The sequence below is a fragment of the Porphyromonas crevioricanis genome, assembly GCF_900476255.1.
Lineage (GTDB): Bacteria > Bacteroidota > Bacteroidia > Bacteroidales > Porphyromonadaceae > Porphyromonas > Porphyromonas crevioricanis.
Genome location: NZ_LS483447.1, coordinates 1,615,343 through 1,730,685 on the forward strand (window position 1 = coordinate 1,615,343; position 115,343 = coordinate 1,730,685).

Here is a 115,343-nt window from a genome sequence, read left to right on the forward strand (position 1 = left end):
GGTTGTCCCTACTCTCAAATCCCTTTGTGTGCTGATGGATGAGAGATACAAGTTGCTCACCAGAGCAAGGGTACGCAACATAAAAGAATACAATGAACTATTCAAGGCAAAGAAACTCTCTCCGCTGCAGGGGCATGAATTTATGTCTTATATCGTACTGATCATAGACGAGTTTGCAGACTTGATCATGACAGCAGGTAAAGAGGTGGAGATGCCTATCACACGTATTGCCCAAAAAGCGAGAGCAGCTGGTATACACATGGTGATTGCAACACAAAGGCCCACAACCGATATTATCACAGGAGTAATTAAGGCAAACTTCCCTGCTCGTATTGCATTCAAGGTATTTAGTGCAGTGGATTCTCGCACAATCCTCGACCAAAATGGAGCAAACCAACTTGTCGGAAGAGGAGATATGCTTTTCAACCAAGGGAAAGAAACAATCCGACTGCAATGTGCCTTTATGGATACTCCGGAAAGTGAACAGCTTGTAGAAAAAATCAGTATGCAGGAAAGTTTTGGTTCAGCCTATCTACTCCCAGAAGCTCCTGTAGAGAAGGAGGAAAGAGTCGTGAGCGGTTCTCACCAAGAGCTCGATCCCATGTTTGCAGAAGTTGCAAGAATGGTTGTATCAACACAACTCGGCTCTACATCCAACATTCAGCGACGATTCAACATCGGATACAATCGAGCAGGACGTCTCATGGATCAACTTGAGGCAATGGGTATTGTATCGGCACAGGATGGGAGCAAGCCACGACAGGTATTAATCCAAGACGAAATGAGATTAGAAGCTATATTGGGAAATGCCGATGAAGAATAAATCTGACACTCCATCTATTGTCATAGATACTAAACGTAGGAACAAATAAAGACTCTAACCCTAACAGAGAAGGACTAAAATGATACAGATAGGTGATACTTACAATTGCTCAACTTTCGTAAATGAAAAGAATACAGCTGCAGCAATGTTCTCTGGAGATTTGGCTGTATTTTCCACCCCTTCTATGGCCGCTCTCATGGAGCAGGCAGCCCTCACTTTACTTAGCAAACATCTGTCAGCCGAAGATACTTCCGTAGGCATTGCCCTGAATATAACTCACAGCAAAGCCAGTAAACTGGGAGCTGAAATTACTGCAACAGCTACCGTAACGGCCATAGATGGCAGAAAGATCAGCTTCGATGTAGAGGCTTGGGATCCAGATGGTCTTATTGGAAAGGGGACGCATGAGCGCTTTGTAGTGAATCGAGAGCGTTTCTTGAGCAAGCTCTAACTCTTTTATCCCCCTCGCTCTAATCAACAACGTATTTCCAATATCCATGAAAAGGAAAAGAAATATTTTGCTTGTCTGGATGATTATTCTATTCTCCAGCTTATCAGCAGCTTACGCCCAGAATGCAGTACAGCTATTGCGCAAAAGTGCTTCGGCCTTGGGTATGAATAGAGGTGTTTCTGTGAGCTACGAATCCTCTTTCTTTGACAATAGAGGTCGTGGAATAAGCAGTAGTAAAGGTCGCTTGGATGTGTTGGGCAAAAAGTTTCGTTTGCAAGATGCAGTAACAGCTGTCTATGATGGTAAGAGTCTGACATTCTACAATAAGGAGGATAACACACTGAATATTTCATCTCCGACCTCAGACGAACTGGCACAAATAAATCCTCTGGTTTTGCTTGATCAACCCGATGGAGGATTTCATGTCTTTGATTTGCCAGAAACAAAACTAGGCCCTGTGATCGGACTTACACCTAAACAAAAGAGTAACTTCTCCCAAATAGAAGTCTGTCTCAATAGAGAAAATAATCTACCCCTGTACATAAAGGTTTCTCTTACAGATAGGAGCTATATCTCCATCAAGATAATGGGAGTTGTTCCTATGCCAAGTCTTGCAAAATACTCCTTTAAGATTGATCCCAAAGACTATCCAAAGGCTGAGATTATAGATCTCAGGTAAGTTCCAATAGAAAATTTAGCTGAACGAATATAGTAACCAAACTCAATTTAAGTCAATCGTCTATGAGTTTCCTAACAAACGAAAAACTGACTATTGTCGGTGCTGCCGGTATGATCGGCTCCAACATGGCCCAAACAGCTGCCATGATGCGTCTAACTCCGAATCTTTGCCTATACGATCCCTTTTCTCAAGGTCTCGAAGGTGTGGCAGAAGAGATTCGCCACTGTGGCTTCGAAGGCCTGAATCTTACCTATACCTCCGATATCAAAGAGGCTCTTACCGGAGCTAAATTTCTTGTTTCTTCTGGTGGAGCACCTCGGAAAGAGGGGATGACTCGTGAAGATCTTCTGAAAGGGAATGCTACCATAGCGGCTCAACTGGGAAAAGATATCAAGGCTTATTGCCCAGATCTAAAACATGTTGTAATTATTTTCAACCCAGCTGACATAACGGGGCTTATAACACTTATCGAAAGCGGTCTCAAACCCTCACAAGTTACTACTCTAGCTGGATTGGATAGCACCAGATTACAGAGCGAATTGGCCAAACACTTCGGCATAGAACAAAGTAAGGTTACCAATTGTCGCACCTATGGAGGTCATGGGGAACAGATGGCCGTATTTGCCAGCACTGCTCAAGTAGATGGACGGCCTCTTACTGATTTGATCGGTACTGACAAACTTACAGAGGAGGAATGGGTTGCTCTGAAACAAAGAGTAATTAAAGGAGGTGCCAACATTATCAAGCTCCGTGGCAGATCGTCTTTCCAAAGCCCGTCCTATGTGTCTATTGAAATGATCAGGGCAGCAATGGGAGGCGAAGCATTCCGCTGGCCAGCAGGTTGCTATGTGAATATCCCCGATTTCCAACACATTATGATGGCTATGGAGGCCCATATTGATAGCAATGGTGTCTCTTTTGCTCCTATCAAAGGAACAGATGCAGAGATACAGGAACTCAAAAAGAGCTACTTGCATCTGAGCAAACTCCGGGACGAAGTAATCGCCATGGGCATTATCCCACCTGCAGAAGAATGGGGGAAAATTAACCCCAATCTGTAAGTAGTTATTCCCTAAATAACTTTTCTGATATTCAGCGAATTATTCTACAAAACTCCTTTGATAAATCTGCAAGTTTTCTTATCCCTATACTAAGAGACTTGCAGATTTTCATGATTAAAGGGGCAATTCGATACGACTTTCGAGCCTTTGTATTATCAGAACAATGGTCGCCCTGGAAGCCAATTCATTCGATGTGTGGATTGTTGCTTCTCGGATATCTTCGTAATCTCTCGGACGAATCCGTCGTGGAGCAATGGAGTGAAAAAGCTTAGCTCCCGCATCAAAATCGCATTGAGCATGGTTGTCGTGGGTTGACTCGAACCAGTTTCTTCTGAATACGAGGTATTGAAGACTTCATATTGCTTTTCAGTGGCTCTATAATGAGTAAAGCTGATCTCTTGAATGCTATCCATAATCTACGCTATATTCTTCGTTCTCTCGCACGAGACATCCAGAGCCGAAGAGTGGCGCAACCTATTCTCTATCAACTTACTTCGATAACGAAAGATTTGTCCATAGCAAAAGGAAATCCAAAAGCCATTGAGAGACCACTCAAAAGCTTAGTTGCTTTCGATGTGCTCATTAGATGCTTCCCAGAAAAGATGCCGAGCGATCGACAAAAAGATACCGAGTAATCGAGAGAATTGAGTGCTTATCAAAATGGTAAGCGGGCACCATTTGCCAATGCTTTCCCGCTAAAAAAGGCTAGGCAATCTAGCCTAAGCAAGAAAAACCGACCTGCCTCAAAACTCTCTCTCCCTTTTGAATGGGGATTTAGAGTGTGAGGCAGGTCCTTTTTTGTGTCTACTGTCTGACTTGTTTACAAAGATTCCATACAATGACCCTTACAAATAAGCCAAGTACTCACCACTTCTCCAGATGAATGATATCATCATACCCTTTACGTCTCTTCTCTCTAGAGGGGTCGGTTGAGTAACCAAGTAGGACATCAAACAACACCCGTTTAGAATCGGGGATACCCAGAGTTTTTCGGATCTTTTTCTCGTCTATCCATCCCAGAATACAGCTACCCAGCCCTTCGGCTGTAGCCGCCAAGGTTAGGTGAGATAGAGCAATGCCGATGTCGAAGTGAGCAAAGTGCATTTTCTTGATTAGATTGCCCATGGCAGCCGTAAAGTTAGCCCGATCCTCCACCACAATGATATGTACTGGAGCCTGGTAGGAGAAATGATTAAGACCAAGCAATTTGGAACTGCAGGCTGAAGCAATCTCGTGTCGCTTGGCCTCATCTGTTACCACAACAAAGCTCCATGGCTGAGAATTACACGCAGAGGGAGCCAAACGAACAGCTCGCATAATGCGAGTTATTACCTCCGGATCCACCGGACGAGTATCGTAAGCCCTGTCGCTCTGTCGCCTATTGATCAGATCATATATGTATGTATCCTGTTTCATTATTGAAGATAAGCCTGCATCTTACTTAGATATTTGCCAACAATATCAAACTCTAGATTAACGACCGATCCAACCTTTATATCACGAAAATTGGTGTTATCGTGTGTGTAAGGTATAATAGCGACCCGGAAAGATTGCAGTTCAGAATCACAAACAGTGAGACTTACTCCGTTCACGGTTATAGATCCTTTTTCCACTGTCATATAGCCTTTACGAGCCATTTCCCGATCTAATTCGTACTCGAAAGTATAGTACCAACTGCCATCCAATTGTTTCAGATCCACACATTTGGCTGTTTGGTCTACGTGCCCCTGCACGATGTGCCCATCGAGACGTCCTCCTATGAGCATTGAACGCTCGAGATTTACAGCATCTCCAACTTTCAGTAATCCCAAATTGGAGCGATCCAAAGTTTCTTGAATGGCTGTCACCGTGTAGGTGCTCTCCGTCTTGCGCACCACGGTGAGACAAACCCCATTGTGGGCAATAGACTGGTCAATACTCAACTCTGATACAAAGCTGCAACTGAGAGTGAGATCTATATTTGTACCGTTGCGTTCGATGGCCTCCAATCGACCACATTCTTCTACAATACCTGAAAACATAGCTTCTGATTGATATTAGGATTAGTTTGTATTCTCTTTATTCTTGTTGATTGTCTCGTTTGATCTGCTCCAGGGCTTTGGCCAAAGAGTGTTTGATTCTTCTACTCTTCGGTTTGAGTTTCAATGCCTTCTTATAGTTCCGCAATGCAGCTTCGTACTCCCCTACTTCCATGCACATTTGCCCCATATCGGTAAATTCATCGGCAAAACTACGAAGCAACAGCTCCTGCTCTCTGAGTTGCTCGCGGAGCTGTTGTAGCTCTTGTTGCATTGTAGTTAGTTTGCCCAACTTGTAGCGCAACAAGCGGTTCGGAAGCCGATCTGTAAAGATATTCGCCTCTCCTAAAGCCTCAGCAAATAGAAGCGAAGCACTTTCCAGTTTGCCTGCATTACATAGTCTGGCCACATGTACGAATTTGCGTTCGGCTTCGGCTTGTATCAAAGCCAAAGAGATTTGCTCTTGGTTGTTAGCTGTGCGATAGAAATCAATTACCTCCTTCCTCACAATTATACCGAAGGGATTGAATGCTAGTCGCAGAACAATACCTTCCAGAGATCGACACCTGCTCAAAGCTACATACGCCTGCCCCGCCGCAAAGCTCCCTCCGGAGAAATCTATGACTACCCTATCGAAAGTAAGTCCTTGACTTTTGTGTATCGTAATAGCCCAAGCCAATTTAAGAGGGAACTGCTGAAAGCTACCAATTACCTCGCTTTCTATACTTTGCGTCTCTTCGTCATATCTATACTTTACGTTGTTCCATACAGACATCGACACTCGCACTGTATGTCCATCCTCTTTTTTTACGATAATAGAAGAGACATCATCATCGATCTCCTCTATTACCCCTACACTGCCATTTACCCATTGATGATTTGGGTCATTTTGCACGAAAATCACTTGAGCCCCTAGTTTGAGGCGCAATTCCAAATCTGTTGGCAAAGTCCGTTCTGGCATTTCACCATTGATAATCCCCAAACAAATAACCTCTTTTCCTTCTCGACGAGACAGGTGATACTCATTGATCTCATTCACTCGTTTTCTCGTGTTGCAGAGGGTTATAATCATCTCCCCCTCATTGATCCGATAATCTCGTATGAAGCGTCCATTGAGCATATCGACATCACTTTGGGTTGGCATCCCGATGCGGATCCTATCTAAGAGCTGTACAAAGCCCGAATCTTCTTGCCGGTATACGGTCTTTAATTCGATTGGAACAATCGCTGCATCGGAAAAGACTTTGGCAGAGAAAAAGTATTGGTTGGGATAAAAACGATCGAGGATTTCCTTTTCGTCCGGACTTATCACGGGCTCCAACTGGTATAAGTCTCCGACAAATAAAAGCTGTACTCCGCCGAATGGAAGCAGAGGTTTCCCTCTCACTTTTCTCAATACCTTATCCATCGCATCGACCAAGTCGGCTCTCACCATAGATACTTCGTCTATTACGATTAGCTCCACCTTGCGCAATATCTTTTTCTCATCGGCTTTAAGTCTTTTTGTCATCGTTTTGATGATCTTGAAATCATCAGGTAAGAAAGGTTCCAAAGGAAGATGAAAGAAAGAGTGGATGGTTTGCCCACCTACATTAAGAGCTGCCAATCCAGTTGGAGCGAGTACTATATGTTGTTTCTTGGTATTTGCACAGATGTAACGAAGCAGCGTTGATTTTCCCGTACCGGCTTTACCTGTGAGGAAAACATTGCAGTTAGTCGAATTGACTAACTGTAAGGCATAACTCATCTCTGCATTTTCGGGATCAGGAGAGAGTAATCCGGGTACTGTATTTTTTTTTTCTTTGGCAGGCATTTGGCACAAAGGTACAAACAAAGGTTTGCGGATATTGCCTCTCAAATAACTGTGAACACGAAAGAGAGAGATAAAGAGGGGAATAAGAACAAAAATCTTTAGTCTGATCGCATAATCTTTTGCCACATATCAAAATAGGTATATAGAGTTTCTGTACTTTTGCAGTCGAATTGATCTAACTAATCAGGTAAAACAAATAATGAAGAACATCCTTATTATCGGATCCACCGGACAGATAGGTTCGGAGCTGACAATGGAGTTAAGACGCCGCTATCCCAACGGCAACGTAGTTGCAGGGTATATTCCCGGGGCTGAGCCTAAAGGCGAGTTGCTTGAGAGTGGCCCTTCTGCTGTAGTCGATATCACCAATGCAGCCCATATTGCGGAGGCTGTGGATAAGTACAAAGTAGATACGATCTACAATTTGGCTGCTCTACTCTCAGCTGTAGCCGAAAATAAGCCCCAATTGGCGTGGCACATTGGTTTGGGTGGTCTCTTCAATACACTTGAGGTTGCCAGAGAAAAAGGCTGTGCAGTGTTCACTCCAAGCTCTATCGGAGCATTTGGCGATGATACTCCCAAAGACAAAACACCTCAAGACACAATCCAGCGTCCTAAGACGATGTACGGTGTGACAAAAGTTTCGGGAGAATTGCTCAGCGACTACTATTTCAAGCGTTTTGGTGTAGATACCAGATCCGTACGTTTCCCCGGACTCATATCTAATGTGACACCTCCGGGTGGTGGTACAACGGATTATGCAGTAGATATCTACTACGCAGCCGTGAAAGAAGGACGCTTTGTTTGTCCCATAAAGCAGGGTACATATATGGATATGATGTATATGCCCGATGCACTGAATGGGGCTATCGAACTGATGGAAGCAGACCCGACTCGATTGAAGCACCGTAATAGCTTCAACATTGCCTCAATGAGCTTTGCTCCAGAACATATTGCAGCAGCAGTCAAGAAGATTATACCCGATTTCGAGATGCTCTATGATGTAGACCCTTTGCGTCAGGGTATTGCAGAGTCTTGGCCAAACTCTCTTGATGATAGTTGTGCCAGAGCAGAATGGGATTGGGCTCCCAAATATGACCTGGATAGTATGTCGCAAGACATGATCAAGGTATTAAAGGCTCGTTTCGGAAAATAATAAAAAAGTCTCCTCTTTTTCATTCTCTCTACAGGACGTTTGTAGAGGTTTCCGAGAAAAGAATAATAGGCAGCTTGCTTGGGGAAAACTCCCAAGTAAGCTGCTTTTTTATGTCTCCTATTCAAGGTATTTCGCAGGTTCTGAGAGATGCAGAAAGCCTCCCCCCAGGGAGATAAGGTAAATAGGTTACGGAATAAACCTATAGTAAAGTGTTGAGATGCAGATTTGGGGTCGTATTTCCCCTGACAACTTTCCAGATATGATTTTAGCTCAAAAAGATGTGTTTTTCCATCATTTTTATACTATTTATGTAAACCACTTATTGGTTTTTAGGGCCTGAAAAGAGACCTATTCGTCTTTAATTTTTCTCTCATTTCTGTCCTCTACGGGTTCTATTTTTTCGTGACACGGGAGAAAACAAAAATTCTCTCCTGAGGAAAAAAAATCTCTCTCCTGTGTTAGCAAAATTTTTCTGAGGAGAGAAATTCGACCCTCTCAGAATCCCGATGAATAGGGCTTTTTAGAAGAGCATTCACCTCCCCAAAAAGGGAGAATATTGAGTCCAATATTCAGGCCCTTTTTCTTTGATTTTTTTCTTGCTTAGATCTTCGATCGTTTTTACATGAATATACATTACGCAATGTTGGAAAAGGATACTGTGCCTTGTGCAATAGTCTCAATAGATGACAGAGCTCAATTTGAGAGCTACTGTATAGTGGAATGTTTATAAAGCCTCCTCTCTCCCGATCACTTTACCTCTACAAATCTCTACGTATCACACACAATATGACTCTCGCTACATTGGTATTGATTTTTAGGTTTCCAAACAGGAGAAAAAAACTCTCCACACTTCAGACTTCTGATTCTGAAGTGTGGAGAATAACGAGAAGATAGGAGCAGAAACTGCTATCCTCTACCATAAAGGTATTTATCTAGGGGTACTCTTAATACTCTTGATAATGGGATATACCTGTGAGTACAAAGGTTCCGATATTTCTTTTACTTCAGTTATTCCTCTAAAGTCTGAAGGGGAAAAGTATTTCATCAATTGCAGATAGAAAACTTTACCCTTCGCATCCTCATGGATATACAACTGGAGAGGATTATTGTGGGCATCAGGAGCATCGGCAAGACCTTCAAAGTCATTTTCATCGAACATTCTCATGATTTCGGCTTCGTTCACCAAGTTTCTATCGAATTTTTTGATTGCACTTTGGGTAATCTTCCCTCCAGAGGCAATATTGAAATAGTCTTCCCCTCCGAAGTAAGCGGCAAAACCAAAAATCAATATCCCCAAAACAGCCAGAATTCTCACCAAAAGAGATGAGAGAGGCAGTAGGGATGGCATAATCAATAGAATGACACACAGAGCGACCAAGGCATAGTATATGACTTTCTTGATCATGTTTGTCCTCTTCTCAAATTTGTCACTGTTGACATAATACTGATACAAACTCTCAGGATAGTTGCTTGAATTTGTGCTTGTCTCCATTTTACTTTAAGTTTTATTGATTGGTAAATATTCTGCTGTTCAATTTCAGCTCTTGCACTATACTTTTCGTTGTCTCTATACTTGCGGACAATTCTCCTATTGGGGATGTTTTTTTCGTCTGCTTTCCATGCAGAGAGAGGAAACCCTCCGGGATAGGGACAAACAAAGTAAACGTATTTCTCACAAAAGAGCACATTATATCTCGACCATATTGATTTCTCAAAGCCGTTATCCGTAGCATCATAGATGGGGTGAGAATGTATCGAGCCAAAATCTCATCATCTGAATAGACTACAAACTTTCTTTCAAACTCCGGATCTTCCATGAATACCGGTTTGCTACCATGAACACTCTTGAGAGATTGGATCGCTTGTGCCAAGTAATCAATCTTTTCCTCCATATGATCCGGTAAGATGATTACTTTCCCCTCAAAAGATCGATTCAGAGGGATTTGTACAAACATTCCTTTTGCCCCATATCCTGCATCAGGATAGGGAGAAACGATATTTTCCAGCAAATACTTGATCGTTACTAAGAATGCTCCGATTTGACTCTTTTCTAAAGTCGCAGTCTTGCCAAATGACGGAATAACAATATCGTGGGCCGTAATGGTGGGGGAACCATCAGCTGAGGCTAGTTTTACATAACCATAGCTGTGACAAGACTTGATGTGAGCTCTTCCAAAAAGGAGGCTGCCGACAATTTTGCTTCTGCTGAAAGGTGCATGTCCCAAAGAACATTCAACATCAGGATATAAACAGGCAATCACTTTTTGGATCATCGCCTGCTGTGTCTTGCTGATTTGCTTGTACAGACTTGGGAGTACACCGGCACTTATACTAATAAGGAGAAATGCTGGGAGTATTATAACCAAAGCTCGGTTGGCCTCCCAAAAGCTGGGGTAAGGATTTGCCTCGTAATCATGTGCAAGGATATAATTACCCAAGAATACTGCAGAAATGCAGAAAAGGATGTAACAAAGCGATAAGCCAAAAGAAATAGCTCTGGCAACAACGAAAATATGTCGGGTACGTCTTGCTTTGTTCAGGATGTCCGACATTTCTCTGTCGAGTTTTTGTATTCTGTCTCCTGTTTCCATAAGCCTTTATCTTGGTGTCATATCTGTTAGGAAAGAGGTACTTTTTTCTCACTCTGGAATCTGTATCAGTTGTACGGGTTTGTGTTTGGCAAGAGAAGCCACAATGTTTGATGGGAACATACGAATTGTGTTGTTATAACTGACGGCTGCCGCATTGTATGTTCTTCTGATAGCCTGCAATCGATCCTCCACCTCCTCGATCGAATTTTCCAATTTGAGAAATTGGGTGTCAGCTTTCAGTAGCGGATATTTTTCTACCAAGATTGGGAGTTTTGATAGTTCTTGAGAAAGAGCCGTGTCAAGCCCCTGTTTTTCCTCTTTCCTCATCGTTTCAGCGGCAAGGGAACGCAATTCAGTTATTTTCTTCAAAAGATTGTTTTCATATCCAACATATCCTTTAACGGAAGAAACAAGAGCAGGAATCATGTCGCTCCGCTGTTTCAAAGCAACTGAAATACCACTCTCACATTGTTCCAGTTTGTTTTGTCTCGCAATCAACTTGTTATAGGTATAAATCCCCCAAAGTATAATAGTCAACAAAACAACTGTGATGGGAAGAAGTAAAGAAGAACTCATTTAGCATGTATGTATTTAGCTGTTAATCAAAAAGCATGATGGTGCAGGAGAACTTCTACCAGCATTTCCGTTCTATCAGGTTGCATACTTGATCTATCTCCAGACCTGTGCTTGAACTTTCTCTCCCAGGACGTCCGCTGATATAAGCCACCAGATCATCGGGTTTGATCATACCTTCCAGAATCAGATGTTTTAGTGCTGCAGACAGGTTTTCCAAAGAACCTTTTTCCAATGGCTGGTAGGAAGTCCACACCCCGTAGCTGAGAGTGAGTTGTCGGGTTACCCGTTCATTGTAGCATATAGCATAGATGGGGACTTTTCCTCGAAAAGCAGCTAAGACTCGGGCTGTTCGACCAGTAAAACTATCTGTAACAATCGCTTTTACGCCTAATTTGGCAACTGACTTCACAGCCTGTTTAGCAAGAAAAGAAGTTGTATCCAAATCATCGTTCCCGAATGGAACTCGTATGTCATTGGCTTCAAGTTTAGATTTCTCAGCCTCGAGGATAATACGTTTCATTGTCTCTACTGCAGCTTCGGGGTAGCGTCCTTTGGCTGTCTCTCCACTAAGCATCACCGCATCGGTACGATAATATATAGCATTAGCCACATCAGTTACTTCAGCTCGTGTGGGACGTGGGTTTTCTATCATTGTATGCAGCATCTGTGTGGCTACGATTACGGGCTTTTGGTGTTCTACACATTTTCGTATGAGTTGCCGTTGCAGAGCTGGGATTTTCTCTTGTGGTACCTCTATCCCCAAATCCCCACGAGCGATCATCATACCATAGGCGTGTTTCAGTATTTCGTCTGCATTGTCCACCCCCTCCTGATTTTCAATCTTTGCTATGATCTTGATGTGACTGCCAGCAGCATCCAGTATTTTCTGAATGTCCAAAACATCTTGAGCCGAGCGAACAAAGGAATGAGCAATAAAGTCTATATCCTTTCTGATAGCATAATCAATGTACCGTTTGTCTCGCTCTGTCAGTGAGGGCAAATTGATGCGTACTCCTGGCACATTCACACTCTTGCGACTACCGATTTCCCCATCGTTAAGTGCACGGCAATAGAGCCGGTCCTCAATTCGTTCGAGGACCTCTATTTCCAAGATTCCATCATCGATAAGAATACAACTGCCAACATTTACATCTCTCACAAAATTGGTATAGTTCACCGAGAGACACTCTTTGGTAGAAATGGAGCTTGGATCACCCTTTATGTAGAAGTTATCGCCCTCTCTATAGACTATCGGAGACTCTACTGTGGTAGTACGGACCTCCGGTCCTTTGGTATCCATGAGGATTCCCACAAAAGAAGAAATGGATCGTACCCTATCAATGATACGATCCATTCCTTCTTCATCCATATGAGCTGTATTGAGGCGTACAACATTTACTCCGGCATTTATCAGCCGGGTCAGAAAATCTTTTTCGCAACGAAGGTCAGAGATTGTTGCTACAATCTTAGTTTGTTTCATGTATTTGTTCTTTGTTTAAGTACAGATGTAGGAAATAATGGACAGCTAATGTATAAGATTCTAAACCTAAACCTGTAATCGTCCCCTTACAAGCAGAGGCAATGAGAGAACATTGACGAATTTCCTCTCGTGCGGCTGTATTGCTGATGTGCACCTCTATCACCGGCAGCACAATGGAGCGTATAGCATCAGCCAAAGCTAATGATGTATGCGTATAAGCTCCGGCATTGAGGACTATGCCCAAACAGCCGGGATTAGACTCTGCTTCGTAGAGTTTGTCTATGAGAGCTCCCTCGTGGTTACTTTGGTAGTAAAGAATTTTGGTCTGAGGATAGCATTGACGAAGCTCTGCAAGGTAGGAGTCGAAATCTCTCCGACCATATATGTCAGGTTCGCGCCTTCCTAAAGCATTTAGATTTGGGCCATTGAGTATAAGCAGATATTCAGGTGTCATTCTATTTTTTGCTTATTGCCACAAAGATAATCTTTAAGAGCATTCCCAATCTTGCTTTTTAATCAATACCCAAGCCCATTGGTTTTCGCTTCCAGGATTACTAATACCGGTATCTCTATCTTCTCTAAAGGGATTATTTTGAGTATGGAGCTACTTTCCTGATAGAGGTTATTCTTGTCTATCATCATTTTCTCATTTACGACATGCAATGTCTCCCAATCGACATCCTTGAATAGAGGTTCGGAAAACTTGTACCTCCCTTCTTGCATCTTCTCCTTATGCCACAAATTATACCCTCCTAAGAGATATTTTCCATCAGTATAGAAATCAGTTTTTTGATTGTTGGCAAGTATGGCTTTCATTTTTTTTATATCGACTTTTGTCTCGACAAGGTTTGCATCAGTCTCGTATAGATTCCCCTTATACAAATAGAAGTTTGCTGTAAGCCTCTTGTACTGCTCTATTTCAATCGGTTCATGCTTTTTCTTCTTGGCATCATAAATCATTACCTGATCAATTACTTTCGCCTCTAAATGTTCTGAAGAACCGGTCAGTCCATAAAATCCGCTCGGAGTCTTTATCAGTGTATAGTAGCTCCCCCCATTGGCATAATGCCCGGGTGAAGAGAAATACAAGGTATTACCTTCTTTGTTTCCTCTGACCGTGAGTATATCTATGAACTGCCATTTGTGGAAAGGGGCCTGAGGTCTTCCTTTCTCAACCATTCTCCAGGGTTTTATGAGACTGGGGGAGATGGTTCTTGAAAAGTTGTTTGATAGCTTGAATATTTTACTATCATCACCCAGATAAGTATCATATACAGTGGATACTTTTTGCGTGGTCTTTGCATTCAGCCTAAATCTTTTTGGATCGGCATCACAGACATAAGGATATGCGGCATCTCCGTACACAAAATATTTCTCGTACAAAATGGGGCGAAGATTCCTTCCATTGCTTTTCTCCAATTGACACCTAGTGTTTTCTCCCAAATAGTACAATCCATTCTTGTCCGAATAGAAATTTCCTGCCGTATGTTGCAGACTTTTTTCATCCAGAGAGATATCTACTTCCAATAGCTTTCCCTCTCTCATGGGTATAAAGAAGAGCTTCCCTCTTTCATCTTTGAAAAGCAATTGTCTGATATGTGTATATCCGGAAATATCGATTTTTGAAGGAGCTCGCATATCCCCCTCCAGCAGATATACGATGTTTTCAAATGGAGACAAGAGGTAGGTATAGTTGGATTCATATCCAAATGATTGAAAGATTAGGCACAAAGTAGTCGGGTCTACCGAATGTATTGGAAAAAGTTCTTTGAAGAAAATGATACTTCCTGCAACGATAAGTTTGGTTGTTCCAAAGTTCACAGTTCGAGAGGGTACGTATCTATATCCATCCCAATGGATTACATTCCCATCCGAATCCATATCTGTTCCCGATGTATATTCTTTCTCATAGACAGTCTGCTCTGCCGGCACGATTTTGAAGTTTCCTATTTGCACGGAGTAGTTCTCTTTCTTGATATTCGACTTTGACTGTGTGAATGCCATATAGGTAAAACAAAAGAAAGTACAGAGTAGAGATAGGTATTGTTTCATAGGTCAGAGATTCTACTTTTTCTATAGTTAGCCTTTTGGGCTGTCTTGCACATGATGGTTTTTCAGGGTTTAACATCTGAGACAAATGTATGAAAAGTATGGTGGCACCAAGCTATAAAGAAGACAAAGACATATCACCTTTATGGTGGTTATCAAATAGCTTACAACCCCTTAATAGCTTGTTTTGAGTCTAAAATGATTGTGTACGCCAAATAATGATTAGAGAGCCATGTGCTGAAATTATTTTTGATACATTTGTATAACATGTAGTCTCAACCGGTAGTAGTGTTGGATGAATAGGATGGAAAAAGTAGAAGAGATGCTTCGTTTGGCCACTGAAAGTTTGAAAAATGGTGACTATGGAGTGGAGGATTTGTTGAAGTTGCAAGGATTGGCTTTGGCCTTTGCCACGCAGTGTGGCGCACTGGCCCAAGTTTGTCTGGGGAAAAAGGGTATAAATACTTCGCAAACATTCCCTATCGGTTCGCGAGTTTGCTACTCCGGAGAAGAGAAGAGCAATACAATGGAAGTCTCCCTTCCTGCTACATTTTCTCTCAAAGCTCTTTTACCAATAGTGGACTACTATAGCGTAGTGAAAGAGGTTTTCGATAATAGAGAGGAAAATTTGCAAAACTTTCAGATCAAGATTTCGGCATCCTCTTCCGGTATCGAAGCATTGCAGCATGTTCGGGCATTGGGTCTGAAAGATGATAGTTCGGTATGGAGCATACTACGGGGGGCTATAGACCGTTATTACTCGGGTCTCCATTAAGAAGACCCTTAATAGTTGCAGTATGGCTAAACTTGTAATCGTACCAACTCCTATCGGCAATCTGTCCGATATGACATACAGAGCTGTGGAGGTGCTTTGTTCTGCCGATTTGATATTGGCTGAGGATACGCGCACCAGCTCTGTTTTGTTGCAGAAGTATGGTATACACAAGCCCATGCTTAGCCATCATAAGTTTAATGAACACCGCACTGTACAATCAGTAATAGAACGCATTGAAGCTGGTGAAGAAGTTGCTCTTATTAGTGATGCAGGGACACCAGGGATTAGTGATCCAGGCTTCATGCTGAGTCGAGCTTGTGCTGAAGCAGGGATAGAAGTGGATTGTTTGCCTGGTCCTTGTGCTTTTGTACCTGCTCTTGTTGCTTCTGGCCTACCATGCGATCGATTCGTCTTTGAGGGATTTTTGCCCATGAAGAAAGGTCGGCAAACTCGCTTGGTCTCTTTGGCAGAAGAAACTCGCACAGTGGTTATATATGAATCTCCGTACCGAGTGTTACGGACCTTGCAGCAGCTGGCAGAGCATTGTGGTTTGGAACGACCTGCAGCAGCCTGTCGAGAATTGACAAAGCTCCATCAGGAAATAAAGAGAGGTTCTCTAGAGGAGTTGATTGCTCATTTTAGTGAAACTCCTCCACGTGGCGAGTTTGTACTCGTTATTGGAGGAAAGAAATAAGAACGAAACCCCAAATTAAGAAGATGTTATGAACAAGAAAGTAATCTTTGGCTTGGCTTTAGTGGCAGCCTTCACTTCGTCTTGTGGTCGAAATTCATCGGCTTACAAAGAACTCAAAGCTCAGTACGACAGCGTATTTGCTATCAACGCAGCTCATGAAGCCGAACTGGGAGAGATGGACTCTCTGATTAGCACTGTCTTGACGAACTTCCAGGAGATTTCTCAAATGGAAGGTATGATCAATGTAAATCCTATAAGCGGAGACTTCAAGAAAAGTCAGAGAGACAGAATTAGAGATAACATGCAGTTAATCAATGAGAAACTCCAATCCAATAGAGAAAACATCCAGAAGCTATCCCAACAGATCGAAAAGTTCGGACGAGAGAACAAGGGCTTGCAACGTACTTTGGCTTCTTTGAGAAAACAGTTTGCAGACAAAACGGCTGAAATACAGCATCTGAACGATGAGCTTGTTCGCAAGAATTTGTACATCGGTATGCAAGACTCTATCATAGGTCTTCAAAATGCACATCTCAACGATATGGCTGCAGAGAATGCCTCACAGAGAACCGAGCTAATGGCACAGGAGAGGGAACTTAACACAGTGCGCTATGCGATTGGTACGGCAAGAGACCTGAAAGATATGGGATTGCTGAAAGATGGCAAGGTAGTAACTGATAAGGCCAATATGGGCTATTTCAGTAGTGCTGACCTGCGAGAACTCAATCAAATTGCCCTGCAAGCGAAGAAGGCCGAATTACTTACTTCTCACCCGGCTTCTTCCTATGAATTGCGTGCAGGAAACAAGGGTGAACTTTCTATCATTATCAAAGACGCCAAACAGTTCTGGAGTGTATCCAAGATCTTGATTGTGAAAGTGAAGTAATATGATCAAAACGCTCTTTGTTGATCTGGACGATACCCTTTGGGACACGTTTGACAACAACAAAGAAAGCCTCAAAGAGCTATATGTTGCCCGGAATTGGGGACAGCATTTTGCTTCTTTTGAGGCTTTCTTCGATTCCTACTACCGAATAAATGATTGTCTTTGGGACGAATACAGGAGAGGTTTGATAGATAAACATACACTCACTTTGAATCGATTTCGCAAACCGTTACAGGGAGTGATAGATCCAACAGACAGTGAGATACTGCAATACAATGATGATTTCCTATCCCGTACAGCCCAAAAAACACGTACCTGCCCCGGAGCTCTCGAAGTGATGCCCTATTTACACAGGTATTATAAGATTTGCATTGTCAGCAATGGCTTTAGAGAGATACAAAGAGCCAAGCTGGAAAACAGCGGACTTGCTACATACGTAGACCACATGGTCTTGTCTGAAGATGTAGGGATCAATAAACCTCACAAGAGGATCTTCGATAGAGCTCTGTCTTGCTGCTCTGCTCTGCGAGAGGAAACTTTAATGATCGGAGATAGTTGGGCTGCAGATATTGTGGGTGCTCACAATGCCAAAATAGCTTCTATCTGGTACAACCCTTATAAGCTTGAGATGCCACAGGATGAAATCAGACGCCCTATACATCAGGTGCAACAGTTGACAGAACTCCTTGAATTATTGTAGAGATCCTCACTACCCTTTTACACACCTATATCCTCCGTGCAAATCACTACCCGTGCGATTGTACTACATCGCTTTCGATACAATGATACAAACAGTATTGCGCATCTCTATTCCAGAGAAGCTGGAAAAATTAGTTGCATCTTTCCGGAGGCTAAGGGGAGTCGGAGAGGAGGGCGGCTCTCTTCTTTGATTTCCCCACCCATCGAACTTGAATTCGTGACAGATATTCGTCGACATAACGACCTTTGCAGGCTTTCACAGGTACAGGTAATAAATCCGATGCCTCTACTACGAATGGATCCTGTGAAGCAGAGCATCTCTCTCTTTGTTTGTGAACTCTTGCACCGAATACTCGGAGGATTACCTTCGGAAGCCAATTTATATGACTTTATAGCTGCATCCCTATCCTTTTTGGATAGCACAGAAAAATCTGCGGCTAACTTTCATCTGTGTTTCCTTCTTCGATTACTGGACTTTTTGGGGTTCTCCCCTGATATACTCTCTTCTCCCATATCGGATGGTCCGATTTTTTTTGATTTGAAAGAGAGTTGTTACTCTCTCTCTCATCCGGCCGGGCCTTCTATTCCTCCACGGAGACGAAGTGCATTGGTTTTATTTGCTCGAATTAATTACGTCAATATGCATTTGTTTCAGTATTCAAGAAACGAAAGACGAGAGATTCTTGAGTATTTATTGGCTTATTACCGGCTCCATCTTCCCCCATTTGGAGAACTTCGAACCTTATCCATCTTATCCGAACTTTTCAACTGACTAAGCGAAAATGCAGGGTATTTCTAAAGTTTGTTGAGAATTTCACACTAGAAGATGTTGAATAGACGATTTCGAGGATCATATCACCAAAGAGTAATAATACAGTAAACAATCAGTCATACAAGGCTTTTTTCTTTGTATTTTTGCGCTATCGGTGATATGTAAGAAGCCCATAGGATCTCTGTTTACAGGAAGACTTTGATATGATCCGAATGAAGAAGCTCACCATAAGGGGGTATTATGCCCATGAGTTATGTTATGCAACTTTCTTTCCAATAAAAGAGTAAAAGATAATAGATATATGTACAGAACAAAGACTTGTGGCGAACTTCGCCTGACGGATGTCGATACGAGAGTAAAACTTGCCGGATGGGTACAACGCAGCCGAAAAATGGGAGGGATGACATTCATAGATCTCCGAGATCGATATGGAATCACCCAACTCGTTTTTAATGCAGAAGGGTGTTCTTCTGATATGATGGAACAGGCTGAGCATCTTGGCCGTGAATACGTGATAGAGGCGGAAGGTACTGTTATCAAGAGACAAAGTATCAACAACCAAATACCGACAGGAGAGATTGAGATCATCGTCGATAAGCTGATAGTGCTTAATAAGTCCGAAACGCCTCCTTTTACAATAGAAGATGAGACGGATGGAGGAGATGATTTGAGGATGAAATTCCGCTATTTGGATATACGCAGGTCAGCTGTGCGTTCAAATCTAGAACTTAGACATAAGATGTGTCTTGAAGTTCGACGCTACCTGGATAGCTTGAATTTTATAGAGGTTGAAACTCCTGTCCTGATCAAATCAACTCCTGAGGGGGCCAGAGATTTTGTCGTTCCGTCTCGCATGAATCAAGGACAATTCTATGCTTTGCCTCAATCTCCTCAGACATTCAAGCAGTTGCTCATGGTGGCAGGAATGGATCGTTACTTCCAGATTGTAAAATGTTTCCGAGACGAAGACCTCAGGGCAGACCGCCAGCCTGAGTTTACGCAGATAGATTGCGAAATGAGTTTTGTGGAACAAGAGGATATACTCAACACTTTTGAAGGGATGACACGTCATCTTTTCAAGAAGCTACGCAATGTCGATTTGCCCGATCGTTTCCCCCGGATTACTTGGGCTAATGCTATGAAACTTTACGGGTCAGACAAACCAGACCTTCGTTTTGACATGCACTTTGTAGAAGTGGAAGATATCATGCAGGGACATGGATTTGGGGTATTTGACACTGCAGCCTACATTGGGGGAATAGTAGCTCCTAACGCAGCATCTTTCACTCGTAAGCAACTTGATGAGCTCACTGAATATGTCAAAAGACCTCAAATAGGGGCCAAAGGATTGGTGTATGCACGAGTGACAGAAGATGGATCAGTAAAGAGCTCCGCAGACAAGTTCTACAACCAGGATATTTTGTTGCGCTTAGCCGATAAAATGCAGGCTAAGAAAGGGGATTTGATTTTATTAATGTGTGGAGAAGATCCGATGAAAACGCGAAAGCAACTTTGTGAATTGCGGCTGGAAGTTGCTCAGCGATTGGGTCTTCGGGACAAGAACAAGTTCGAATGCCTTTGGGTCGTGGACTTCCCTCTTTTGGAATGGGATGAGGAAACGGCCCGATACTATGCTATGCACCACCCCTTCACCTCTCCCAAGGCAGAGGATATTCCTCTGTTGGAGACAGATCCGGGAAAAGTAAGAGCCAACGCCTACGATATGGTTATCAATGGAGTGGAAGTTGGCGGAGGATCGATCCGGATACATGACAAACAGCTACAGAGAAAGATGTTCGATGTATTGGGATTTACTCCCGAAAAAACAGAAGAGCAGTTCGGATTTTTGATGAATGCTTTCAAATACGGAGCACCTCCTCATGGTGGTATCGCTTACGGATTGGACCGCTGGGTATCACTCTTTGCAGGCCTTGACTCCATTAGAGATTGCATTGCATTCCCCAAAAACACATCGGGACGGGATGTAATGATAGATGCACCTTCTGCATTGGATGCCGAGCAGCTCCAAGACTTGGCTTTAGAAGTCATAGCACAGAAATAATGAAAGTATCCGACATTGTAGATTGTCTAGAAGAGGCTTTCCCCCTGTCTTTTCAAGAAAGCTATGACAATAGCGGTCTGCAAATAGGAGACCGATCGGCAGAGGTGACAGGTATCCTGATTGCTGTCGATGTCGACGAAGCTGTATTGACCGAAGCTATAGAAACGGGTTGCAATATGGTGGTGACGCACCACCCCCTGCTCTTTAATGCTGTCAAGCGGCTTGGAAATTCTTCTTACATAGAGCGGAGTATCCGTCTGGCTGCACGCCATGACCTTCATGTCTACGCAGCTCATACCAATGCAGACAATGCTTTGCCAGGGATCAACAGTATTCTGGCAGAACATTTAGGACTAGAGAATTGTCTGCCACTAATTCCATTGAAGAATAAGCTACGTAAGCTGGTTACATTTGTACCTGCAAATCATATCCGATCTGTTCAAAATGCAATCTGGCAAGCCGGAGCTGGAGAAATCGGAGCATACGACTGTTGTAGTTATCAGGTAGAAGGTCTCGGTTCTTTTCGTCCTGGACAAGAGACGCATCCTCACACTGGAGAAGAGGGGAAACTCTGCGTTGTACCGGAGACTTGCATCAGCACGATATTCCCGGCACACAAAGAGAGCCAAATTGTAGAGGTCCTATGTAAGGCACACCCCTATGAGGAACCGGCTTTTGACACAGTCTCTCTCGACAATAGTTGGGATACACAAGGAGGAGGCCTTATTGGTCTTCTTCCCCGCCCTATTCCTTACATTGAGTTTTTGCATCAAATCAAAAGGCTACTTTCTGCAGATCGACTGTGCTATAGTCGACCAAAATTTCCCGATCAACTGATACAGAGGGTGGCTATTTGTGGAGGATCTGGAGCTTTCATGTATAAATCTGCAATGCAGAAAAAAGCGGACATATTTCTCACCGGTGAAGCTAAATACAACGATTTCTACGATGCTGTCGATGGTCCCATGCTAGTGACCGCAGGTCATTACGAGACTGAACAATATGCAACGGAACTTTTCCAACGTACATTATTGCAGAAATTCCCTAACTTTGCGATTCGCATTAGCGTACGAATAAGTAACCCGGTAAATTATCTATAATACAATACTGATGGCTAAAACAAACGAAACCCCACTGACCCAGACTGCAGGAGCAGACAAACCGGAAACCACAGTAGAACAAAAACAAATTGCACTGGCAATACTACAGCGAACACTCTCTGAAATCGACAAGATAAGAAAGCTCAGAGGGGAACTTCCGTTGGAGGTTCAAGATCTTGAGGACGAAATCGCCGGTATGGAGACACGTTTGGCTAATTTTACCGCAGACAACAAAACGCTCTCCGCAACTGTAACCCAAGAAAAAACCAAAGCCTCAAAAGCAAAAGACTTGATCGAGAAGTATAAGGCTCAACTTGATATGGTGCGCAACAACAAGGAATACGACAACCTGCAAAAGGAAATCGAATTTCAGGAGTTAGAGGTACAATTGTCAGAAAAAAAGCTGAAAGAGAATAATGCTGAGATACAGGGGCGCAAGGTTGAGATAGCATCGCTCAAGGAGCATATCGAAGAGCGTAAGAGCGACTTGGAAGCTAAAAAGAGCGAATTAGATGCCATCATTTCCGAAACGAAACAAGACGAGGAGACTCTCCATGATCAAGCAAAAGAATTGGAAAAGCAAATTGAGCCACGTCTCCTTTTGGCATTCAAGCGAATCAGAAAAGGTGCTCGCAACGGTCTTGCTGTTGTGCCAGTAGATAGAGGGGCTTGTGGCGGATGCTTCAATAAGATTCCTCCGCAGCGACAACTTGATGTTAAGCTGCACAAGAAGATTATTGTATGTGAATACTGTGGTCGCATCATGATTGACCCAGAGTTAATTGCTTCGGAAGCCGATAAAAAACAAGATTGAGTCTCTCTTACGGAGATATAGAGACTTCTTCCTTGCGGTTTATCTGAAAGCTTACAATAACATAGCCCCACCGAAACATATCCTCCAAACTTGGGGAATATGTCTCGATGGGGCCTTTCTTTTTGTCCAATAAATATGCAACAAGGTATCCATACTCCTCATACGGAAGCGATAGAGAAGCAGATAAAAAAGGAGTTGAATCAGGCAGGCTTGCGAGTCCAAGACCTGATAATAGTGGGAGTAAGTGGAGGGGCCGATTCCGTGGCATTGCTGTTAAGTCTGTATCGTCTGGGCTGCCTTGTCGAAGCAGCGCACTGTAATTTTAGCCTCAGACCAGGAGACTGTGAAGAGGATGAAGTTTTTGTCCAGAAGCTTTGCCAGGATTTAGATATCCCTATTCGTCACATAACATTTGACACCACTTCTTACGCCCAAAAACATGGCATTTCCATAGAAATGTCTGCTCGCAAACTGCGGTATACTTGGTTTGAAGAACTAATGCAATCGAGACAAGCTTCCGCTTTGGCTTTGGCACACCATCGGGATGACAATATAGAGACGCTATTACTAAATCTGACAGCTGGTACCGGCCTACGAGGTCTCACAGCGATGCGTACATGGAGCAAACAGCGCATATTCCGTCCCTTATTACATTTTAGTCGGAAGGAAATAGAGGAATATCTATCAGATATTGATCAAGACTATCGTATAGATAAAAGCAATACAGATACGACCTACAAACGGAACTTCGTGCGGCATCGCCTAATCCCTCTACTCAAAGAAATCAATCCTTCTGTAGAAAAAGCCATAGATCGAACCATAGATAACCTGCAAGGAGTTGAAGATATATTTGAGGAGCAGTTATCAGAGTCGGTGATTCGCTTTTACAGGGAAGGTAAAATATCAATGGAAGAAGTTCTATCTTCCGCCTCTGTCCCTACATTCCTTTTTGAACTTCTCCGTCCGGCTCATTTCTCCAGAGTGATGATTCGAGATATTTACCAACGCCTTTCCAATTCATCTGGAGCCGTATATGACTCACCAACTCATCGATTGGTGCGCAGTACAAATTCTCTGCATATCTACCCATTGGCTTCTCTATTGGATCAGCATGATGTAAAAGAAATTCTCATCCCTATAAACAATACAGAGCAGGGAGAATGTCTATTTCCTCACAACAAGGACTTGAAACTATGTTGGAGAATAGTTGACCGACAAATGTTTGGAGCATCTCTCCGTCTTCCCCTCAATATGGCTCTTTTCGATTACAACAAATTGGGACAGCTCTCTCTACGCCTTAAACAAGCAGGAGAAAAGATCTATCCTTTTGGTATGAAAGGCTCGAAAAAGATCTCTAAGCTACTGATTGATTGCAAATACCCTCTTCAAGAACGAGATATGGATCTGTTATGCTCAGACAATACTCCTATTTGGGTTCCCGGATTGGTAGCTGATAGGCGATTCGGAGTAGATGCGAATACCAAATGTTGCTTGCTTTGCTCCATATCAAAAACAACCAACGAAGAATAGCAAGCTTTGCATTAACTGCAAAAAAAATCATTTGGGGCTGTGTTCGCCTTATCTAGTCTTTATTCTTACCTTTGACGTCAATTTAGAATATTAAATACTGTCGATTTTTCACTTGTTACAGCTATTATGAAGAATAGGATTGTCGAGAAAGAGTATTTCTCTCCCAAGGTTGTGAAGTTGGTAGTAGAGGCTCCACGCATAGCCAAAGCCAGACGTGCTGGACACTTTGTAATCGTTCGTACGGGACCCAAAGGAGAGCGCGTACCTCTTACCATCGCAGCTGCGGATCCGGACCGTGGCACAATCACTCTAGTAATACAAGTCGTAGGTCGTTCCTCTGAGAAGATTTGTGCCTTGGAAGTAGGTGATTGCATAGATGACATTGTAGGACCGTTGGGTAAAAGCACACATGTAGAAAAGGTCGGTACTGTCGTTTGTGCTGGGGGAGGTGTGGGAGTAGCTCCTCTGCTGCCTATTGTAGAGGCTTTCCATAAGGCAGGTAACAAAGTTATCGTAGTGTTGGCTGCACGAACCAAAGAGCTTGTAATATTGGAGGAGCAAATGAAGACCAATAGCGACGAAGTTATCATCATGACAGACGATGGCTCTTATGGCCATAAAGGACTTGTGACTGAAGGAGTAGAATCTGTGATACAGAGAGAAAAAGTCGATTTGTGCGTGACTATAGGCCCTGCCATAATGATGAAGTTCGTAGCTCTTCTGACAAAGAAATACGAAATCCCAACAATTGCATCCCTCAATACAATCATGGTGGATGGTACGGGGATGTGTGGAGCCTGTCGCATCACGGTAGATGGTAAGACTAAGTTTGTTTGTGTAGACGGACCTGAGTTTGATGCTCATAAGGTGGATTTTGATGAAATGATCATGCGCCTTGGCGCTTATAAGAGTTTGGAGCAATGACACAGACTACTCATACGGCTATGCGTAGAGCCGAAGCCTGGCGCGAAGAGCTACGCAATAAGATGAAAAACAAGGAGCGTATGCAACTCCCGAGGGTTGTGATGCCGGAGTTGGATCCGGCCTATCGTGCAACTCAACTGGATAAGGAAGTGAACTTGGGACTTACCGAAGAGCAAGCAATGGCAGAGGCCAAACGCTGCTTGGACTGTCCCAAACCCGGATGTATGGAAGGATGCCCTGTAAGCATCAGTATACCGGACTTTATCAAAAATATCGAGCGAGGTGAGTTTGCTGAGGCTGCCGCAATTTTGCGTGAGACGAGTTCTTTGCCAGCCGTATGTGGGCGTGTTTGTCCACAGGAAAAGCAGTGCGAGAGCCGTTGTATATACACCACAGGGCTTAAGAAAGAAGCGGTAGCAATTGGCTATTTGGAGCGTTTTGCAGCAGACTATGAGCGCACACATGGAGAGATAGCTCTACCGCAAATGGCTGAATCCAACGGAAAAAGTATTGCAGTTGTGGGCAGTGGACCTGCTGGGTTGTCTTTTGCTGGAGATATGGCCAAGCTCGGCTATAGTGTGACTGTGTTTGAAGCCCTACATGAAATAGGAGGAGTGCTCAAGTATGGCATTCCTGAATACAGATTGCCCAATAGTGTTGTACAGAGTGAGATAGATCTGTTAGAACGAATGGGGGTTGTATTTGAGAATGACACAATTATCGGTCGTACACTGAGCTATGATGATATTGTGGAGATGGGATTCTCCGGAATGTTCGTAGGAAGCGGAGCCGGATTGCCCAATTTCATGAATATCCCTGGAGAAAACCTCATTGGAGTGATGTCTTCTAATGAATATCTCACCCGTGTCAACCTGATGCATGCAGCCGATAGTGATAGTGACACACCTGTGTTCAAGGGTAAAAATGTGGCTGTAATAGGCGGTGGCAATACGGCTATGGACTCCGTGCGTACAGCCAAGAGACTTGGGGCAGACCGAGCTATGATCGTATACCGGCGTTCTGAACAGGAAATGCCTGCTCGACTGGAAGAAGTGAAGCATGCCAAGGAAGAGGGGGTAGAATTTCTGACCCTGCATAACCCGATTGAGTATCTCGCCGATGACAAGGGAAAGGTGCGAGCCATGCGCCTGCAAAAAATGGAGCTTGGGGAACCTGACCAGAGTGGACGTCGCAAACCGGTAGAGATTGTTGGAGCCATAGAAGAGATAGCTGTAGATGAGGTTATCGTAAGTATCGGTGTATCTCCCAATCCCCTTATTCCTCGCTCAATAGATGGCTTAAAGATATCTCCTAAGGGAACGATCTTGGTGGATGAAGAGAACCGAACAGATATTCCTACCATTTTTGCAGGTGGAGATATTGTGCGTGGAGGAGCCACCGTAATTCTCGCGATGGGCGATGGGCGCAAAGCTGCTGCTGCCATGCACAAGCAACTAAGTAAATAATCATTGGGGCGTAATTTTGAGGTCGGGTGTTCCGACTGCCTTATAGCAATCTGCCGGACGGAATAGCAAGGATTTCCGTCCGGCATTTTTTGTAAAGGTCTCATTCTTCCTATCTTTGTCCTCCATAATCAAGTCAATACAAAAGAAATCGGATATGTCTCTTCAGTGTGGTATTGTTGGTTTACCCAATGTGGGTAAGAGTACCTTGTTCAACTGTCTTTCTAATGCAAAAGCTCAGTCGGCTAATTTCCCTTTTTGTACTATCGAGCCTAATGTCGGTGTCATCACTGTTCCTGATGAACGGCTCAATAAGTTGGCCGAACTCATTCAACCTGAACGCATCGTCCCCACCACCGTGGAAATCGTTGATATAGCAGGATTAGTCAAAGGCGCCAGCAAAGGAGAAGGATTGGGCAATAAGTTTTTGGCAAATATTCGTGAGACTGATGCAATCTTGCATGTGCTGCGTTGCTTTGATGATGACAATATCACGCATGTGGATGGAAGTGTAGATCCCCTCCGTGATAAGGAGATTATAGATACCGAACTACAGCTCAAAGACCTTGAGACTGTGGAGAGTCGCCTGCAGAAAGTTTACAAGCAAGCTCAGACAGGTGGGGACAAACAGGCCAAACTCTCTTGCGAGGTGTTGTTGAGGTATAAAGACGTTTTGGAACAAGGATTGAACGCCCGTACCGTATCTTTTGAGACGAAAGACGAACTCAAGGTAGCCAAAGATTTATGTCTTCTTACGGCCAAGCCTGTGTTGTATATATGTAATGTGGACGAGGCTTCGGCTCTTTCCGGGAACCAATATGTGGAGCAAGTTCGCCAAGCTATAGCTAATGAACAAGCCGAACTATTGGTTGTAGCAGCCAAAATAGAGAGTGAAATAGCTGAACTTGAGACTTACGAAGAACGGCAAATGTTTCTTGCCGAAATAGGATTGGAAGAGAGTGGTGTAAGCAGGCTTATTCGGTCAGCATACAAACTTCTGGATTTGGAAACCTTCCTTACTGCCGGCAAACAAGAGGTGCGAGCCTGGACATACCACAAAGGCTCCAAAGCTCCCGTATGTGCTGGCGTGATCCATACCGATTTTGAAAAGGGCTTCATTCGTGCTGAAGTAATCAAGTATGAAGACTATATAGCCCTTGGATCGGAGTCTGCTGTTCGAGAAGCCGGGAAGATGAATGTCGAAGGCAAAGACTATGTAGTGCAGGATGGAGACATTATGCACTTCCGATTTAATGTATAAGTTGGCTTACCTCATAGCTACCTTCCTCTACAAGACAGTATAATTTGAAAGTAATCGGAATAAGGTGAAAGAAATAAAAGACGGTAACCTCTCTTTGACAAGCAGACCTGCGATGTGGAAGCAGGTGATCTTCTATGTTTTCACTCTTGTGGTATGTGCCTTAGCCATCATTCTTGGTATTAGGTTAGGTTCGTCAGTCGAGTCTGTGGGAGCTGTCCATCCAGAGTCTACCTCCGGAGAATATGGCTGGATCGCTGCATTTGATTCTTTTTCAGACTCCGTAGCAGAGCATACAATTAGCCCGATAGGGCTATTGCTGCTGCAGATTATAGTAATCCTTTCAGTTGCCCGCTTTGTCGGTTGGATATTCAATCGAATAGGTCAGCCAACCGTTATTGGGGAGATTCTTTCTGGTATCATCCTTGGTCCATCTCTTTTGGGAGCTGTTTGGCCGGAGGCTTTCCAATTTCTTTTTCCCGAGCACAGTCTCGGAAGTATTGGGCTATTAAGTGAGATTGGTCTTATTCTCTTCATGTTCGCTATTGGCATGGAGCTTAGCCTAAAAGAGGTAAAGCAAAAGTTCCGCTCTTCTCTGATCATCAGCCATGCTGGTATCTGCTTGCCTTTTGCCTTAGGTGTGTGGTTGAGCTTCTATACCTATGAGCCGTATGCCATGTCTCAAACTTCATTTCTCCCCTATGCCCTGTTTGTAGGAGTAGCCATGAGCATTACCGCTTTTCCTGTACTGGCAAGAATCATACAGGAGCGCCGCCTTGGACGTACTCACCTAGGAAGTTTGGCACTAAACACCGCGGCTACAGGGGACATTACAGCTTGGCTTATTTTGGCAGCTGTCATGGCGATTTCTTCTTCTGGCAGTATGCTCAGCTCCGTGTACAACTTCGTTTTCCTTTTGCTGTATTTGCTGGTGATGTTCTTTGTCATACGGCCTTTCTTCTCCTTTGTTAGCAAAATCTATGACAATACGGAGGTGGTGGGTAAATCCATGGTCGGGATTATATTCATCCTGCTTATCGTATCTTCCTATGTTACAGATCTTCTGAGTATGCATGCCATTTTTGGCGCATTTATCATGGGCTTAGTGATGCCCGACAACTTGAAGTTCCGTCATCTCATAACTGAGAAGGTAGAAGATGTTTCTCTCAGCTTTTTTCTTCCTCTTTTCTTTGCCAGTTCAGGGTTGGCAACTCAGGTAGGACTGATCAATACTGCTTCTTTATGGATCTTGTTTTTGATTTTTACTCTAGTGGCTATATTCGGTAAGGTAGTGGGTACTTACGTAGCAGCAAGAGCTGTAGGTGAGACACGGAAAGACAGTCTATATCTTGGTGCTTTTATGAATACACGAGGGCTTATGGAATTGGTTGTTCTCGCCTTAGGCTTCGACTTGGGCATTTTGCCTCCGGTGATATTCACAATCTTGGTACTGATGACATTGGTTACTACCTTCATGACAACACCTCTAATTAGTCTAATCAATGCAGGATACCGTAGGCTGGAAAAAAGAAAGAAACGCCTGAGCAATGTAAATCGAGTATACCAATCGGCCAAAGTGCTCATCTCTTTTGGCCGCCCAGCTTCGGGAGCTCTATTGCTCAGATTGGCTGATCAATTGACTAGAAGAGGGAAAGACATCATACCGGATGTAACTGCATTGCATATTACCCCTCATGCTGAAACCAATCCTATTATGGCAGCCAGGTTTAAGGAATCAAGCTTTACTCCAATGTTGGAGGAAAGCCAGCGGTTGGGAACAAAGCTTAAGACACAGTATGAGCTATCCGATCATCCGGAACAAATGATTGTTGAAGTAGCTGAAGAGGGTAATTATGGTTTGCTATTGGTAGGAGGAGGCGTGAAACACTCCGGTCTCAAGAGTCATCGTGAGGTAGAGGCTCGTCGCTCTCGCCTGAAAAGGCGTATCGGAGGTATAGGAGTCTCAGCGGGAGAGAGTCTGTTGGCAGCAGCTCCAATGCTTCGGGACAAGATGTCTTACTTTTTTTCCCATGTCTCTTGTTCAGTGGGGGTACTCATAGATAGAGGGTTTAGTCAGCCCAAAAACATTCTCCTGCAGATAGGGGAGGAAAGCGATATCAAATTGCTACCATATGCCAGAACAATGGCAGAAAATAATGGAGCCAAACTAAGTATCTTGCCAACCTCCCCACAAATAGATCTGCAAGGGAAACTGCACGGTACAGAATCATTGCTGTCAGCAGAGTTACTCCCAACTACATCAATCTTGCAGGATTACGACTTCATAATACTCAGCCGTAATCGTTGGAACTTCCTTTCGACCAATGATGTGGATGCAATGGCAGAGATGCCCTCTACCTTAGTCCTTAGTCTGCATTGTTGAGGTTCCCTACCTTTTGGGTGAGAGGTTGGGGTTACAGAATCTTTTCGCAGCCGAACAAATTGCTTTGCAAATCGGTTCCCACAGCAAGACTCCCTCTATAAATCCCTAAGAATAGCGATACTGGAGGAGATAGAGTTCTATATTTTTGTCCCTAAAACAGATACGAATGAATCGTCAATCAACAGGGAGCAGAAAAAAGAGGAGTTTCTTTTTTTCTCTTTTTGACAAGAGGCCTTACCTCAAAGAGGTCTCAGAAGACATATTGAAGCTACTTTTTCACCACGAAGAAGAGGGGCGCAGGCCGAGACTGACCAGAATGGCGTCCGAAATAGGCTGCAGCCAAAAGATCTTGGCAGCAGCAATAGAGCACCTACGGAACTATGCTGATATCGATTCGAATCTCGTGCTTACTCAGAAAGGTCGCCAACGAGCATTAGTTCTCATTCGCAGGCACAGATTGTACGAAACTTATCTGGCCGAGCATTCGAGCTTTGCCCCTCAAGAGTGGCACAGTAAAGCCGAGAGAGTGGAGCATGCCATGGATGAAGCAGAAGAAGAGCGTATATCACGTCTATTGGGTAATCCTCGATTTGATCCTCATGGAGATCCTATCCCAACGAAAGACGGTCATATGCCGATAGCTAAGGGACAGTCTCTGGCAGGGAAAATGCAAATTCCGGGTTACGCACGTATTCTGCACATGGAGGATGAGCCGGAAGATGCTTTCCTCAAACTAGTGAAGATAGGTTTGTATCCCGGGGCTATTCTGCAGCTACTGGAAGAAACACAAGATGGTTTGCAAATCCTTTTTGAGGGGAAAAAATACCTACTGTCCCCGGTCATGCGTTCCCAGATTACAGTCTCTACCTCTCTGGATGTTTCCATTATATCTGAGGAACTCGATTGTATTCGACTTCATCAACTGCCCTCCGGTACACGAGCTCTGGTTGTAGGCATCAGCGACCTATACCGAGGAGCTGGTAGGCGTCGGTTGTTAGACCTTGGTTTCGTGCCCGGAAGCATTGTAAGTATCGATTTGAGATCCCCCTTGGGAAACCCTACAGCCTACTTGGTAAGAGGTAGCACCATTGCCTTGAGACATGATCAAGCAGCTCATATCCGAGTCAGGCCTATATCAGCAAACAAAAATCCTTTATGATACATAAATCGACTTGTACATCGTCTTCCTGTTCCGGTTGCTCACAAGGAGATGCTTTGCGTCAATTGGGAGATTCGGAGAGCAGGCGAGGCAACTATACAGTTGCTCTCGCTGGGAATCCCAATACCGGTAAGAGCACTATTTTCAATCGCCTGACAGGGCTTAAACAACATACTGGGAATTGGCCGGGTAAGACCGTAGAGAGGGCCGAAGGTGCATATGCCTATGGGCAAGATGAGTATCGGATTGTGGATTTGCCGGGAACCTATTCTCTGCTCTCCACCTCTGAAGATGAAGAAGTAGCAAGGAACTTTATTCTTTTCGGAAACCCTGATGTAACAGTGATTGTAGCTGATGCTACCAGATTGGAGCGTAACCTTAATTTGGTATTGCAGACGATGCAAATTTCCGACAAAGTCGTTCTGTGTATCAACCTACTGGATGAAGCCCGGCGTAATAAGGTGGACATTGATCTGAGAGCATTGGGGAAACGGTTGGGAATACCGGTGGTAGGTTGTTCTGCCAGATCGGGAGAAGGAATAAATGGGCTATTATCCACAATCGCAGGGCTAGCTCATGAGGAAATTCGTTGTAAGCCTTATCGAAGCAACCCTCTCGAAGGGGCTTCTGAAGTTGCAGTCGGCGAGATTGTTGATAAACTGACCGAAATTCTCCCTGACTACCGACATAAACGTTGGTTGGCATATCGATTGATCGAACGAGATGATGAAGTAATAGATCGACTTAGTAAGGGATATGCTCTATCCGGGCAGCTTTTAGCCGATTCAGTTCGTTGGAAGGCTTTGATTGCTCGAGCTGGTGAATTAGGTGATGAACTGGGAGATGATCTGCACGATAAATTAACCGAAGGTCTTTACAAAGAATCGGTATCGCTATGCGAGGGTATTATTCGCTACGAATATGCCAATGGACGAGCTCCTTTGGATGTAAAACTGGACCGCATCCTCACCAGCCGGCTGTGGGGCTTCCCCATTATGCTGTTGATGTTAGTGGCTGTCCTCTGGCTCACTATTGTAGGAAGCAACTATCCGAGTTCCTTCTTAGGAGAGCTATTGGTGGGTCAGGGGCATCCCTGGTTGAGAGGGCTTTTTGAATCTTGGGCCCCATGGTGGCTCACCGGCTTCTTGATCGACGGGGTTTATTTATCCACAGCTTGGGTGGTATCGGTGATGTTGCCTCCCATGGCTATATTTTTCCCTCTCTTCACATTGCTCGAAGATTTTGGCTATCTGCCTCGTGTCGCCTTTAACCTCGATGAATTGTTCCGTCGATCAGGAGCACACGGCAAGCAGGCTCTCACAATGACAATGGGGTTTGGCTGTAATGCCGCCGGGGTCGTTTCCACTCGTATTATAGACAGCCCGAGAGAGAGGCTGATTGCTATTGTGACAAACAATTTTTCCCTTTGTAATGGTCGCTGGCCTTTGCAAATCCTCATCGCGTCTCTCTATATAGGGGCTTCGGTGCCTGCAGCTTTTCGTGCTACGGCCTCTATCGGAGCTGTAGTTGTTGTTGCATTGCTTGGTATCGCTTTTATGTTTTTCTCTTCATGGGGTTTGTCGCGCACATTGCTCAAAGGCTCGGTGTCCACTTTTCACTTGGAGTTACCTCCATACAGGCCTCCACAGTTTTGGCAAACACTCTATACATCCCTTGTCGATCGTACACTTATCGTTCTGTGGCGTGCAATTATCTTCGCCATTCCGGCCGGTGCTCTTATTTGGCTTTCTTCCAACATCATGATTGGAGATCTCAGTATAGCTGCCAGATTGGCTCATTCTCTGGATGGTATCGGCTGGCTAATGGGGTTGAATGGAGTCATATTGCTGGCATATATTTTAGCCATACCAGCCAATGAGATTGTGATCCCCACAATACTGATGCTAACTCTTTTGGTGACAGGCAATACGGAAATTGGAGCCGGAGCTGGAGTGATGTTTGAAGATGAGAATATCACCAAACAAGTATTCGATATGGGAGGTTGGACCTTGCTGACCGGTGTCAATTTGATGCTATTCAGCCTGCTGCACAATCCTTGCAGCACCACCTTATACACAATTTACAAGGAGACCAAGAGTGGCAAGTGGACAGCTATCTCAGCCTTTTTGCCTCTCTTACTTGGCTTTCTGATGACTTCTTTTGTCGCTTTTGTGTGGAGGCTGTTTTAGCTCTCTTGTGAGGAGCTTCGATATTGAAGAGTACGTAAGAAATTCTCCTCCTTACATACTGAATTTTTCTTCCTCATGATAGATTCCATCGAAAACTAATTGACTTCTTCCAAATTGGTAATACACTTTCTTAAGGGTGTTTACATCCAAATCGCAGGAAAGTCCTCCATCGACTCTCTGGCACAAACTGACTATCGCAAGAGAACTATTAGAGATAAAGCATTCGCTTGAGGGGATGTTTCTGCTCCATTTAGGTGCCACGCAAAAGAAGTTGCCGAATGGTGGTCCAAAAGATACCGAACGATCGCAAGATTGCTCGGTATCTTTTTATTGATTGCTCAGTATCCTTTCTGGGAAACTTCTAATTAGTGCATCAAAAACTCCTAAGCTTTTGATTGATTGCTTGGCACATTTTTCAGGAAACAGCTGATGAGAGTATCAAAAGCAATAAAGCTTTCAGACAAAAGCAACTAAGCTTTCACGCAAAAGCAACTAAGCTTTCGAACAAAAGCAACTAAGCTTTCAGACAAAAGCAACTAAGCTTTCAGACAAAAGCAACTAAGCTTTCGAGCAAAAGCAACTAAGCTTTCACGCAAAAGCAACTAAGCTTTCAGACAAAAGCAACTAAGCTTTCACGCAAAAGCAATAAAGCTTTTGATTGATCGCTCGGCATCTTTTTTCAACAAGTCAATTCAAGTACCTCTCTATGCAAAGAAACCGATATTAGTTTCAGAGAAAGTAGAACATCATAGCTCCCTGAAAATGACACAAACAGAGCTACCAGAAAGGGAATAAGCCTCTCTTGAAATCACGAAATAATCCCCCCATGTGGTAATTGCAAACAGCCAGAAAAGTATATACTTTTGAGTGCCAAAATGCTTTATAGATAGAAGGTATGTATCGTTTGAAAACACAACAGAGACCATTTGTGTGTATCTCCCTATGTAAACAAAAGTCTCCCTCCTTTTCCTCGAATCAATACTAATAATCAAACCACAATATGACTATGCAATACATCATCATCACTTTTATTGTCTTTTTTGCTCTCCGACTGACGACTCTCTCTTTCTCTATTCGTAATGAAAAGCTCCTACTCAAAAAAGGTGGCGTTCAATACGGCAAGACCAATTCTCTTCTGCTGACACTGGCACACATTGCCTTCTATTTCTCAGCTCTGTACGAAGCTTACATCTCGGAAGTGAGTTTCAACCATTTATCCGTAGCCGGTGTTGCCGTTATGACTTTTGCTTATGGGATGCTCTTTTATGTTATCTATAAACTGAAAGATATTTGGACGGTGAAACTCTACATTGTTCCCAACCAACGTATAGAGAAGAGTTTCTTGTTTAGGACGGTACGCCATCCGAACTATTATTTGAACATAATGCCCGAACTCATCGGAGTTGCTTTGCTCTGCAATGCGTGGGTGACTCTTTGTATCGGGTTCCCTCTGTATTCCTGTCTTCTCTTTGTTCGGATTCGACAAGAGGAAAATGCAATGAAAGGATTGTGGAATGCGTAATGTAATTTTCGACATCCTTGCATATAGGGCATAAGCAAAATGGCGATTGGCAAATTAGTCAATCGCCTTTTTGTTGCAGTATTTATCCAAGCAGAAATGCTCCTTCAACTAATTGGTGAATTCATTGTACATTTGGATCCGGCTGGTCATTTTTACACCATCGGAATTAAACACAGCTCTCTATCTCTACCTAATGCACGAACCTCTTTCGCTACATATTGTCTCCTTTAATGTTCCCTGGCCTGCTAATTATGGGGGAGTTATAGACGTGTATTACAAATTATTGGCTCTGCACGATTTAAAAGTAAAAATAACACTGCACTGCTTCCAATATGAGCGAGAACCAGCTCCAGAGTTGGAGACCATTTGCCAAAAAGTTTATTACTACCCTCGCCAAAGAGGTGTTACTGCAAACCTGAGCTTACTTCCTTACAACGTCTACGGACGTCGCAGTCGCGAATTGTTGTCGAATCTTTTGACTGACGAAGCTCCGATACTCTTCGAAGGTCTTCATTCATGTTATTGGCTTGATCACCCAGCCTTGAGCAATCGATTGTTGATTGTCCGCCCTTGCAATATAGAGCATCACTACTACCAAGCTATATCTCGTGCTGAGCGAGGGCTTATTTCCAAAGCTTTTCACAAGATTGAAGGGTGGAAATTTAAGAAATATGAAAACGTACTGAAACATGCCGACTTGATTGCTCCGGTCTCTCTTTCTGATGCTGACTACCTGCACCAACACTTTCCGGAAAAAAACATTGCATTCATTCCCTGCTTTCATGCTCATCGTTCAATCAGTAGCCAAACGGGAGTGTCTGATTTTATCCTCTATCATGCCAAACTATCGGTAGCGGAGAATGAGCAAGCTGCTCTTTGGCTTATCGAAAACGTCCTCAAGTATATCCCCTACCCTGCAGTAATTGCGGGAATGAATCCGTCGGATCAGCTAAAAAAAGTCGTAGCTCGCTATCCCCGTATCAGATTGGAAGCAAATCCCGATGAAGAGCGTATGCAGGAGCTAATAAGCCAAGCACAAATTCATCTGCTTTGGACAGATCAGCCAACCGGACTCAAGCTCAAGTTACTCAATAGTCTATTCTCCGGAAGACATATCGTGGCAAACGATCTAATGCTTGTAGGCACAGGTCTGGATTCTCTATGCCACATTGCCCAAAATGCCGAAGAAGCCCAAAGTCTCTGCCAACAACTCATGAAAGAGCCCTTCTCCCCAGATGAACTAAAGTATCGGGAAATACAACTCTCCTCTCTGTATTCCCCCATAAATCAGGCAAAAACCTTATGTGATCTGATTTCAAAAGAAGCACGAACAAAGGGGAAGAATCTGAGAACAAAGAAAAAAGCCTAAAAGAGAAAAAGACCCCTTTTCTCCAAAGAGCTCGGAGAGTTTAAGAGGAGATAAGAAACCGCAGTCGATTGATCAACAATCCACTGCGGCATAAAAAATAAGACAGTCGGGGTGAGAAGACTCGAACTTCCGACCTCCACGTCCCGAACGTGGCGCGCTGCCAACTGTGCTACACCCCGAAAGCGGCAGCAAAGGTAGAAAATATTCTATTCCTTCCAAAACGCAGGGCGTAGAATACTCAATACAGTAAAAATCTCTAATCTACCAGCCAACATTAGAAAGCTCAAGACCCATTTTGAAAAGGGAGATATCTCAGCAAAATTACTTCTCAAGGAACCCAAGGCTGGGCCAACATTGCCTGTGGCAGAAACAGAAGCTGAAATACTTTCAATAAAAGGTATTCCATCAAAAGTAAGAAGAAGAACTCCTACACAAATAAGTCCCAAATAAGCAAAAAAGAAAGCCAACACCTGACTGACTAATGCTCCCGGAATTACAATCCCATTGGCCTTGACTGGCACAACCGCATTTGGATGAATGCGTTTCTTAAACTCATTTCTAAGATTCTTGACCAAGACCATAAAACGACTGACCTTCAACCCTCCGGAAGTGGAACCCGAACATCCACAAATGAACATTAGCAGCAGCATTATAACCCAAAAGAAAGGTTGCCATTGTGTAATGTCAGAAGTTAGATAACCAGTAGTAGAAATCAGGGAAGTCACTTGAAAAAGGGCTGTCCGGATTGTCTCCTCCACCGAGTCATTTTGCCAATGTGCCCAGAGCCACAAGCTTGTGATTAAAATGGCTGCCAAAACCAGTATAGAGTACCAGCGGAATTCTTCGTCACGCAACAATTTGGTCGGTTTTCCCACAAAGCAAAAATAAATGAGGGTAAGACTCAAACTTGCAATGAACATGAAAGCAGAGAGGACATACTCTACATAGGCAGAATTGTAATAAGCGACACTAGAATCTTTAGTAGAATAGCCACCTGTAGAGATACAAGTGAGAGCATGGCAGACAGCATCGAAAGAGTTCATCGGCCCTATCCATAGCAGAAAGAAAAGAAGTGTGGTCATCACCACATAGACCAAGGCGAGACGTTTCGAGACTGTGCTTATACGAGGCAAAAAGCGATCATGCATAATCCCTGTTGTTTCCGCATTGTAGATAGTGGAGGCTCCCCTATCTCCCGTAATTACAGGTAACAAAGCAAGTGTAAACACTACAATCCCAATACCTCCCTGCCATTGCAACAGACTTCTCCAGAATAAAATTCCATGAGGTAAATGCTCTACAGAAGGAAAAATGGTAGCCCCGGTTGTCGTATAGCCGGACATAGTCTCAAAAAAAGCATCTGAGATGGAACCAACATACCCTCCTAGCCAAAAAGGCAACATTCCGATGGAAGATAGCACAACCCAAATGAGTGTGACAATGAGCATACCTTCTCGACGACTGAGCCGGGCTAAACGGGTACGAAAACCGGAAAGCCATCCAACAAGCCCAACACCAAGCATAAACAGGGTTGTGTAGATAAGCGGCATCAAATCTTCCTCTCTATAGAGAAAAGCAATCACGATAGCCAAAAACAAGAAGCCTGACTCCATGATACATGCTAACCCAACAGTCTTTAGTACAAATCGAAAATTGATATGTCTCACAATGCTTTCTTTTTAGCGGAATAGCTCTGCCAATTTATTCATGGAAGTACCCAGGCAGAATACTACCACATGATCATAGGGTTGTATAATGGTATTCCCATCAATCATAGAGGGAACACCACCTCGCACCATTCCCCCCAGAGTCATTCCATCCGGCAAGTCAAGATCTCTGACTCGCTTACGAGTGATCTTAGAGTCTTTTCGTGCGATCAACTCAGCCACGTCGGCATTCGCAATAGTCAGACATTTGACTGATTCGGTATCTACACCCAATAGCATTCGATGTATATGACCTGCTGCTATCAACTTCTTGTTGATCAGAGTACCAATATCCATTCGTTCGGCCAAAGGAATGTAGTCAATATTCTCTTCTTTTGCGATAGTTTTAAACACTCCATACCGTTTAGCTCCGAGACAAGCTAATATGTTTGTCTCCGAATTTCCTGTGAGAGCAATGAAAACATCTGTTGTATCAATCCCAACTTCTCTCAACAATTCCGGATCTCGCCCATCTCCATTGAATACTTGTACGTTAGCCGGCACCATAGCTGCTACCTGTATACAACGCTGAGGATCCTGATCAATGATACAAACCTGCATACTATGGGGGAGCTTGTTAGCTGTAAGCACAGAGATCTGGCTGGCTCCCATAATAATGACTTTATTTGCATCCCGTTTATCCTTACCAGAAAGGTGACGCACCAAGGATAGATGGGACTTACTACATGTATAGAAGAGAATATCTCCATGCATTACCTGAGTACTACCAGAGGGGATAATAGTCTCCATATCCCTCTTGATAGCCACGATATGAAAAGTCTTCTCCGTATTGATAGATAAGTCTTTAAGCTGTTTACCGACAAGAGGAGCCCCACGACGAATCTTAACCCCGACCAGAGCTAAGGCTCCATCGAAAAGGTCAATATACTGTCTAGCCCAAGGATTCTTGATGGAAGACACGATCTCATCTGCAGCCAATAATTCCGGAAAGATGAACATATCAATCCCCATATCCTTAAAAAACTTGGCATAATGGGATTGCATATATTCCTGATTATCTATCCGCGCAATACACTTTTTTGCCCCTAAACGCATTGCGAGAATGCAAGCCAAAATATTGGAAGCACTCTCATTCAAAACGCTCACAAACAGATCAGCGGATTCTATCCCACTGTCTTGCAGTGTGAGAATCGAAGTTGGATCTCCTTTGATAGTCAGAATATCCGTACTAAATCCAGCAAAGTGCAATCTCTTCTCATCTCTGTCTATAAGAGTGATATCCTGATCCTCATTGGACAACATTCTGGCCAAATGTGTACCGACTGCACCGGCTCCTGCTATTATAACTCTCATCGAGATAGAAATTCAACAGATATATTGTAAATCGATTCGGCATCGAGAGCACAATAGGCCCGCTGCTGTGCCTGAGTGCCGTGTTCTATAAATTCATCAGGCAAACCCAATATTTTCAATTTTGGATTCCTTCCATTCTCCAATAACAAAGAGGCAATCTGAGCTCCTACTCCTCCGCAAAGGGTGCCCTCCTCCACAGTAATGACATGAGAGAAACGGTTGGAAACATTTAAAATCAGCTCTGTATCCAAAGGCTTAGCATAAATCAAATCATACCAAGCAGCCTGAATCCCGTCTTCTTCCCTAAGACGGTTCACAACAGAGCGAATTATATTACCAATAGGGCCAATCGACAAAAAGGCCAAATCTTTTCCCTCCACCATCTCTCGCCCTTTTCCAATGGGGAGAATTTGAGGAGTATTTCGCCAATCAAACAATACCCCCTTACCTCTGGGGTATCTTATGGCCATCGGTCCATTCTGTCCCTTATAGGCAGTAAACATCAAATTGCGAAGCTGATGTTCATCCAAAGGAGAAGAAACTACCATATTGGGAATTGTGCAGAGGTAAGCCAAATCGAAAGCCCCCTGATGGGTAGCCCCATCTTCTCCTACCAGACCAGCTCTATCTAAACAAAAAACTACATGTTGTCTGCTAATAGCAACATCATGTATAAGCTGATCATAAGCCCTCTGCATAAAAGAAGAGTAGATATTGCAAAAAGGAATCATACCCTCTCTAGAAAGTCCTGCCGAGAAAGTAACAGCGTGTCCCTCTGCAATACCCACATCATAGGTACGATGTGGATAGGCCTGTTGCATATAAGTAAGCGAACATCCTGTAGGCATGGCTGGTGTTACACCAACAATACGACTATCTTCAGCAGCCATCTCAACCAATGTGTGCCCAAAAACGTCTTGGTAAAGACTGGGAGAAGATATTTCGGATTTGCTTTCTCTAATACCTGTATTGATATCAAATTTTCCAGGAGCATGCCACACAGTAGCATCTGCCTCCGCAGGTGCATAGCCCTTACCTTTTTGTGTTTTCAAATGCAGAATTTTTGGCCCTTTCATTTCCTTGATATCACGAAGTATTTGCACTGTACGCAATACATCATTGCCATCTATGGGGCCAAAGTAACGAATGCTAAATCCCTCAAATAAATTAGACTGCTGACTGATAAGAGCCTTAAAACTATTGTTGAAGCGGATCAACCCTCTACGTTTGCTCTCTGTAATGAGATTCATCCTTTGCATGGTCTTGTAAAGGTCATACCTCAAAGCATTATAAGTCTTACTGGTAAGAATGTCTACCATGTATCTATTAAGGCCACCGACATTCTTATCAATAGACATATTATTGTCATTGAGCACTATCAGAAGGTCATTCGGGAAAGAGGATGCATTGTTGAGCCCTTCAAAAGCCAAACCTCCGGTCATGGAGCCATCACCTATAACAGCCACAACTTTGCGTGCGATCCCTTGTCTTTTAGTTGCCACAGCCATCCCCAAAGCTGCAGAAATTGAATTGGAAGCATGTCCGGCTGTAAAAGTATCATATTCGCTCTCCGATGTTGAGGGAAATCCAGCCAAACCACCCCACTGCCGAAGAGAGGGAAATCGATCTCTCCGCCCCGTGAGAATCTTGTGTCCATAGGCTTGATGTCCCACATCCCATACCAGACGATCATGTGGAGTGTCGAATACATAGTGGAGGGCAACCGTCAGCTCTACAGCTCCGAGGCTTGAACCCAAGTGCCCCGGATGCTGAGCTACAATCTCCAAAATATATTTCCTCAACTCATCGCAAAGCTGAGGAAGAGATTCCTCCGGCAGCAATCTCAAATCTGCCGGAGTATCGATATTGTTGAGTATCGGATATTTCTGTTCCGTCATTGTGATAAATCATCAGGGTCTCCCTAAAAAATAAAAGTCGGAGATCCCAGTTTGCGAATATCACAGAAAAGATTTACAGCAAGAAAGTAGTCTGCAAAATTGACAACAACTCTTCCACAGAGACACTCTTCTGATCTCCTTTCTGCATGTCTTTGAGCATTATACAACGCTGCTCATATTCTTCGTCTCCAACCAGAGCGACATAAGGAATACTCAAATTGTTGGCATAAGACATTTGTTTCTTAAGCTTCACATCATCGGTGTAGTAGGAGCAACGAATACCTCCAGCACGCAGCTTACTCATAACTGATAAGACATAGTCTGCATACTCATGTCCCAAATTGAGGAAAAGTAGATGAGTTCCCACTCCGAGTTCTTTTGGAAAAAGATCCAGCTGTGTCATGACATCATATATGCGGTCGGCACCAAAAGAAATGCCTACTCCACTCATTCCCTCAAAACCGAATATGCCTGTCAAGTTGTCGTACCGCCCTCCTCCGGTGATGCTACCCATCTCAACAGTCATCGCTTTCACTTCCAATATCGCACCAGTGTAGTAAGAGAGACCTCGAGCTAAACTGATATCCACAATAAGCTCTGCTTGCAAAGGCAAGTGCTCCATCCGGTCTAAAACAAAACGCAACTCTTCGATTCCTTTCAGCCCTACTTCCGATCCAGACAGATGCTGCTCCACTTGAGCCAACTTTTCCCGATTGTCACCATCAACCAAAAGCAGGGGTTTCAAACGATCTATTTGGGCCTCTGTAAAACCTTTCGAAGATAATTCGAGAAAGACCTTATCGGCCCCTATCTTATCGATCTTGTCTATGGCAACAGTGATGTCTACAATTCTTTCCGCACAACCAACTGTTTCGGCTATACCACTGAGAATCTTCCTATTATTGAGCAGAATCTTCACTGGGATTTTCAATCTGGAGAAGACCTCATTGATGATACAAATCAACTCAACCTCATTCAGGAGAGAATCTGACCCTATGATATCAGCATCACACTGATAAAACTCCCGATATCGTCCTTTTTGTGGTCTGTCTGCTCGCCAAACCGGTTGTATCTGATAACGTTTGAAGGGGAAAGACAAATCATTCCGGTGCATGGCAACATAGCGAGCAAAGGGGACAGTAAGGTCGTAACGCAACCCCTTCTCACAGACTTTGGCAGCAAAAGACAAAGAGGAAATATCTGCCAACTGTTCACGGTCAAAATCAGAAAGAAAATCTCCGGAGTTAAGTACTTTGAAAAGTAATCTGTCCCCTTCTTCTCCATATTTCCCCATCAGGCATGATAATGTTTCCATAGCCGGAGTCTCTATACAAGAAAAACCGTATAAAGCATATACCTGACGAATCACAGAAAAAATATAATTGCGTTTGGCCATCTCTTCAGGACCAAAATCTCGCATTCCTTTAGGTATGGATGGTTTGTTCATTTTTGTGGCATGAAAAAAAATAAAAAGGTCATCAAAAACAATCCCAACATTAACTTGGCCGTTCATACACTCGATGTGTACAATCATAAGGGTTGTTACTATCTGCAGGCCATTCCTCTTCACTGACGAGCTGCCAATGTATAGGATCAATTTCCGGGAAATAGGTATCAGCTTCAGATTCAACAGTATGTACGTGGGTTACATACAATTTATCTGCAATGTCTATCGTAGCGGCATATAGCTGTCCCCCTCCTATCACAAAAAGCTCCGTTTCACCGGATTTCTGGGCTATCTCAATGGCTTCCTCTACAGAGGACACAAGCTCTCCCGCCTCTACAGATCCAAGGGTGGAACTGAGAACTAAATTTCGGCGGTTAGGCAAAGCTCCATTGGGCAGCGAAAGAAAAGTGTTTCGTCCCATCAATATGGTATGTCCTGTAGTTTTTGCCTTAAAAAACTTTAAGTCCCTCGGCAAATGCCAAATCAAATCATTGTCCTTGCCTATGGCCATATCATCGGATATTGCTACTATAAGAGAGAGTTTCATAAACAATATAGAAAGAAAAAGACTTACACAGAGACCCTACCGGCTATGTGTGGGTGAGCTTGGTAATCGGTCAACTCAAAGTCTGCGTACGAAAAAGAGAATAAATCTCGAACCTCAGGGTTGAGTTTCATTTGAGGTAAAGGCAAGGGAGATCGAGTCAGTTGTAGTTGTACTTGCTCCAAATGATTGAGATAAATGTGGGCATCTCCTAAAGAATGGACAAAGACTCCAGGCTGAAAACCCGAAACTTGCGCTACCATCAATAGTAACAAAGCATATGAAGCAATATTAAAAGGGACTCCTAAAAACACATCAGCCGAACGCTGGTATAACTGCAAACTCAGCCTGTTGTCTGCCATATAAAACTGCATCAGACAATGACACGGAGCCAAATGCATTGCAGGTAGATCTGCCACATTCCATGCTGAAACCAACATCCGCCGACTATAAGGATCGTGTTTGAGAGTGTCAAGTACTTGTTGTATCTGGTCTATAGATTCACCGGAGACTGTTGTCCACGAACGCCACTGATGGCCATAGATGGGGCCCAGCTCTCCCGTTTGTGGGTCCGCCCACTCATTCCAGATCCTTACATCATGCTCCTGCAAGAATCTCACATTGGTCGAACCACTGAGAAACCACAACAACTCATATATGATACTCTTTAGATGAAGTTTTTTGGTTGTAAGCAAAGGAAATCCCTCTGCCAAATCGAATCTCATTTGGTATCCAAAAATGGACTTTGTGCCTGTACCCGTACGATCGGATCGTTCGACCCCCTCATCCAAAATTTTTCTGACTAAATCCAAATAAGCCTTCATAAACTTCAAAAACACTTAGACACGACAAAACCGCCTAGCACCAAAGGTACAACATCTTCGGAAATCCCCGTATCTCAACAAATACAAAACCTGTATACTCTATATTTCGCAGAGAAAGCCGCTATATTGAGCAACAAGCCTCTTACACAATGGCTTCCTTGAACTTTTATATCGAAGAGTTCGAGAGCGGATAAGAAGAAACAGACATAAGGCGAGAAAAAAAAATAAGAGAGATCATCGTGGAGATCTTTATAACCTCCGCGACAATCTCCGCTCTTCATACTACCTCCTCTCGGAAGCTTCAAAAAACAACTGCAGGCATTCTGCCTTGCAGTTAATCAGCTTTTATTCAGGTTTGTTTTCCTGAGGTTGAGAAACTGGAGTGGCATTTGGGGTAGTCGGCAAAGCAAAGTTAGGCTTGGCAGCTTCTTCTTTTTCATTACGTACAACCTCTTCTTTCACCTCTTTCTCAAGGTCTGAAGTCTTACCGTCTGTGGCTGTGAATAGGAAATGAGAAGAAACGATACTCAACACCACTACAGCACCGGCAAGATACCAAGTTGCTTTTTCCAAAAAATCAGTGGTCTTACGTACCCCCATGATCTGGTTGCTAGATGAAAAACCAGCAGCCAAACCACCTCCTTTGGAATTTTGGATAATGACGATAAGCGTGAGCAAGATGCTTGCCAATACAATAAGGATGGTCAGAAAGATATACATTGCTATTCCTGTTTGTTATTCTTTATAATCTTCTCTAAAAACCTAATTTGGTCTGCAAAGTAAAGACTTTTTTCTGGGAATTTCAAGCTCAAAGACTTGACAATGCGCAAAGCCTTTTCGTAATGCCCCTGCTTAATATATATTTTGGCCAAAGTTTCTGTAAACAGGGAATCTTCTACATTGATCTCATTAACATCCATCGTCTCTGTTTTCTCATCCAAAGATTCGTAAAAGGCTCCAACAGATGGAGATGTAAATTGTGAAAAGACAGCAGCAGAAGATTCAGAATTCTTCTGCGATAAGGAAGAGGCGAAAGAGACAACGCCTCCTCTATCCAAATAATCAGGCACCATACTGTGGGTGTAAGTAATCTCATCGGGCAAATCAGCTCCGGCAGCCTTCATCTCAGACAAAAATTCCTCAATTACAGCAAAGCTGTCCGTGGTCTCCTCAGTAGCTTCAACTATTAGAGCTTGCTCATAGATTTTTCCTCCAACAAAAGGGGCCACTTGGTGAAATAATTTAGCTCGACTGGGTAAAAGAGGAGCAAAACGACCCAATTCGACCGAAAAGCAAACATCACTTTCCGTAGCGGCCTTGTATAAATATAGATACACACAAGTCGCAGAATAGGGATAAGTCATAGCTAAGGTACGGAGTTCATCCAAAGACTCATGCTCCACCTTTGTAGGATCTGCCAAGCAACCATATAAACTATCCTTCGTCATTCCTCATTACCAGTTTTCAACCGTTGCGGCATAGATCTGCTTGAGTATTCTCTCAGAAAGTTCCTCTACCAGCTGATCCTCAATGGTATTAAATAGAATATCACTTTTGAAATCCGTAAACTCAGTAAAGGTGCGCTTAAAGTTCTGGGAGGGAGTTACATTGTTAGTGAAAACGACTTCCACTCCCATCGTAAAACGCGTTTCCGCCGACAGTGCATTTTCCTGAATCGCCATCGGTGCCAAATCATAGGAAACGATTGTACACTCCAGCTCCAGATCCCCATTATAAGGAACCATTTCCAACTTGGTGCGCCTGATGTAAAGATCTCTAAGAGACTCAGTAAGGCGTGAAGCCAAAGGTGCATACTGATGTTGTGCACTATTTATCACATCAGCAATATAGATTGTCTTGGTAGTGTTGTAATCGATAGAGGCTCCATCAAATTTATAAGAGATACGACAAGACAAGGCCAATATCAGAAAAAGGAACAAGACACTTCCCTTCAACAAAGAGGAGTAGGCAAAACGATCACTGTACATCTTCAATGTCATATTCTTTCAGTTTTCGATATAATGTACGCTCCGATATGCCAAGTGCGTCGGCTGCAGCCTTTTTGTTTTTGACACCATATCTCTCCATAGCCAATCTGACCAATTGTGCTTCAGCCTCGGCAATAGTTGTTAAAGATTTTTCTGCAAACTTCTCTCCTTCCTCCTGCCACAAGGCTGCCTCTTCAGCTTCTCCCTCTCTATCTGTATCAATAAGCATTATAGGCTTACTTTCTCTATGATGAGTAGTGGAATGTTCCATCAGAGAATCTCCATGAACAGACGTAATTGGCACTCTACCTTGCATAATATCCTGTACAAGATCTTTGAGTTCGTTCATGTCCTTACGCATATCAAAAAGCACTTGGAAAAGAATCTCCCGCTCAGAGCCAAAAGAATGACTCTCGGAATGTGCCTGTGAACGGAGTAGCACAGGATGACGGTCGGCAAAAGCACTGTCTGGTAAATAGGCTTTCATCCTGTCGGCTGAAACCATTCGTTCTTCCTCCAATACGGACATACGCTCAGCTACATTCCGTAACTCTCGAATATTTCCTGGCCATTGATAAGAGCAAACGACAGTCTCGGCTTCGGAACTAAGCCTCAGGGTGGGCATTTGGTATCGTTCAGCTGTATCAAGCGCAAATTTGCGAAATAGGAGGGGAATATCCTCGGAACGATCTCTCAAAGACGGTACCTCTATTGGCACCGTATTGAGTCTAAAAAGAAGGTCTTCCCTAAATCGTCCTTTGGCTACTGCATCACGCAGATTAACATTAGTAGCGGCAACGATACGAACATCTGTCTTATAGGCAACACTGGCCCCCACAGGTATAAACTCGCCACTCTCTAAAACTCGCAACAGTCGGGCCTGAGTAGATAAGGGAAGCTCTCCGACCTCATCCAAGAAGATAGTACCTCCATTAGCTTCCTCGAAATACCCCTTCCGATCAGCCAGAGCTCCTGTAAAAGATCCCTTACGGTGACCAAAAAGCTCTGAATCAATAGTTCCCTCAGGGATTGCACCACAATTGACTGCGATATAAGGATTATGCTTACGACTACTATACTGATGCACTATCTTCGGAAAGAATTCTTTCCCCGCCCCACTCTCTCCCGTTACTAAAACGGACATATCTGTGGGAGCTACCTGCACTGCTATGCGTATAGCTCGATCAAGTATTGGACTATTTCCGATGATGCCAAAGCGTTGTTTTACCTGTCTGAGATCTATATTCGTTGCCATAGAGAATACAAAATTGGGCTGGTAGAGTTCATCTCTCTTTATCTGTTAATGGATAAAGAGAATGAAAATCAAGCCAGACCTCTGCACAAAAATAAGAAAAAGAGAACGTTGGCGAATTCCCAGAAACAGCTGCGAGCTAAGACCACAACAATGAAGTCTAATAAAAAAGACAAAAGACGTGAAGATGTTATTACAGGAAGGTTGATCTCGGGATAGACATTGAATGGTTTCACTCTCTTTTTGCAATAAAAAAAGGGGAGAAACTCCCCTCTCTTTTGAGCCTCTTGTCGGATTCGAACCAACGACCCCGAGATTACAAATCACGTGCTCTGGCCAACTGAGCTAAAGAGGCAGCGGGTAAGCTTACCACATCGCGCTGCTACGACCCTCTACCCTTGCTGCGATCAAGCCCTGGGGGAGTCAAGGGGAGCTAGCCGTGTAGGACTTACCCGATGCAAAAGTAGTACATTTTCTGAAATAGACAAACCGGCTTGCTCTTTGCATGGCACAATTTCCTGTCATGGGTATGACAGGAAATATAAAAAGATTGATCAAGAGCCTAAAAATGGATCTGGATTAGTCAGAATGTTTTTTTAAACGATTCAACTGTCTGCGAAAAAGTGTCATTATTTTCTTTCCCCTATACGAAAGGGTGTGAGTTTTCTGGGACAAGGGGTATTGTTGCATAGCGATCTTGTCCGTCGTCCGCCTATCCTGTTCGGATACAATCAAGAGAATGTCCCCTTCCTGCAAGTGCATAGGCCCTTTAGGCACACGATAAGAGCCATGGCGACTAATCAGGATAACAAGCTCTTTCTCATCCAAATCAATATCCATCAGACGATCTCCGGCAGATATCATTTCTTCGGTAACAATCCGCTCCTCCATTGTTGTTCCCGTTTCTTCCGGAATCTCAACTCCAAAGAGATTTCCTTCGGCAGAAGAAGGGATAGCCAGTCCCAACCAGCGCGCTGCAGAAGAAACAGTACTGCCTTGGATCAACAGAGAGACGATTGTAATAAAGAAAACAACGTTGAAAAGAATCTTCGCCTCAGGTATATTCATAAGAATAGGATAGGTTGCAAAAATGATTGGAACGGCTCCTCTAAGACCAACCCACGAGAGATAAATCCGCCCCCTAAAACTCAACTTACGGAAAGGAAGCAGTGAAATCAACACGCTCAATGGACGTCCCACGAAAATCAAAAAAAGAGCTGTCGCCAGAGCAAAACCCGCTATCGGCAACATCTCCGAGGGATTGACCAACAAGCCCAAAAGAATAAACAAGATAATCTGCACTAACCAAGTAATACCATCGAAAAAGGTAATGATACTCTTCTTGTGCACCAATCGGCTGTTCCCAACTACAATCCCTGCAATGTAGATCGTCAAATAGCCATTACCCCCGAAAAGAGAGGAAAGAGAGAAGGTTACGAAGACCAAACAAAGAAGGATAATCGGGTAGATCATATCATTTTCGATATTGATCCTATTGAGTAGAAACACCGAAATCTTCCCAAAGATATACCCCAAAACACAGCCTAGAGCAAACTGGAGGAGCAGTTCTCCTGCTATCACAGCAATATCGGCCTGCCCCATCCCTATGTACTGAATCAAAGCCAGAGTGAGCATATAAGCCATTGGATCATTGCTTCCGCTCTCGAGCTCAAGAGCAGGTTTGAGATTCTCCTTGAGGTGCATCTTTTGCGATCGCAAGATGGCGAATACAGAAGCTGAGTCCGTACTTGACATCAGAGCAGCCAACAAAAGAGCGGCAGGGAGGGAGATATGCACAGGTGACAAGTCGTAGTAGCTCAATAGGTAGACAAAAAGCCCGGTACTCAGGGTGGTCAGTATCACTCCCAGAGTTGAGAGTGTAACCCCCTCCCTAAGTACTGGGCGTATTTCCCGTATCTTGGTATCCATACCGCCAGAAAAGAGTATAACGGACAAGGCTACCATACCTGTAAATTGTGCTACACCGGCATCATCAAACTTAATACCCAACCCCGAGCTACCAAAGATCATCCCTGTGAAAAGGAACAACAACAACCCAGGAATACCGAATTTATATCCGACCTTGCCGGCCAAGATACCCGCCAAGATTACTAAAGAACCCAGCAATAGATAATGTTCTGTTCCGAATTCGGCAAGCATCTGTAGTTATGGTATTTTATTTTTAGTTCAGCTCAGCTTCTATCCGGCTGTGCAACTCCTCAAGCAAAGAAGGATCGTTGTCCAAATGCCCTATTACCTCCTCAGCAAAGGCTTTGACCAGCATTTTTCGAGCTTCCGTCAGAGGAATTCCTCTTTGACACAAATAGAAGAGGGCTTCATCACTCAGCTGACCTGTAGTCATCCCATGAGAGCATTTGACATCATCGGCATAAATCTCCAATTGAGGTTTACTATGCATGTTTCCAGTACCGGAAAGCAGCAAGTTGCGATTATTCTGGTAGGCCAACGTTTTTTGAGCAACCTGATCCACATAAATACGCCCACTAAAAACCCCATAGCCATTGTCATCGACAATGTATTTGAATAATTCGTCTGTATGACAATGAGGAGCCAAATGCTCTATTTTGGCATAATTATCTATATGCCTATTCTTTGTTGCCAAAGCCAATCCCTTGAGAAAGACCTCTGCACCTGGCTCAAACAGCTTGCTGTAGAAGTTATTTCGATTCAATCCACAAGACAAGGTGTATTCACTCCAACTGAGCATCGAATCTCTCCGTTGTTCCACCCAACAAGTCGCTATACGTCTCGCTGTTTCCTTTGCCTGTACTTCCTCGTGCACTTCCAAACGCGCCCCTGGACCAAGACAAACGCTCACGTGCTGCAAAACGGCTGTATGATCTCCTGCCAAATCCCGAAGAATTAGCTTAGCAGAAGCCTGCTCCTCCAGCAGAATCCTCAAAGAACGAAGTCCCAATTGCTCAGGATTTTGTTCGGAAAAACTAAGTTCGATGGGCTCTTCAAGAGTTTGCTTTTCAGAAACGTACAGCACACATACATCAGAAGAAAGAGCTTCATTTAGCAAGATGTAGCCATCTGTCGAAAAAGGACTCTTATCGCTTAGCAAAGAGGATACTTTATCTGGGAATTCTTTTGCAAACTCAGAAAAAGGGCCAAAGAAAAAGGCTTTGTCCAAGGGCAGAAAGGCCTGCCGATTAGATGTACACATAGACAGTCTCAAGGACATCAAGCCATCAAAAAAAGTGGACAAATCCGTCCGCTGGTAATCTTCTAAACCAAAAAGAGGCAGCCCCTCATTTTGCAAATGCAATCGAGCCTGCTCGGATCTTCTGCTCCAAGACGAAGAGCTAACAATCGGCTGTTTGAGGGAAAGAGCCGTATCTAAAGAACTCCTATCCATATATCATTCGTCTGCTTCGTTTTTGAGCCAATCGTAACCTCGTTCTTCCAATTCGAGTGCTAATTCAGGGCCTCCACTACGTATAATCCGTCCCTTGTACAATACATGAACAAAATCCGGTTTGATGTAGTCCAGCAAACGCTGATAATGAGTTATCACGATAGTGGCATTATCCTTTGAACGAAGACGATTAACACCCTCTGCAACAATCCTCAAAGCATCGATATCCAACCCACTGTCGGTCTCGTCCAAGATAGACAGAGTAGGCTCTAACATAGCCATCTGGAATATCTCGTTGCGCTTTTTCTCTCCACCAGAAAAACCAACATTGACGGAACGACCGGAAAAAGACTTATCTATCTCCACTAAGGCCTGTTTCTCTTTCATCAGTTTGAGGAAATCTGCGGCAGAAAGCTGGGGTAAGCCCAAGGCTTTTCTCCGCTCGATAACAGCCGAACGAATAAAATTGGTCATGGACACTCCCGGAATCTCCACCGGATACTGGAAACTCAGAAACAATCCTTTGTGAGAGCGTTCCTCCGGGCTAAACTCCAGTAAGTTTTCTCCATTATATTCTACAAATCCTTCCGTAACAGTAAAAGCTGGATGGCCCACCAATACCGAAGACAGAGTGCTTTTGCCCGATCCGTTCGGTCCCATAATGGAGTGAACCTCTCCCCTGTTTACCTGCAAATTGATTCCTCTGAGAATTGATTTGTCTCCGATAGAAGCGTGCAGATTATTTATATTAAGCAGCATAGAACTATAAAAGCTATTTGTAATTGTGAGTATTGTATTCTTCTGAGAAAGCACAAACGATCAACCTACGGATCCTTCCAAAGATACGCTAAGCAGTTTCTGTGCTTCAACGGCAAATTCCATGGGTAACTTTTGCATTACCTCCTTTGCATACCCTCCTACAATGAGAGCCACGGCCTCTTCTACCCCTATCCCCCGCTGGTTGCAGTAGAAAAGCTGGTCTTCACTAATCTTGGAGGTTGTGGCCTCATGCTCGATAATAGCGGTTTCGTTATTGACCTGTGCATAAGGGAAGGTATGGGCTCCGCAACGATCTCCAATCAACAAGCTGTCGCACTGCGAATAGTTGCGAGCAAACTTTGCATTGGGAGCTATCTGTACAAGACCTCGATAACTATTTTGGCTTTTTCCTGCTGAAATCCCTTTGGAAACAATCCGGCTTCTGCTATTTTTCCCGATATGGAGCATCTTGGTACCGGTGTCAGCTTGTTGGAAATTATTTGTAACGGCAACCGAATAAAACTCGCCTACAGATTCTTCACCCTTCAGGATACAACTGGGGTATTTCCACGTAATGGCCGAGCCAGTTTCCACCTGCGTCCAAGAAAGTTTGGAGCGAAATCCTTTACATATACCTCTCTTTGTCACAAAATTGTATATCCCGCCATTACCATCTTTGTCTCCTGGGTACCAATTCTGAACAGTAGAATATTTGACCTCAGCTTCTGCCTCGACAAATATCTCTACAATGGCAGCGTGGAGTTGGTTCTCATCTCGCATTGGAGCTGTACATCCCTCAAGATAACTGACATAGGAGCCTTCGTCTGCCACAATAAGTGTTCGCTCAAACTGCCCGGTCTGAGCAGCATTGATGCGAAAATAAGTAGACAATTCCATGGGACACCGGACCCCTTTGGGGATGTAAACGAATGAACCATCGCTAAAGACAGCCGAATTGAGAGCCGCGAAATAATTGTCATTGTAAGGCACCACCTTACCCAGATATTTGCGGACCAACTCAGGATGTTCTTTCACAGCTTCGCTAAAAGAGCAGAAAATAATCCCTTTCTCGGCAAGTTGCTCTCGAAAGGTAGTTTTCACAGACACACTATCCATTACAGCATCTACGGCCATTCCCGATAAGGCTGCACGCTCATGTAGAGGAATACCCAACTTGTCGAAAGTCTTGAGCAACTCCGGATCTATCTCCTTCTTTTCCCCACTGACTTTCTGTTTCGGAGCTGCGTAGTAGATAATATCCTGATAGTCAATCTCCGGTATCTGCAAATGTGCCCATTTAGGAGCCCTCATGCTCAGCCACTTATGATAAGCCTTAAGCCGAAAATCAAGTAACCACTCTGGTTCTCCCTTTTTATTAGAAATGAGCCTCACTACATCCTCGCTCAAACCATGCGGAATTACCTCGGTATCTATATCTGTGGTGAATCCATATTTGTACTCACCTGATGTTACTTCTTCTATTATATCTCGTTGAATGTCTTTTTCGTCTTTCATATACACCCTGTATACTAAACTACCATCACCCCCTGTTTTTAATCAGGCTGGATTTACCTTGCTGGAGAACAAACCAAAGGAGACAAAAGTTGGCAGAATATCTCTAATCGGAATATAGAGAAGAGAATTAACCCTTGCCGAGGAGGAATCCACTTCTTTCTTCTCCCGCAAATCATCTGCCAAATCATAAGCATTAAAGGCTAAACTAAGCAGAAAGATAACCGTAACTCCATGCAATAATCCACCAGAAAATTTATTAAACAAACCTAATGGACTGGTATTGATCAATTTATTGACCCCAATGAACACAAATGAAACAGCCAAAACTATCAACACGATACTAAACAGCTTGCTTACAAACAATATAGCAGTATCCGACATTCCTGAAGAGAGTGATCTTAAACAATCCGCAAGAAATGGAGAAAACACTGCATAAAAAGCAATCGCCAATATCACAGACAACAAAGTACCTGCAGATCGGATAAGCCCCTTGCTCCAGCCTCGAAAGAAGGCTATCCCCAAGAGGAGCACGATAAGAATATCCAGCCAATTCATATTACAACAGTGAATCTCATTTGTGAAAATCAATCTACGTATCTTAGCTCACAAGAAACAAAGCTCAAACCCGGAAGTCTGTCTCCTTGTTTAGACATCTCCTTGTTTGAGCTTTGCAACAGAATACTGCTAATGACTATAATTAGAGAGACTTCTTTACTTCTATTTCGGTGAAGGCTTCGATCAAGTCCCCCTCCATGATGTTGTTGTAGTTCTCAATATTTAGACCGCAATCAAGCCCTGCCACAACTTCCTTGACGTCATCTTTGAAGCGTTTGAGAGAGCCCAACTCTCCGGTATGGATCACAATACCATCGCGTATCAAGCGCACCTTGTTCGAACGCTTGATCTTGCCTTCCTTAACCATACAACCTGCAATTGTTCCAACTTTGGAAATCTTGAATGTTTGCTGTACTTCCAATGTAGCAGTAACCTCTTCTCGTATTTCGGGAGCAAGCATACCCTCCATGGCAGTCTTGATTTCCTCGATGGTATCGTAGATGATGCTGTAAGTACGTATTTCCACACCCTCCTGTTCTGCCATTTTGCGAGCAGCTTGGGATGGGCGCACCTGGAACCCGATAATGATAGCAGAAGAGGCTGCAGCCAGCACAACATCGGACTCCGATATCTGTCCGACAGCTTTGTGAATCACATTAACCTGTACCTCCTCGGTAGAAAGACGGATGAGCGAATCGGCCAAAGCTTCTACAGAACCGTCCACATCCCCTTTTATTATCACATTCAGCTCGTGGAAGTTACCCATCTCTTTTCGACGAGCCACCTCGTCCAAAGTAAGCACCTTACGAGTACGGTCGTTTTGTTCGCGCTGCAACTGCTCTCGCTTGTTGGCTATACTGCGAGCTTCCTGCTCTGAATCCAGGACATTAAAGCCGTCCCCTGCTGTAGGAGCTCCGCTCAATCCTAAGATTTGCACTGGATCACTTGGTCCGGCAGATTTAACACGCTGATTGCGCACATTGAACATAGCCTTGACCCTTCCGTGATGTGTACCGGCCAAGACAACGTCTCCTATCTGCAATGTTCCATTCTGAACAAGCACAGTAGCCACATAGCCACGTCCCTTATCCAATGAAGACTCTATAATGGAACCACTCGCTTTTCGTTTTGGATTAGCCTGCAAACCAAGCATGTCGGCTTCAAGTAGAACTTTTTCGAGCAGTTCGTTAACGCCTATACCTTTCTTGGCCGATATCTCTTGACACTGATATTTACCTCCCCAATCTTCGACGAGATAGTTCATATTGGCCAAAGCTTCTTTTATCTTCTCCGGATTAGCAGCAGGCTTATCCACCTTATTAATTGCAAAAACAATGGGGACACCAGCTGCAGCTGCATGATTGATCGCCTCTACTGTTTGAGGCATCACATCATCATCTGCTGCCACTATGATAATAGCGATGTCTGTTACCTTAGCTCCACGAGCACGCATAGCCGTGAAGGCTTCATGCCCCGGGGTATCCAAGAAAGTGATGCGACGTCCATTTTTAAGCTCCAAATTATAAGCTCCGATATGCTGAGTAATCCCTCCTGCTTCACCGGCAATCACATTTGTCTTACGGATATTATCCAAGAGCGAGGTCTTTCCATGGTCTACGTGACCCATTACGGTAATAATCGGAGGGCGAGCTATGAGATCGTCTGGATCTTCGGCTTCTTCTTCCTCCTGATTGATCGTTTCAACCACATCAGCACTAACAAACTCAGTCTTGAAGTCGAACTCCTCTGCAACCAAATTGAGAGTCTCGGCATCTAAGCGTTGATTGATAGAAACGAATAGACCGATACTCATACAAGTGGCGATAACTTCGTTTACGGGCACATCCATCATCACCGCCAAATCACTCACTGTCACAAATTCCGTAATCTTAAGAATACGGCTCTCCTGTCTCTCCTCACGGATAGCGTCCATAGCAGCCTTGCTGGCAGCCTCTCTCTTATCTTTTCTATACTTTGCCCCTTTGCTTAGGTTGGACGTTTTAGAAGTCAGCCTGGCTAATGTCTCCTTGATCTGCTTCTGCACATCTTCGTCGCTTACCTCCGGCTGTACAGGTGGACGCTTGGCAGACTTGGCTTTGCGAGAAGTGTTGTCTCGTCCAGCGGTCCTCTCTCCTGCATTCTTACGCTTGTCATCATCTTTCACCTTAGCAGCTTCGCTCTTGACATCCACAGCCTTTTTGTTGATGCGTTTGCGCTTACGCTTGGCATTCTCCGTTGTATTGTTACGCTCCTGTTGTCTCTCTTCTCGTGTTTTCTTCTTGGGGCGCATCGAAGAGTTGATCGAATCAAGATCGATCTTCCCTACCACTTTAACTTGTGGCTCCGGCAAGGTCTCTCCAGGACGATATATCTCTTCCTTCGGCTTTTCTTGCAACGACTCAGCCACCGCAAGTGTAGAATCCTTTGGGGAATTTTCTTTCACTGTAGCAGGAACAGTCTTGCTCTCCTCTTTCTTCTGTACAATGGGAGAAGCAACTTTCTTTTCTGGCTCTTCTTTTTTCTTTGTTTCGATTGAGATTTCTATTTTTTCCACACGATCTTGTTTGACCGGCTTAGGCTGTTGTTTAACTGGAGACGGAGATGTTTTTGGAGCATTTTTCACATCATCCACAAGCTTTGGTTCATCAACCAAAACTTTCTCTTTCTCAACTGCTTTCACCTCGAGCTTTTCCTTTGAGGCTGGAACAACCATGGCTTTCTTCTCTATGGGAGCTGATTGAGGCTCAGCCTTTTCGACAGGAGCGTCTGTTTTCTTTATCAACGGACGAGTTGGCTCTTCCGGCGGTAGAGTCTCTTTCTTATCTCGCTTAATCTTAGGGTGAACTCCATCCAAGTTCTCTATCCTGCCCTTGACAGTCAATTGAGGCTTGAAGGTCTCGGGGACTTCTGTCCAGATTGCGCCAGTCTCGGAAGGCTGACTATCCGAAGAGGAGGAAGCTCCCTCAGAAGGAGTAGCGTCAGACACGGAAGAAGCAGATTTTGGGGCAAACTTTTTGCGTATCTTCTCCACCGTAGCAACAGGGACATCCTTGCCAAACTCTGCAACAAGGCATTCGAATTCTTTCTTATCGATACGCATATTGGGGTTAGACTCCTCCACTTCAAAGCCCTTCTCTTTGAGCTTCGAAGCCAAGGTCCCTACTCCAACATTAAATTCTTTTGCTAAACTGAATAACTTTACTGACATATCTTCCTTACTATCTACGCTCCTTATATTGTTTATTGCTCCTTGATCTATTTCTTACTGCTCCATAGAGGTACCCTCAATCTCATCTTCTTCCTCCATTGTGTCAGAAAAATCAGATTCTTCGTACTCTGCGGGCAGACCTTGCTCCGAAGACAAGTCTGAAAGATCATCTTCGTCATCTTCCTCAAATTCTGCTCTCAACACACCCAGTACATAATCTATAGTAGCCTCCTCCAAGTCTGTTGTATGGATCAATTCTTCGCGACTCTTACGAAGAACACTCTTGGCAGTGGTACACCCCTTGTCTTTGAGAATATCAAGCACCCATGTATCAATCTCATCAGCAAATTCATCCAAATAGATATCCTCCTCATCTACTACGTCTACATCTCTGAATACCTCTATCTGATAGCCGGTGAGAGCAGAAGCTAACTTGATGTTAGAGGCATTTTTCCCGATTGCCAAAGGCACCTGATCGGGACGCAAATAAACCTCAGCTCGCTTGTCATCTTCAAAGATGTTGATTGTAGATACGTGAGCGGGGCTGAGAGCTCGCTGAATGAAGAGGGTTTTGTTGGTCGTATAAGAAGTTACATCTATGTTCTCACCTCTCAACTCCCTCACAATACCACGTATACGAGATCCGTTCATACCCACACAAGCTCCTACAGGGTCTATACGGTCATCATAGCTTTCGACTGCCATTTTGGCCCTCTCTCCCGGGATACGGGCAACGCTCCGTATCGTGATCAACCCATCGGCAATCTCGGGAACATTCAGCTCAAAAAGACGTTTAAGAAACTCTCCACTCGTGCGGCTGAGAATAACTTTCGGGTTATTGTTGTCATTTTCCACTCGGTCTATAACAGCGTGTACCGTCTCTCCTTTACGGAAAAAGTCACTCGGTATCTGCTCTGCCTTGGGTATGATCAACTCATTGCCATCATCATCCAAAAGCAAGGCCTCTCGTTTCCATACCTGATACACTTCGGCGGAGATCAGCTGACCTACACGCTGCGAAAAACCTTCATAGAAATTCTCCTTCTGCAACTCCAAGATCTTACTCGAAAGAGCCTGTCTAAGATTAAGAATGGCACGACGCCCAAACTCCTCGAAATGGATTTGATCGGTGACATCATCACCCTCTTCTGCTTCGGGGTCAATGGTATGAGCCTCGGAGAGACCTACTTCTCGATTGACATCCTGTACTTGACCATCTTGCACCACCTGACGAGTGCGATAGATCTCGAAATCCCCTTTCTCGGGATTTATGATCACATCGTAATTCTCATCTGTGCCAAACATTTTGGACAACACATTGCGAAACGAATCTTCCAATACGTGGATCATCGTTTCTTTATCAATATTCTTCAGCTCCTTAAATTCTGCCAAGGAGTCGATCATGCTTATGGTCTCTTGTTTCTTAGCCATTCTTAAATACGTGTATTCTATATAATACGTGTTCCTTTCCTGTTTTGTGCCACCCAACTTGTCACATCTCTACCTTATAACAGGCTCGTTTGATATCATCCAAAGCCAATTGTACCTCCGTCGGGACATCTTTCTTGCGCTTACTACCCTCTGGTTTGATACGACGTACCACTTCCAGACAAATGCTTGCAGAATCGACAAAGAGCAATCGTCCCTCTTCTTTCACTCCTGTTTTGAGCAAAATCTCTACGGGCTTGTCGATATACTTCTGCCACTGACGCAAAGAGACAATAGGAGAGCTAATACCGGCAGATCCGACTTCAAGCTCAAAGTCTTCAATATCCCTGTCCAGACAAGACTCTATATGTTTACTCAGAGCAACACAGATAGATATATCCACAGAGCTGTCACTGTCAATCGTGACAGTGATACGATTCTGGGAATCAACTGTTACTTCCACGAGGAAAAGACAGGGATCAGACGCCAGATAGGTCTCTACTATTTGTTCTATTTCTGCTTTGCTGATCATACTGTATCTGACACTTCTTTATAAAAACGAGGAGGAAGCAAGTCACTCGCCTCCTCCACCTTCGCCACAAAGGTAACAAATAATTCTATATCATAGCTAATTGCCTGATTTGCGAGGACTATGCACACTCTCCATTCTGTATGTGCAACGATCTCTTATTAATCGCTTCTCAAGGCTTGAATTAAGATTTTCCTCAATCAATTGTCATATCTCTTGAATTTCATCGTTTTCAAATCAAAAATAAGCTCAAGGGTATTATCCAACTCGACCTCATAATGACGCCTGTCACGAGATATCTTTACGACCTTGGAATCTGGATGCTTGGTATTTACAAACACATTGATTTTGCTCGGAATCACCGAAACAGGGAGCATTACGGTATTACCGTCGATCTCCGTCCAGCGACCAAACTTGTCAAAATCAACAGAGACTCCATTTCTCATCCTCACTTCATACGAAGTAGAAAACACCTCATTGTCCATCATCACGAGGCTCACATCTGTACCCTTAAAGTGTTTATGCACAAACTCCTGAGCTTGCTTGGGAAGTTGATCGAACCGAATCGGTTTATCCTCAGCCCTTGCTACAAGAAAAACAGATGCTACAAACACCAAGACAAAAACAACTCTTCTAATCATGACTCTTCGTTTTATTGATTACTACAAACACACAAAGACATAGAAAAGCCTATATCTACTGTCGCTAAGATAACACATTACGAAGCATATAGTTCTTCATATCCTCAAGAAATAGATCAAAAAGATTCCAGACAAGGAGGATAAATTACAAAACAGCCATGGTATGCGAACAAGTTCACACAAAAAAAACTCAATCTTATAGACTCCTTGTGGATCAATTCCTCCTCTTCACAATAAGCCTTTCTTTCATCAAAATGGAGAGAATTCAGAGAAAATCCGCCTCTCCGATAGCCCGGAGAGCTTCTATTCGCTCCAGACAAGTAGCACATTTTCTACAAGGAGTCATTTCTCCCTTGTAGCAGCTCCATGTGCGACGATAGTCGATTCCCAAGGTCTTTCCTCGTTTGGCAATATCAATTTTAGACCATCCAGTATAGGGAGCTTTCAGGCAAACGGCATTGGAGGTGCCGTGTGCTATCGCTTCTCCCATAGGTAAAACAAAATCAGCTCGACAGTCCGGATATATGCTGTGATCCCCAAAATGATTGGCGATATAAATTTCAGCCAAGCCATAAGATTCAGCCAAGCCAGCTGCTATACTCAGCATGATTCCATTGCGAAAAGGAACAACAGTCGAAGCCATATTGTCTTCGGCATACTGCCCTTCAGGAATTTCTCCCCCACTCTGCAATAGATCACTCCGAAAGTATTGATTCATAAAAGACAAAGGAATGACGATATGGCGTATCCCCAGACGTTCGCAATGTTCCTTCGCAAATGGTATCTCTTTGGCATTATGCTTGGCACCATAGTCAAAGCTAACCCCCAAAGCTATGCGATCGGCAAAATCGTAGAGCATGGTCACACTATCCATTCCTCCGGACACAATGATCAGCCCTTTCCGAGTTTGATCCTCCTTCTTATTTAGTCTCATTTCTTGCATTTTGGCTCTTGCTTCCTAAATTTTCCGAGCAAAGATAATAGGAGAGTATTGTATGTATCTTCCTAAAGTCAACTTCGATCGTTTTTTGATAGATTTTAGAGAAAACAATGATCAGAATCAATGCTCGAAGAAAGCCTATTTATACACTATGTAAGAAACTAATCAAATCATAACATTGGAATCGATATGGCAAGAATCCCATTTTGCGATAGCTCGAAGAAACCCTTGTTCCCCATCTCTAAATACACATGTTATGTAAAAACACAATCGCAGAAAAACTAAAAAACGGAGAGGGAATAGGCTACATAGACGACTGAATACTCTCCTATTTTGGATGCTCTATACCGACCTCTCAAGATCCCGATGAACAGGGCGTTCTGGAGGGGGCGAAATTCTCTCCTGAGAGAAATTTTGCTAACACAGGAGAAAAAAATAATTTCCACAGGAGAGAATTTTCGTTCTCTCCCGTGTCAGCAAAAAACATCTCCTTACGGTATCAAAATAGAGACGAAAAAGGAAGCCTAAAACCCCCTATCAGGGTCTGAAAGAAGCCCTCTAATTAAAAACATAAATACACAAGATAAAACAAAAAACATACTTAAAAAAAGGAAGAGATAGCATATTAAGATCATTTCGGAAGTCTAAGCAGGGATCACCTATCTTGCGATTGGCAACACAATTGATTCTGAAACAAGCAAACCTAGATAAACTCGGAGACACAAAACAAATACACTCAAAGATCTTCTAAATTTTGACGCGGTTGCTCCGGCTGAGTTAGGCTAATTTTGACCCAGTTTATTTAGTACTTTTGCCCCTCGTAGTATGCAATCAACAAAACGCAATTGTATTATCGTCCGGCCATGAGACTGCTGCCCGTCAAACGACTGCATTGGTATATGTTACGCACATTTGTGCCTCTGCTGGTGATGACCTTCGGCATCTGCTGGTTCGTTGTGCTGATGCAATTTCTTTGGAAATATGTCGATGATATGGCCGGAAAAGGTCTGTCTCTCGACATATTGGGACAAATGCTCTTCTATTCGGCCATGCAGCTGGTCCCCATGGCTCTCCCGCTGGGCATACTTTTGGCCTCCCTAATGACTTTCGGCAACCTGGGTGAACGATTGGAGTTATTGGCAATGAAATCTGCTGGTGTTCCTCTACATCGCATCATGTTGCCACTATTTTTCGCCGTATGTGCTTGTGCTATAGGCTTGCTACTCTTCCAAAACAATCAGATAGCGAAAGCACAAGTCAAGCTATATACCATCATCTATTCGGCCCGAAACGCAACTCCGGAGCTGGAAATTCCTGAGGGGATTTTCTACAACGGGATCAAAGGTTACAATGTATATGTGACAAGCAAGAACCGCAAATCACACATGCTCTACGACATGATGATCTACGACCACAGTCAAGGTTTCGAGACGGCTCGCATTATACGCGCTGACTCGGGGAAACTGACTATGGATGAATCAAAAACCTTCCTTACTCTCAATCTTTTCTCAGGACGAAGTTTCCAAACATTAAGGAGGCAATCCTTTGCAGACCAACCAGAAGCAGTTCCCTCTTTCGATGAGCGATTCTCAAAAAAAGAGATTGTTATCCCCTTCGACACCAACTTCAAGATGGAAGATGAGGAAGGGATGCGTGGCACATACGTTGGTAAAAACTTGGTCGAATTACAGGGCATTGCAGACAGTGCCCTCTATGCCATTGACAGCATACGTATTGCCATAACACCCGGTCTTGAGAAAGACCTTGCGAAGAGCAGATTTTCTCCGAGCAGCCTCCTCTCACCTACACAAAAATCTCCTGAGGCGGTTGCTGAAAGGAACAACATTTGGAAAAAAGCCGAGCAAGAGCCATTAGATATGGACAGCCTGTGGGCAACCAGCTCTCCCTACACCATGCTTTCCGCCCTTCGAGAGGCAAATGACAGAATAAGCATGGTACGAAACGACATTGCATATGCCACGAGCGATTTACAACAAGAACTTTGGGTATATCGCGTACACAAGATGGAATGGTTTAGCCGATTTGCCTTTCCTGCTGCCTGCATTGTCTTTTTCTTTATAGGGGCCCCACTCGGAGCCATTATACGCAAGGGAGGGCTGGGTACACCTATCGTAGCCTCTGTACTCCTCTTCCTAATCTATTATATGCTGGATACTTTTGGCCGTAAAATGGTAAACTCCGGCGAATGGGCCGTATGGCAAGGGAAATGGCTCTCTACTGCCGTCCTGCTACCTTTGGGTATATTCCTTACCTACAAAGCTTCCCGAGACTCTTCCACACTCAACATAGACACCTACGTTCTCTTTATCAAAAGGCTTCTCAATCCTCGTCGAATACGGAAGATAGAGTACAAAGATGTGATTATCATAGAGGCTGATATCCATCAGGCTCATAAACAGATAAATGGGATACGAACCCAAATTGCACAGACAGTGGCCAGCCACGTGATGAGCTGTGCGTGGCCTCTGATATGGATATACGGATCTGAGCAGAGACAGCTGGTGCAGTTGCATACGCAATTGGAGCAGATGATAGATTACCTGAGGGATTGCCCCAAACGACTCGTTCAGGTTAAATTGATGGATATACCCTTGCTACCCAAACGCATTAGCAAATGGATTCCTCAATCGCGAATAGCAGCCTATATGCTAATGCTCCTACTACCCTTATCTTTGCCACTGACTGTCTATTTGGCTGTCAGACGGATACATATACACCGTGATATACGGCAACTGGCTCCTGTACTGGATGAGTTGGACAAGTTGTTGGACACCGATTATGAAGAATAAACAACACATATAATTATGGATACAGTGGACACCTTCAAACTTAATACTATTGAGGAGGCTCTTGAGGACTTTAAACAGGGCAAATTCCTCATAGTGGTAGATGACGAAGATCGCGAAAACGAGGGCGACTTCATCATTGCTGCGGAGAAAGTAACTCCGGAAAAGATCAACTTCATGATGCGCTACGGTCGTGGCGTGCTTTGTGCTCCCATCTCGGAAGAAAGAGCCGCTCAACTGGAATTAGAAATGCAAGTGCCAAATAACACTTCGGTACACGAAACCCCATTTACAATCACTGTAGACCGTCTGGGGAATGGCTGTACAACCGGTGTCTCCATGTACGACAGAGCACAAACCATATTAGCACTGGCAGACCCCAAAACATTGCCCACAGACCTCGGCCGACCGGGACATATCTGCCCACTCAGAGCCCGGTCTCGAGGAGTATTGAGACGCGCCGGACACACAGAAGCTGCTGTAGACCTCACTAAGCTGTGCGGTATGCAACCTGCAGCTGCACTCATAGAGATTATCAATGAAGATGGCACTATGGCTCGTATGCCACAACTGATAGAGGCTAGCGAAAAATGGGGAATCAAGATTATCACTATCAAAGACTTGATTGCTTATCGTCTGAAAAGGGATTGTATCATAGAGCGAGGCGTAGAAGTGAAAATGCCCACGCAGTATGGAGATTTCAGACTCATTCCTTATAGACAAAAGAGCAATGGACAGGAACATATAGCTCTCTTTAAAGGAGATATAAGCGGATCCACCCCTTTGCTCGTACGTATGCACTCCAGCTGCTCCACAGGAGATATATTTGCATCCAAACGTTGTGATTGCGGAGAACAACTCCACAAGGCCATGGAGATCATCGAAGCTGAAGGTCGAGGCTTGATTGTTTACCTTAACCAAGAAGGGCGTGGCATAGGGCTGATGGACAAGATGAGAGCATACCGATTGCAAGAGGAAGGAATGGATACGGTAGAAGCCAATCTGCACATTGGTCATGATGCTGATGAAAGAGACTATGGAGTGGGTGCGCAAATACTTAGAGATTTAGGGGTTAGCAAAATGCGCCTGATGACTAACAACCCGGTAAAAAGAGTTGGGCTGGAAGCCTACGGATTAGAGATATCCGAAGTGGTTCCTTTGGAAGTGACTCCGAATGCTTACAACAAAAAATACCTTGAGACCAAGCGCGACCGCATGGGGCACTCCCTGCACAAGCTAAAATAAGCAATGACCAATACCTTTTCGCCTCACCTCACAGAGTCTATCTGCTGAAGGTGAGGCGAACTGATATCTAGACAAAGAGACACATTTCCTCAAAAGCTGAAAGGCCTTTGAGGGTACTCAATCCGAAAACAATCCGGCATAAGCTATTACAAAACAAACCAAGCCAACCTCCTCTCTCGACCTTATATGAAAGACAGATCTCTACATTGGAGCTTAGACAAGAGCCTTCTCTCTGATATCATGCTCCTTATTTTCGGTTCTTTTTTGGAAGCCTTTGCTTATGCTGCATTCTGCCAGCCAAGTCAAATTGTTCCAGGTGGGGTCTACGGTCTTACGATTGCCATCAATCATGTGACCAAAGGCTTTTTAGGCTTTGCAGATGGCCTACCGATTGGCACAACAGCCCTATTTTTCAACGTACCTCTCTTCCTTCTTGCATGGCGCAAATTAGGGCTTTCCTCAGCAGGAAAAACAGTAGCTACTTTCTTGATGATCTCATTCTTCTCGGATTTGATTGGCAAACTAATGGGAGATATACGACTGGCAGAGGGAGATACCCTGCTGTCATCTTTCTATGGAGGGGCTATTTTGGGTGTAGGAGTTTTCTGTGTTTTCAAAGCTGGAGGGACGAGTGCTGGTACAGATGTTTTGGGTCGAATATTTACCCATAAAAACAACTTCAAACTCAGCTCCATGATCATCATCATAGACTCTGTGGTGGTGCTTATAGGACTTTTAGCTTTCAGAGATTGGACAGTCCCTCTCTATTCTTGGCTTACAATCGTGATCTATGGGCAAATTATCAATGTATTTATGCCAGAAAATCCTCTCAGAGCAGTCTTCATTATATCGTCCAAATCAACAGAATTAAGAGAACTGATCGTAAACAAGCTACACATGAGTGCAACCTACCTGCATGGTAAGGGCATGTACAGCAATGAAAACAAGGATGTCATATTCATGATTGTGGAGCGAAAGGATGTTCGCAAGCTCAAACAGCATATCCTGCAAGAGGATCCTTCTGCATTTATCTCTACAACCTCTGCTGCTCGGGATTCTCTGGCTCAACTCTCCGAAAAAGTCGGATAGAAGCGAAAAAGCAGAGGGAGCGGAGAAGTTGCAGGCAAAAACCTTTATTCTACTTTGTTTGGAGAGTTGGGTAAATGCTCTATCTTTGTCGTTGCTAACAAAAAGGCATTCGCGGCCGTGGTGTAATTGGTAGCCACGCTAGACTTAGGATCTAGTGACGAGAGTCGTGAGGGTTCGAGTCCCTCCGGCCGCACTTCCCCCTCTAAAAGGTCCCTGAGAGGTATCTCTTGGGGACCTTTTCGTATATCTTTGCGCATTATGTTGCAGGTAGAAAATCTTAGCAAGAGTTTTGGCGAACTTAAACTGTTGGAGAGTGTCTCTTTCAGTATAGAAAATGGTGAAAAAGTAGGGCTCATAGCCCCCAATGGAAATGGGAAGACTACACTACTAAAAATGCTGACAGGGGAACTTCAGCCGGATGAAGGACGTATTGTTTACAGCTCCGATATGAGAATCGCCTATCTCGAACAGCAACCTTATATAAATCCCAAACATACGATCATAGAGGCCTGTCTTGATGGGGATGATGCCCTAAGTCAGTTGCTGCGACAATGGGAACTTGCTGTACAAAAGGGCGACGGAGAGGCAATGGGCAAGCTATCCGAAAGAATGGATAGTATGCAGGCCTGGAGCGTGGAGCACAATGTGGCTGAAATACTCGGGAAACTTGGCATTACGGATATTCATCGCCCCTGCCAAAAGCTCTCCGGAGGAGAAGCAAAACGCATCGCTCTGGCAAGAGTGCTCATACAGGAGCCTAACCTGCTGATATTTGACGAACCGACTAACCACCTAGATCTCGACTCAATAGAGTGGCTGGAGGATTATCTTTCTCAGGCTCACATGGGGCTGTTATTGGTAACACACGACCGATACTTTCTGGATAGAGTTTGCTCTCGCATTATAGAAATCGATGACCTCTCGCTATACTCCTATCAAGGGAACTATCACTACTATGTCGAGAAAAGAGAAGAAAGACTCGCTGCACGAGAGGCATCTGTGGGCAAAGCTCGTAATCTTATGCGGAAAGAGCTAGATTGGATACGAAGACAGCCTCAAGCCAGGGGAACAAAAGCCAAATATCGTATTGAGGCTTTTGAAAAACTGAAGTTGCAGGCTCAATCCGGCAATATCCAAACAGAAATAGACCTAAGCAAGCATCAGTCTACCTACCTCGGCAAGAAGATATTCGAAGCAAAAAATGTATCTAAGCGTTTTGGCGAAAAAGTAATTTTGGACAATTTCTGCTACACTTTCAGCCGCTACGACAAGGTGGGAATTATTGGTCCAAATGGAGTGGGTAAAACCACTTTCCTAAAACTTCTTCTGGGTTTGGAGCAGCCTGATAATGGCTGTTTTGATATCGGGGAAACTGTCCGTTTCGGGTATTACAGACAAGAAATGCCCCCTTTCGACCCGGGGAAAAGAGTTATAGACACAATCACCGACATTGCTGACACTATCATTTATCCAGATGGAGGCAGTATCTCGGCCTCGCAATTGCTGAATCGTTTTTTATTTCCTCCACATAAGCAATACAGCCCAATTTGCAAGCTGTCCGGTGGCGAATTACGACGACTCTATCTATGCACCGTCCTCATCTCCGCTCCCAACTTTTTGATTCTTGACGAACCAACCAACGACTTGGATATAGTCACTCTAAACGTGCTGGAAGATTATCTGAGTGAGTTCACAGGTTGCGTGCTTGTAGTTTCTCACGACCGGTTTTTCATGGACAAAATTGTATCACATCTATTCTATTTCGAAGGCAACGGATGTATCAAGGATTTCCCTGGTAATTACAGCCAGTGGCGTTTGTTAAAGGAATTTCGAGAATCCGAATCCGTTGTCTCTACAAACTCCGACAAGCAAACAACAGCCAAAGAAGAAAAGAAAAAGCCAGTCCAGAGAGAAAAATACAAACTCTCATTCAAGGAGCAGAAGGAATACGACAATAACAAAAATCGCATCGAAGAGCTGGAAAAAGAGCAAAAAGAACTGGAAAAGATACTTTCTTCGGGGACATTACAAGATATAGAACTACGAGAGCAGTCTATCCGAATCGGAAAAATCATGGAGGAGATGGAGCTGCTTATTTTCCGGCAATTAGAGCTGGAAGACAGCATTGAGGACAAATCGGGTCAATGACCTCAACAAATACGATTAATTATTCTCCAGAACAAAAAAACAAGCATGAGTTTTCTACTACTTATTATCGGATTGATATTGGTGGTGGGTGGAGCCCACTACCTCACAGACGGAGCCTCATCCATAGCTCATAACAAAGGAGTCTCTCCGTTAGTCATAGGTCTTACTGTCGTAGCTTTCGGCACCTCTGCTCCGGAATTGGCCGTGAGTGTCAGTTCCGCTTTACAAGGGAGTGGAGATATAGCGGTCGGTAATGTGGTCGGATCCAACATCCTGAATATCCTACTCATAGGAGGGCTCTCTGCTATTATCAGCACTCTCTCAGTAAGTCGATCGTCTATTAAATATGAGATCCCGATGTGTCTGCTTTTCAGCATCCTTTTGTCAGCTATGTGTCTGGATCATTTTTTGGGGGGAGGAGTCAACCAGATTTCTCGTTTTGAAGGGATGATGCTACTACTCTGTTTTTTCGCATTCTTCGGATATACTTTTTGGATTACTCGCCAAAGCAAAAGAGCTGCCGAAAATACTTCCGTAAACGTCAAGAGCAAAAGCACATGGCTGTCTATCATCCTTGTGGGAGGAGGACTGGCCGGGCTTATATTCGGTGGTGATCTCTTTGTCAAAAACGCAATAGATATAGCCAGGCAGTACAAAGTACCGGAGTCTGTCATTGGTCTCACCATTGTAGCCATAGGCACCTCTCTACCCGAACTTGCGACCTCTGTAATAGCGGCCATAAAAGGGGAGCATGATATTGCCATCGGAAATATCGTAGGCTCCAATATCTTCAATATGACTCTTATCTTGGGTACATCAGCCTGCATCACCCCACTCTCAATGTCGGGTATCTCCTGGACGGATTTGCTGGTCATGATCATAGCTGTGGCCATGCTTTTTCTATTCAGTCTCCTATGGGGTGAGAGGAAAATAAATCGAGTAGAAGGAACATTACTCCTAATTACATTCACCGGATATATGTATTTTCTTCTGTCTTCCTCCAACATTTGAAATTTGTGGTCCCTACCCGATACTCAAAATATGCGACAGGGTGAACAAGTAAGACTCTTTGCAGTTATTGTGAATATACAGAGAGGGTATGTCGTGTACCCCAAATATTTGGATAAAGCAATCGAAAGAATATGGATAAAAAATTAGCAGATCTCGCACGGGCCTATCATGCTGGAGAAAAGCCCGGAAAAATAGAAATAAGACCCACCAAACCATACTCAACACAGCACGATCTGACTCTGGCGTACAGCCCAGGAGTAGCGGTGCCTTGTCTGGACATACAAAAGCACGAATCATCTGCATATGACTATACATCCAAGGGCAATCTCGTTGCTGTTATCTCCAATGGCACAGCAGTGCTTGGGTTGGGAGACATAGGAGCCTTGGCTGGCAAGCCGGTAATGGAGGGGAAAGGACTTCTCTTCAAGATATATGCGGGGATAGATGTTTTCGACATAGAAGTTAATGAGAAAGACCCCAAGAAATTTATCGAGATAGTAAAGGCGATAGCACCAACATTCGGGGGAATCAACCTGGAGGACATTAAGGCTCCCGAATGTTTTGAAATAGAGGAGAAACTTAAGCAGGAACTTAATATCCCTGTGATGCATGATGACCAGCATGGTACAGCTATCATTTCTGCAGCCGGATTGCTCAATGCTTTGATCTTGGCCGAAAAGTCGATAGAAGATGTTCGTATTGTGATCAATGGAGCCGGAGCATCTGCCTTCTCATGTACCAAACTATACGAATCTTTTGGGGCCAAACGAGAGAACATTGTGATGTTGGATAGCAAGGGGGTGATTACGCAAGATCGACAAGACCTCACTGAGCAGAAGCGTTACTTCGCCACTGACCGGAAAGAACTAAGAACCCTCTCGGATGCAATAGCAGGAGCGGACGTATTTGTAGGCCTTTCCCGTCCCGGGGTATTGACTCAGGAGATGATAAAGACGATGGCACCCTGCCCAATCGTTTTTGCTTTGGCCAACCCAGATCCGGAAATCACATACGAAAAAGCCAAAGCTGCAAGGGAAGATGTGTTGATGGCAACAGGTAGATCCGACTATCCGAATCAGATCAACAACGTGATCGGGTTCCCCTATATTTTCCGTGGAGCATTGGATGTTCGAGCCACTGCGATCAACGAAGACATGAAGCGAGCAGCCACATTAGCCATAGCTGCTATTGCAAGAGAATCCGTTCCGGATGAAGTTTCTCGCGCTTACGGCAACATCAATCTTCATTTTGGCCCTGATTATTTCATTCCCAAGCCGGTAGACCCTCGACTCATCGTGCGAGTATCGAAAGCTGTTGCTCAAGCTGCAATAGAAAGTGGTGTGGCAACAAAAGAAATAGAAGATTGGAATGCCTATGAAGATGAATTGATGAGCAGGCTCGGGCTGATGAGCCACTTAACTCGCAGACTGCACGAAGCAGCCAAACTTACACAGCACAGAGTTGTCTATGCAGCCGGTGAAAATCCAGCCATACTCAGAGCTGCGGCCACTGTTTACAACCAAGGCTTGGCACAACCCATCATATTGGGAGATCCCAAGCATATCAAGCACCTGGCAAAGGAGCTGGATGTGGATATTAAGGGGTTGGAAATCGTAAATCACCGCAGCGAAGATGAACAACAAAGGAGACAGCTGTATGCAGAAACCTTTGCCGAAAGGAACTGGAGAAAAGGTGGTAATGTGCCAGAGGCTTTGGACAAGATGTTCGACCCAAATTATTTCGGCATGATGATGCTCAATCATGGGGATGCCGATGCTATGATCACCGGCATATACAGTCACCACAGTCATTTGGCTCGGATAGCACAGAAAACGGTTGGTTTGCAGGAAGGGGTAAATCACTTTGCCACAATGCATATGGTTAGTCTAAAGAATGGCCCTTTGTTTTTGGCTGACACAACCATTAACTACCGTTTGGATGCCGAGGCCTTGGTAGACATAGCTGTTATGGCAGCTGAGAAAGTCCGCTGTTTCGGTATCAAACCGGTGATAGCCCTTGTTGGCTTCTCCAATTTCGGATCGGATGATGCAAGCCCCTCGGTAGAAGTACAAAAAGCGATCTCCATACTGCACAAAGAGCATCCCGAGCTGTTAGTAGATGGAGAAATGCAAGTCTCCATGGCTCTTCATGCAGACAAAAGAGACAAGCGGTACCCCAATAACAAATTGAAAGGGCATAATGCGAATGTTCTGATTTTCCCTCGTCTATCCGCTGCCAATGCATGTTACCAGCTATTGCGAGAAGCAGATGATGCACAAGAAGTGGTCGGTCCTATTCAAATGGGACTCAACAAGCCTGTTTACTTTGCCGACCAAGAGGCTTCTGTTACGGATATTGTGAATATCACGGCATTGGCAACGCTGGATCACTCTTCGTGTATCGTTTAACAAGTTCTCCCAAATAGAAAAACAACGAATACCCATCTTGTGAGAATGTCATGATAGAGGCGTTGCGATATTGCAACGCCTCTAGTCATAATAATCCGACACTATTGAATTCTCAATGACAGATCTCAATAGTCTTAATTACCAATCTTGGGAAAGTGTATTACCAATCTCGAGATTGCTCATTACAAATCCGAAGAAAACCCATTTACGCTCTTCCATAAGATCCATATCATTCTTTTCACTCGTATCATACAATCTTCATATTTTCCGGAAAAGCCTTGTACCTAAAGGGATAAGAATCCAAATGCAATAGCCCTATTTTAGGGCATAGTACATTAGTCTCCTAATGGATAAATTGTACCTTTGAGGGTCGTACTACATTTGTGAAAAGAGACTCAAATGACCTAATAAAATCGGATAGAACCCGACAAATACGACAAGTCAAGACCTTCGCTCAGATGAGCTTGAGGGCACCAAACTTATAGACAAAAAAAATGATATACAATGACAAACAACTGGAAGCTACACCCCTTCAGCAAAGACGAAGAGCGAGTGGGAGTGGAGATAGCCAAAGCACTACGATTATCCCCCGTAGTAGGCCTCCTATTGGCCAGGCGAGGGATAAACTCTCCCGAGGAAGCCAGTCACTTCTTTAAGCCTAAGCTAGAAGAACTGCACGATCCATTCCTCATGAGGGATATGGATAAGGCGGTGGCCAGATTGAATATGGCCATAGGCAGGAAAGAAAAAATCCTAATCTATGGCGATTATGATGTAGATGGAACTACAGCTGTAACCCTCGTATATAAGTATTTGCGGACTGTTGGGTGCTCGGAAAGTTCCCTTGATTACTATATACCTGACCGCTACGACGAGGGCTATGGAATTAGCTACCGAGGCATAGATTATGCCCACCAATGGGGAGCAAAGTTGGTCATCGTGCTGGACTGCGGTATAAAAGCAGTAGAAAAAGTAGCTTATGCCAAAAGTCTGGGGATAGACTTCATCATCTGTGATCATCATAACCCAGACGAAAAACTGCCCGATGCAGTGGCTGTACTCGACGCCAAGAGGAAAGACAATACATACCCATTTGAGCACCTCTCCGGCTGTGGTGTGGGATTCAAGTTTATGCAAGCCTTCGCCTTGGACAATGGCTTTTCCATCGATGAACTCTGTCGCAACCTTGACCTTTTGGCCGTAAGCATTGCTTCAGATATTGTCCCCGTAACAGGTGAAAACCGCATCCTGGCCTACCACGGCCTCAAAAGACTGAACCAAAATCCATCACTCGGGTTAAAAACGATTATACGTATGTCCGGATTAGAAAATACTCGTATCGATATGGGGGATATCGTCTTTAAGATAGGCCCACGCATCAATGCTTCCGGCCGTATGATGAATGGACGAGAAGCTGTGGAGCTCCTTTTAGCAAGCGACAAAGAAACAGCGAAGAAATGCTGTGCTGCTATCGACAACTACAACGACCAACGACGCGAACTTGACAAAAGCACAACGGACGAGGCGACAGCTATTGTAGAATCGGATCCGGAGTACACCAGGAACAAAGTTATCGTCCTCTACAAACCGGACTGGCATAAAGGAGTAATAGGCATAGTAGCCTCTCGACTGACAGAGCGATATAGTCGCCCAACGATCGTACTCACAAAAAGCAGTGAACACATAAGTGGATCGGCCCGATCGGTTGAAGCATTCGATATCTACAAAGCCATAGAGTCTTGCCGGGATATACTTGTGAACTTTGGAGGTCATACTTATGCAGCTGGACTCACTCTTGCCGAAAAAGACTTGCCTCTTTTTACCAAGCGAATTCAGACATTTGCAAATGAGAACTTGCAAGAATGTCAACTGAAACCAAGCATTGATATAGATGCCCAAATAGAATTAGCTGATGTAACTCCCAAATTGCTGAGAGATCTAAAGAGGATGAGTCCATTTGGACCGGAAAATACCAAGCCTGTTTTTCTAACCTCCGGAATATATGATGCCGGTAGTTCCAGAACCGTCGGAAAAAATCAAGAACATCTTAAACTTGATCTTACCGATGCTTACCATCAAATCGGACCTCTCAAAGGAATTGCATTCAGACAAGCCGCTTCAGCAGAGCAAATAAAGGGGAATAAGCCTTTCAGTATATGCTTCACGGTTGAAGAAAACTATTTCAACGGCACGACTTCGATGCAAATGCTCATACAGGATATCTCTACTGACCAATGAGGAGATCGTACTGGTATGTCAACTCCCAATATCGGCAAACATGAGTTGGATGAGTTGTTAGACGATATCTATCGCAACAACTCATCCACGGAGCGAGAAAGAGGATTCGGTAATAATCAGAGAACTTCTAACCAGACAGATACTAACTCTGATGAATTGCCAGGGGATGAAAACACCCCTCTTCCTCCCCCCAACAATGTAGGTACTTCGGAAGAATGTAGGGCGAATTTGTGGAGGAAAGGTGTTCAAAACAAAAGACTCTCCCCCAAACAAGTACTAAAGAAGTATTGGGGATATGAAAACTTTCGGCCACTACAAGAAGACATAATCCTATCTGTTCTTGAGGGGCATGACACGATGGGTCTGATGCCTACCGGAGGAGGGAAGAGTATTACATTTCAGGTTCCCGGGCTTATCCTTCCCGGAGTCACCTTGGTTATAACCCCTCTCATCGCTCTGATGAAAGACCAAGTAGACCACCTTAAAGAACAAAGAATACCGGCTGCAACAGTACATTCGGGAATGTTATACGAAAAGGTCATCTCTACTCTCGAAAATACTTGTTTCGGATCCTACAAATTCCTCTACCTCTCCCCGGAACGGATAACATCCGAACTCTTCCTCAACAAACTGCCTCAGTTACAAATAAGCCTGATCGTAGTAGACGAATGCCACTGCATCAGTCAGTGGGGATACGATTTCAGGCCTTCCTACCTCAACATCATCGAATTGCGCAAAGCTGTTCCGGAAGTCCCTGTATTAGCTCTGACTGCCACCGCCACCCCACAGGTAGCTCAAGACATTCGTCGTCTGCTTGGTTTCCGTTCAGATGCTCGCCTCTTCCAAAAAAGCTTTTTCCGCCCCAACCTGTCCTACGTCATCCGTCGAACACAAGACAAAGACGGCATGATATTACATATATTGCGATCAGTCTCCGGCTCAGCTATCGTGTATTGTAGGAATCGCAAACAAACGAGGGAAATAGCCAAGCTTCTCGAAGCAGAAGACATATCAGCTGATTTTTTTCATGCAGGTCTAAATTATACGGAGCGTGCTATCAAGCAGAATAATTGGAAAAACAATCAGACACGGGTCATAGTGGCGACCAATGCTTTTGGTATGGGAATAGACAAGCCTGACGTGAGGTTGGTCATACACTATCAAATGCCCAATTCTCTGGAAGAATACTATCAGGAGGCAGGACGTGCAGGCCGCGATGGAGAAAGAGCTTATGCGGTATCATTGGTCACAAAAAAAGACAGAGGGGTCCTGAAGAGGCGTATTAACGACGAATTTCCAAGCAGGGAGTTTGTCCGCCAGATATATGATGCTGTTTGCAATTATCTAATGATCGGCGAGGGAGAAGGATTTGAAAAAGTTTTTGATTTCCCAATAGAGCAATTTATTTACCAATTCAAGTTACCTTCTGTCCGCACCCAATCGGCCATACGGATTATCGAAATGTCGGGCATATGGACGGTCATTGAGCAAGAGAGTCGATCCAGACTCCGTTTCCTCTGTAAACGAGATGAATTGTACACCTATAAATTTGCAAACCCCACTGAAGAACTGGTCCTCAACGTAATATTAAGATCCTACGAGGGAGTATTTATTGACTTTGCTTTCATAAACGAAGTATTCATTGCCAACAAGGCTGGTCTAAACTCACAGCAAGTTTACAACATACTGGTCGAACTGGACAAAAAGGATATTCTGCATTACATTCCTCAAAAAAACACTCCTCGTCTGCTGATGAATATCAGACGAGAGGACAGTTCTCTAATACGCATTACCAAGGATGCTCTGGAAAATCGCAAAGAGAAATTCCAAGAAAGACTCAATAGTGTACTCAACTACATTGAAAAAGACAATTGCTGCAGGAGCCGGACTTTGGTAGGCTACTTCGGAGAGTGTCTCCTCTCCCCTTGCGAAAACTGTGATGTCTGCCTCAAGCGCAAACAAAATATACCTGCTTATTTCTTCGAGAAGGTATCAAACTCCATAAAGGAACTAACCGAGAGTGAAGGATTAAAAGAAATCTCTATCTCGCAACTGGCAAAAAAAAGTGGTCTGACCGAGATAAATGTAGCACATACTCTGCATGTCTTGAGCTTTGAAAGTCCCGAATGGTATGTACTTGGAGATATACTCATTTGGAAATAAAAGGAGGAAACCTCCACTCTCTAATGTCGAGAAAATGGACAAAAAACAAAGAAGACTTCGACTGATATGTCGTTTGGTAGAAACAGAGGAGATTGACAATCAACTTCTGCTCCAAAAGAGAATGAAAGAGCAAGGAGAAGTAGTCAGTCAGGCTACACTATCGAGAGATCTAAAAGAAATAGGGGTACAACGAATCTGCTTAGAGAAGGGAAAGCACCGATACAGAGTTTCTCAAGAATTGATACAAGAAGCCTCGAACAGGCAACAGAGTAGCCCTCTCGGGTTTTCTGGTATCTACGGCCAAATATCTACAGCCGGAGCAGTGATACATACAGCTCCTGGCCAAGCTCAACAGTTGGCTAAATGGATAGATGGCATGAAACTATTATCGCTGGCCGGAACCATAGCCGGACATGATACGGTATTGCTATTGATGGCTCCTGGTTCAGATCCATATCGCCTTTTGGAGAATCTTAGGATAGAGATTCGGCATAATCTTCAATAATATCAGCCAAAGCCTCAACCCACTGCTGGCTGGCGTTGAGACAAGGCAATAACTGGAGAGACTCTCCCCCAAGTGATAAAAAAGCCTCTTTTTCTCTCTCTCCTATCTCATCTAATGTCTCCAGGCAATCACATACCAAGCCAGGACTCGCCACCGAAACCTGTCGAAATCCTTTACCTGCCAATTCTGCCAATCTTTTTTTGAGAGAGGGGCCCAACCAAGTGCTATGGCCCATTTGAGATTGGAATACTGTTTCTACTTCTAACCCTTCTATGTTCAGTCTCTCTGATATAAGTCGAGAAGACTCGATGCACTGGTATTGATAACAAACTTCTGCCTCCAGAGAGCCAGAAGCACAACACAGAGATGAATGTGTATGCCCAGTAAAAAGCACAGAAGCCTTGTGTAAATGACTTACCGGAATACTGTGAAAAGCTAAAAGAAGATGCTTACATCCTCTCCTCTCCAAATCTGGACGAATCACATCACAGACAGCAGAAATATATTTCTCCGATTTATAAAAGGGAGGTAAAACATCTATACGTATTTGATTTCCCAGCAAAGTCCTTATCTCAGACAATGCATGCTCGGCAGCAGTATGGTAACCACTGAGTGCGAATTGAGGGAAAAGGGGAACAACCAACAGACATTTCAACTCGTGAGTATTTTTTTTTCGTAGTGTCCGCAAGGCTGTTTGCACCGATGGTGCTCCATATCGCATAGCAGAGACAATCGGCAAACAAAGATGGGATTCCAACAGAACAGTCAACCGTTCCATTGTTTCAACAAGAGGGAAAGTTTCTCCAGAATTCCTCCACAATCGCTGATACATCGCTGCAGACTTCCTTTTTCGAAAAGGAATAATAACTCCTCGTATCAAGATTTGTCTCCACAGCCAAGGCAAAGAGATCACATATTTATCTGTGAGAAATTTCTTTAAGAAAGCAGCAACGTCGGCTATCTCAGGTGAAGCTGGAGAGCCGACGTTGATAAGTATCACACCATCGTAAGGGAGGTGCATCTAGAGGACTATAAAAAGAGAAAAACAGTATCAATACTTACGACCATACACAGCCCTATCACCCAATTCCTCCTCTATGCGGAGTAACTGATTGTATTTGGCCATTCTATCTGAGCGGCTTAATGACCCCGTCTTTATTTGTCCGGAATTAGTGGCAACAGCAATGTCTGCAATTGTACTGTCTTCCGTCTCTCCTGAACGATGGGAAGTCACAGTTGTATATCCATTCCCTTGAGCCATAGATATGGCATCAAGAGTTTCCGTCAGTGTACCTATCTGATTTACCTTGATAAGGATGGAGTTAGCACAATGAGATTCAATTCCTTTAGACAAGAAATTCACATTAGTCACAAAAAGATCGTCTCCCACCAATTGACAGCTTCCTCCAATAGTTTCAGTCAGCTTCTTCCAGCCATCCCAGTCATTCTGATCCATACCATCCTCTATCGAATCGATAGGATAACGATCTATCAAGCTCTTCAAATAAGCTACCTGCTCTTCCGAACTACGCACTGCAGCATTCTCTCCCTCAAATATGCGATAGTCATATTTACCATCCTTGTAAAATTCGCTAGAGGCGCAATCCAAGGCAATTCGAACATCCTTACCTGGCTCATATCCTGCTGTCTGGATAGCTTCAAGAATAGAATCAAGAGCATCTTCAGTTCCTTCTAATTCAGGGGCAAAACCTCCTTCATCTCCTACAGCCGTGGAAAGATTCCGATCTTTGAGCACTTTTTTCAATGCATGAAATACCTCTGTCCCCATTTGGAGACCTTCACGAAAACTGTTGGCTCCAACCGGACGGATCATAAACTCCTGAAATGCGATCGGAGCATCGCTATGAGCCCCACCATTTATAATGTTCATCATCGGTACCGGCAACACATAAGCATTTACACCTCCCAAATAGCGATATAGTGGCATTTCGAGGTAGTTGGCAGCAGCCTTAGCTACAGCCAAAGAAACTCCCAAAATGGCATTAGCTCCCAAACTACCCTTATTCGAAGTACCATCCAAATCAATCAGGGTTCTGTCTATAGCTCTCTGATTAGAAGCATCCATGCCAATGATGGCAGGTGCTATCTTCTCATTGACATTTGTCACTGCCTTGAGGACTCCTTTACCGAGATATCTCTTCTTATCTCCATCTCTCAATTCTACGGCCTCGTGTTCACCAGTTGAAGCACCACTTGGAACGGCAGCACGCCCCATCACACACTCATCCAAATACACATCTACTTCTACAGTGGGGTTGCCTCGCGAATCTAATATCTCGCGCCCAATTACTTTGGTAATCTTCATCTTCTTCGTCTTATTTGTTTTTCATTCTGACTCTTTAAGGAAAGGCAAATATACAACATTCACACAGAAGAAAGGTTTTTTTCTATCCTTAAGGCTCTCTGTTTGGCTCAACATGAATTAAGAAAAAGGGCTACCTCGGTATTTCCGAGATAGCCCAAAATCATTTTAGATAGCCTCTCTCCTACTTGAGCCAACGATCAAGCCAACCAAAGAACGAACGTTGCCAAAGCATAGCATTTTGTGGCTGCAATATCCAGTGGTTCTCATCGGGAAAGATCAACATCTCTGCAGGAACACCTCTCATCTTAGCAGCATCAAAGGCCATCATTCCTTGAGAAGCGAGGATACGATAATCGAGTTCCCCATGTATGATCATGATAGGAGTATCCCAGTTCTGCACAAATTTATGTGGAGAGTTGGCAAATGTACGTTGAGCTGTCCCATTGTCTTTCTCCCAAGGGGCTCCTCCCATATCCCAATTAGCAAACCATTTTTCTTCTGTCTCAAAATATTGAGATTCTATGTTAAAGATCCCAGCATGTGCTATGAATGCAGCAAAACGCCCCTCATGATGCCCAGCCAACCAATAGACGGAAAAGCCTCCATAACTGGCACCCACACAACCCATCTTGTCTTTAGCTATCCATGGCTCTTTCTTCAACTCATCAGCTGCTGTCATGTAGTCTTTCATATTCTGACCTCCATAGTCTCCACTAATCTGCTCATTCCATTTCTGGCCAAAACTAGGTACCCCATGCCTATTGGGAGCAATCACTACATAGCCCTGCTCAGCCATAAGGCGCAAATTCCACCGAAAACTCCAAAATTGGCTGATAGGGTCTTGAGGTCCTCCCTGGCAATAGAGAATAGATGGATATTGTTTTTTCTCATCGAACTTTGGGGGCAATAATACCCAGACCAGCATTTTCTCTCTATTGGTGCAAGTAATCCAACGCTTCTGACAAACAACAGGAGACAAAGACTCCATTATCTCTTTGTTTTCATTTGTAACACGACGAGTATTTCCCTTTCTAAGGTCCACCTGATACAAATCTGTCGGTTCAAGAAAAGATTGTCTTGCGGCAAGCATAATGCCATTCTTCATGTCAAACCCCGTATAATCCCACATTCCATCCGTAATCTGGCAGATCTTTCTATCCTTAAGCCTAATACTCCAGAGCTGTGTCTCAGCTTGTTTACAGGCCACAAAGTAAATCATCCGGCCATCCTCAGACCATTGGAAATGATCCACATTCAAATCGAAATCCGGATTGACCCATTCCTTTGTACCATCCAGCAAATTCATCACAAAAAGGCGTTTAAGATCTGACTCATATCCGTCTCGCTCCATACTGATCCAAGCCACTCGTTTCCCATCCGGAGAGAACTTAGGGAAAGTATCATACCCCATCATTCCTTCGGAGAGATTAAGCGTTTTTCCTGAGACCACATCATACAAGTAGATATCCGAATTTGTCGATACAGCATAAGCCATACCAGTCTTCTTGCGACTTGCGTAGACAATTTGCTTTCCATCTGGGCTCCATGACAAATCCTCCATTCCACTAAAGGGGCGCATAGGACATTCGTACGGCTCTCCCTGCAAAATATCCTTTCCTTCGGATATTGGCACATCGGCAAGTTTAGCAAGGTAGGGGTGTGGAGTTGTTGTTACCCATTCATCCCAGTGTTTGTACAAAAGGTCCTTTACCACTCGGCCAGAGGCCTTGGGAAGATCAGGATAAATATCACCAGCTGTCTTAACAGACTTATGGCTATGTACATAGATTACTTCCTTTTCATCAGGGGAAAAAAGATATCCTTCAATACCACCCTGCACATCTGTAAGCTGTCGAAGATCATTGCCATCGGCAGACATACTCCACAACTGTTTCGAACCAGACGAAGAACTCAAAAAAGCAATTCTTCGTCCTCCGTCTATCCAACAAGGCTCACTTTCACTATGAGATGTGTTCGTTAATCTCATCTTATTCTTCCCATCTATCCCTATCAAGAAGAGATCAGACTGTGAACAATTGTCTTCAATACTCGGGTAAGATATGGTATACACTACTTGTTTCCCGTTTGGAGATAAGGCATATCCTCCCACTCTGGCCATTGTGAGTAAGGTCTCAGCAGACATACCTCCATTCACAGACGAAGCAGGCATCTGAGCCGAAGCAATCGAAGAAGTAGCTATCGCGGCTGCAGCCATTGCACTAAGAATTGATTTGTTCATTATTGATGATTTAGGATTAGGTTGTAGTCAAGTTTCAGTAGGGTAGGTCTTTTACAAATATGACTTTAGACTCTTTCGACAGGATAGGCCTTCATTACTCAATGAGACACAAAAAAACTTCGTCTTCACAACTTAGGCTGCGAAGACAAAGCTCTAAAAAGGGCTATTGCCAAAAGACAAGGCAGTGTGCGACGGAAAGGAATCAAGGGCTACAATAAAAAAAGCCTCAAGCATCACTTCACCCGAATAGATCTATTAATCTGCAGATTTCCTTCTTTGATACCAGGATTCAGTCTTTTTATTTTGCTCACTGTTGTAGAATTCCGCTTTGCGATAGCAGACAAAGTATCACCTCTTTTGATCCGATGTGTTTTAGGTCTTCTCTGTGCTGCAGCCGATCTACTGCCAGCTTTACGACCAGCACGATAAATCGGAGACTTTACTGCCCTCTGTATGGCACCCTTCCTGAAGTGATACACATCATCAAGAGGAACACCTTGTTCTAAATCAAATAGATCAGCCGGATTAATAGCAATTCCCATAAAACGGCACTCAAAGTGAAGGTGTGGCCCTGTTGATCTACCTGTATTACCTCCTAATCCGATAGGCTGACCAGCCTTTATGATGTCTCCTTCGTTGGCTATGCGACGGCTCATGTGCCCATAAATAGTCTCCAAGCCATTAGGATGACGGACGATAACATAATGGCCATAACCTCTGGGCTCAAATGAACTCACTCGAACTCGCCCATCAAAAGCCGATACAATCGTATCTCCTGTAACCAAACCCATATCGGTTCCGTAGTGCATACGACCGAAACGCTTGCGATAACCATATCCTGAAGTGAGCTTCCTGCTCTCTATTGGCATCACAAAACCAGAGCAGTCAATATCATAACTGTCAGGGATTTCGGCTGACATCTCTGTGAGTGGATTCACGAACTTTCCCCAACTATCTTCCCCATACAAATCCACAGCAGGATCTGTCAAATCCTCATGCATACGGACCTCTGCAAAGGCTCTTTCTCGTTCTGCTTTTTCCTTTTTCGCCCTGACATTCAAGTCCAAGCGGTCTGCCATCAGTCGCTGTGTAGTGTCCATAGCACTGATGTGCTGAGATCTCCGACTTCTAGAATACACCCCTGCACGAGAGGATTCCGAGGGAGCAGCCCAAGAAATAGTAATCGCACAAATGGAGCAAAACAGAAGTGCTACAACTCTGTTTGTCATTCAATTTCCTTTTTATTTCAACACAAACAAAGCTTACTTACGTCACCCCACAAGAAGACCTAAGTAAACTCCGGTACCACCGTACCTCGTCAAAGGTAGAAAAAAACAAAGAATTTCCAAGACTAACTGTGGGGAAATAACTATCATAAATATCCTTTTGGATATGTGATCATGAAGGGAAAAGCGAGGTCAACTTATCCTTCAATATCGTGTACGCATGGCTCTCGCCATCTCTCTCTTGTCATCTTTTTCTTTCAAAGAAGCTCGTTTGTCATAGAGTTTCTTGCCTCGAACAAGTGCTATGCTAAGTTTGGCAAGCCCCCTCTCACTAATAAACAGTTTGAGAGGAACAATTGTATTACCTGCTACACGCACTCCTTCTTCCAGATGACGCAACTCCTTGCGATTGAGCAACAACTTCCGGTCTCTCCTATCAAGATGGTTATTGTACGAGCCATAGAAATAAGGAGCTATGTATATATTTTTTGCCCACAACTCTCCATTGTGGAATATGCAATAGCTGTCGACCAATCCAGCCTTCCCCAACCGAAGACTCTTGATCTCAGTACCAACGAGCACAATACCAGCTGTATAGGTATCTAATATTTCATAATCAAAAGAGGCTCGTTTATTTTTGATCTGTATTTGAGTCTGTTTATTCTGCTTTTTCATATTCAGGATATCAACATTAACGAGGAGCCCTTGTATAAATGTAGGCCGCAATAAAGAGATAGACAAAATTAGGCAGCCAAGCAGCCATCCAGGGAGACATGCTACCACTCACGGCAAAAGTGCTGGTAGCTGTAGTAAACAAGATGTAACCAAAACTCAACCCAAGTCCTATGGCAATATTAAATCCTAATCCTCCTTTGAGCTTACGCGCCGAAAGAGACAAACCGATCACAGTAAGTAGGAAAGCTGTCATAATCGCTGCATATCTCTTATGTAACTCTATAGCATAGAGTTTTGCATTGCCAACTCCCCTCTCTTGTTGTCTGGAAATGTATTTGCTTAACTGTGGAGTCGTCATAGTCTCCATATCCTCCAGGCTAACCAGGAAATCTGATGGCTGTATATGCAGAAGAGTATCGATAGTTCGGCCAGTGATAACCTCCTGCTTCATATCCTTGTAGTTATTAATCACATAATTGTGTACCATCCAATGTCCACTGTCAGCATACTCAGTTCGGACGGCTGTCAAGCGAGAGACGAGTCTATTACCATCAAACTTTTCCATAGAGAACTGGTATCCCGTATTTATCTCCTCATTGTAGGAACCGAAATAGACAAAGACATCTTTCTGTACTTCCATCTGTATATTCTCGTCATAAGTCATCTTTCTATTTTTGATATACTGGTTCTGGAAATCTATACGAGTCTTATTAGCAGGAGGGATGAGAAAACTATTGAGCAAGAAAGTGAGTATCGCTATTACAGCTGCGGAGAACATATATGGTCTCATTAATCGCTTAAAACTGATTCCTCCAGCAAGCATGGCTATAATCTCACTATTCTCTGCCAATTTGGTGGTAAAAAAGATCACCGATATGAAGGTGAATAGAGGGCTGAAAAGGTTCGCATAATAGGGGATAAAGTTCAGGTAGTAGTCGAAAATGATTGCTCTTAGAGGAACTTCTGGTTTCAAAAAGTCGGATATCTTCTCATTGATATCAAATACGACAGCTACGGACAAAATAAGGAGAATAGAGAAGAAATAAGTCCCCAAAAATTGTCGCAGTATATAGCGATCTATTGTAGTGAACAATCGCACCTTTCTTGCCATTTGACTATACATCAACCCTTAATCTTACACTAGAGTCTTCTGCTTACTTGCTCCGCCATCATCGGGTACCAGCTACCATAATCTCCAGCTACAATATGTGCACGAGCTTGACGTACCAGTTCAAGGTAAAAAGCCAGATTATGTCGGGAAGCGACCTCTAAGGCTAGTATCTCTCCCACACGAAAAAGATGATGCAAATAGGCACGACTATAACGCTGATCGACATAAGAAGTTCCCTCTGGGTCTATGGGAGAGAAGTCTTTTGCCCATTTGGCATTTTTCATGTTAATGATCCCTTGCCAAGTGAAAAGTTTGGCATTGCGTCCGTCCCGCGAAGGCATAATACAGTCAAACATATCCACCCCGCGAGCTATTCCTTCGAGAATATTTGCAGGAGTGCCTACTCCCATCAAATACCGAGGCTTGTTCTTAGGTAAGATCTCGTTGGTTAGCTCTATCATCTCGTACATTTTTTCTGTCGGTTCACCAACAGCCAAGCCTCCTATTGCATTACCATCGGCCTCTATCGCAGCCACATTCTCGGCTGCACGCTTCCTTAAATCAGGATACACACACCCCTGGACGATAGGAAAAAGGCTCTGAGAATAACCATACAATGGCTCTGTATCTCTAATACGATCCACACAACGCTTCAACCAACGTTCCGTCAAATCAAGAGAGTGGCGTGCATAGCCATAGTCGGCATCACCCGGACAACATTCGTCAAAAGCCATGATAATATCTGCTCCAATCACCCGCTCTATATCCATTACTCGCTCCGGACTAAACAAATGCTTGGAACCATCTATGTGTGAACGAAACCAAACCCCTTCCTCACTTATCTTGCGATTCTCAGCCAGACTAAAAACCTGAAAACCACCACTATCTGAAAGAATAGGTCTAGACCAAGTACCGAATCGATGTAGGCCTCCAGCTGACTGAAGAATATCTAACCCTGGACGTAAGTATAGATGATAAGTATTGCCCAATATGATCTTGGCATCTATATCATCCTCCAGATTAGACATCTCCACCGCCTTGACCGATCCAACAGTGCCTACAGGCATAAAAATAGGAGTAGGAATATCTCCATGATCGGTACGAATAAGGCCGACACGGGCTTGAGTAGTAGAACAAGTATGTAATAGACTGTATTTCATTGGGGCAAAGATACCTAATAAGCAGCGACTGCAACTAGTCGGCAAAAAGAGGGTTATGCAAAACAAGCAGAAGACAAAAGGAATATCATCTCCCTTTGTCTCCTGCTCCTACAGTTCTTATTTCTTATTTCCTAAAACCCATCCCCTTCCAGATTGACAAGGGAAGGCAAAACAAAGTCAAATCTACAAAGAGGCTCTTTATTGTCACATCAGAACCTCTTACCTACAGACATTTGGAAAAATCCGGTCATACCATAGCCTTCTCCCAAGAAGCGAGTTCCATAGATACCAAGCTGGAAAGACCACCCACTCTTATTTACATACTTATAACCGGTGCCCATACCCAACCCAGCGTGGAATTCGTCTAAATAATCACCTACAGAAGCGTTCACCTCTGCAAACAGACCAGAAGCATAGCGTGTAGTAGACACAGAATTTCCCATGAAGTACCAACGAAAAGTAGGTGTTAGGGCAACATTTACCCCTGCATATCTTTCTTTATCAAGAGAGGCCATAAAACGCCCACCCACACTCATATCCTCATTGAGCATACGTTCATAAGAGATTTCCGGAGTTGAAGCAAAAATTGTGCTAAACAGATTGATACTCAGCTCATTTCTTTTCGCTACCGGATCTAATGAAAGGTTTGCACCAGACTGCTGTGCAAAAGCCGCTGCCACGCAAGCCATAAAAAAGGCAAACAATAGAATTTTCTTTTTCATATCTACATCATTTTGTTCACACAAAGACTCCTCCTCAGAAATATACTCCTCACAGCCTCATCATAAACAGATGAAAAAAGGGAAATGAGACAAAAGCAGCTCCCGTGGAAGAATCCTATGGGCGAAGATAAATATTTACCCAACAATCAACAACCACTCCTCGGAAGATCTGGTCTGTACCAAAGACAGACTTAAAGACAAATTATGTCGTGGAATTGGGAATCTAATCTGCATACTTGGCAAAAACAGCCAAATCAGAGTAATCATGGCCATTCCAGCTCCATGCTGGTAATACAGCCACACGCTTGAATCCTGCTGCAGAAAAAGCCATTTGGCTCGGTGTATTATGAACCTCTATGTAGGCAAAAATCAACCTGAGACGGAGATCTTGCAGCACATAGTCAGATAATAGAGATATAGCACTCCGAGCAAATCCTTGCTGTCTATATTCTCGACCTATTAGTAGACCTATCGCCACTCGTTTGTTATATGGGTCGTAATCATATAACTCTATGGTCCCGACTTCAACTTTTCCTTCTTGTCTGATAATCATCAGCCTAAGAGACCCCAACTCGTAAATAGACTTATGATTCTCTCTTATGTAATTGCACAATGCCTCTCTACTGATCGGTTGTAAAACTGTGGTAGAAGCTCGGAGCTCAGGATCATTCTCCCAATGATAAAGAAGATCAACATCCGAAGGCTCCAAAGCTCTCAATTGAATCAATTCATTTTCGAAAAACAAAGGCATAGCAGATGAGTAATCAGTGCTTTAATGTATCATCAAAAGATGTACGATTAAGTATCGAACGACCAAGAGTAAGTTCATCAGCGTACTCTATCTCATCGCCAACAGCAATCCCTCTAGCAATCACTGATACCCGGACATCCAACCCGGACAGACGTCTATAAATGAAAAAATTAGTCGTATCTCCTTCCATTGTAGATCCCAAAGCCAAAACCACTTCCTGCACTCCTTCCTCTCGCACTCGTTCTATGAGAGCATCAATAGTAAGTTGGGATGGGCCAATGCCATCTATTGGAGAAATAACTCCTCCTAACACATGGTAGAGGCCCTTGTATTGTGCTGTATTCTCTATCGCCAATACATCACTCACCGTTTGCACGACGCAAATAGTGTGACAGTCTCGTTTCGGATCGGCACATATAGGACAAAGCTCCGTATCACTTATATTGTGACAACGGCAACAATATACAATACCATCTCTCAAACTATCCAAAGCAGCCGTAAGTCGATGTGTGAATGAAGGCTCTTTGCTCAACAAGAAAAGACTGAGACGGAGAGCTGTTTTCCGACCAACGCCGGGTAGATTAGCCAACTGCTCAACCGCATTCTCCACTAATCTGGATGGATATCTGTGTTGCATAGAGAAAGAATCACATTAATGAGTGATGCAAAAACAGCCCATTCGAGAGCTCATAATAATATTGACAGACAAACTGACAACATAGAGCTCCTGAACGGACTGTTTTGTTTTGAGAAAGAACTTGGTGACAAATATTTCAAATGCCATCAAGATCTTCCAATTCATTCCCTTCATTATCGAAGAAACGATAATTGAGGAAAGGTACACTTTGATCAGGTATCACCCTGATACCCTTGGCATACTTCATCTTCCAGCGCATGGCTATCGACACGATGCCTTTCTTCAGGTAAGCTGCTACATAGGGGTGTACATGAAGGACAAATTGCCTCAAACCATGGGTATCAACCAATATTCGAACTTTCTCTTCGAGTGTATCGGTGAAGAGTATGGAGGCTTTCATCTTACCAGAACCCAAACATGTGGGACATTTCTCTTCAGTGTCAATGCTCATCGCAGGGCGTACTCGCTGGCGAGTAATCTGCATCAAACCAAACTTACTCAATGGCAAGATATTATGCTTGGCTCTATCCGTGGACATCAACTTACACATATGCTCATAGAGTTGCTGACGGTGCTGAGCTTCAGCCATATCGATAAAGTCGACCACAATAATGCCACCCATATCGCGCAAACGAAGCTGACGGGCCAACTCTTCAGCAGCAGCCATATTCACATCCACAGCTGTGTCTTCCTGTTGATTACTACCACGTGCACGGTTGCCACTATTGACATCGACCACATGCATGGCCTCTGTTTGCTCAATGATGAGGTATGCACCACTCTTATACGTAACAGTGCGTCCGAAAAGAGCCTTGATTTGTTTGGTAACAGCAAAATTGTCAAAAATAGGCAGTTCTCCCACATAATGATGCACAATATCCTCACTACCAGGAGATATAAGCGAAATGTAATCCCTGATACTGTCGTAAAAGAACTTGTTGTTCACGTGAATATTTTGGAAAGTATCGGGGTTAAAAGTATCTCGCAGAAGACCTAATGTACGACCGGCCTCTTCATAGAGTATTTGCGGGATCTTGCTGACCTTGGGGATCTTGGCCACACTGTCAGTAAACCGTTTGAGTAACATCTTCAACTCAGCATCCAACTCGGAGGCTTTTTTTCCAGCAGCAGAAGTACGTATGATCACACTGAAGTTGTGTGGCTTGATACTGAGCATCAATTGCCTTAGGCGAGCCCTTTCTTCTCCGGACTTGATCTTTTGTGACACAGATACTCGATCGGAGAAAGGCACCAACACTAGAGAACGACCTGCAAGGGAAATCTCAGTTGTTAGGCGAGGCCCTTTGGTAGAAATCGGTTCTTTGACTATCTGTACCAATATTTGCTGGCCGGCTTTGAGTATCTCGCCGATCTTCCCCTCCTTGGGCAAATCAGCTTCGAGGGTCATCTTAGACACCTGTGGCAGACCTTTTTGCTGAGACATTGACTCCAACATCTTGCGCTGACTAAGATAAGTGAGCCCAAGATCAAAATAATGGAGAAATGCGTCCTTCTTATAGCCCACATCCACAAAAGCAGCATTCAACCCAGGCATGATCTTCTTCACCTTGCCTAAGTAGATATCTCCCACGGCAAAGGACTGATCTCTGGGTTCACGTTGAAGCTCTACCAACTTACCGTCCTCAAGGACAGCAATGGATACTTTCTTGGCATCAACGTCTACAATTAATTCGCTATTCACTTTCTCGGAGTGGAATTTCTTGATATCTTCTTCTGATTCCGGCCGAAGTACCCTCTCCACAAAAACTGGGGAAGCTCGGAAGAGAGAAAAACAACAGAGACAAAACATTTTGAGAAACACCTCAAAACACTAACTATCTGGCCGGTTCTTGAAAACAGATGGGGCCGCAAAGGTGTACAAAGACCCATTGTCCTTTGTTTCACATTTTCGGCCCCCACACAAACTAAAAAAGGTTACTTCTTCTTATGTCTGTTCTTTCTTAGTCTTTTCTTACGCTTATGTGTAGACATCTTGTGTCTTTTTCTTTTTTTTCCGCTTGGCATAGCAGTTTGATTTTGATTAAGTTATACGTTAGTTTGGTTGTTATTTCACTTTAGCTGCAAAAAGTTTCGAAGGCTTGAAAGCCGGCACTTTGCGTTTAGGGATAATTATAGTAGTCTGTTTGGTAATATTGCGAGCTGTCTTGGCTGCACGTTCCTTAACAAGGAAACTACCAAACCCTCTGAGGTAAACATTGTCTCCATTGGCAAGAGCCGTGCGCACATTCTCCATAAAAGACTCCACCACTTCAAGGGCAACTTCCCGATCTATACCCGTAGCTTTGCTTATCTCACTTACTATATCCGCCTTCGTCATAATGATTTACTGTAGCTTATTGATTGACATTCCTTTTTCGACCAGCAAAGGTAGTCTTTTCTTTTGATTCTATGCCTATTGTGTTCATTCCCTAAGCATTGTGTATCGTTGAAGAAACAGAGAAATAAAAAGAGTAATCCACACTTCTTCTGTCTTATGACTTTTGTAATTCGTTTTGCATTTGGGTGTAGCTGAAGACAGTATAGAATAATGAGGTATTCTAAAAAATCATACACTCCTTTTGTGTTGAATCTACTTCTCTAATCCGACGCATTTCGTCTCTCCAAAACCATAGCAACTTCGTTTCTCCCTCTTCTATTTCAGAAAAACAACTTCTCTTTAAAATAAAGAGAGGGATACAACCCAAAGAAGAGCGAAAAAGACGAGACAAAACACTGCATTTCATTCAAAATCTTTTGATTACCTTTGTGGCCGGCAATAATGCCAACTTGTAGTAATTATAAATAATCAACGTATGAACAAGTACGAAACCGTTTTCATTCTCACTCCCGTTTTGTCTGATGTTCAGATGAAGGAAGCGGTAGAAAAGTTCACAAAGCTTCTGCAAGAAGAAGGAGCTTCCATTGTGAATGAGGAGTATTGGGGGCTAAAAAAGCTAGCCTATCCTATCCAAAAGAAGTCCACAGGCTTCTATCAATTCATTGAGTTTGAGGCAGAGCCTACCACAATCGCCAAACTCGAAACCAACTTCCGTCGCGATGAGCGTGTGATTCGCTTCCTAACTTTCCGTCAAGACAAGTTTGCAGCAGCTTATGCGGAAAAGAGAAGGAACCTTAAGTCAACAAAAAAAGAAGAAGTAAAGGAGGATAAGTAATGGCGGCACCTAAAAGCAAAAGCGAAATTAGATATCTCACTCCCCTGTCAGTAGACAACAACAAGAAAAAATATTGTCGCTTCAAGAAAGCCGGTATCAAGTATATAGATTATAAGGATGCCGAATTCCTCAAGAAGTTCCTCAACGAACAGGGAAAGATCCTTCCCCGTCGTATCACGGGTACTTCTCTCAAGTTCCAGCGTCGTGTGGCTCGCGCAGTGAAACGCGCCCGTCATTTGGCTCTTTTGCCCTATGTAACAGACATGATGAAATAATAAGACCGGAGGATTTTATATGGAAATCATACTTTTGGAAGATATAGTAACCCTCGGGTTCAAAGATGAGATAGTAACGGTAAAGGATGGTTATGGTCGCAACTACCTTATCCCACAAGGGAAAGCCATAATAGCCTCTGATTCCGCAAAGAAAGTCTTGGCAGAAAACTTGAAGCAACGCGCCCACAAAATTGCGCAAATCAAGAAAGAAGCAGAAGATCTTGGAGCCAAACTTGGTGGTGTAACTCTAACAATCATGGCCAAAACGAGCAATAGAGGTGTTATATACGGCTCTATCAGCAACATTCAAATTGCAGAAGCCTTGCAAGCCAAAGGCTTCGAAGTGGATCGCAAGAAGATTTTGGTCAAAGAATCCATCAAGGAAATAGGCGACTATGTAGCTCACATTCGTCTGCACCGTGATGTAACGGTAGAAATACCTTTCACTGTGGAATCTGAAAATGCAGCAGAAGAAATTGCAGCAGCCAAAGCTAAAGAAGAAGCCGAGCGTGAAGCAATCAAAGCTGCAGACAAGGCAAGAAAAGAGGCTGAAGCGAAAGCAAAAGAAGAAGGAGAGCTCTCTGAAGAAGAACAACAAGAAGAGACTCCCGAAGCAACCACTTCTGCAGAATAAGAGACTCTGTAGTTCTAAAGAAATAGGAAAAACCCTGGCAAGGAAACTTGTCGGGGCTTTTCTTTTTCTAATCCTTCACCAAGTGTATATCGAAATGAGCATTGGGGATCAAAGCCTTGCACACTTGGTAGCAATGATTCAATATAGCAGCCGACATCTTTTCACTGTCTTCCTTATTCAAATCGGAAAGGACCTGCCTGGCCAGATTCATTTGAGATATCAAATTACAGGCTTCAGCAGAGCAACCGGCTTCTTGAGCTAGATTTAAGAGGAAATTTCTATTCATTACTACTTTGTGACTGTGCGTATCAAGTTGCCCCTCAGCTAATTTCACGGCCTTACCAATCATGATCCCCATGACAATGTGAGGAACATTTCGCCTATTGAGCATCTCTAGTGTTTTACCAATAAAATTGCCGTATTGCACAAAGCTATGGGGAGGGAGGTGAGGATACATCTCCTTCATCTTATACTCACTCTTTCCTCCACTATTGATTACAATCGTATCTCCACCGACAGCCAGGGCAATATCTACAGCCCTCTCTATGCTGGCCACAAAGGCTTCACTGCTAAATGGGCGAACAACACCGGTTGTCCCAATAATGCTAATTCCATTCTCAATCCCCAGTCGGGGGTTGAACGTGCGAGGCCCTATATCACGCCCGTGAGGAACGGATATTAGTACATCCACCGCTCGCCCCGGTAATAGAGCTGTAACCTCTTGCATTATCATTAAACGAGGGGTTGTATTAATAGCAGCACTCCCAATTGGCAAATCAAACCCAGGAAGGGTGATACGTCCAATCCCTTCCCCTCCATCAATATTTACAGGGGGAATGCGATTTTCCTCATTCGACAAATGAATTTGCGCAACGATAGGAGTTCCATGTGTGGTGTCCGGATCATCTCCTCCATCCTTGAAAGCAGTAGCTCGAACAGTCAAACCATCGGACTCGACCCTGTCTATTCGCACGAGTATGCGCTCACCTGTTTTAGGTAAAGCCACCGATACCTCCCTATATATCTTCCCATACATACGATAAAGGAGAGCGGCCTTGGTTGCAGCTGTAGCAAATGTTCCGGTAGTCAATCCAATATGTTGATCAAAAAAAGATGGGAGCAAGCGATCTATAGCAAGTCGAAGACCGATAGGTCCCTCTACTACAAGAGCATAAGAATCCGGAAGTTTTGGACGACACACAACATAAACTCTGATTCCCAGGTTAAGGGCTGTCGACACCTTATCAGAGAAGAAACCTGATTCACCACTTTCTTTTGTGATAATGGCTTCCGGCCGTATATGTTCCATCAATTCTCTTTCGGTCTCTGCTCCTCCCACAAAGTAACAGATCCTATCTATTGGAAAACCTTGAGATATGGCACTCTGGCGAGAAGATTCTCTATCCAATATCCGGAATATGGTATTCGGATGATTTTCCCAATAAGGCTTCAGTTTAGAAATGGTTTGTACTCCCGTTAATGCCAACAATTTGCTTATTCGATCTCTAAGAAGACAGCGGATAGCATCTTCGTAATCGGAGCAATAGACAAGTTTGGGGTTGCGTAAAGGATAGTTTCTCTCGTAACGAATAATTGGGATAGAAGTAGCATCGGCAGCTTTTGTTGCATTCGAATGAAGCTGAGAGGCAAACGGATGAGCAGCGTCTATCAAAAGACGAATATCATGCTCTTGAATAAAAGATCGCATCTCCGCACAATCTAGACCTCCATCTATACGTATACCATTTTTCGCTTCTATTTGTTGCTCTCCAAAGCGAGTGGCATAATAAAAAGGCTTACCTGCTTCATCAACAACTTGTATCGCAGCTCTCCCCTCCGTGGTGCCTCCCAATATCAAAATCATAGTCCAATCGCTTGAAGAAAAGTGCCTTCCTTTTTAGAAAAACCAAGAAGAGCGAGACTCGCCTGACCATAGAAGTCAATCAAGTCTCGCTCCTTTGTACAAAAATTTTGATACAAATCGCTTTTGCAACGATTAGAGCAAAGCATCAATTTCCTGCTTCAAAGCATCTTTTCTCTGTGCTCCAACCAGCTTGTTTACTACCTGACCACCCTTGATAAAGAGGATTGTAGGGATATTTCTCACACCATACTCCTGAGCCAAGTCGGGATTTTCGTCTACGTCAACTTTACCAATGATCACTTTTCCTTCATATTCCGTAGACAGCTCATCAATGATTGGACCGACCATTCTACATGGGCCACACCATGTTGCCCAAAAGTCGATTACCATTGGTTTGCCTTCTGCCATGAGTTCTTTGTAGTTCTGAGTTGTAATTTCCATTGCCATAGCGCACTGTTTTTTTAGATTGTTTTTATATGCTTATCTCACGTAATATTTTCATCGGTCATTCACCTCTCGTTGTTTGACCAGAGGCTTCTCAGACTATAACTATTGGAAGTTCGTATTGTTCAAGCAATTTAATAAAATCGGGAGAAGGATCGACCCTATAACGACTCGACTGTAAACGAATCTGCTTCTTTCTATCCTGAACTTGGATGTTCAAATTAGCCTCTCCGGGATGCTCCATAACAAACGCAGTCAAACTCTCTGCCAAATCGTTGGAAAGCTGATCCAAGGATATTGATACAGACACTTCCTTAATCAACTTATCAGCAATATCGGGAAGCAACTCTATCGAGCGAATCTGTAGCTCCACCTTTTCCGGATCGAAGCGATGAGGTTGCACGGTTGCCTTAATGAGGAGATACAAGCCCTCCTTAGCATAGTTGCCGTATGAAACATAGTTCTGCCCAAAGAGAGCAACCTCTGCTGTCCCATGGAAGTCTTCGATCGTAAGAATTGCATAAGGATTATTTTTCTTACTCATCCCCACCCTAGCCTTTGTCACAATACCGGCAAAAGCAATATTCTTTCCATTGAGAGGCTTCAAATCCATCAAGTCTACACTCTTCACATTGCAATAATAGTCCAAAATAACTCGATATGGCTCCATCGGATTGGAAGAAAGATATAGGCCAACCAAATCTCTTTCTTTATTTAGAATTTCCAAACTATTCCAAGAATCAGCCTCCTCTGGTTGTGGTTTGGGTAATTGCATTGATTCATCATCACCAAAAAGACTGACCTCCTGTGCATGTTTTTCTTCCTGTACCATGCTGCCATATTTAGAAAGGGCAACAATGAAACTCTCATCTTTTCCGCAAGGAGCAAGGTATTGCTCTCTCTTCAGACCAAAACTGTCAAAAGCACCGGACAAGGCCAAACTTTCCATGGTCTTACGGTTGCACTGCACTGTATTGATACGTTCCGCAAAATCATAAACATCCTTATAAAGGCCATTCTTTTTGCGCTCCTCAATGATTGATTCGACAGCTCCGAGACCTACCCCTTTTATGGCCGAAAGACCAAAGCGAATATCTCCATTGGCATTTACTGAGAACTTGTAGTCCGATTCATTAACATCTGGTACCAACACCTGAATCTTCATGGACTTACATTCATCCATCAACTTGGTGATTTCGGTAATGTTATTCAGATTTCGGCTTAGTGCCCCTGCCATATACTCAGAAGGATAATGAGCCTTGAGATAAGCAGTCTGATAAGCGACCCAACTGTAGCAAGTCGCATGACTCTTATTGAATGCGTACTGGGTAAATTTCTTCCAATCTGCCCAAATCTTTTGGAGAGTCTTCTCCTCATACCCATTCTTAATACCTCCCTCCAAGAATTTTGCCTGAAGAGCCAGCATCTTATCCTCCAGTTTCTTTCCCATTGCTTTACGCAGGGAGTCCGACTCTCCTCTTGTGAAACCGGCTATCTCTCTGGATAAAAGCATGACCTGCTCCTGGTAGACTGTTATACCATAAGTCTCTTTGAGGTATCGCTCCATCACCGGAAGATCGTAAGTTATCTCTTCCAGTCCATGTTTGCGGGCGATGAAGCTGGGTATATAGTCCATGGGCCCGGGACGATAGAGAGCATTCATAGCGATAAGGTCTCCAAAGGCAGAAGGTTTCAGCTCACGCAGATATTTCTGCATACCCATGGATTCAAATTGGAATGTACCTATAGTACGCCCCTCACTATAAAGTTTATAAGTCAGAGGATCATCAAGAGGAATATTCGATATATCCAATTCAATGCCTTTTGTCTTCTTGATGTTGGATATGGCTTCCTTGATTATAGACAAAGTTTTAAGGCCAAGAAAGTCCATCTTGATCAGGCCTGTTTCTTCAATCACAGAGCCTTCATATTGCGTCACAAGGACCTCTTTGTCTCCGTCCTTGGCTGTACTGACCGGTACAACATCACTAATATCAGTCTTGCCTATGATGATTCCACAAGCATGTACACCCGTGTTACGAACATTCCCTTCGAGCATTGCTGCGTACTTCAGGGTACTACTGAGCTGCTTATCATCACTCAACGATGCTGCCTTTAGCTCCGGTACAGCTTCTATAGCAGCCGTCACAGTTACTTTCTTTACCCCCGGGATTTTATCTGGCACCAGCTTGGTGAGATCGTTGCTGATAGAGAGTGGTAGCTTCTGTACTCTGGCAACATCTTTAATGGCACTCTTCGTCGCCATGGTGCCAATAGTGATGATGTGAGCGACCCTCTCTTTTCCATATTTTTCCGTCACCCAATCAAGGATATCAGCTCTACCATCATCGTCAAAATCAACATCAATATCCGGCATACTTATACGATCCGGATTGAGAAAACGCTCAAAAAGCAGATCGTACTTGATTGGATCTATATCCGTTATACCCAAACAATAAGCAACGGCCGAGCCGGCAGCCGAACCACGACCGGGGCCAACAGAGACACCCATATTACGTGCCGCAGCAATAAAGTCCTGGACGATAAGGAAGTAGCCGGGAAATCCCATTTTTTTGATTGTCTCCAATTCAAAGTCAATACGCTCTCGCACTTCGGGAGTTAGGTTTTCCTTATATCTACGCTCTGCTCCAAGCATGGTAAGATGTCGCAAATACTCGTCATCATTGGCAAACTCGTCCGGTATCGGGAAATCCGGCATCAAGGCATCACTATCTATGCTGTAATACTCTACCTTATCGGCAATTTCCAATGTATTGGACAAAGACTCTGGCACATCGGAGAAAATGGCATTCATTTCCTCAGTTGTCTTGAACCACTCCTCCTTGCTGTAGCGCATACGATTAGGGTCATCCAAATCTTTAGAAGTGGACAGACAAATAAGCCTGTCGTGGGCCTCTGCGGCCTCTTTCGATATGAAATGAACATCATTGGTAGCTATCACTTTCACATCGTGTTTGCGTGCCAACTCCAAGATAACCCTATTGACCTGCTGCTGTTTGGGATAAGTATCCTGATTTCCCAAGGGATTTGTTGTCTCGTGTCGCTGTATCTCCAAATAGAAATCGTCACCGAAAAGCTCTTTGAACCACAAAACACTTTTCTCTGCTTCGTCTATTTGTCCAGCCATAATATGTTGGGGGATCTCGCCTCCGAGACAAGCCGAACTCACTATCAATCCCTCATGGTATCGCTCAAGTAGTTCTTTGTCAATTCGTGGACGATAATATTGCCCCTCAGTCCAAGAATAAGAAACCAGTTTGATCAGGTTATGATAGCCTACACTGTTCTTTGCCAATACAATCAAATGCCAACCTCCAGAGTCTAAAGGACGAGAAGGACGGTAGGGGTCCATTATTTCCTTACTCTTGTCGTGCCGGCTTCGTCTGGCACAATAGCACTCACAGCCCAAGATTGGTTTTATAAGGGCCTTTTGCTCCGTCTCTACCTTGTGTTGCAACTTTTGTATTCGCTGCAAATCATCCTCATCGGAGTTGGACTTTTCCAGAAGCTCCTGCAACTCTCGCTGGCAATCCTTGATAACAGACAAATGTGGTTTGTTCTTCTTCTGCACATAGTTATAGAACTCTTTGATCCCGAACATAGCTCCGTGGTCAGTCAGGGCCAGAGCCGGCATACCATCAGCTATAGCAGCATCGACTAAGTCACTAATCCGACATTGACCATCCAAAACGGAATATTGCGAGTGTACGTGCAGGTGAATGAAGGGTTCCATATCAGTCTGTTTTTATTTACTATAACAGCTTGAAAATCATTGATTTATACCCCTATTCAGGGTAAAGACATAGCCAAAACTGATGTCCTGCGCAAAGATAATGATCCCAAACCGAAGATTTGCTATAAAAAAACAAGATTATCCCTCTGCAAATTTTCGACCTGGCAGAGGAAGAAGTAAAAAACTCTCAAAAGGGGATAAACAGCAGAAAGTGTCGAGTTCGGATTAAAGAAATAAAGAGTAGGGATACTCCACATGCCACAAAAAAAGGGCATTTCCAGGAGCCGAGCTTCCGGCTTGCGATCTGTCTTTAGACAAAATGATATGCCGAAGATCCTCTATCGAAGCCTTTCCTCTACCAATAGTAAACAATGTGCCGACGACCGCTCGAACCATATTACGCAAAAAACGATCTGCCGTAATCGTGAAAACATGAGTTCCGGGCAGAGGTCCCTCTGACCAATAAGCTTCTCGAATCTTGCAATTGAAAGTTTTAACATCGGTATGAGCCTTGCTAAAACACTCAAAATCAGAATATTCCAGTAGTACAGAAGCAGCCTTATTCATCAACTCATAGTCCAACTCAGCATGCACACGCAACATCAAATGGCCGACAAAAGAGTCTTTGTGATCACAAACAAAATACTTGTATGTACGAGCCGTGGCAGAAAAACGAGCATGAGCTTCATCAGAGACTGGAACAATCCTATCTATAGAAATGTCTTTCGGGAGCAATCCATTGAGACGGGGAACTAAATCGGCAGCGTCAGCAATACCGATGTTTGCATCGAAATGTGCCACCATGCAACGTGCATGCACCCCGGCATCGGTGCGCCCGGCTCCAACCACAATAGTTTGTTTTCGCAAGAGAACGGACAAACAGCTCTCTACCTGCTGCTGCACTGTAGGGGCATTCGGCTGATTTTGCCAGCCGCTATATTGCTCTCCATTGTAGGAAAAGTAAATAAAGAAACGCATCCGTAGCGGGAAATCAAGCTTTTTTCTTGGCAGATTTCACTCCTGCAGAAACATTTTTGGTGGCAGAGACTTTCTTGTCCTTCTTGCGAGAAGTTTTCTTCTCCGGAGCTTCGGCTATTATTTTCAAGCAATCTTCTCGAGAGAGATTTTCTACATCAGCATCCTTCGGCAGTTTATAGTTGCTTGTTCCATACTTGATATAGGGACCAAATCGACCATTGCGGATTTGCAATAGCTCGTCATCATCAAAGGTCTTGAGTAGACTTTTGGCTTCTGCCTGTCTTTTTTCCTCTATCAAAACGATAGCATCATCAAGACTTACCTGCAAAGGATCTATGCCCTTGGGGATAGAGGTATACTTACCTGCATGACTGACATAAGGACCAAACCGCCCTACAGAAACGACTACATTTTTCCCTTCATATTGCCCCAAGGTCTTAGGAAGATCAAATACAGCAATAGCTTCTTCAAGCGTTATCGTCTGCATTGAGCAATTGGGGGGCAAAGATGCAAATCGAGGTTTTTCATCCGTTTCTCTGTCAGTCATCCCCATTTGCAACATGGGTCCATAACGACCTATGCGAACGGATATTTGCTTTCCAGTCTTGGGGTCTACCCCCAAAATGCGCTCTCCCACACGTTCTTCATCCTGCTTGTAAACCGATGCTTCCTCAACCACAGGATGAAACCGCTTATAGAAACTATCTATCACCTTGCTCCACTCCAACTTTCCCTCAGCAATGTGGTCAAACTGGTCTTCCACCTTAGCCGTAAAGTTGAGATCAACGATATTGGGAAATCTTGCCGTCAGAAAGTCATTTACCACAATGCCTATATCAGTAGGCATGAGCTTTCCTCTGTCTTGTCCGTAGTTTTCGCTCAATACCTCCCTGACGATCTGTCCGGAATGATCTAAATGCAATCGACAATAATCCCGACTATCACCTTCTTTGTCTCCTTTGATCACATACTCCCTATTCTGTATTGTCTGTATAGTAGGGGCATAGGTAGATGGGCGACCAATCCCGAGTTCTTCCAACTTACGCACCAACGAAGCTTCCGTATATCTGGCAGGACGCTGCGAAAAACGTTGGACAGACTCCAGAGCCTCCATCTTCAAGACATCTCCCTGCAAGACAGGTGGCAGGAGCTTCCCTTCGGGCTTATCCTTGTTCTCTTCATCGGTCCCTTCTTTGTAGACAGAATAAAAACCTTCGAACAGGACAACCTCTCCTTGTGCGATAAAATGGGCATCGCTGGAATAAGAGGAAGAAGAAGCTATTGTCACCGTGGTTCGCTCCGTCTTCATATCCGCCATTTGAGAGGCAATACAACGCTTGCGAATCAAATCGTAGAGTTTCTTTTCCGTCACCGTACCGGCAATCGTTTCTCGATCAGCATAAGTCGGTCGGATGGCCTCATGAGCCTCCTGTGCTCCCTTGCTTTTGGTCTGGTAACGTCTGGCCTGATGAAAATCCTCCCCCCACTGCTCTCGGACCAGTTTGGCGATGTCATTCATTGCCAAATCCGACAGATTGGTAGAGTCGGTACGCATATAAGTGATGAATCCGGCTTCGTAGAGCTTCTGTGCTATCCTCATCGTCTGTGCAACAGAGAAGCCCAACTTACGGGCTGCCTCCTGTTGCAAAGTCGATGTAGTAAAAGGGGCTGCCGGAGAGCGTTTGCCCGGCTTCTTAATCACCTCCGATATATGAAACTCTGCATCTACACATGATTGTAGAAAAGACTGGGCCTCCTGTTCTGTAGAAAAGCGTTTGTCCAATTCAGCCTCCAAAAGAGTCTTCCCATCCGGCAACATAAACATTGCCATCGTGCGGTATTGCGTCTGTGCCTCGAAGGCTTGTATCTCCCGTTCTCGCTCTACCACAATCCGTACGGCTACGGATTGCACTCGTCCGGCCGAAAGAGACGGCTTGATTCGCTTCCACAATACGGGCGACAACTCAAACCCCACAATACGATCCAAGACACGGCGTGCCTGTTGAGCATCTACCAAATGCTTGTCTATGGATCTGGGGTTGAGTATAGCATGCTCAATGGCTGGCTTCGTGATCTCATGAAAGACAATGCGATGTGTAGGCTTATCCTTGAGCTTGAGCACTTCGGATAAATGCCAGGCAATGGCTTCTCCCTCGCGGTCTTCATCGGAGGCAAGCCATACTACATCCGCCAAATCCGCAGCCTTATTCAACTCTTTTATCAAAGTCTTTTTGTCCTCGGGAATTTCATACTGAGGAGCGTAATCTCTCTCTATGTCTATGGAGAAATTTTTGGGGCTGAGGTCGCGCACATGTCCATAGCTGGAGAGTACGGAATAGTTAGGCCCTAAGAATTTGCCAATCGTCTTAGCCTTTGCCGGAGACTCTACGATCACAAGGTGTCTTTGCATGTTTCACTATGTTTGTTCTACGGGTTGCGGCTGCAAAGGTAGCAATATCGATTACATCAAGGTTATTAAACAGAGAACCGAAGCTTCTCTTTCTTCAACGAAAGAGAAACTTCGGTTCTCAGATGAGATCGCATTGCGCCTATCGCCGATATATATCTGCCTTACTTGCGCTTGCGATCGCCATAGCGGCTCATAAACTTGTCCACACGACCGGCCGTATCCACCAGCTTTGCCTTTCCGGTGAAGAAAGGATGCGAAGTATTGGAGATTTCCACCTTGATAAGGGGATACTCTACCCCATCGACCATGATTGTCTCCTTGGCCTGCATAGTGGAACGAGTAATAAAGATGTCTTCATTAGACATATCCTTGAATACCACCGGACGATAACTCTCGGGATGAATATCTTTCTTCATTATCTGTTTGTTTTGTTCTTGTTTTTCAATTAACAGGCTGGTAACCGGACCACAAAGGTAGTAAAGTAATCCGACTTCCCAAACCTTCAGAGCAGACTTCGCTCTCTGTAGGATTGAGAGCAACTACCGGAGATAGAATGTATAGCTTCCACACAAAAGCTCTCGAAATGATTCTTTGAAGCGTATGTCCTTCAGGCTATCTAATATGTATAATTTTGTTCGTTTCAGTATTTATACATTATCAAACCGTGGTGCTTTTTAAGTCCAAATCGAGGCCTTTTGGAGCTATTTTTCTCTCCCTTTTGGGATGCCCTTGGGAGACGTTTTGAATTATCACGGGAGAAAAGAAAAATTCTCTCCTGAGAAAAAAAGTGTTCTCTCCTGTGTTAGCAAAATTTCTCTCAGGAGAGAATTTAGACCCCTCCAGAATGCCCTATCCATCGGCATTCCAGAGACCTCATAAAAAGCATTCAAAAGGGAGTTGTATCCACCTATCTAAGGAGCCTCTTTTCCCTCCATTTTTCAATCTTTTTCTGCGACCCATATTTTACAAAATATATCAATCTATACAGAAAGAAACGAGAGCTTTTTTCCGAGATTTTTGAATAATTCGTCTCCCCCTATAGTCATCTCTGACTTCCCAGAAGTCTGTCTTGCATATACATATTATACATAGGGGAGCTTTTCCATGGACTCCTCCAAAAGCTACTGTAATGAGACTTGGAGAGTACATACAACGCTCTTTTCGGGAGACTACTTCCAAAACTCCCAAAATGCAGACGTCACAACTACGCAGTCAAAGCCCTTTTCTTATCTTTGCTTTGGGGGTTGATTAATGACAGCAACCACAAACTTTTTAGAATACTTGACTTATGGATTTGACCTTCGCTGTTTCTCCTTGGCAATGGTGGCTCTTGGGGGCCATACTTCTCTTTGTATTGGAAATTTTCACACCGGGCTTCGTATTGGCTTGCTTTGGTGTTGCCTCTCTTTTGGGAATGTTTGCTGCGCTACTCGGATTGGGAGTTTTGTGGCAGGTAATTGCTTTCTGTATAGGTGCATTGTTGTCTTTGGTATTCATACGCCCCTTTGTCCGTCGTATCTCTCAAAAGAAGAAAGGCACAAACACCGGAGCAGATGCCTTAATCGGGCGATGTGTAAAAGTCACCGAACGAATCAACTCTACTGAATCTACTGGTCGTGTAGCTGTAGACGGAGATTCGTGGAAAGCAAACAGCATAGATGGCTCGACCATAGAGGTCGGTACCGATGTAAAAATAGTGGGAAGAGAAAGCATTATCCTCTATGTGGAAAGCTGCCCATCCGTATAAGAAAAACCATATCAAATTACAAACAATATGAATCTGACTATCATCATTTTAGTGGTGCTCGTAGTGCTCGCTATTTCGATCGTATCTCAAGGATTGCTGATTGTACAACAGTCTCAAACCGTAATTGTAGAGCGATTAGGTAAATACTACACAACTCTCAACTCGGGAGTAAACATCATCATCCCTTTTATCGACAAAGCTCGCCCCATGCACTGGAGGTATACCTACCAATTACAGGGCGGAGATACCATGGTTCGTTTTGCAAGAGTCAATCGTATTGACCTGAGAGAAACAGTGTATGACTTTCCCAAACAGAATGTTATCACTCGAGACAATGTGGTGACAGAGATCAATGCAATCTTGTATTTCCAAATCGTAGATCCTATACGAGCCGTCTACGAAATTCAGAACCTGCCCGATGCCATAGAAAAGCTCACACAAACAAGTTTGAGAAATGTGATTGGAGAGATGGATCTGGATGAGACTCTCACCAGCCGTGATACTATCAACAGCAAGTTGAGAGAGATTCTCGACGAAGCCACAAACAAATGGGGGGTGAAAGTAAACCGTGTGGAGTTGCAAGACATCAATCCTCCAAGAGACATTCGCGATGCGATGGAGAAACAGATGCGAGCCGAGCGAGACAAGCGTGCTCAGATATTACAAGCTGAAGGACAAAAAGAGGCTGTAATACGTGAGTCTGAAGGAAAAATGCAGGAATCCATAAACCATGCAGAGGGAGAAAAACGAGCCAAGGTATTACGTGCAGAAGCAGAAGCAGAAGCGCAAATCTTAGTGGCTAAAGCCGAGGCAGAGGCCATCCGACAAGTGGCGGCAGCGGTTTCCGGATCAGGCTCAGATCCTGCTCAATATCTGATAGCCATGCGGTACATCGATACCTTAAAAGACATCAACAAGGGAAATAATACCAAAACCGTATACATGCCTTATGAAGCCAGCGGTGTATTAGGAGCTGTAGGTGGCATCAAAGATTTGGTAAAGCTCAAAGATTAATCGGAAGCCACCAAATGGACTAAGCGGATTCTTCCGCAAATCACAAAGAGGGCGTTGCAACAATAGCAAAAGTTGCGACACCCTCTTTTTTTGATCTTGAGGAAGGGAGCAATTCGATACGACTTTCGGGTCTTTGTATTGTCAGAACAATGGTCACTCCAGTAAGCCAATTCGTTTGATGTGTGGCTTGTTGCTTCTCAGGTAACCTATTCTCTATCAATCCATTTCAACAATGAAAGATCTGTCCATGACGAAAGGAACTCCAAAAGCCATTGAGCAATCGATCAAAAGCTTTATTGCTTTTGTCCGAAAGCTTAGCTGCTTTTGTCCGAAAGCTTAGTTGCTTTTCGGAGAAAGCTTAGCTGCTTTTGTCTGAAAGCTCAGTTGCTTTTGTCCGAAAGCTTAGCTGCTTTTGTCTGAAAGCTTAGTTGCTTTTGTCTGAAAGCTTAGTTGCTTTTGTCCGAAAGCTTAGTTGCTTTTGATGTGATCATTAGATGCTTTCCGGAAAAGATGCCGAGCGATCGACAAAAAGATACCGAGTAATCGAGAGAATTGAGTGCTTACCAAAATAATAAGCGAGGCACCATTTGCCAATACTTTCTTGCTTAAATGCCTCTTTAAGGGGTGAGTATATGATACAAAACTTGCTGTGTTGCGCAATAGTCTCCTGGGAAAAGTCTGCGTAATAGCCTCTTATTTCAAAAAAGAGGAGGTACAAAAAAATCACAGCAAGGCGGCAATGTCCTTGCTGTGATTCAAATTAGGAAAAAACAATCGATAGAGTGGGATTTACCGACCTATCGAGTCTCTGCAAAAAGAATCATTGTTTGATCAATTTCTGATGGATAGCCCCTTTCTCCGTATCCAACACTATGATATACGTGCCAGAAGGAATGTGGCTCACATCCAAATACTCTCCAAGAGAATCGGATGTCCATTCAGCAACCGAACGTCCGTCAATAGAAATAAGTCTCGCACGATTTATCAACTCTATTTGCGTCAAGTTCAGGTGGGTATCAAACAAAGAGGGATAAACGGATGGAGTTTGCTCCGAATCGACAACTTCTACATCGAGAGTCGGCCCCAAGTCGGCATATACGACCTCTACGGTATATGTCTTATTCGGATCCGAGTTAGTTTTATCTATGAAACTATTGAGACCTCTTTTCGCTTCTACTCTACCCAGCTCCGCACCATCTCGCTTGATGATATAATGTGTGGGAATGGGAGTATCCACGGCATAACGTCCGCCAAAATTTGTCTCTTCTATCGGACTGGATAACGGCTTATCACTGTTGGAGACAACGATTTGCATAGCCAATAGGTTCCTTGAGCTTGGTACACCGGGAAAGCCTTCCAAACGTTCCGGATGAAGCCATAAGTGCTCAACAATACCAATAAAGTCATAGCGACCTACATAAATTTGAGGATGAGGATCTTCGTAATTCAGTAAGCCATTACTATCTGCCCACTCCTGTATCGTGTTAGGCTTTTTCCCCGGATCTGTCGAGGCGTTATTCTTAGCTCCAAAACCAACATACAGCATCTGGTCTCGATTGATCTCGTATGGGGTCTTCAGTGGAACTCTCAACCAAGTCCCTTTTTTATAATCCTCCGGCACAACAACTTTCTGAAAAAGATCTTTTATGCGAAGAGCTTCATCGGTCATTGCCAACACATACAGCTCATCACCAGCCTTGTCGGGAATGATGTTGATCTGTGTGATATACAAAGGATCAGTGGGCAATCCCCCCTTTTCGCTATATAGAGGATTATTCATTGGCCACTTCTCTCTATACTTACAATGCGTGACGGAGCCTATTCGCCCAGGAATAAGAGGGATATTAGCCGTCTGATATGGAATCAAATCAAATTTTTTGTCAAGGCCAACCTTGGACAATAACTGATGATAAACCGGCTGCTCCCAGCTCAGAACAATAGTATTTTCGGAGGATGACTCTTTCTGAGGAGTTATTTCCGTGATCAGATCTCCAACAAAAACAGAGGCATTCATCTCCGGCCCGAGCTCGTATTTCGTCTCTCCCTGCTCTCCTCCCATATAAGGATAAGCAACACACAGAGAGTAATTCAAAACACCGTGGGAGACACTACTCTGAGGTATATCCTCCTGATATTTGGTCAAATTAGCTCCATCGGCTTCCAAATCGGCAATCTTTTCTCCCTCTCTAAAAAGGAAATAACGCAAACCCTTTGTTCCAAACTCCTCGGATCCGTATGGAGCTTGCCAAGCCAGTAAGACTTTACTTCTATCTGCACTAAGTGCCACATCGAATCTGCGAACAGTACTGATAGGATACATTTCCTCACGAAATGCTCCTTCTAAAGTTTCGGCCTTTCCTCCATTCACAGGGTCAAGGAACTTAGCCATTTGATGTTCATCTCCAGAGGAGGCAAACTTATCCCAGTGGAAAGCCATACGCCCATACAAGTCTTTAGATTTCGGAAGACAAATGCCAGGTCCTCCTCCTGTGAGTGTCCCCACAACGAGTCCATCCTGATTGAAAAGAGAAGAGCCTGAAGATCCGCCTTCGGTATCCCCTTGATCAAAATGAAAGGAGAAATGCGCATCCTGTGCTCCTTCGTCCGGCCCCACAAAAGCGCGAATTACCTTGGGCTGACCTTTATGCACGGAGATTTTCATTGCATCTCCGGCAGGATGATGGAGACCTACAGCCGAGCTGTATAACTTCTCTCGCCTGTCCCAACCATTATAGTATACACGATAACGAGCAGGGATTTCTTCTTTAAGTTTCAGGAGAAGTCCATCCGACATACCATTGAGAGGTAGAAAGGCCAACTTACGACACCCTACCATACTCTTTGATTGATAGGAGTAGCCGGATGTGGCATTGCTACACCCGGGTTTCGTATAATGGAAAGAGAAAATCCACCTATCCAACAATTCGTCTTTGGGAGCAAATTTTCCTTCTAAAGCAGCACAATGCGCTGCCGAAATAATCAAAGGAGCAAAATCCTTGGCTGTGTTATTGAGCAAATTACCGGTACAAGAAGAAACAAACTGACGACCATTGTCCTCCAACACCATGTATATCTGGCAAACTCCAGCAATCTGCTTGCGCCAAGCATCTCCTTCGGGGCAATTGACATTGATTTGACAATGAGGATGAGACGAATCCTCCCCTCTATCTATCTGCTCATCGCGACTAATAAATGGTGCGCGGTAAAAATGTCCCAGTCCGGAGATACGAATATCCGGTAACTCTCCTTCTTGGTTGGTTTCATATTCCAGAATTACACAATCTCCAAGTATCGGAGATGTGGCAAACTCTCCTATAGTTGGGTGAGATGCTTTCGTATAGGCTCCTTTCAGTTGGGTACGTCCCGGATCGTAGATATAAAGCCGAGATCCTTCTGGAAGATCGAATGCTTCGTAATAGACGCCTATTGCTTTGGCCCCTTCGGATCGTAGAGCAAGACGATAAACCGAATGCCCATTCTGCAATTCTATTCGATCGGCTTTCTCTGCAAAATTGATCTTTTGAGGCAATATCACCGCCATACGATATGGCCGCAATTGCACATCTCCTCCCCACTCGTCTTCCATGAGCAAGTCATCTACATTCATCGTCATAGGCACATCAATGGCCTTTGGAAGAGATGTCAAATAAGAAGAGGTGTTTTTCAAAGCCTTTGCCGAGAAGCTCAGAGGCTCTCCTCCAAACTCCTGCTGGGCAGATAGAGAGACAGATAGGAGAGATAAGAGGGCTACCTTTAGCCCTAAAGGAATCTTATTCATTCGTTGTGTGGTTTAGGAAAGTCCGATAATGTGCGACTACTACCGGTACATATTATTGATGGCAACCGCAAGAATCCGACTTGACATAATTAGGTTAATACAAGTTCACAATCTCGTTTATTTAGACTTTTGTTTATGTGTCATAATGTTGAGTACATGTTTGTCTGTCTCGCGCATGGCTTCACGTCCAATAGAAGTAAGATTGTCTACAGTGCGATCTACATCATCATCGACAATCCCTTCGGAGGCAGTAACCACTTTGCTATCCATGGCCAATATGGCTGACAACATGGCCGAACTAACGCCACTCGTCACCTTGAGGGCACAGCTGGGTTTCGCTCCGTCACACAGCATTCCGGTGATGTTGCCGACCATATTTTTGATTGCAAAACCTATCTGCTGCTTGCTGCCGCCCATCAGATAGGTGATACCACAGGCAGATCCCGTGGCTGCAACGACACATCCGCATAGAGCAGAGAGGCGTCCTAATTTTTGTTTTATATAAACAACCATAAGATTACTCAGCATCAAAGCTCTGATTGTCTTCTCATGGTCTGCTCCTTCATCCTGAGCAAAAGAGACAACAGGCAAAGTAGCCGTAATGCCCTGATTACCACTTCCACTATTTGACATGACTGCCATAGGAGCTCCATCCATTCGAGCATCACAAGCAGCACTGGTATATGATAGCATCTTACTCAACACACTGTCTCCCAGGTATTTCTTTCCGAGAGGGCCTTGTATCATCCGCCCGACTGAATGGCCATACTCTCTCTGCAAGGATGAAGCACTCACCGCCGAATTCAACTTGGCGGCTTCCTCTATGAATGCAATCTTCTCCAAGGGAGCTTCAGTAGCAAAACGGTATACAGTATCAAAATTTAGTTCAATATCTTCCTCTGCTACGTCCGTACTGCTAACATCACCATCCTGTGGATGTTCAGATGTTTGTGCCGATGAATGTGTGGGAAGGACTTTTCCATCCAGCAGCAAGGTTGTAAGCCCGGTGTGTGTCCGCTCTATGACAGATGTACTCTGATGAGGAGTAGCTTGCAGATTGACCTCGATATAAAGATTATCGACATCTCCCGGCTTAAGATCTATGGCAATCACATTTCCTCGAGCCACAATTCCTTTTGCTCGCTCCAATTCTTCTGGAGAAAAGTCATTCAAGATAGAAAGTCCCTTCTCCGGCTTGGCTATCACATAGCCCAAAGCTATTGCGATTGGCAATCCAATCATGCCAGTCCCGGGAATGCCGACCCCCATTGCATTCTTAAGCATATTAGCAGACAGCAGAACTTCGATTCGAGAAGGTTCCATAAGAGGTGTAGGTAAGGTTGCTGCTGCATGAGCAACTGCCAACGCAACTGCCACGGGTTCCGTACATCCGGTAGCTGGCACAACCTCCTTTTTGATAAGAGTCATGATTCTGTCTTGGGTCTTTACATCCATCACTATTCTAATTCTATGATTTTTTATCTAAACAAGTTGAGGTTTATTTCACAAGCCAATAGAAGTTTTATACCAGTCGTAAAGCATCGGTACACCTTGCTGCAATTCTATGTTATGATGCCATCCCAGACTTTGTATCAGGGACGGATCGGTAAGTTTGCGCATGCAGCCATCTGGCCTACTGCTGTCAAAAAGAATCTGGCCATGATAGCCTACTGCCTGAGCGACCAAAGAGGCCAAATCTGATATAGAAACTTCCTTACCTGTCCCTATATTGATATGGCAGTTGCGTATTTCTCCTTTATCCGACTTACAAAGATCAGAGAAGTCAACATGCTCCATAACATAGACACAGGCTTCAGCCATTTCCTCACTCCAGAGAAATTCTCTGAGAGGGCGACCACTCCCCCAAAGCTCCAGTCTATCCGGAAATATCCCATATCGAGACAGAGCAGATTCTATCACAGAGGCAGGGCTTGATGGGGCTAAATCGGGCAATGGGCGGCGAGTAATATCCCGGCGTATCGCATCATAGTCTTTTCTCATCAACAAATCGGCCAGCCACATCTTGCGAATCATGGCAGGAAGAACATGTGCGGAGATCAAATCGAAGTTATCATTAGGGCCATAGAGATTCGTGGGCATCACAGCCAAATAATTGGTACCGTACTGCAAATTGAACGACTCACACATCTTGAGTCCGGCTATCTTGGCTATTGCATAAGGCTCATTGGTATACTCCAAAGGAGAGGTAAGAAGAACATCTTCTTTCATGGGCTGGGGAGCTTCTTTAGGGTAAATGCAAGTAGACCCAAGAAAGAGTAATTTCTTGACTTTGTGTCTAAAAGAAGCTCCAATCACATGCTGCTGAATCCCCAGGTTGCGATATATAAAGTCCGCTCTACAAGTGTTGTTGGCCATGATGCCACCCACATGGGCAGCAGCCAGAAATACATAGTCAGGCTTTTCCTGATCGAAGAAGTTCTCTACAGCAACCGGATCGAGCAAATCCAATTCCTCGTGTGTCCTACCGACAACCCGAGTATACCCCTTGAGTCTAAGAGCCCGCACAATAGCAGAGCCAACCAAGCCTCGGTGACCTGCTACATATATTTTGTCATTCAGCTCCATTGCTTATTCGAAATAGTTGAGTATCTGATATCCACCTTCTTTCAGATATGCCTCTTTGTGCATCAAACGAATATCATAGTCCATCATGTCACGAATAATATCCTGCAAAGTATATTCAGGCTCCCAACCTAGGATCTTACGGGCTCTGGCAGCATCTCCGATAAGAGCCTGCACCTCCGTCGGACGGAAATAATTAGGATCCACAGAAAGAAGTGTTTGCCCCAAAAGATTCCTTACTCCAGGCAAATAAATATCTCCGACTCGTTGCTTGAATACCTCTTCGTCTATTGCAGACAATACACCTCGTTCATCCACCCCTTCTCCTTCGAATCGGAGCTTCATTCCAACATAAGCAAAGCTCATTTGGGCAAAATCTCGAACAGAGGTCGTGATACCTGTAGCCACGACGTAATCTCCGGGTTGATCCTGCTGTAAAATCATATGCATGGAACGAACATAATCCTTGGCATGCCCCCAATCTCGAGTTGCAGACAAATTGCCCAAGTATACCCTCTGCTGCAATCCTGTAGCGATACGACTGACGGAGCGAGTAATCTTCCGTGTTACAAAAGTCTCTCCACGAAGCGGAGACTCATGATTAAAAAGGATGCCGTTGCTGCAATGCATTCCATAGGCCTCTCTATAGTTGATAGTGATCCAGTAGGCATAGAGTTTGGCACAGGCATAGGGGCTACGCGGATAAAACGGAGTCTGTTCATTCTGAGGAACAGTCTGAACCAAACCAAACAATTCGCTCGTAGAAGCCTGATAGATACGAGTTTTCTTTTCCAATCCAAGCAAACGCACAGCTTCCAATATCCTCAAAGTCCCTAAGCCATCTACATTAGCTGTGTATTCCGGGCTTTCAAAGCTGACCTTCACATGACTCATTGCCCCCAGGTTGTAAATCTCATCCGGGAGTACCTGCCGGATCAAGGCTGTAATATTCATTGAGTCGGAAAGGTCTCCATAGTGCAAAAAGAAGTTGCGACTCTCGGTATGAGGGTCTTGGTACAAATGGTCTACACGCTCTGTATTGAATAGAGAAGAGCGACGTTTCAAACCATGCACTTCGTATCCTTTTTTCAATAAATATTCGGCCAGATAGGCACCATCTTGCCCTGTGATACCGGTAATAAGAGCTACTTTCTTCTTTGTATTCATGAGATTGTATTTTCTTCTTTTTGTATCTGCGCTACTGAGCTGTTTGATCGTTTTCGTCGGGATGGGGTTCAAAGATAAGGGAAGTTGCCCCCAAAGTGATTACAGTAGTCTCGTTTAGGCAGAACCATTCTCGATCGGATAGACAGCGTCCTGCAATAAAAGTCCCAACTCGGCTCTCATCATCTTTGATAGCATAGCTCCAATGCCCATCAGAGTCTACCTGTACTTTGAGTAGGCAGTGAAGTCTATCCATGCTGGGATCAGAAGTCTGTATTGGCAGGTCTATCTGCGTATCCTTGTTTTTTCGCCCAATAGAATGAACTCCCGGGCCAAACTTGAGTGTCTGCTTATAGGCAAAAGCATTTTCCACAACAAAAATGGCAGCCGGAGCCAACAGCCCTTCCGGCTCGGAACTCTCCGGAAGTTTTTCCGCACTCACAGGTCGGATTCGAGCTTTTATCTGTTTTTTGCAACCTGAGCAAACCAACGAGAGGCGACCCTCCTGAGAAAGAGCTACCTTAATTCGCTCGTTGGAGAGAACGATAAGCTGGTCGCAATAAGGGCAACGGATCCGTTTCATTTGGCAGGGTGCAACAAATTGCGATATTGCTCGGGATTGACAAGCAGGCGCATAGCTGTCTCTACATCTTTGTCGCGTCTCAATCGATGTTGTATCAATCCGTCCTCGAAATAGTACCTACTTATAATAGCCTCCTCCACAGACTCTTTCACCTGGTCTTTATAACGCCTGAGATCTCGCTCTTTGTCCGGCTTCAAAAGTTGAGAGAGAGAGTCAAAAGCTCCGGATGCTTCGGGCAAAAAGCCTTCGCTCTCGGCCCATTCCCGTAGACGCTCTAAATAGACAGGAGAGCGCAATTCGTATTTGAACTCGGGTACAGACAAGCGTTGCACAAGTTCTTCATATTCTTGGTCTGAGAGAGTAAATAAATGAGGTTGGGCTATAGTCTTGTGCTTTCTATGATAGTCGGTCGCATAGTCTTGCAACAAGTAGCTGCCTGCGACAAAATAAGATATGGCCTTTGCACTATCAGCTTCTACCTCCAAATCCGGACTGATCCCTCCGGCTTCATGTTGAATCCGTCCCGATTTGGTATAAAAAGCCCGATGTAAGCTATCCGGTTGTTGTTTTTGAGTCTTCATTTCTCTACCATCAGCAGATCTCGTACTGTAGTCTATCCGTTGCACACATCTGCCGCTGGGAATATGGTAGCGGGATACAGTAAATTTCAATTTGCCTCCATAAGGCATTTCAGAAGTCATCTGTACGATCCCTTTACCAAAACTTTTCCTTCCTACGATAACTGCCCTGTCATGATCTTGTAAAGCTCCGGCCAACAACTCCGAAGTAGAGGCCGTCTCTGAGTTGATTAAGACAACGACCGGCAAGTGGAGGTCCGTAGGCTCGGCATTGGTGCGATAGACACTGCTGACGCGGTTGTTCCGACCTCGCAGGCTCGCAATCTCAGTACCATTGGGCAGAAAATGATTGAGTATCCCAACAGCCTGAGCCATCAGTCCTCCTCCATTTCCTCGCAAATCAATAATCAAACCCTCAAGTTCGGTCTTTTGCTTCAGTTCGCTGAGTGCAGCATCGAAAGCAGACACAGTCTTATCATTGAATGTATCTATACTTATATAACCTATCCGAGAGTGAGGTCTCACATCAAAATAGGTGATGGGCTCTATCTGTATCCGTTTGCGTAAAAATTTCAGGAAAACAGGCTTACTCTCTCCTCTACGAAGCAATTCAAGAGAGATCTGTTTCTCCGGATTCCCTTTCAAAGCCTCACTTACACTCTGGACATCGGATTTAGAAAAATCTTTCCCATCGATTTTCATTATTACATCTCCCGGTCTTACACCGGCCAACTGAGCAGGCTTCCCCTTGAAAACTCTGGCTACCATCACGGAACTATCGGCTCCGGGCATAACCACAGCCCCCACTCCACCGTATTCTCCGGTAGTGATTAGTCGCAAAGCTTCCTCCTCTTGAGCAGAGTAATACTCACAATAGGGGTCTAAGCCGGAAAGGATGCCACGAATCCCATTTTTATACAAATCTTGTGTGGAAAGAGAATCTATGTAGTACAGTTTGAGGTCTCTTATCAGATTGCCAAAAGTTTCCACCCCTTTCACGTATTCCATATAAGGATCTTCCGAAGTAAACTGCCCAGTATCCCCTGATACGAGCTGAGCTTTCAAACTAGAAGACGGATACGCAACAGACAGAAAAAGAAGCCCACACAGGGCAAATACTGCTCTATTTTTCATGTCGGCAAAGGTAGCGAATTAGCCTCTATCATACAGACATCTTTATGGGCAACAACTTTCCTTCATGGGTAAGACATAGAAAGTGCTAATGAGACCACTCTTGGGTTTGGTCATGTACACCTACGGGCATACACACTCTATCTCTATGATCCGTTGTGACCACGCATTTCAAAAAAAGTTCGGACAAAAGACTGTTTCAACAACTCTTGGAAGATCCCCATACAATGCACTCAAAGAGAAGGCAAGACAATACAAGCTTCCCCTCTCTTTCAATTGAAACGATGTCGTCCTATTAAGCAACATAGGAGAATGTGGTCGAAGACAGTAGAAAAGGCAGCTTTTGGGGACTTTTTAGCCTCACTCAAAACACCGATGAACAGGGCGTTTCGAGAGGGTCAAAAATATCTCCTGAGAAAAATTTTGCTAACACAGGAGAGAACAATTTTTTTCTCAGGAGAGAATTTTTGTTCTCTCCCCAGAGAATTTTTCTTTGAACCTCAGTGGCAAAAAAAGAGAAGATGTGGCAGAGCTAACAAAAGAGTGTTCCCGCCCTAATTGCATCGCATTATTGTTAATTGGGGATAGTACTCAATGTGTTATTATCGGTATTCGAAATGAGTTATGTCCTGAAGTATGCTTTTTCTCTCTTCCTCGATTGTCTCAAAATCAACATACGCTGCAAACTCCGGCAAAAAGGCCAATGAAAAAGCTTCTTGGGACCTTGCGACAGTCTCCTCTTGTTGTAAAAATCAATCTAACATTGAAATACCGTACATTTGCAGCTATTGTAGGGTTCGGAAAAAGGCAAAAAGGTCTCTCTCCTAAGAATCAAAGATTTGAACACATTCACGAAAAGCGATAAATGACAGAGCGGTTGTACATCCTTGAGGATGCTGATCCTCAAATTTTTGTTGGTGCTAATAAGGCTAATATCGTGCTGCTTACAAACCTATACCCCAAGCTGCGAATTGTAGCGCATGGCAACGTGGTGAAAGTTCTTGGCGAAATGCACGAAACAGACATGATGATGTATATCCTTGACAAGCTGGAAAAACACTGCAACAAATACAATCGACTGACAGAGGAGGATGTTATCCGGTTGACACGAGGTGAAAGTGAAAAAGAGGAATCAACAACCTCCAAGCACCATATATTATATGGTGTAAATGGTAAGGCTATTGCAGCCAAAGGACGAAATCAGGAGAGATTGGTGGAAGCATTCGACCGAAATGATATGGTGTTTGCCATAGGTCCTGCAGGTTCGGGGAAAACATTCATAGCCATCAGTCTGGCCGTGCGTGCCCTCAAGACCAGACAAGTAAAACGAATCATTCTCTCGCGCCCAGCAGTCGAAGCAGGGGAAAAGTTAGGCTTTTTGCCGGGAGAGATGAAGGACAAACTGGATCCATATCTGCAGCCTCTATATGATGCTCTCGGAGAAATGATACCACAAGCCAAGCTCAAAGACTACATAGAAAATGGCACTATACAGATCGCTCCCTTGGCTTACATGAGAGGGCGTACCCTTAGTGATGCTGTGGTCATTCTCGATGAGGCTCAGAATACAACCCTGCACCAAATGAAGATGTTTCTCACCCGTTTGGGACAGAGGGGCAAAATGATCATCACAGGAGACACGACCCAAATAGACCTGCCAAGAGGAGTGTCATCCGGTCTAATTCGTGCTCTTAAAATTCTCGAACACACAGAAGGAATTAGTACCATACAGCTAAATAAATCCGACATTGTACGTCATCCTCTGGTGGAACGTATAGTAGCCGCCTACGAAGCAGCTCGGCCAAGAGAAGAAGGAGAAGAAGAAGAAGAAAAAACACCGACAGAAACACAAACGGCAGAAAGGCTCGAAACGGATAGACCCTTAGTGTAACCAAAATTGGCACACAATTAGATAGAAGACAAGGATGTCAATCCCAAATCAAAACAAGACAACAAGTAGTAATTGGCAAACATATCACCCATAAATACTCACAAAGACAATCTTATGAACCAAACGCTCGTAAAATCCGACTTTCGATTTGAAGGTCAGACAGACGTATATCATGGCAAAGTACGCGATGTATACTTTTTCGGCAAAGACTATATTGCAATGCTTGCCACAGACAGAATCTCTGCTTTCGATGTAATCCTGCCTGCCGGTATACCTTTCAAGGGACAAGTTCTGAACCAAATCGCAGCCTATTTTCTGGATGCAACATCCGACATTGTTCCGAACTGGAAAATCAGCACCCCCGATCCAATGGTAACAATAGGGCACCGCTGCGAACCATTCAAGGTGGAAATGGTGATCCGTGGCTACATCACCGGATCAGCCTGGCGTGCATACAAACAAGGAGAACGCTGCATTTGTGGCATAGAACTGCCGGAAGGTCTGAAAGAAAATCAACGCTTCGACAAACCAATCATTACTCCAACCACAAAAGCCGACGAAGGGCACGATGAAAATATCAGTCGAGAAGAAATCATTGCACAAGGGCTGGTATCTGAGGAGGATTACGCACAAATCGAACGTTATACCTACGCTC

General features: G+C 44.0%; 92 protein-coding genes, 3 tRNA genes and 2 pseudogenes (2 of these 97 running past the window's edge). 41 read left to right on the forward strand and 56 right to left on the reverse strand.

The window, feature by feature from the left end:
• The 5 genes and pseudogenes from DQN70_RS07035 to DQN70_RS07055 form a co-directional block, all read left to right on the forward strand.
• On the forward strand, positions 1-823 hold the final stretch of the coding sequence (locus DQN70_RS07035) for a DNA translocase FtsK (RefSeq protein ID WP_023940463.1). Its footprint begins 1,667 nt before the window's first position; 823 of the gene's 2,490 nt are visible here — the last part of the coding sequence; its start codon lies beyond the left edge, outside the window; it ends in the stop codon at positions 821-823.
• A 79-nt stretch (positions 824-902) separates the two neighbouring features.
• Entirely contained in the window at positions 903-1,274 is a 372-nt protein-coding gene (locus DQN70_RS07040; RefSeq protein ID WP_023940462.1) for a thioesterase family protein, read from the forward strand.
• Between the two features lie 46 nt (positions 1,275-1,320).
• Complete coding sequence (locus DQN70_RS07045) at positions 1,321-1,953, forward strand: LolA family protein (RefSeq protein WP_023940461.1); 633 nt, start codon at positions 1,321-1,323, stop codon at positions 1,951-1,953.
• Positions 1,954-2,015: 62 nt separating this feature from the next.
• Positions 2,016-3,014, forward strand: a complete 999-nt coding sequence (locus DQN70_RS07050) for a malate dehydrogenase (protein WP_023937789.1) — start codon at positions 2,016-2,018, stop codon at positions 3,012-3,014.
• 123 nt (positions 3,015-3,137) lie between these two features.
• A pseudogene (locus DQN70_RS07055) lies at positions 3,138-3,283 on the forward strand (transposase); the annotation flags it as partial.
• An 11-nt stretch (positions 3,284-3,294) separates the two neighbouring features.
• Here DQN70_RS07055 and DQN70_RS09620 read toward each other — a convergent pair.
• From DQN70_RS09620 to DQN70_RS07075, 4 genes and pseudogenes are all read right to left on the reverse strand, one after another.
• A pseudogene (locus DQN70_RS09620) lies at positions 3,295-3,499 on the reverse strand (ISAs1 family transposase); the annotation flags it as partial.
• Between the two features lie 379 nt (positions 3,500-3,878).
• Positions 3,879-4,430, reverse strand: coding sequence for a nitroreductase family protein (locus tag DQN70_RS07065; protein ID WP_023937786.1), 552 nt, complete (start codon positions 4,428-4,430; stop codon positions 3,879-3,881).
• Complete coding sequence (locus DQN70_RS07070; protein WP_023937785.1) at positions 4,430-5,035, reverse strand: riboflavin synthase; 606 nt, start codon at positions 5,033-5,035, stop codon at positions 4,430-4,432. The genes DQN70_RS07065 and DQN70_RS07070 overlap by 1 nt, the downstream gene beginning before the upstream one ends.
• 37 nt (positions 5,036-5,072) lie before the next feature.
• Positions 5,073-6,845 carry an AAA family ATPase gene (locus tag DQN70_RS07075; RefSeq protein ID WP_145980606.1) on the reverse strand — a complete coding sequence of 591 codons (1,773 nt, stop codon included), beginning with the start codon at positions 6,843-6,845 and terminating at the stop codon, positions 5,073-5,075.
• 199 nt (positions 6,846-7,044) lie between these two features.
• On the opposite strand from DQN70_RS07075, the gene DQN70_RS07080 reads away from it, so the two are divergent.
• Entirely contained in the window at positions 7,045-8,001 is a 957-nt protein-coding gene (locus DQN70_RS07080) for an NAD-dependent epimerase/dehydratase family protein (RefSeq protein WP_023937783.1), read from the forward strand.
• Between the two features lie 928 nt (positions 8,002-8,929).
• On the opposite strand, the gene DQN70_RS09535 is transcribed toward DQN70_RS07080, so the two are convergent.
• From DQN70_RS09535 to DQN70_RS07110, 6 genes are all read right to left on the reverse strand, one after another.
• Positions 8,930-9,406 (reverse strand): hypothetical protein, encoded by a 477-nt coding sequence (locus DQN70_RS09535; protein ID WP_023937780.1) that lies wholly within the window; start codon positions 9,404-9,406, stop codon positions 8,930-8,932.
• A gap of 100 nt (positions 9,407-9,506) precedes the next feature.
• Positions 9,507-10,592: a DUF3137 domain-containing protein gene (locus DQN70_RS07090; RefSeq protein ID WP_023940452.1), complete on the reverse strand. Its 1,086-nt coding sequence runs from the start codon at positions 10,590-10,592 to the stop codon at positions 9,507-9,509.
• A 48-nt stretch (positions 10,593-10,640) separates the two neighbouring features.
• Positions 10,641-11,168, reverse strand: a complete 528-nt coding sequence (locus DQN70_RS07095; protein ID WP_023940450.1) for a LemA family protein — start codon at positions 11,166-11,168, stop codon at positions 10,641-10,643.
• Between the two features lie 55 nt (positions 11,169-11,223).
• The gene (gene pyk / locus DQN70_RS07100) at positions 11,224-12,648 is read right to left on the reverse strand and encodes a pyruvate kinase (RefSeq protein WP_023937777.1); all 1,425 of its coding nucleotides are present in this window, start codon (positions 12,646-12,648) and stop codon (positions 11,224-11,226) included.
• Entirely contained in the window at positions 12,635-13,102 is a 468-nt protein-coding gene (locus tag DQN70_RS07105) for a type II 3-dehydroquinate dehydratase (RefSeq protein ID WP_023940448.1), read from the reverse strand. The genes pyk and DQN70_RS07105 overlap by 14 nt, the downstream gene beginning before the upstream one ends.
• A 62-nt stretch (positions 13,103-13,164) precedes the next feature.
• Positions 13,165-14,700 (reverse strand): hypothetical protein, encoded by a 1,536-nt coding sequence (locus tag DQN70_RS07110; protein WP_023937774.1) that lies wholly within the window; start codon positions 14,698-14,700, stop codon positions 13,165-13,167.
• A gap of 301 nt (positions 14,701-15,001) precedes the next feature.
• On the opposite strand from DQN70_RS07110, the gene DQN70_RS07115 reads away from it, so the two are divergent.
• From DQN70_RS07115 to DQN70_RS07195, 17 genes are all read left to right on the forward strand, one after another.
• Complete coding sequence (locus DQN70_RS07115; protein ID WP_036888756.1) at positions 15,002-15,472, forward strand: hypothetical protein; 471 nt, start codon at positions 15,002-15,004, stop codon at positions 15,470-15,472.
• Between the two features lie 22 nt (positions 15,473-15,494).
• Complete coding sequence (gene rsmI / locus DQN70_RS07120) at positions 15,495-16,166, forward strand: 16S rRNA (cytidine(1402)-2'-O)-methyltransferase (protein WP_023937772.1); 672 nt, start codon at positions 15,495-15,497, stop codon at positions 16,164-16,166.
• 28 nt (positions 16,167-16,194) lie between these two features.
• Entirely contained in the window at positions 16,195-17,052 is an 858-nt protein-coding gene (locus tag DQN70_RS07125; RefSeq protein WP_023940445.1) for a Cbp1 family collagen-binding glycoprotein adhesin, read from the forward strand.
• Between the two features lies 1 nt (position 17,053).
• Positions 17,054-17,752: a YjjG family noncanonical pyrimidine nucleotidase gene (locus tag DQN70_RS07130; RefSeq protein ID WP_023940443.1), complete on the forward strand. Its 699-nt coding sequence runs from the start codon at positions 17,054-17,056 to the stop codon at positions 17,750-17,752.
• Positions 17,753-17,788: 36 nt separating this feature from the next.
• Positions 17,789-18,523, forward strand: a complete 735-nt coding sequence (gene recO, locus DQN70_RS09720; RefSeq protein WP_042225947.1) for a DNA repair protein RecO — start codon at positions 17,789-17,791, stop codon at positions 18,521-18,523.
• Between the two features lie 301 nt (positions 18,524-18,824).
• A complete protein-coding gene (aspS, locus tag DQN70_RS07140) occupies positions 18,825-20,585 on the forward strand; it encodes an aspartate--tRNA ligase (protein WP_023940439.1) in 1,761 nt (586 codons plus the stop codon).
• Positions 20,585-21,685 (forward strand): Nif3-like dinuclear metal center hexameric protein, encoded by a 1,101-nt coding sequence (locus DQN70_RS07145; RefSeq protein ID WP_023940437.1) that lies wholly within the window; start codon positions 20,585-20,587, stop codon positions 21,683-21,685. Before aspS ends, DQN70_RS07145 begins: the two co-directional genes overlap by 1 nt.
• A gap of 10 nt (positions 21,686-21,695) precedes the next feature.
• Positions 21,696-22,499, forward strand: a complete 804-nt coding sequence (locus DQN70_RS07150; protein ID WP_023937764.1) for a zinc ribbon domain-containing protein — start codon at positions 21,696-21,698, stop codon at positions 22,497-22,499.
• Between the two features lie 135 nt (positions 22,500-22,634).
• Positions 22,635-24,029, forward strand: coding sequence for a tRNA lysidine(34) synthetase TilS (gene tilS, locus DQN70_RS07155; protein ID WP_023937762.1), 1,395 nt, complete (start codon positions 22,635-22,637; stop codon positions 24,027-24,029).
• A 126-nt stretch (positions 24,030-24,155) separates the two neighbouring features.
• A complete protein-coding gene (locus DQN70_RS07160; RefSeq protein ID WP_023940432.1) occupies positions 24,156-24,953 on the forward strand; it encodes a sulfide/dihydroorotate dehydrogenase-like FAD/NAD-binding protein in 798 nt (265 codons plus the stop codon).
• A complete protein-coding gene (gene gltA / locus DQN70_RS07165) occupies positions 24,950-26,419 on the forward strand; it encodes an NADPH-dependent glutamate synthase (protein WP_023940431.1) in 1,470 nt (489 codons plus the stop codon). The genes DQN70_RS07160 and gltA overlap by 4 nt, the downstream gene beginning before the upstream one ends.
• Positions 26,420-26,573: 154 nt before the next feature.
• A complete protein-coding gene (gene ychF / locus DQN70_RS07170) occupies positions 26,574-27,677 on the forward strand; it encodes a redox-regulated ATPase YchF (RefSeq protein ID WP_023940429.1) in 1,104 nt (367 codons plus the stop codon).
• Between the two features lie 64 nt (positions 27,678-27,741).
• Positions 27,742-30,057: a cation:proton antiporter domain-containing protein gene (locus tag DQN70_RS07175; protein ID WP_023940427.1), complete on the forward strand. Its 2,316-nt coding sequence runs from the start codon at positions 27,742-27,744 to the stop codon at positions 30,055-30,057.
• 166 nt (positions 30,058-30,223) lie between these two features.
• The gene (locus tag DQN70_RS07180; RefSeq protein WP_023937755.1) at positions 30,224-31,216 is read left to right on the forward strand and encodes a metal-dependent transcriptional regulator; all 993 of its coding nucleotides are present in this window, start codon (positions 30,224-30,226) and stop codon (positions 31,214-31,216) included.
• On the forward strand, positions 31,213-33,405 hold the full coding sequence (gene feoB / locus DQN70_RS07185; RefSeq protein WP_023940425.1) for a ferrous iron transport protein B: 2,193 nt from the start codon (positions 31,213-31,215) through the stop codon (positions 33,403-33,405). Before DQN70_RS07180 ends, feoB begins: the two co-directional genes overlap by 4 nt.
• Positions 33,406-34,411: 1,006 nt before the next feature.
• A complete protein-coding gene (locus DQN70_RS07190) occupies positions 34,412-34,927 on the forward strand; it encodes an isoprenylcysteine carboxyl methyltransferase family protein (RefSeq protein ID WP_023940361.1) in 516 nt (171 codons plus the stop codon).
• Positions 34,928-35,042: 115 nt separating this feature from the next.
• A complete protein-coding gene (locus DQN70_RS07195; RefSeq protein WP_143742820.1) occupies positions 35,043-36,296 on the forward strand; it encodes a glycosyltransferase in 1,254 nt (417 codons plus the stop codon).
• Positions 36,297-36,402: 106 nt separating this feature from the next.
• Here the strand turns inward: DQN70_RS07195 and DQN70_RS07200 are convergent.
• The 22 genes from DQN70_RS07200 to queC form a co-directional block, all read right to left on the reverse strand.
• Positions 36,403-36,475, reverse strand: a tRNA-Pro gene (locus DQN70_RS07200).
• Between the two features lie 27 nt (positions 36,476-36,502).
• Positions 36,503-37,966 (reverse strand): TrkH family potassium uptake protein, encoded by a 1,464-nt coding sequence (locus DQN70_RS07205; RefSeq protein WP_036888737.1) that lies wholly within the window; start codon positions 37,964-37,966, stop codon positions 36,503-36,505.
• Positions 37,967-37,975: 9 nt separating this feature from the next.
• The gene (trkA, locus tag DQN70_RS07210; protein ID WP_023940355.1) at positions 37,976-39,316 is read right to left on the reverse strand and encodes a Trk system potassium transporter TrkA; all 1,341 of its coding nucleotides are present in this window, start codon (positions 39,314-39,316) and stop codon (positions 37,976-37,978) included.
• Complete coding sequence (dxs, locus tag DQN70_RS07215; protein WP_023937732.1) at positions 39,313-41,214, reverse strand: 1-deoxy-D-xylulose-5-phosphate synthase; 1,902 nt, start codon at positions 41,212-41,214, stop codon at positions 39,313-39,315. Before dxs ends, trkA begins: the two co-directional genes overlap by 4 nt.
• Positions 41,215-41,287: 73 nt before the next feature.
• A complete protein-coding gene (hisS, locus tag DQN70_RS07220) occupies positions 41,288-42,661 on the reverse strand; it encodes a histidine--tRNA ligase (protein ID WP_036888875.1) in 1,374 nt (457 codons plus the stop codon).
• A gap of 49 nt (positions 42,662-42,710) precedes the next feature.
• On the reverse strand, positions 42,711-43,208 hold the full coding sequence (locus DQN70_RS07225; protein ID WP_023937729.1) for a dihydrofolate reductase: 498 nt from the start codon (positions 43,206-43,208) through the stop codon (positions 42,711-42,713).
• Positions 43,209-43,231: 23 nt separating this feature from the next.
• Positions 43,232-44,029, reverse strand: a complete 798-nt coding sequence (locus DQN70_RS07230; RefSeq protein WP_023937728.1) for a thymidylate synthase — start codon at positions 44,027-44,029, stop codon at positions 43,232-43,234.
• 345 nt (positions 44,030-44,374) lie between these two features.
• On the reverse strand, positions 44,375-44,749 hold the full coding sequence (secG, locus tag DQN70_RS07235; RefSeq protein ID WP_023937726.1) for a preprotein translocase subunit SecG: 375 nt from the start codon (positions 44,747-44,749) through the stop codon (positions 44,375-44,377).
• Positions 44,750-44,751: 2 nt separating this feature from the next.
• Positions 44,752-45,477 carry a hypothetical protein gene (locus DQN70_RS07240; RefSeq protein WP_023937725.1) on the reverse strand — a complete coding sequence of 242 codons (726 nt, stop codon included), beginning with the start codon at positions 45,475-45,477 and terminating at the stop codon, positions 44,752-44,754.
• Positions 45,478-45,483: 6 nt separating this feature from the next.
• The gene (gene lptE, locus DQN70_RS07245) at positions 45,484-46,029 is read right to left on the reverse strand and encodes an LPS assembly lipoprotein LptE (RefSeq protein WP_042120288.1); all 546 of its coding nucleotides are present in this window, start codon (positions 46,027-46,029) and stop codon (positions 45,484-45,486) included.
• Positions 46,007-47,272, reverse strand: a complete 1,266-nt coding sequence (locus DQN70_RS07250) for a sigma-54 interaction domain-containing protein (protein WP_023940348.1) — start codon at positions 47,270-47,272, stop codon at positions 46,007-46,009. Before DQN70_RS07250 ends, lptE begins: the two co-directional genes overlap by 23 nt.
• Positions 47,273-47,550: 278 nt before the next feature.
• Positions 47,551-47,624 (reverse strand) — tRNA-Thr (locus DQN70_RS07255).
• Positions 47,625-47,848: 224 nt separating this feature from the next.
• Positions 47,849-49,429: a potassium/proton antiporter gene (locus DQN70_RS07260; RefSeq protein WP_023937718.1), complete on the reverse strand. Its 1,581-nt coding sequence runs from the start codon at positions 49,427-49,429 to the stop codon at positions 47,849-47,851.
• A 22-nt stretch (positions 49,430-49,451) separates the two neighbouring features.
• Positions 49,452-50,651 carry a Fe-S cluster assembly protein SufD gene (gene sufD / locus DQN70_RS07265; RefSeq protein ID WP_023940345.1) on the reverse strand — a complete coding sequence of 400 codons (1,200 nt, stop codon included), beginning with the start codon at positions 50,649-50,651 and terminating at the stop codon, positions 49,452-49,454.
• Between the two features lie 3 nt (positions 50,652-50,654).
• A complete protein-coding gene (gene sufC / locus DQN70_RS07270; RefSeq protein ID WP_036888865.1) occupies positions 50,655-51,407 on the reverse strand; it encodes a Fe-S cluster assembly ATPase SufC in 753 nt (250 codons plus the stop codon).
• Between the two features lie 63 nt (positions 51,408-51,470).
• Positions 51,471-52,925: a Fe-S cluster assembly protein SufB gene (gene sufB / locus DQN70_RS07275; protein ID WP_023937715.1), complete on the reverse strand. Its 1,455-nt coding sequence runs from the start codon at positions 52,923-52,925 to the stop codon at positions 51,471-51,473.
• 42 nt (positions 52,926-52,967) lie between these two features.
• Positions 52,968-53,480 (reverse strand): CvpA family protein, encoded by a 513-nt coding sequence (locus DQN70_RS07280; RefSeq protein WP_023940343.1) that lies wholly within the window; start codon positions 53,478-53,480, stop codon positions 52,968-52,970.
• A 142-nt stretch (positions 53,481-53,622) separates the two neighbouring features.
• Positions 53,623-56,688: a translation initiation factor IF-2 gene (infB, locus tag DQN70_RS07285; protein ID WP_023940341.1), complete on the reverse strand. Its 3,066-nt coding sequence runs from the start codon at positions 56,686-56,688 to the stop codon at positions 53,623-53,625.
• A gap of 54 nt (positions 56,689-56,742) precedes the next feature.
• Complete coding sequence (gene nusA, locus DQN70_RS07290; protein ID WP_036889473.1) at positions 56,743-58,119, reverse strand: transcription termination factor NusA; 1,377 nt, start codon at positions 58,117-58,119, stop codon at positions 56,743-56,745.
• Between the two features lie 61 nt (positions 58,120-58,180).
• Positions 58,181-58,648, reverse strand: a complete 468-nt coding sequence (gene rimP, locus DQN70_RS07295; RefSeq protein ID WP_023937711.1) for a ribosome assembly cofactor RimP — start codon at positions 58,646-58,648, stop codon at positions 58,181-58,183.
• Between the two features lie 197 nt (positions 58,649-58,845).
• A complete protein-coding gene (locus DQN70_RS07300) occupies positions 58,846-59,286 on the reverse strand; it encodes a PepSY-like domain-containing protein (RefSeq protein ID WP_023937709.1) in 441 nt (146 codons plus the stop codon).
• 265 nt (positions 59,287-59,551) lie between these two features.
• Positions 59,552-60,220 (reverse strand): 7-cyano-7-deazaguanine synthase QueC, encoded by a 669-nt coding sequence (queC, locus tag DQN70_RS07305; RefSeq protein WP_042120305.1) that lies wholly within the window; start codon positions 60,218-60,220, stop codon positions 59,552-59,554.
• Between the two features lie 905 nt (positions 60,221-61,125).
• Between queC and DQN70_RS07315 the strand changes: the two genes are divergently transcribed.
• The 10 genes from DQN70_RS07315 to DQN70_RS07360 all read left to right on the forward strand — a co-directional run bounded on the left by DQN70_RS07315 (position 61,126) and on the right by DQN70_RS07360 (position 75,840).
• A complete protein-coding gene (locus DQN70_RS07315; RefSeq protein ID WP_231968812.1) occupies positions 61,126-63,036 on the forward strand; it encodes an LptF/LptG family permease in 1,911 nt (636 codons plus the stop codon).
• 15 nt (positions 63,037-63,051) lie between these two features.
• On the forward strand, positions 63,052-64,278 hold the full coding sequence (locus tag DQN70_RS07320; protein ID WP_023940331.1) for a bifunctional 3,4-dihydroxy-2-butanone-4-phosphate synthase/GTP cyclohydrolase II: 1,227 nt from the start codon (positions 63,052-63,054) through the stop codon (positions 64,276-64,278).
• A gap of 186 nt (positions 64,279-64,464) precedes the next feature.
• A complete protein-coding gene (locus DQN70_RS07325; protein WP_036888726.1) occupies positions 64,465-65,367 on the forward strand; it encodes a YitT family protein in 903 nt (300 codons plus the stop codon).
• A 111-nt stretch (positions 65,368-65,478) separates the two neighbouring features.
• Positions 65,479-65,560: transfer RNA gene (locus DQN70_RS07330), tRNA-Leu, on the forward strand.
• Between the two features lie 65 nt (positions 65,561-65,625).
• Positions 65,626-67,515 carry an ABC-F family ATP-binding cassette domain-containing protein gene (locus DQN70_RS07335; protein WP_023940327.1) on the forward strand — a complete coding sequence of 630 codons (1,890 nt, stop codon included), beginning with the start codon at positions 65,626-65,628 and terminating at the stop codon, positions 67,513-67,515.
• A gap of 45 nt (positions 67,516-67,560) precedes the next feature.
• The gene (locus DQN70_RS07340) at positions 67,561-68,526 is read left to right on the forward strand and encodes a calcium/sodium antiporter (RefSeq protein WP_023937697.1); all 966 of its coding nucleotides are present in this window, start codon (positions 67,561-67,563) and stop codon (positions 68,524-68,526) included.
• Between the two features lie 131 nt (positions 68,527-68,657).
• Positions 68,658-70,934 (forward strand): NADP-dependent malic enzyme, encoded by a 2,277-nt coding sequence (locus tag DQN70_RS07345; protein ID WP_023940325.1) that lies wholly within the window; start codon positions 68,658-68,660, stop codon positions 70,932-70,934.
• 504 nt (positions 70,935-71,438) lie between these two features.
• Positions 71,439-73,172: a single-stranded-DNA-specific exonuclease RecJ gene (gene recJ / locus DQN70_RS07350; RefSeq protein WP_023937690.1), complete on the forward strand. Its 1,734-nt coding sequence runs from the start codon at positions 71,439-71,441 to the stop codon at positions 73,170-73,172.
• 15 nt (positions 73,173-73,187) lie between these two features.
• A complete protein-coding gene (locus DQN70_RS07355) occupies positions 73,188-75,335 on the forward strand; it encodes a RecQ family ATP-dependent DNA helicase (protein WP_023940323.1) in 2,148 nt (715 codons plus the stop codon).
• A 34-nt stretch (positions 75,336-75,369) separates the two neighbouring features.
• The gene (locus DQN70_RS07360; RefSeq protein WP_023937687.1) at positions 75,370-75,840 is read left to right on the forward strand and encodes an arginine repressor; all 471 of its coding nucleotides are present in this window, start codon (positions 75,370-75,372) and stop codon (positions 75,838-75,840) included.
• Here DQN70_RS07360 and DQN70_RS07365 read toward each other — a convergent pair.
• The 12 genes from DQN70_RS07365 to DQN70_RS07420 all read right to left on the reverse strand — a co-directional run bounded on the left by DQN70_RS07365 (position 75,809) and on the right by DQN70_RS07420 (position 89,025).
• On the reverse strand, positions 75,809-76,861 hold the full coding sequence (locus DQN70_RS07365) for a ferrochelatase (protein WP_023937685.1): 1,053 nt from the start codon (positions 76,859-76,861) through the stop codon (positions 75,809-75,811). The two genes, DQN70_RS07360 and DQN70_RS07365, sit on opposite strands and share 32 nt — an antisense overlap.
• A 30-nt stretch (positions 76,862-76,891) precedes the next feature.
• Positions 76,892-78,166, reverse strand: coding sequence for a phosphopyruvate hydratase (gene eno, locus DQN70_RS07370; RefSeq protein WP_023937683.1), 1,275 nt, complete (start codon positions 78,164-78,166; stop codon positions 76,892-76,894).
• 181 nt (positions 78,167-78,347) lie between these two features.
• A complete protein-coding gene (locus tag DQN70_RS07375) occupies positions 78,348-80,405 on the reverse strand; it encodes a S9 family peptidase (protein WP_023937682.1) in 2,058 nt (685 codons plus the stop codon).
• 233 nt (positions 80,406-80,638) lie between these two features.
• Complete coding sequence (locus DQN70_RS07380; protein ID WP_231968814.1) at positions 80,639-81,505, reverse strand: M23 family metallopeptidase; 867 nt, start codon at positions 81,503-81,505, stop codon at positions 80,639-80,641.
• 330 nt (positions 81,506-81,835) lie between these two features.
• Entirely contained in the window at positions 81,836-82,306 is a 471-nt protein-coding gene (gene smpB / locus DQN70_RS07385) for an SsrA-binding protein SmpB (protein ID WP_023937680.1), read from the reverse strand.
• Positions 82,307-82,322: 16 nt separating this feature from the next.
• Positions 82,323-83,417, reverse strand: coding sequence for an LptF/LptG family permease (locus DQN70_RS07390; RefSeq protein WP_036888855.1), 1,095 nt, complete (start codon positions 83,415-83,417; stop codon positions 82,323-82,325).
• A 29-nt stretch (positions 83,418-83,446) separates the two neighbouring features.
• The gene (gene tgt, locus DQN70_RS07395; RefSeq protein ID WP_023937678.1) at positions 83,447-84,577 is read right to left on the reverse strand and encodes a tRNA guanosine(34) transglycosylase Tgt; all 1,131 of its coding nucleotides are present in this window, start codon (positions 84,575-84,577) and stop codon (positions 83,447-83,449) included.
• A gap of 209 nt (positions 84,578-84,786) precedes the next feature.
• A complete protein-coding gene (locus DQN70_RS07400; RefSeq protein ID WP_036888721.1) occupies positions 84,787-85,299 on the reverse strand; it encodes a hypothetical protein in 513 nt (170 codons plus the stop codon).
• A gap of 223 nt (positions 85,300-85,522) precedes the next feature.
• Positions 85,523-86,050: a GNAT family N-acetyltransferase gene (locus tag DQN70_RS07405; RefSeq protein WP_023937674.1), complete on the reverse strand. Its 528-nt coding sequence runs from the start codon at positions 86,048-86,050 to the stop codon at positions 85,523-85,525.
• A gap of 13 nt (positions 86,051-86,063) precedes the next feature.
• On the reverse strand, positions 86,064-86,687 hold the full coding sequence (recR, locus tag DQN70_RS07410) for a recombination mediator RecR (protein ID WP_036888720.1): 624 nt from the start codon (positions 86,685-86,687) through the stop codon (positions 86,064-86,066).
• Positions 86,688-86,823: 136 nt separating this feature from the next.
• Complete coding sequence (locus DQN70_RS07415) at positions 86,824-88,389, reverse strand: Rne/Rng family ribonuclease (RefSeq protein WP_036888852.1); 1,566 nt, start codon at positions 88,387-88,389, stop codon at positions 86,824-86,826.
• A gap of 363 nt (positions 88,390-88,752) precedes the next feature.
• The gene (locus DQN70_RS07420) at positions 88,753-89,025 is read right to left on the reverse strand and encodes an HU family DNA-binding protein (protein WP_023937671.1); all 273 of its coding nucleotides are present in this window, start codon (positions 89,023-89,025) and stop codon (positions 88,753-88,755) included.
• Positions 89,026-89,500: 475 nt separating this feature from the next.
• On the opposite strand from DQN70_RS07420, the gene rpsF reads away from it, so the two are divergent.
• From rpsF to rplI, 3 genes are read left to right on the forward strand one after another with little or no spacing between them, the layout of a single operon-like run.
• The gene (gene rpsF, locus DQN70_RS07430) at positions 89,501-89,860 is read left to right on the forward strand and encodes a 30S ribosomal protein S6 (protein WP_023937668.1); all 360 of its coding nucleotides are present in this window, start codon (positions 89,501-89,503) and stop codon (positions 89,858-89,860) included.
• A complete protein-coding gene (rpsR, locus tag DQN70_RS07435) occupies positions 89,860-90,135 on the forward strand; it encodes a 30S ribosomal protein S18 (protein ID WP_023937666.1) in 276 nt (91 codons plus the stop codon). Before rpsF ends, rpsR begins: the two co-directional genes overlap by 1 nt.
• 19 nt (positions 90,136-90,154) lie before the next feature.
• Entirely contained in the window at positions 90,155-90,769 is a 615-nt protein-coding gene (rplI, locus tag DQN70_RS07440; RefSeq protein WP_023937665.1) for a 50S ribosomal protein L9, read from the forward strand.
• A gap of 67 nt (positions 90,770-90,836) precedes the next feature.
• On the opposite strand, the gene cbiD is transcribed toward rplI, so the two are convergent.
• The 6 genes from cbiD to DQN70_RS07470 all read right to left on the reverse strand — a co-directional run bounded on the left by cbiD (position 90,837) and on the right by DQN70_RS07470 (position 100,635).
• Positions 90,837-92,633 carry a cobalt-precorrin-5B (C(1))-methyltransferase CbiD gene (gene cbiD, locus DQN70_RS07445; RefSeq protein ID WP_023937664.1) on the reverse strand — a complete coding sequence of 599 codons (1,797 nt, stop codon included), beginning with the start codon at positions 92,631-92,633 and terminating at the stop codon, positions 90,837-90,839.
• 132 nt (positions 92,634-92,765) lie between these two features.
• Positions 92,766-93,080 carry a thioredoxin gene (trxA, locus tag DQN70_RS07450; protein WP_023937662.1) on the reverse strand — a complete coding sequence of 105 codons (315 nt, stop codon included), beginning with the start codon at positions 93,078-93,080 and terminating at the stop codon, positions 92,766-92,768.
• Positions 93,081-93,171: 91 nt separating this feature from the next.
• Positions 93,172-96,831 (reverse strand): DNA polymerase III subunit alpha, encoded by a 3,660-nt coding sequence (gene dnaE, locus DQN70_RS07455; protein ID WP_023937661.1) that lies wholly within the window; start codon positions 96,829-96,831, stop codon positions 93,172-93,174.
• A 225-nt stretch (positions 96,832-97,056) separates the two neighbouring features.
• The gene (gene truA, locus DQN70_RS07460) at positions 97,057-97,809 is read right to left on the reverse strand and encodes a tRNA pseudouridine(38-40) synthase TruA (RefSeq protein ID WP_023937658.1); all 753 of its coding nucleotides are present in this window, start codon (positions 97,807-97,809) and stop codon (positions 97,057-97,059) included.
• A gap of 13 nt (positions 97,810-97,822) precedes the next feature.
• Positions 97,823-100,219, reverse strand: coding sequence for a type I DNA topoisomerase (topA, locus tag DQN70_RS07465; RefSeq protein ID WP_023940314.1), 2,397 nt, complete (start codon positions 100,217-100,219; stop codon positions 97,823-97,825).
• A gap of 161 nt (positions 100,220-100,380) precedes the next feature.
• Positions 100,381-100,635 (reverse strand): type B 50S ribosomal protein L31, encoded by a 255-nt coding sequence (locus DQN70_RS07470; protein ID WP_023937656.1) that lies wholly within the window; start codon positions 100,633-100,635, stop codon positions 100,381-100,383.
• Between the two features lie 872 nt (positions 100,636-101,507).
• Between DQN70_RS07470 and DQN70_RS07475 the strand changes: the two genes are divergently transcribed.
• Both DQN70_RS07475 and DQN70_RS07480 read left to right on the forward strand, forming a co-directional pair.
• Positions 101,508-101,966, forward strand: coding sequence for an NfeD family protein (locus DQN70_RS07475; RefSeq protein WP_023937654.1), 459 nt, complete (start codon positions 101,508-101,510; stop codon positions 101,964-101,966).
• Between the two features lie 27 nt (positions 101,967-101,993).
• The gene (locus tag DQN70_RS07480) at positions 101,994-102,980 is read left to right on the forward strand and encodes an SPFH domain-containing protein (protein ID WP_023937653.1); all 987 of its coding nucleotides are present in this window, start codon (positions 101,994-101,996) and stop codon (positions 102,978-102,980) included.
• An 820-nt stretch (positions 102,981-103,800) separates the two neighbouring features.
• On the opposite strand, the gene DQN70_RS07485 is transcribed toward DQN70_RS07480, so the two are convergent.
• From DQN70_RS07485 to DQN70_RS07510, 6 genes are all read right to left on the reverse strand, one after another.
• Complete coding sequence (locus DQN70_RS07485; protein ID WP_023940306.1) at positions 103,801-106,758, reverse strand: T9SS type A sorting domain-containing protein; 2,958 nt, start codon at positions 106,756-106,758, stop codon at positions 103,801-103,803.
• Positions 106,759-106,875: 117 nt separating this feature from the next.
• The gene (locus DQN70_RS07490; protein WP_023937648.1) at positions 106,876-108,213 is read right to left on the reverse strand and encodes an L-cysteine desulfidase family protein; all 1,338 of its coding nucleotides are present in this window, start codon (positions 108,211-108,213) and stop codon (positions 106,876-106,878) included.
• A 48-nt stretch (positions 108,214-108,261) separates the two neighbouring features.
• On the reverse strand, positions 108,262-109,344 hold the full coding sequence (locus DQN70_RS07495) for a GDP-L-fucose synthase family protein (protein WP_023937646.1): 1,083 nt from the start codon (positions 109,342-109,344) through the stop codon (positions 108,262-108,264).
• 3 nt (positions 109,345-109,347) lie between these two features.
• Positions 109,348-110,508, reverse strand: coding sequence for a GDP-mannose 4,6-dehydratase (gmd, locus tag DQN70_RS07500; RefSeq protein ID WP_023940304.1), 1,161 nt, complete (start codon positions 110,506-110,508; stop codon positions 109,348-109,350).
• Between the two features lie 31 nt (positions 110,509-110,539).
• Positions 110,540-111,088, reverse strand: coding sequence for an FHA domain-containing protein (locus DQN70_RS07505; protein WP_023940302.1), 549 nt, complete (start codon positions 111,086-111,088; stop codon positions 110,540-110,542).
• A complete protein-coding gene (locus DQN70_RS07510) occupies positions 111,085-112,800 on the reverse strand; it encodes a S41 family peptidase (protein WP_023940301.1) in 1,716 nt (571 codons plus the stop codon). The genes DQN70_RS07505 and DQN70_RS07510 overlap by 4 nt, the downstream gene beginning before the upstream one ends.
• A gap of 520 nt (positions 112,801-113,320) precedes the next feature.
• Here DQN70_RS07510 and DQN70_RS09455 point away from each other — a divergent pair.
• The 3 genes from DQN70_RS09455 to DQN70_RS07530 all read left to right on the forward strand — a co-directional run.
• Positions 113,321-113,662, forward strand: a complete 342-nt coding sequence (locus DQN70_RS09455; protein ID WP_145980607.1) for a hypothetical protein — start codon at positions 113,321-113,323, stop codon at positions 113,660-113,662.
• A complete protein-coding gene (locus DQN70_RS07525) occupies positions 113,663-114,688 on the forward strand; it encodes a PhoH family protein (protein ID WP_023940291.1) in 1,026 nt (341 codons plus the stop codon).
• A gap of 114 nt (positions 114,689-114,802) precedes the next feature.
• Positions 114,803-115,343 carry the 5' portion of a phosphoribosylaminoimidazolesuccinocarboxamide synthase gene (locus DQN70_RS07530; protein WP_023937636.1) on the forward strand. The gene runs 407 nt beyond the window's last position, so 541 of the gene's 948 nt are visible here — the first part of the coding sequence; its start codon is at positions 114,803-114,805; its stop codon lies off the right edge, out of view.

Coding starts and splice junctions, on each gene's coding strand:
- DQN70_RS07040 (WP_023940462.1), top strand. CDS start 903: ATGATACAGATAGGTGATACTTACAATTGCTCAACTTTCGTAAATGAA.
- DQN70_RS07045 (WP_023940461.1), top strand. CDS start 1,321: ATGAAAAGGAAAAGAAATATTTTGCTTGTCTGGATGATTATTCTATTC.
- DQN70_RS07050 (WP_023937789.1), top strand. CDS start 2,016: ATGAGTTTCCTAACAAACGAAAAACTGACTATTGTCGGTGCTGCCGGT.
- DQN70_RS07065 (WP_023937786.1), bottom strand. CDS start 4,430: ATGAAACAGGATACATACATATATGATCTGATCAATAGGCGACAGAGC.
- DQN70_RS07070 (WP_023937785.1), bottom strand. CDS start 5,035: ATGTTTTCAGGTATTGTAGAAGAATGTGGTCGATTGGAGGCCATCGAA.
- DQN70_RS07075 (WP_145980606.1), bottom strand. CDS start 6,845: ATGCCTGCCAAAGAAAAAAAAAATACAGTACCCGGATTACTCTCTCCT.
- DQN70_RS07080 (WP_023937783.1), top strand. CDS start 7,045: ATGAAGAACATCCTTATTATCGGATCCACCGGACAGATAGGTTCGGAG.
- DQN70_RS09535 (WP_023937780.1), bottom strand. CDS start 9,406: ATGATCAAGAAAGTCATATACTATGCCTTGGTCGCTCTGTGTGTCATT.
- DQN70_RS07090 (WP_023940452.1), bottom strand. CDS start 10,592: ATGGAAACAGGAGACAGAATACAAAAACTCGACAGAGAAATGTCGGAC.
- DQN70_RS07095 (WP_023940450.1), bottom strand. CDS start 11,168: ATGAGTTCTTCTTTACTTCTTCCCATCACAGTTGTTTTGTTGACTATT.
- pyk (WP_023937777.1), bottom strand. CDS start 12,648: ATGAAACAAACTAAGATTGTAGCAACAATCTCTGACCTTCGTTGCGAA.
- DQN70_RS07105 (WP_023940448.1), bottom strand. CDS start 13,102: ATGACACCTGAATATCTGCTTATACTCAATGGCCCAAATCTAAATGCT.
- DQN70_RS07110 (WP_023937774.1), bottom strand. CDS start 14,700: ATGAAACAATACCTATCTCTACTCTGTACTTTCTTTTGTTTTACCTAT.
- DQN70_RS07115 (WP_036888756.1), top strand. CDS start 15,002: ATGGAAAAAGTAGAAGAGATGCTTCGTTTGGCCACTGAAAGTTTGAAA.
- rsmI (WP_023937772.1), top strand. CDS start 15,495: ATGGCTAAACTTGTAATCGTACCAACTCCTATCGGCAATCTGTCCGAT.
- DQN70_RS07125 (WP_023940445.1), top strand. CDS start 16,195: ATGAACAAGAAAGTAATCTTTGGCTTGGCTTTAGTGGCAGCCTTCACT.
- DQN70_RS07130 (WP_023940443.1), top strand. CDS start 17,054: ATGATCAAAACGCTCTTTGTTGATCTGGACGATACCCTTTGGGACACG.
- aspS (WP_023940439.1), top strand. CDS start 18,825: ATGTACAGAACAAAGACTTGTGGCGAACTTCGCCTGACGGATGTCGAT.
- DQN70_RS07145 (WP_023940437.1), top strand. CDS start 20,585: ATGAAAGTATCCGACATTGTAGATTGTCTAGAAGAGGCTTTCCCCCTG.
- DQN70_RS07150 (WP_023937764.1), top strand. CDS start 21,696: ATGGCTAAAACAAACGAAACCCCACTGACCCAGACTGCAGGAGCAGAC.
- tilS (WP_023937762.1), top strand. CDS start 22,635: ATGCAACAAGGTATCCATACTCCTCATACGGAAGCGATAGAGAAGCAG.
- DQN70_RS07160 (WP_023940432.1), top strand. CDS start 24,156: ATGAAGAATAGGATTGTCGAGAAAGAGTATTTCTCTCCCAAGGTTGTG.
- gltA (WP_023940431.1), top strand. CDS start 24,950: ATGACACAGACTACTCATACGGCTATGCGTAGAGCCGAAGCCTGGCGC.
- ychF (WP_023940429.1), top strand. CDS start 26,574: ATGTCTCTTCAGTGTGGTATTGTTGGTTTACCCAATGTGGGTAAGAGT.
- DQN70_RS07180 (WP_023937755.1), top strand. CDS start 30,224: ATGAATCGTCAATCAACAGGGAGCAGAAAAAAGAGGAGTTTCTTTTTT.
- feoB (WP_023940425.1), top strand. CDS start 31,213: ATGATACATAAATCGACTTGTACATCGTCTTCCTGTTCCGGTTGCTCA.
- DQN70_RS07190 (WP_023940361.1), top strand. CDS start 34,412: ATGCAATACATCATCATCACTTTTATTGTCTTTTTTGCTCTCCGACTG.
- trkA (WP_023940355.1), bottom strand. CDS start 39,316: ATGAGAGTTATAATAGCAGGAGCCGGTGCAGTCGGTACACATTTGGCC.
- dxs (WP_023937732.1), bottom strand. CDS start 41,214: ATGACGGAACAGAAATATCCGATACTCAACAATATCGATACTCCGGCA.
- hisS (WP_036888875.1), bottom strand. CDS start 42,661: ATGAACAAACCATCCATACCTAAAGGAATGCGAGATTTTGGTCCTGAA.
- DQN70_RS07225 (WP_023937729.1), bottom strand. CDS start 43,208: ATGAAACTCTCTCTTATAGTAGCAATATCCGATGATATGGCCATAGGC.
- DQN70_RS07230 (WP_023937728.1), bottom strand. CDS start 44,029: ATGAAGGCTTATTTGGATTTAGTCAGAAAAATTTTGGATGAGGGGGTC.
- secG (WP_023937726.1), bottom strand. CDS start 44,749: ATGTATATCTTTCTGACCATCCTTATTGTATTGGCAAGCATCTTGCTC.
- DQN70_RS07240 (WP_023937725.1), bottom strand. CDS start 45,477: ATGACGAAGGATAGTTTATATGGTTGCTTGGCAGATCCTACAAAGGTG.
- lptE (WP_042120288.1), bottom strand. CDS start 46,029: ATGACATTGAAGATGTACAGTGATCGTTTTGCCTACTCCTCTTTGTTG.
- DQN70_RS07250 (WP_023940348.1), bottom strand. CDS start 47,272: ATGGCAACGAATATAGATCTCAGACAGGTAAAACAACGCTTTGGCATC.
- DQN70_RS07260 (WP_023937718.1), bottom strand. CDS start 49,429: ATGCTTGCCGAATTCGGAACAGAACATTATCTATTGCTGGGTTCTTTA.
- sufD (WP_023940345.1), bottom strand. CDS start 50,651: ATGGATAGGAGTTCTTTAGATACGGCTCTTTCCCTCAAACAGCCGATT.
- sufB (WP_023937715.1), bottom strand. CDS start 52,925: ATGAAAGACGAAAAAGACATTCAACGAGATATAATAGAAGAAGTAACA.
- DQN70_RS07280 (WP_023940343.1), bottom strand. CDS start 53,480: ATGAATTGGCTGGATATTCTTATCGTGCTCCTCTTGGGGATAGCCTTC.
- infB (WP_023940341.1), bottom strand. CDS start 56,688: ATGTCAGTAAAGTTATTCAGTTTAGCAAAAGAATTTAATGTTGGAGTA.
- nusA (WP_036889473.1), bottom strand. CDS start 58,119: ATGGCTAAGAAACAAGAGACCATAAGCATGATCGACTCCTTGGCAGAA.
- rimP (WP_023937711.1), bottom strand. CDS start 58,648: ATGATCAGCAAAGCAGAAATAGAACAAATAGTAGAGACCTATCTGGCG.
- DQN70_RS07300 (WP_023937709.1), bottom strand. CDS start 59,286: ATGATTAGAAGAGTTGTTTTTGTCTTGGTGTTTGTAGCATCTGTTTTT.
- queC (WP_042120305.1), bottom strand. CDS start 60,220: ATGAGACTAAATAAGAAGGAGGATCAAACTCGGAAAGGGCTGATCATT.
- DQN70_RS07315 (WP_231968812.1), top strand. CDS start 61,126: ATGTTACGCACATTTGTGCCTCTGCTGGTGATGACCTTCGGCATCTGC.
- DQN70_RS07320 (WP_023940331.1), top strand. CDS start 63,052: ATGGATACAGTGGACACCTTCAAACTTAATACTATTGAGGAGGCTCTT.
- DQN70_RS07325 (WP_036888726.1), top strand. CDS start 64,465: ATGAAAGACAGATCTCTACATTGGAGCTTAGACAAGAGCCTTCTCTCT.
- DQN70_RS07335 (WP_023940327.1), top strand. CDS start 65,626: ATGTTGCAGGTAGAAAATCTTAGCAAGAGTTTTGGCGAACTTAAACTG.
- DQN70_RS07340 (WP_023937697.1), top strand. CDS start 67,561: ATGAGTTTTCTACTACTTATTATCGGATTGATATTGGTGGTGGGTGGA.
- DQN70_RS07345 (WP_023940325.1), top strand. CDS start 68,658: ATGGATAAAAAATTAGCAGATCTCGCACGGGCCTATCATGCTGGAGAA.
- recJ (WP_023937690.1), top strand. CDS start 71,439: ATGACAAACAACTGGAAGCTACACCCCTTCAGCAAAGACGAAGAGCGA.
- DQN70_RS07355 (WP_023940323.1), top strand. CDS start 73,188: ATGTCAACTCCCAATATCGGCAAACATGAGTTGGATGAGTTGTTAGAC.
- DQN70_RS07360 (WP_023937687.1), top strand. CDS start 75,370: ATGGACAAAAAACAAAGAAGACTTCGACTGATATGTCGTTTGGTAGAA.
- DQN70_RS07365 (WP_023937685.1), bottom strand. CDS start 76,861: ATGCACCTCCCTTACGATGGTGTGATACTTATCAACGTCGGCTCTCCA.
- eno (WP_023937683.1), bottom strand. CDS start 78,166: ATGAAGATTACCAAAGTAATTGGGCGCGAGATATTAGATTCGCGAGGC.
- DQN70_RS07375 (WP_023937682.1), bottom strand. CDS start 80,405: ATGAACAAATCAATTCTTAGTGCAATGGCTGCAGCCGCGATAGCTACT.
- DQN70_RS07380 (WP_231968814.1), bottom strand. CDS start 81,505: ATGGACACTACACAGCGACTGATGGCAGACCGCTTGGACTTGAATGTC.
- smpB (WP_023937680.1), bottom strand. CDS start 82,306: ATGAAAAAGCAGAATAAACAGACTCAAATACAGATCAAAAATAAACGA.
- DQN70_RS07390 (WP_036888855.1), bottom strand. CDS start 83,417: ATGGCAAGAAAGGTGCGATTGTTCACTACAATAGATCGCTATATACTG.
- tgt (WP_023937678.1), bottom strand. CDS start 84,577: ATGAAATACAGTCTATTACATACTTGTTCTACTACTCAAGCCCGTGTC.
- DQN70_RS07400 (WP_036888721.1), bottom strand. CDS start 85,299: ATGAAAAAGAAAATTCTATTGTTTGCCTTTTTTATGGCTTGCGTGGCA.
- DQN70_RS07405 (WP_023937674.1), bottom strand. CDS start 86,050: ATGCCTTTGTTTTTCGAAAATGAATTGATTCAATTGAGAGCTTTGGAG.
- recR (WP_036888720.1), bottom strand. CDS start 86,687: ATGCAACACAGATATCCATCCAGATTAGTGGAGAATGCGGTTGAGCAG.
- DQN70_RS07420 (WP_023937671.1), bottom strand. CDS start 89,025: ATGACGAAGGCGGATATAGTAAGTGAGATAAGCAAAGCTACGGGTATA.
- rpsF (WP_023937668.1), top strand. CDS start 89,501: ATGAACAAGTACGAAACCGTTTTCATTCTCACTCCCGTTTTGTCTGAT.
- rpsR (WP_023937666.1), top strand. CDS start 89,860: ATGGCGGCACCTAAAAGCAAAAGCGAAATTAGATATCTCACTCCCCTG.
- rplI (WP_023937665.1), top strand. CDS start 90,155: ATGGAAATCATACTTTTGGAAGATATAGTAACCCTCGGGTTCAAAGAT.
- cbiD (WP_023937664.1), bottom strand. CDS start 92,633: ATGATTTTGATATTGGGAGGCACCACGGAGGGGAGAGCTGCGATACAA.
- trxA (WP_023937662.1), bottom strand. CDS start 93,080: ATGGCAATGGAAATTACAACTCAGAACTACAAAGAACTCATGGCAGAA.
- dnaE (WP_023937661.1), bottom strand. CDS start 96,831: ATGGAACCCTTCATTCACCTGCACGTACACTCGCAATATTCCGTTTTG.
- truA (WP_023937658.1), bottom strand. CDS start 97,809: ATGCGTTTCTTTATTTACTTTTCCTACAATGGAGAGCAATATAGCGGC.
- topA (WP_023940314.1), bottom strand. CDS start 100,219: ATGCAAAGACACCTTGTGATCGTAGAGTCTCCGGCAAAGGCTAAGACG.
- DQN70_RS07470 (WP_023937656.1), bottom strand. CDS start 100,635: ATGAAGAAAGATATTCATCCCGAGAGTTATCGTCCGGTGGTATTCAAG.
- DQN70_RS07475 (WP_023937654.1), top strand. CDS start 101,508: ATGGATTTGACCTTCGCTGTTTCTCCTTGGCAATGGTGGCTCTTGGGG.
- DQN70_RS07480 (WP_023937653.1), top strand. CDS start 101,994: ATGAATCTGACTATCATCATTTTAGTGGTGCTCGTAGTGCTCGCTATT.
- DQN70_RS07485 (WP_023940306.1), bottom strand. CDS start 106,758: ATGAATAAGATTCCTTTAGGGCTAAAGGTAGCCCTCTTATCTCTCCTA.
- DQN70_RS07490 (WP_023937648.1), bottom strand. CDS start 108,213: ATGGATGTAAAGACCCAAGACAGAATCATGACTCTTATCAAAAAGGAG.
- DQN70_RS07495 (WP_023937646.1), bottom strand. CDS start 109,344: ATGGAGCTGAATGACAAAATATATGTAGCAGGTCACCGAGGCTTGGTT.
- gmd (WP_023940304.1), bottom strand. CDS start 110,508: ATGAATACAAAGAAGAAAGTAGCTCTTATTACCGGTATCACAGGGCAA.
- DQN70_RS07505 (WP_023940302.1), bottom strand. CDS start 111,088: ATGAAACGGATCCGTTGCCCTTATTGCGACCAGCTTATCGTTCTCTCC.
- DQN70_RS07510 (WP_023940301.1), bottom strand. CDS start 112,800: ATGAAAAATAGAGCAGTATTTGCCCTGTGTGGGCTTCTTTTTCTGTCT.
- DQN70_RS07525 (WP_023940291.1), top strand. CDS start 113,663: ATGACAGAGCGGTTGTACATCCTTGAGGATGCTGATCCTCAAATTTTT.